This window comes from Serratia sp. BNK-12, assembly GCF_047456085.1.
Taxonomy (GTDB): Bacteria; Pseudomonadota; Gammaproteobacteria; order Enterobacterales; family Enterobacteriaceae; genus Serratia; species Serratia liquefaciens.
The window spans coordinates 1,095,760-1,211,102 of sequence record NZ_CP179896.1 but is presented as its reverse complement, the minus strand read 5'-3'; the positions used below and the strand labels follow the sequence as shown (position 1 = coordinate 1,211,102).

At 56.4% G+C, this 115,343-nt stretch carries 103 protein-coding genes and 1 riboswitch (1 of these 104 running past the window's edge); of the genes, 53 read left to right on the top strand and 50 right to left on the bottom strand.

Annotation, left to right across the window (positions count from 1 at the left end):
* Positions 1-56 precede the first annotated feature (56 nt).
* The 4 genes from ACMGG1_RS05425 (at position 57) to ACMGG1_RS05410 (ending at position 2,883) form a co-directional block, all read left to right on the top strand.
* Positions 57-1,526 carry a tetratricopeptide repeat protein gene (locus ACMGG1_RS05425; RefSeq protein WP_020828065.1) on the top strand — a complete coding sequence of 490 codons (1,470 nt, stop codon included), beginning with the start codon at positions 57-59 and terminating at the stop codon, positions 1,524-1,526.
* A gap of 22 nt (positions 1,527-1,548) precedes the next feature.
* A complete protein-coding gene (gene arsC / locus ACMGG1_RS05420) occupies positions 1,549-1,902 on the top strand; it encodes an arsenate reductase (glutaredoxin) (protein ID WP_020828066.1) in 354 nt (117 codons plus the stop codon).
* A 199-nt stretch (positions 1,903-2,101) separates the two neighbouring features.
* Positions 2,102-2,332: a hypothetical protein gene (locus tag ACMGG1_RS05415; RefSeq protein WP_130016636.1), complete on the top strand. Its 231-nt coding sequence runs from the start codon at positions 2,102-2,104 to the stop codon at positions 2,330-2,332.
* An 11-nt stretch (positions 2,333-2,343) separates the two neighbouring features.
* Positions 2,344-2,883, top strand: coding sequence for a helix-turn-helix transcriptional regulator (locus ACMGG1_RS05410; protein ID WP_142814659.1), 540 nt, complete (start codon positions 2,344-2,346; stop codon positions 2,881-2,883).
* Between the two features lie 16 nt (positions 2,884-2,899).
* Here the strand turns inward: ACMGG1_RS05410 and hda are convergent, their stop codons facing one another.
* On the bottom strand, positions 2,900-3,601 hold the full coding sequence (hda, locus tag ACMGG1_RS05405) for a DnaA inactivator Hda (RefSeq protein ID WP_044554653.1): 702 nt from the start codon (positions 3,599-3,601) through the stop codon (positions 2,900-2,902).
* On the opposite strand from hda, the gene ACMGG1_RS05400 reads away from it, so the two are divergent.
* The 3 genes from ACMGG1_RS05400 to ACMGG1_RS05390 all read left to right on the top strand — a co-directional run bounded on the left by ACMGG1_RS05400 (position 3,571) and on the right by ACMGG1_RS05390 (position 4,622).
* The gene (locus tag ACMGG1_RS05400; protein ID WP_153263174.1) at positions 3,571-3,720 is read left to right on the top strand and encodes a hypothetical protein; all 150 of its coding nucleotides are present in this window, start codon (positions 3,571-3,573) and stop codon (positions 3,718-3,720) included. The two genes, hda and ACMGG1_RS05400, sit on opposite strands and share 31 nt — an antisense overlap.
* A gap of 109 nt (positions 3,721-3,829) precedes the next feature.
* On the top strand, positions 3,830-4,345 hold the full coding sequence (locus ACMGG1_RS05395) for a hypothetical protein (protein WP_020828070.1): 516 nt from the start codon (positions 3,830-3,832) through the stop codon (positions 4,343-4,345).
* 28 nt (positions 4,346-4,373) lie between these two features.
* Positions 4,374-4,622, top strand: coding sequence for a GlsB/YeaQ/YmgE family stress response membrane protein (locus ACMGG1_RS05390; protein ID WP_002487967.1), 249 nt, complete (start codon positions 4,374-4,376; stop codon positions 4,620-4,622).
* A gap of 213 nt (positions 4,623-4,835) precedes the next feature.
* Here the strand turns inward: ACMGG1_RS05390 and uraA are convergent, their stop codons facing one another.
* Positions 4,836-6,125 (bottom strand): uracil permease, encoded by a 1,290-nt coding sequence (uraA, locus tag ACMGG1_RS05385; protein ID WP_020828071.1) that lies wholly within the window; start codon positions 6,123-6,125, stop codon positions 4,836-4,838.
* Between the two features lie 209 nt (positions 6,126-6,334).
* Positions 6,335-6,961, bottom strand: a complete 627-nt coding sequence (gene upp, locus ACMGG1_RS05380; RefSeq protein ID WP_020828072.1) for a uracil phosphoribosyltransferase — start codon at positions 6,959-6,961, stop codon at positions 6,335-6,337.
* A 255-nt stretch (positions 6,962-7,216) separates the two neighbouring features.
* Between upp and purM the strand changes: the two genes are divergently transcribed.
* From purM to speG, 3 genes are all read left to right on the top strand, one after another.
* Positions 7,217-8,257: a phosphoribosylformylglycinamidine cyclo-ligase gene (gene purM / locus ACMGG1_RS05375; protein WP_414161203.1), complete on the top strand. Its 1,041-nt coding sequence runs from the start codon at positions 7,217-7,219 to the stop codon at positions 8,255-8,257.
* A complete protein-coding gene (purN, locus tag ACMGG1_RS05370) occupies positions 8,254-8,892 on the top strand; it encodes a phosphoribosylglycinamide formyltransferase (RefSeq protein ID WP_048762761.1) in 639 nt (212 codons plus the stop codon). The genes purM and purN overlap by 4 nt, the downstream gene beginning before the upstream one ends.
* A 130-nt stretch (positions 8,893-9,022) precedes the next feature.
* Positions 9,023-9,577 (top strand): spermidine N1-acetyltransferase, encoded by a 555-nt coding sequence (gene speG, locus ACMGG1_RS05365; RefSeq protein ID WP_020828075.1) that lies wholly within the window; start codon positions 9,023-9,025, stop codon positions 9,575-9,577.
* Between the two features lie 80 nt (positions 9,578-9,657).
* On the opposite strand, the gene pstB is transcribed toward speG, so the two are convergent.
* Genes pstB through ACMGG1_RS05350 form a run of 3 tightly spaced genes read right to left on the bottom strand, consistent with a single transcriptional unit; the run spans position 9,658 to position 14,310 of the window.
* A complete protein-coding gene (pstB, locus tag ACMGG1_RS05360; RefSeq protein WP_020828076.1) occupies positions 9,658-10,470 on the bottom strand; it encodes a phosphate ABC transporter ATP-binding protein PstB in 813 nt (270 codons plus the stop codon).
* Between the two features lie 28 nt (positions 10,471-10,498).
* The gene (gene pstA / locus ACMGG1_RS05355) at positions 10,499-12,151 is read right to left on the bottom strand and encodes a phosphate ABC transporter permease PstA (RefSeq protein ID WP_414161202.1); all 1,653 of its coding nucleotides are present in this window, start codon (positions 12,149-12,151) and stop codon (positions 10,499-10,501) included.
* Complete coding sequence (locus ACMGG1_RS05350; protein WP_262256085.1) at positions 12,148-14,310, bottom strand: ABC transporter permease subunit; 2,163 nt, start codon at positions 14,308-14,310, stop codon at positions 12,148-12,150. The genes pstA and ACMGG1_RS05350 overlap by 4 nt, the downstream gene beginning before the upstream one ends.
* 396 nt (positions 14,311-14,706) lie before the next feature.
* On the opposite strand from ACMGG1_RS05350, the gene ppk1 reads away from it, so the two are divergent.
* Complete coding sequence (ppk1, locus tag ACMGG1_RS05345; protein WP_020828079.1) at positions 14,707-16,770, top strand: polyphosphate kinase 1; 2,064 nt, start codon at positions 14,707-14,709, stop codon at positions 16,768-16,770.
* A 10-nt stretch (positions 16,771-16,780) separates the two neighbouring features.
* On the top strand, positions 16,781-18,331 hold the full coding sequence (gene ppx / locus ACMGG1_RS05340) for an exopolyphosphatase (RefSeq protein ID WP_020828080.1): 1,551 nt from the start codon (positions 16,781-16,783) through the stop codon (positions 18,329-18,331).
* Positions 18,332-18,362: 31 nt separating this feature from the next.
* Here the strand turns inward: ppx and ACMGG1_RS05335 are convergent, their stop codons facing one another.
* Positions 18,363-20,510: an EAL domain-containing protein gene (locus ACMGG1_RS05335; protein WP_414161201.1), complete on the bottom strand. Its 2,148-nt coding sequence runs from the start codon at positions 20,508-20,510 to the stop codon at positions 18,363-18,365.
* Between the two features lie 647 nt (positions 20,511-21,157).
* Between ACMGG1_RS05335 and ACMGG1_RS05330 the strand changes: the two genes are divergently transcribed.
* The 4 genes from ACMGG1_RS05330 to ACMGG1_RS05315 all read left to right on the top strand — a co-directional run bounded on the left by ACMGG1_RS05330 (position 21,158) and on the right by ACMGG1_RS05315 (position 27,036).
* A complete protein-coding gene (locus tag ACMGG1_RS05330) occupies positions 21,158-21,337 on the top strand; it encodes a YfgG family protein (RefSeq protein ID WP_020828082.1) in 180 nt (59 codons plus the stop codon).
* Positions 21,338-21,533: 196 nt separating this feature from the next.
* Positions 21,534-22,967 (top strand): magnesium transporter, encoded by a 1,434-nt coding sequence (gene mgtE, locus ACMGG1_RS05325; RefSeq protein ID WP_020828083.1) that lies wholly within the window; start codon positions 21,534-21,536, stop codon positions 22,965-22,967.
* 164 nt (positions 22,968-23,131) lie between these two features.
* Entirely contained in the window at positions 23,132-26,473 is a 3,342-nt protein-coding gene (locus ACMGG1_RS05320; RefSeq protein WP_414161200.1) for a diguanylate cyclase, read from the top strand.
* 212 nt (positions 26,474-26,685) lie between these two features.
* Positions 26,686-27,036 (top strand): DNA-binding protein, encoded by a 351-nt coding sequence (locus ACMGG1_RS05315; protein ID WP_115058292.1) that lies wholly within the window; start codon positions 26,686-26,688, stop codon positions 27,034-27,036.
* A 10-nt stretch (positions 27,037-27,046) separates the two neighbouring features.
* Here ACMGG1_RS05315 and alkA read toward each other — a convergent pair whose 3' ends face one another.
* Positions 27,047-28,543, bottom strand: coding sequence for a DNA-3-methyladenine glycosylase 2 (gene alkA / locus ACMGG1_RS05310; protein WP_048762753.1), 1,497 nt, complete (start codon positions 28,541-28,543; stop codon positions 27,047-27,049).
* Positions 28,544-28,709: 166 nt separating this feature from the next.
* Between alkA and yegD the strand changes: the two genes are divergently transcribed.
* Complete coding sequence (gene yegD / locus ACMGG1_RS05305; protein WP_020828087.1) at positions 28,710-30,062, top strand: molecular chaperone; 1,353 nt, start codon at positions 28,710-28,712, stop codon at positions 30,060-30,062.
* 89 nt (positions 30,063-30,151) lie between these two features.
* Positions 30,152-30,676, top strand: a complete 525-nt coding sequence (locus ACMGG1_RS05300; protein WP_115058291.1) for an AAA family ATPase — start codon at positions 30,152-30,154, stop codon at positions 30,674-30,676.
* 5 nt (positions 30,677-30,681) lie between these two features.
* Here the strand turns inward: ACMGG1_RS05300 and ACMGG1_RS05295 are convergent, their stop codons facing one another.
* Entirely contained in the window at positions 30,682-31,635 is a 954-nt protein-coding gene (locus ACMGG1_RS05295; protein ID WP_128865061.1) for an aldo/keto reductase, read from the bottom strand.
* A gap of 269 nt (positions 31,636-31,904) precedes the next feature.
* On the opposite strand from ACMGG1_RS05295, the gene ACMGG1_RS05290 reads away from it, so the two are divergent.
* Genes ACMGG1_RS05290 through baeR form a run of 6 tightly spaced genes read left to right on the top strand, consistent with a single transcriptional unit; the run spans position 31,905 to position 42,887 of the window.
* Positions 31,905-33,152 (top strand): MdtA/MuxA family multidrug efflux RND transporter periplasmic adaptor subunit, encoded by a 1,248-nt coding sequence (locus tag ACMGG1_RS05290; protein ID WP_128865062.1) that lies wholly within the window; start codon positions 31,905-31,907, stop codon positions 33,150-33,152.
* Positions 33,152-36,271, top strand: a complete 3,120-nt coding sequence (locus ACMGG1_RS05285; RefSeq protein ID WP_128865063.1) for an MdtB/MuxB family multidrug efflux RND transporter permease subunit — start codon at positions 33,152-33,154, stop codon at positions 36,269-36,271. Before ACMGG1_RS05290 ends, ACMGG1_RS05285 begins: the two co-directional genes overlap by 1 nt.
* Positions 36,268-39,348 carry a multidrug efflux RND transporter permease subunit MdtC gene (gene mdtC / locus ACMGG1_RS05280; RefSeq protein ID WP_122080001.1) on the top strand — a complete coding sequence of 1,027 codons (3,081 nt, stop codon included), beginning with the start codon at positions 36,268-36,270 and terminating at the stop codon, positions 39,346-39,348. The genes ACMGG1_RS05285 and mdtC overlap by 4 nt, the downstream gene beginning before the upstream one ends.
* Positions 39,349-39,358: 10 nt before the next feature.
* On the top strand, positions 39,359-40,789 hold the full coding sequence (locus tag ACMGG1_RS05275) for an MFS transporter (RefSeq protein ID WP_020828093.1): 1,431 nt from the start codon (positions 39,359-39,361) through the stop codon (positions 40,787-40,789).
* Positions 40,789-42,171 carry a two-component system sensor histidine kinase BaeS gene (gene baeS / locus ACMGG1_RS05270; RefSeq protein ID WP_046372938.1) on the top strand — a complete coding sequence of 461 codons (1,383 nt, stop codon included), beginning with the start codon at positions 40,789-40,791 and terminating at the stop codon, positions 42,169-42,171. The genes ACMGG1_RS05275 and baeS overlap by 1 nt, the downstream gene beginning before the upstream one ends.
* Positions 42,171-42,887, top strand: a complete 717-nt coding sequence (gene baeR / locus ACMGG1_RS05265; protein ID WP_020828095.1) for a two-component system response regulator BaeR — start codon at positions 42,171-42,173, stop codon at positions 42,885-42,887. Before baeS ends, baeR begins: the two co-directional genes overlap by 1 nt.
* Positions 42,888-42,893: 6 nt before the next feature.
* Here the strand turns inward: baeR and ACMGG1_RS05260 are convergent, their stop codons facing one another.
* Positions 42,894-43,280, bottom strand: a complete 387-nt coding sequence (locus ACMGG1_RS05260) for a type II toxin-antitoxin system VapC family toxin (RefSeq protein ID WP_020828096.1) — start codon at positions 43,278-43,280, stop codon at positions 42,894-42,896.
* Between the two features lie 2 nt (positions 43,281-43,282).
* A complete protein-coding gene (locus ACMGG1_RS05255) occupies positions 43,283-43,546 on the bottom strand; it encodes an antitoxin (RefSeq protein ID WP_020828097.1) in 264 nt (87 codons plus the stop codon).
* Between the two features lie 351 nt (positions 43,547-43,897).
* On the opposite strand from ACMGG1_RS05255, the gene ACMGG1_RS05250 reads away from it, so the two are divergent.
* From ACMGG1_RS05250 to gutQ, 16 genes are all read left to right on the top strand, one after another.
* The gene (locus ACMGG1_RS05250; protein ID WP_020828098.1) at positions 43,898-44,236 is read left to right on the top strand and encodes a YegP family protein; all 339 of its coding nucleotides are present in this window, start codon (positions 43,898-43,900) and stop codon (positions 44,234-44,236) included.
* Positions 44,237-44,536: 300 nt separating this feature from the next.
* Positions 44,537-45,889 (top strand): tRNA 5-hydroxyuridine modification protein YegQ, encoded by a 1,353-nt coding sequence (gene yegQ, locus ACMGG1_RS05245; protein WP_041414820.1) that lies wholly within the window; start codon positions 44,537-44,539, stop codon positions 45,887-45,889.
* 473 nt (positions 45,890-46,362) lie between these two features.
* Entirely contained in the window at positions 46,363-47,280 is a 918-nt protein-coding gene (gene yegS / locus ACMGG1_RS05240) for a lipid kinase YegS (protein WP_020828101.1), read from the top strand.
* Between the two features lie 212 nt (positions 47,281-47,492).
* Positions 47,493-48,707 carry a D-mannonate dehydratase ManD gene (manD, locus tag ACMGG1_RS05235; protein WP_020828102.1) on the top strand — a complete coding sequence of 405 codons (1,215 nt, stop codon included), beginning with the start codon at positions 47,493-47,495 and terminating at the stop codon, positions 48,705-48,707.
* Between the two features lie 14 nt (positions 48,708-48,721).
* Positions 48,722-49,738: a Zn-dependent oxidoreductase gene (locus tag ACMGG1_RS05230; protein WP_414161447.1), complete on the top strand. Its 1,017-nt coding sequence runs from the start codon at positions 48,722-48,724 to the stop codon at positions 49,736-49,738.
* 67 nt (positions 49,739-49,805) lie between these two features.
* Complete coding sequence (locus tag ACMGG1_RS05225; RefSeq protein WP_020828104.1) at positions 49,806-51,095, top strand: MFS transporter; 1,290 nt, start codon at positions 49,806-49,808, stop codon at positions 51,093-51,095.
* 54 nt (positions 51,096-51,149) lie between these two features.
* Positions 51,150-52,643, top strand: a complete 1,494-nt coding sequence (locus ACMGG1_RS05220) for a mannitol dehydrogenase family protein (RefSeq protein WP_414161199.1) — start codon at positions 51,150-51,152, stop codon at positions 52,641-52,643.
* Positions 52,644-52,788: 145 nt separating this feature from the next.
* Positions 52,789-53,475, top strand: a complete 687-nt coding sequence (locus ACMGG1_RS05215) for a GntR family transcriptional regulator (protein ID WP_198640014.1) — start codon at positions 52,789-52,791, stop codon at positions 53,473-53,475.
* A gap of 205 nt (positions 53,476-53,680) precedes the next feature.
* Positions 53,681-54,730, top strand: a complete 1,050-nt coding sequence (gene fbaB / locus ACMGG1_RS05210) for a class I fructose-bisphosphate aldolase (protein ID WP_012146277.1) — start codon at positions 53,681-53,683, stop codon at positions 54,728-54,730.
* Between the two features lie 264 nt (positions 54,731-54,994).
* Entirely contained in the window at positions 54,995-55,543 is a 549-nt protein-coding gene (locus tag ACMGG1_RS05205; RefSeq protein ID WP_020828107.1) for a PTS glucitol/sorbitol transporter subunit IIC, read from the top strand.
* A 15-nt stretch (positions 55,544-55,558) separates the two neighbouring features.
* On the top strand, positions 55,559-56,536 hold the full coding sequence (locus ACMGG1_RS05200; RefSeq protein ID WP_020828108.1) for a PTS glucitol/sorbitol transporter subunit IIB: 978 nt from the start codon (positions 55,559-55,561) through the stop codon (positions 56,534-56,536).
* A gap of 22 nt (positions 56,537-56,558) precedes the next feature.
* Positions 56,559-56,921, top strand: coding sequence for a PTS glucitol/sorbitol transporter subunit IIA (gene srlB / locus ACMGG1_RS05195; protein ID WP_115058282.1), 363 nt, complete (start codon positions 56,559-56,561; stop codon positions 56,919-56,921).
* Positions 56,922-56,931: 10 nt separating this feature from the next.
* On the top strand, positions 56,932-57,711 hold the full coding sequence (gene srlD, locus ACMGG1_RS05190; protein ID WP_020828110.1) for a sorbitol-6-phosphate dehydrogenase: 780 nt from the start codon (positions 56,932-56,934) through the stop codon (positions 57,709-57,711).
* A 52-nt stretch (positions 57,712-57,763) separates the two neighbouring features.
* Positions 57,764-58,120, top strand: a complete 357-nt coding sequence (gene gutM, locus ACMGG1_RS05185; protein WP_122080004.1) for a transcriptional regulator GutM — start codon at positions 57,764-57,766, stop codon at positions 58,118-58,120.
* A gap of 83 nt (positions 58,121-58,203) precedes the next feature.
* Positions 58,204-58,977 (top strand): glucitol operon DNA-binding transcriptional repressor SrlR, encoded by a 774-nt coding sequence (gene srlR, locus ACMGG1_RS05180; RefSeq protein ID WP_020828112.1) that lies wholly within the window; start codon positions 58,204-58,206, stop codon positions 58,975-58,977.
* The gene (gene gutQ / locus ACMGG1_RS05175) at positions 58,970-59,941 is read left to right on the top strand and encodes an arabinose-5-phosphate isomerase GutQ (protein WP_020828113.1); all 972 of its coding nucleotides are present in this window, start codon (positions 58,970-58,972) and stop codon (positions 59,939-59,941) included. Before srlR ends, gutQ begins: the two co-directional genes overlap by 8 nt.
* 57 nt (positions 59,942-59,998) lie before the next feature.
* On the opposite strand, the gene ACMGG1_RS05170 is transcribed toward gutQ, so the two are convergent.
* The 4 genes from ACMGG1_RS05170 to thiM all read right to left on the bottom strand — a co-directional run bounded on the left by ACMGG1_RS05170 (position 59,999) and on the right by thiM (position 63,528).
* Entirely contained in the window at positions 59,999-61,033 is a 1,035-nt protein-coding gene (locus ACMGG1_RS05170; RefSeq protein ID WP_061069179.1) for a methyltransferase, read from the bottom strand.
* 358 nt (positions 61,034-61,391) lie between these two features.
* A complete protein-coding gene (locus ACMGG1_RS05165) occupies positions 61,392-61,850 on the bottom strand; it encodes an inhibitor of vertebrate lysozyme family protein (RefSeq protein ID WP_046372928.1) in 459 nt (152 codons plus the stop codon).
* 86 nt (positions 61,851-61,936) lie between these two features.
* The gene (thiD, locus tag ACMGG1_RS05160) at positions 61,937-62,737 is read right to left on the bottom strand and encodes a bifunctional hydroxymethylpyrimidine kinase/phosphomethylpyrimidine kinase (RefSeq protein WP_046372927.1); all 801 of its coding nucleotides are present in this window, start codon (positions 62,735-62,737) and stop codon (positions 61,937-61,939) included.
* Positions 62,734-63,528 carry a hydroxyethylthiazole kinase gene (thiM, locus tag ACMGG1_RS05155; RefSeq protein WP_046372926.1) on the bottom strand — a complete coding sequence of 265 codons (795 nt, stop codon included), beginning with the start codon at positions 63,526-63,528 and terminating at the stop codon, positions 62,734-62,736. Before thiM ends, thiD begins: the two co-directional genes overlap by 4 nt.
* 36 nt (positions 63,529-63,564) lie before the next feature.
* Positions 63,565-63,666, bottom strand: a riboswitch (TPP riboswitch).
* Between the two features lie 68 nt (positions 63,667-63,734).
* Here thiM and ACMGG1_RS05150 point away from each other — a divergent pair.
* Positions 63,735-64,160 carry a GNAT family N-acetyltransferase gene (locus tag ACMGG1_RS05150; RefSeq protein WP_046372925.1) on the top strand — a complete coding sequence of 142 codons (426 nt, stop codon included), beginning with the start codon at positions 63,735-63,737 and terminating at the stop codon, positions 64,158-64,160.
* Between the two features lie 46 nt (positions 64,161-64,206).
* Here the strand turns inward: ACMGG1_RS05150 and ACMGG1_RS05145 are convergent, their stop codons facing one another.
* From ACMGG1_RS05145 to ACMGG1_RS05130, 4 genes are all read right to left on the bottom strand, one after another.
* Positions 64,207-65,472 carry an MFS transporter gene (locus ACMGG1_RS05145; RefSeq protein WP_128865069.1) on the bottom strand — a complete coding sequence of 422 codons (1,266 nt, stop codon included), beginning with the start codon at positions 65,470-65,472 and terminating at the stop codon, positions 64,207-64,209.
* 107 nt (positions 65,473-65,579) lie between these two features.
* Complete coding sequence (locus ACMGG1_RS05140) at positions 65,580-66,557, bottom strand: sugar phosphate isomerase/epimerase family protein (protein ID WP_130016659.1); 978 nt, start codon at positions 66,555-66,557, stop codon at positions 65,580-65,582.
* 9 nt (positions 66,558-66,566) lie between these two features.
* Positions 66,567-67,274 (bottom strand): GntR family transcriptional regulator, encoded by a 708-nt coding sequence (locus ACMGG1_RS05135; protein ID WP_414161198.1) that lies wholly within the window; start codon positions 67,272-67,274, stop codon positions 66,567-66,569.
* Between the two features lie 194 nt (positions 67,275-67,468).
* Positions 67,469-68,701, bottom strand: coding sequence for an MFS transporter (locus ACMGG1_RS05130; RefSeq protein ID WP_414161197.1), 1,233 nt, complete (start codon positions 68,699-68,701; stop codon positions 67,469-67,471).
* 93 nt (positions 68,702-68,794) lie between these two features.
* Here ACMGG1_RS05130 and ACMGG1_RS05125 point away from each other — a divergent pair, with 93 nt between their 5' ends.
* The gene (locus ACMGG1_RS05125) at positions 68,795-69,244 is read left to right on the top strand and encodes a winged helix-turn-helix transcriptional regulator (RefSeq protein ID WP_020828124.1); all 450 of its coding nucleotides are present in this window, start codon (positions 68,795-68,797) and stop codon (positions 69,242-69,244) included.
* Positions 69,245-69,261: 17 nt separating this feature from the next.
* On the opposite strand, the gene ACMGG1_RS05120 is transcribed toward ACMGG1_RS05125, so the two are convergent.
* Entirely contained in the window at positions 69,262-69,567 is a 306-nt protein-coding gene (locus tag ACMGG1_RS05120) for a type II toxin-antitoxin system RelE/ParE family toxin (RefSeq protein ID WP_185959377.1), read from the bottom strand.
* Positions 69,568-69,574: 7 nt separating this feature from the next.
* Positions 69,575-69,835 carry a type II toxin-antitoxin system Phd/YefM family antitoxin gene (locus tag ACMGG1_RS05115; RefSeq protein WP_414161196.1) on the bottom strand — a complete coding sequence of 87 codons (261 nt, stop codon included), beginning with the start codon at positions 69,833-69,835 and terminating at the stop codon, positions 69,575-69,577.
* A 166-nt stretch (positions 69,836-70,001) separates the two neighbouring features.
* Here ACMGG1_RS05115 and rluF point away from each other — a divergent pair, with 166 nt between their 5' ends.
* On the top strand, positions 70,002-70,787 hold the full coding sequence (gene rluF / locus ACMGG1_RS05110) for a 23S rRNA pseudouridine(2604) synthase RluF (protein WP_217331793.1): 786 nt from the start codon (positions 70,002-70,004) through the stop codon (positions 70,785-70,787).
* Positions 70,788-70,881: 94 nt separating this feature from the next.
* On the opposite strand, the gene ACMGG1_RS05105 is transcribed toward rluF, so the two are convergent.
* Positions 70,882-73,968, bottom strand: coding sequence for an autotransporter domain-containing protein (locus tag ACMGG1_RS05105; protein WP_414161195.1), 3,087 nt, complete (start codon positions 73,966-73,968; stop codon positions 70,882-70,884).
* A 219-nt stretch (positions 73,969-74,187) separates the two neighbouring features.
* Positions 74,188-74,502: a lipoprotein gene (locus tag ACMGG1_RS05100; RefSeq protein WP_041414827.1), complete on the bottom strand. Its 315-nt coding sequence runs from the start codon at positions 74,500-74,502 to the stop codon at positions 74,188-74,190.
* Positions 74,503-74,680: 178 nt separating this feature from the next.
* On the opposite strand from ACMGG1_RS05100, the gene ACMGG1_RS05095 reads away from it, so the two are divergent.
* Positions 74,681-75,313, top strand: a complete 633-nt coding sequence (locus ACMGG1_RS05095) for a response regulator transcription factor (protein ID WP_129983491.1) — start codon at positions 74,681-74,683, stop codon at positions 75,311-75,313.
* Positions 75,310-77,091, top strand: coding sequence for a hybrid sensor histidine kinase/response regulator (locus ACMGG1_RS05090; RefSeq protein ID WP_122080014.1), 1,782 nt, complete (start codon positions 75,310-75,312; stop codon positions 77,089-77,091). Before ACMGG1_RS05095 ends, ACMGG1_RS05090 begins: the two co-directional genes overlap by 4 nt.
* 80 nt (positions 77,092-77,171) lie before the next feature.
* On the opposite strand, the gene ACMGG1_RS05085 is transcribed toward ACMGG1_RS05090, so the two are convergent.
* Positions 77,172-78,005, bottom strand: coding sequence for an enoyl-CoA hydratase/isomerase family protein (locus ACMGG1_RS05085; protein ID WP_130016666.1), 834 nt, complete (start codon positions 78,003-78,005; stop codon positions 77,172-77,174).
* Between the two features lie 123 nt (positions 78,006-78,128).
* On the opposite strand from ACMGG1_RS05085, the gene ACMGG1_RS05080 reads away from it, so the two are divergent.
* Positions 78,129-78,503: a winged helix-turn-helix transcriptional regulator gene (locus ACMGG1_RS05080; RefSeq protein WP_020828133.1), complete on the top strand. Its 375-nt coding sequence runs from the start codon at positions 78,129-78,131 to the stop codon at positions 78,501-78,503.
* Positions 78,504-78,596: 93 nt separating this feature from the next.
* Here ACMGG1_RS05080 and ACMGG1_RS05075 read toward each other — a convergent pair whose 3' ends face one another.
* From ACMGG1_RS05075 to guaB, 5 genes are all read right to left on the bottom strand, one after another.
* Positions 78,597-79,487: an alpha/beta hydrolase gene (locus tag ACMGG1_RS05075; protein WP_130016667.1), complete on the bottom strand. Its 891-nt coding sequence runs from the start codon at positions 79,485-79,487 to the stop codon at positions 78,597-78,599.
* 94 nt (positions 79,488-79,581) lie between these two features.
* On the bottom strand, positions 79,582-80,718 hold the full coding sequence (locus ACMGG1_RS05070; protein ID WP_414161194.1) for an FAD-dependent oxidoreductase: 1,137 nt from the start codon (positions 80,716-80,718) through the stop codon (positions 79,582-79,584).
* A gap of 40 nt (positions 80,719-80,758) precedes the next feature.
* Positions 80,759-82,105, bottom strand: a complete 1,347-nt coding sequence (locus ACMGG1_RS05065; RefSeq protein ID WP_201896089.1) for an MFS transporter — start codon at positions 82,103-82,105, stop codon at positions 80,759-80,761.
* A 399-nt stretch (positions 82,106-82,504) separates the two neighbouring features.
* Entirely contained in the window at positions 82,505-84,082 is a 1,578-nt protein-coding gene (gene guaA / locus ACMGG1_RS05060; RefSeq protein ID WP_020828137.1) for a glutamine-hydrolyzing GMP synthase, read from the bottom strand.
* Positions 84,083-84,258: 176 nt separating this feature from the next.
* Entirely contained in the window at positions 84,259-85,722 is a 1,464-nt protein-coding gene (gene guaB / locus ACMGG1_RS05055) for an IMP dehydrogenase (RefSeq protein WP_020828138.1), read from the bottom strand.
* Positions 85,723-85,892: 170 nt separating this feature from the next.
* Between guaB and xseA the strand changes: the two genes are divergently transcribed.
* Entirely contained in the window at positions 85,893-87,269 is a 1,377-nt protein-coding gene (xseA, locus tag ACMGG1_RS05050; protein ID WP_116689966.1) for an exodeoxyribonuclease VII large subunit, read from the top strand.
* Positions 87,270-87,400: 131 nt separating this feature from the next.
* On the opposite strand, the gene ACMGG1_RS05045 is transcribed toward xseA, so the two are convergent.
* Together ACMGG1_RS05045 and ACMGG1_RS05040 are read right to left on the bottom strand one after the other, a co-directional pair.
* Positions 87,401-89,767 (bottom strand): TIM-barrel domain-containing protein, encoded by a 2,367-nt coding sequence (locus tag ACMGG1_RS05045; protein ID WP_414161193.1) that lies wholly within the window; start codon positions 89,765-89,767, stop codon positions 87,401-87,403.
* 11 nt (positions 89,768-89,778) lie between these two features.
* On the bottom strand, positions 89,779-91,086 hold the full coding sequence (locus tag ACMGG1_RS05040) for an MFS transporter (RefSeq protein WP_414161192.1): 1,308 nt from the start codon (positions 91,084-91,086) through the stop codon (positions 89,779-89,781).
* A 365-nt stretch (positions 91,087-91,451) separates the two neighbouring features.
* Between ACMGG1_RS05040 and ACMGG1_RS05035 the strand changes: the two genes are divergently transcribed.
* The 3 genes from ACMGG1_RS05035 (at position 91,452) to ACMGG1_RS05025 (ending at position 93,984) form a co-directional block, all read left to right on the top strand.
* The gene (locus ACMGG1_RS05035; protein ID WP_020828142.1) at positions 91,452-92,534 is read left to right on the top strand and encodes a LacI family DNA-binding transcriptional regulator; all 1,083 of its coding nucleotides are present in this window, start codon (positions 91,452-91,454) and stop codon (positions 92,532-92,534) included.
* A gap of 83 nt (positions 92,535-92,617) precedes the next feature.
* Positions 92,618-93,643, top strand: a complete 1,026-nt coding sequence (locus ACMGG1_RS05030; RefSeq protein WP_115058262.1) for a M4 family metallopeptidase — start codon at positions 92,618-92,620, stop codon at positions 93,641-93,643.
* On the top strand, positions 93,643-93,984 hold the full coding sequence (locus ACMGG1_RS05025) for a protealysin inhibitor emfourin (RefSeq protein ID WP_046372907.1): 342 nt from the start codon (positions 93,643-93,645) through the stop codon (positions 93,982-93,984). Before ACMGG1_RS05030 ends, ACMGG1_RS05025 begins: the two co-directional genes overlap by 1 nt.
* Positions 93,985-94,030: 46 nt before the next feature.
* On the opposite strand, the gene ACMGG1_RS05020 is transcribed toward ACMGG1_RS05025, so the two are convergent.
* The 11 genes from ACMGG1_RS05020 to ndk all read right to left on the bottom strand — a co-directional run bounded on the left by ACMGG1_RS05020 (position 94,031) and on the right by ndk (position 105,146).
* Positions 94,031-94,264 carry a zinc ribbon domain-containing protein gene (locus ACMGG1_RS05020; protein WP_261110498.1) on the bottom strand — a complete coding sequence of 78 codons (234 nt, stop codon included), beginning with the start codon at positions 94,262-94,264 and terminating at the stop codon, positions 94,031-94,033.
* A 13-nt stretch (positions 94,265-94,277) separates the two neighbouring features.
* Positions 94,278-95,234: an AEC family transporter gene (locus ACMGG1_RS05015; RefSeq protein ID WP_020828147.1), complete on the bottom strand. Its 957-nt coding sequence runs from the start codon at positions 95,232-95,234 to the stop codon at positions 94,278-94,280.
* A gap of 99 nt (positions 95,235-95,333) precedes the next feature.
* Positions 95,334-96,821, bottom strand: a complete 1,488-nt coding sequence (gene der, locus ACMGG1_RS05010) for a ribosome biogenesis GTPase Der (protein ID WP_020828148.1) — start codon at positions 96,819-96,821, stop codon at positions 95,334-95,336.
* 254 nt (positions 96,822-97,075) lie between these two features.
* Complete coding sequence (gene bamB, locus ACMGG1_RS05005; protein ID WP_046372905.1) at positions 97,076-98,257, bottom strand: outer membrane protein assembly factor BamB; 1,182 nt, start codon at positions 98,255-98,257, stop codon at positions 97,076-97,078.
* An 11-nt stretch (positions 98,258-98,268) separates the two neighbouring features.
* Positions 98,269-98,889, bottom strand: a complete 621-nt coding sequence (locus tag ACMGG1_RS05000) for a YfgM family protein (protein ID WP_046372904.1) — start codon at positions 98,887-98,889, stop codon at positions 98,269-98,271.
* Between the two features lie 13 nt (positions 98,890-98,902).
* Positions 98,903-100,177, bottom strand: coding sequence for a histidine--tRNA ligase (gene hisS / locus ACMGG1_RS04995; RefSeq protein WP_020828151.1), 1,275 nt, complete (start codon positions 100,175-100,177; stop codon positions 98,903-98,905).
* A gap of 138 nt (positions 100,178-100,315) precedes the next feature.
* Positions 100,316-101,437, bottom strand: coding sequence for a flavodoxin-dependent (E)-4-hydroxy-3-methylbut-2-enyl-diphosphate synthase (ispG, locus tag ACMGG1_RS04990; RefSeq protein ID WP_020828152.1), 1,122 nt, complete (start codon positions 101,435-101,437; stop codon positions 100,316-100,318).
* A 47-nt stretch (positions 101,438-101,484) separates the two neighbouring features.
* Positions 101,485-102,462 carry a cytoskeleton protein RodZ gene (gene rodZ / locus ACMGG1_RS04985; RefSeq protein ID WP_020828153.1) on the bottom strand — a complete coding sequence of 326 codons (978 nt, stop codon included), beginning with the start codon at positions 102,460-102,462 and terminating at the stop codon, positions 101,485-101,487.
* Positions 102,452-103,201: a type IV pilus biogenesis/stability protein PilW gene (gene pilW / locus ACMGG1_RS04980; RefSeq protein ID WP_046372902.1), complete on the bottom strand. Its 750-nt coding sequence runs from the start codon at positions 103,199-103,201 to the stop codon at positions 102,452-102,454. The genes rodZ and pilW overlap by 11 nt, the downstream gene beginning before the upstream one ends.
* An 85-nt stretch (positions 103,202-103,286) precedes the next feature.
* A complete protein-coding gene (locus ACMGG1_RS04975) occupies positions 103,287-104,483 on the bottom strand; it encodes a bifunctional tRNA (adenosine(37)-C2)-methyltransferase TrmG/ribosomal RNA large subunit methyltransferase RlmN (RefSeq protein WP_020828155.1) in 1,197 nt (398 codons plus the stop codon).
* 237 nt (positions 104,484-104,720) lie between these two features.
* The gene (gene ndk / locus ACMGG1_RS04970; RefSeq protein ID WP_004952077.1) at positions 104,721-105,146 is read right to left on the bottom strand and encodes a nucleoside-diphosphate kinase; all 426 of its coding nucleotides are present in this window, start codon (positions 105,144-105,146) and stop codon (positions 104,721-104,723) included.
* 370 nt (positions 105,147-105,516) lie between these two features.
* Here ndk and ACMGG1_RS04965 point away from each other — a divergent pair, with 370 nt between their 5' ends.
* The 3 genes from ACMGG1_RS04965 (at position 105,517) to ACMGG1_RS04955 (ending at position 109,301) form a co-directional block, all read left to right on the top strand.
* Positions 105,517-106,530 carry a LacI family DNA-binding transcriptional regulator gene (locus tag ACMGG1_RS04965; protein WP_414161191.1) on the top strand — a complete coding sequence of 338 codons (1,014 nt, stop codon included), beginning with the start codon at positions 105,517-105,519 and terminating at the stop codon, positions 106,528-106,530.
* Positions 106,531-106,675: 145 nt separating this feature from the next.
* Positions 106,676-108,115: a Na+/H+ antiporter NhaC gene (gene nhaC, locus ACMGG1_RS04960; RefSeq protein WP_020828157.1), complete on the top strand. Its 1,440-nt coding sequence runs from the start codon at positions 106,676-106,678 to the stop codon at positions 108,113-108,115.
* 1 nt (position 108,116) lies between these two features.
* Positions 108,117-109,301 carry a MalY/PatB family protein gene (locus tag ACMGG1_RS04955; protein WP_414161190.1) on the top strand — a complete coding sequence of 395 codons (1,185 nt, stop codon included), beginning with the start codon at positions 108,117-108,119 and terminating at the stop codon, positions 109,299-109,301.
* A 57-nt stretch (positions 109,302-109,358) separates the two neighbouring features.
* Here the strand turns inward: ACMGG1_RS04955 and sseB are convergent, their stop codons facing one another.
* The 8 genes from sseB to iscU all read right to left on the bottom strand — a co-directional run.
* Positions 109,359-110,189 (bottom strand): enhanced serine sensitivity protein SseB, encoded by an 831-nt coding sequence (gene sseB, locus ACMGG1_RS04950; RefSeq protein ID WP_020828159.1) that lies wholly within the window; start codon positions 110,187-110,189, stop codon positions 109,359-109,361.
* Between the two features lie 91 nt (positions 110,190-110,280).
* Positions 110,281-111,576, bottom strand: coding sequence for an aminopeptidase PepB (gene pepB, locus ACMGG1_RS04945; RefSeq protein ID WP_044554573.1), 1,296 nt, complete (start codon positions 111,574-111,576; stop codon positions 110,281-110,283).
* An 83-nt stretch (positions 111,577-111,659) separates the two neighbouring features.
* Positions 111,660-111,860: a Fe-S cluster assembly protein IscX gene (iscX, locus tag ACMGG1_RS04940; protein WP_020828161.1), complete on the bottom strand. Its 201-nt coding sequence runs from the start codon at positions 111,858-111,860 to the stop codon at positions 111,660-111,662.
* A 32-nt stretch (positions 111,861-111,892) separates the two neighbouring features.
* A complete protein-coding gene (gene fdx / locus ACMGG1_RS04935; protein WP_004952086.1) occupies positions 111,893-112,228 on the bottom strand; it encodes an ISC system 2Fe-2S type ferredoxin in 336 nt (111 codons plus the stop codon).
* Between the two features lie 2 nt (positions 112,229-112,230).
* Positions 112,231-114,081 carry a Fe-S protein assembly chaperone HscA gene (gene hscA, locus ACMGG1_RS04930; RefSeq protein WP_149573737.1) on the bottom strand — a complete coding sequence of 617 codons (1,851 nt, stop codon included), beginning with the start codon at positions 114,079-114,081 and terminating at the stop codon, positions 112,231-112,233.
* A 150-nt stretch (positions 114,082-114,231) separates the two neighbouring features.
* Positions 114,232-114,753 (bottom strand): co-chaperone HscB, encoded by a 522-nt coding sequence (gene hscB / locus ACMGG1_RS04925; protein ID WP_020828163.1) that lies wholly within the window; start codon positions 114,751-114,753, stop codon positions 114,232-114,234.
* Between the two features lie 62 nt (positions 114,754-114,815).
* The gene (gene iscA, locus ACMGG1_RS04920) at positions 114,816-115,139 is read right to left on the bottom strand and encodes an iron-sulfur cluster assembly protein IscA (protein WP_004952089.1); all 324 of its coding nucleotides are present in this window, start codon (positions 115,137-115,139) and stop codon (positions 114,816-114,818) included.
* Between the two features lie 125 nt (positions 115,140-115,264).
* Positions 115,265-115,343: the end of a Fe-S cluster assembly scaffold IscU gene (iscU, locus tag ACMGG1_RS04915; RefSeq protein ID WP_020828164.1), read on the bottom strand. 308 nt of this gene lie beyond the right edge of the window; only the last 79 of its 387 coding nucleotides appear in the window; its start codon lies off the right edge, out of view; its stop codon occupies positions 115,265-115,267.

Here is a 115,343-nt window from a genome sequence, read left to right as displayed (position 1 = left end):
AACTCTTGTGTGATGCTGACGTCTTAGAGATGACTATTTAAGGGAAAGGCCTGACTATGACCACCCGGTTGACCAAAACAGCAATTGCAGTACTGTTGCTCGGCACACTCAACGCCACGGCGCTGGCGCCGGTGCAGGCGGAAACCCAGGATCAACTGCCGGATATGGGCACCTCTGCGGGTGGCACCCTGAGTATTGGCCAGGAAATGGCGATGGGTGATTTTTACGTGCGTCAGCTTCGCGCCAGCGCGCCCCTGATCAACGATCCCCTACTCACACAATATATTAACCAATTGGGTAACCGATTGGTGGCGAGCGCCTATTCGGTACGCACGCCGTTTCATTTTTATCTGGTGCGCAACGACGAGATCAACGCCTTCGCCTTCTTTGGCGGTAACGTGGTGTTGCACTCAGCCCTGTTCCGCGAAACCGACAACGAAAGCCAACTCGCCTCGGTACTGGCGCACGAAATCTCGCACGTGACTCAACGCCACCTGGCGCGAGCGATGGAAGACCAGCAACGCAACGCCCCGCTGACCTGGGTAGGCGCCCTTGGCTCCATCCTGCTGGCGATGGCCAACCCGACCATGGGGATGGCGGCGTTGAGCGGCACTCTGGCCGGCACCCAGCAAGGCATGATCAGCTTTACCCAATCGAACGAACAGGAAGCCGATCGTATTGGCATTCAGGTGCTGCAACGCGCCGGGTTCGATCCTGAAGCCATGCCCGACTTTTTGCAAAAGCTGTCCGATCAGTCACGCTACGCCTCCAAACCACCGGAAATGCTGTTGACCCACCCCCTGCCCGACAGCCGCCTGTCCGATGCGCGCAACCGCGCCAACCAGATGCCCAAGCACCTGGTGCAATCGACGCAGGATTATCTGATGGCCAAGGTGCGTTCGCTTGGTATGTACAGCTCAGAGGGGTACGGCCTGCGTGAAGAGCTGCTCGATACTTACAGCAAAGGTAACGTACGCGAGCAGACGGCAGCCAAATATGGCCGCGCCATTTTGTTCTACGAGGCCAAAAAGTATGACGATGCCCGTAACATCATTCAGCCACTGCTGACGCAAGATCCGAAAAACGTCTGGCTGATCGATCTGATGACCGATATCGACCTCGGTCAGAAACGTGCGCCGCAGGCGATTGCCCGTCTGCAGGCCGCCAATGCCGCTCAAAGCAACAACCCGGTGCTGCAACTCAACCTGGCCAACGCCTACGTGGAAGGTAACCAACCGGCGCAGGCGTCAAAAATTCTCAACCGTTACACCTTCGCCCATCCGGACGATCCCAACGCCTGGGATCTGCTGGCGCAGGCCAGCGCCGCACAGGGGCTGCGCGATGAAGAGCTTTCCGCCCGTGCCGAAAGCCTGGCCCTGACCGGCCGTCTCGATCAGGCTATTGGCTTGCTCAGCAATGCCAGTTCACTGCAAAAACTCGGCAGTCTGAAACAGGCGCGTTATGATGCGCGCATCGACCAACTGCGCCAGTTGCAACAGCGTTTCCGCCAGTACCAGCGCAGCTGATTTTCATAAAGGATGAAGTTAAATGAAAAACGTCACTATTTACCACAACCCACGCTGCTCCAAGAGCCGTGAAACCCTGGCGCTGTTGGAACAGCATGGCGTGACGCCCGACGTGGTGCTGTATCTGGAAACGCCGCCGTCGGTAGACCAACTGAAGAAACTGCTGAAAGAACTGGGTTTCAGTTCCGCACGCGAGTTAATGCGCAAAAAAGAAGATCTGTACAAGGCATTGAAGCTGGCGGATGAAAGCCTGAGCGAAGCCCAACTGTTGCAGGCGATGGTAGACAATCCAAAGCTGATTGAGCGTCCCATCGTGGTCAAAGGCACCCAGGCACGCATCGGCCGGCCACCGGAACAGGTGCTGGAGATTTTGTGAGTCTCTCGGCACTCTATTGAGCAACATTATGATAATAGCCCTTACCTGGGCTATTTTTAATTGATTGTTATATAAATACTTTTCATCATCCCCCTGAGTCCTGACTGATATTATCCTCCCGGTGTGTTGTATTAACGCACAGCCAGCGTTGACATGCGTCAACAGCTAAAATATTCTCAATAAAGACGGCAGGCAGGTGATGAAAAACCATCCTAATAAACATATTCAGGCTGCATTAGCCTATGCCATTTCGCAGGGTTGGTTATTTCGCGCCAGCAATGGACATGCGTTCGGCCGCCTCCAGTGCGCTCTTCCTCAGCACAGGGAGCATATGATGAGTATCTGGTCTACACCGAGGAACCCAGAACAACATGCCAAACAGATTCGCCGTAAAGTCGATGAATGTCTGGCTCTTTCCCAGAAAGGATAAAGGAGGTCATTATGGCGCTCTATAATTTCTCGTTAACACTTTCCGGTGTGACGTCGCAAACTCCGGGTTTGGAAGATGCTCTCTACGCCAGTGGTTGCGATGACGGGTTGATTTGTTTCTATGGCAAAGCGGTTTACGTGGAGTTCGATAGAGAAAGCGATAGCTTCGCCAACGCCATTCTTGGGGCCATCAAAAATATCGAATCCGCCGGTCTGGGCGCGCAGGTAATGGCAGTCGATTCTCATCTGGTAGGATTAAGTGATATCGCAGCACTCGCCGGCATGTCTCGGCAAGCTATCGCGATGCTAAAGGACGGTACTCGCGGCTCTGGAGACTTCCCTTCTCCCATTCAAAGGCTTAAGGGGTCATCCCCTTTGTGGCGTTGGCATAGCGTTGCAGACTGGTTGGCAAGCAAGGGGAAAATTGGCCAGGCACTGGCCGAGAATGCGCAGTATCTGGAAAATATCAATTTGGCGTTGCAGCTCCGGGCCAGCAATCAACGCAGCCAGATCGATAGCTACGTAACCCTGCTGGAGCACGGCGAGAATTGAGCCTGGCGAGCCAGAATTATAACCCGAGGATCTCTTTCACAAACGGGATGGTCAGCTTGCGTTGGGCGGTGATCGAGGCGTGATCGAGTTGATCCAGGGTCATAAATAAGGTGCGCATTTCGCGATCCAGCCGCTTCAGCAGGAAACGACCGACGTCTTCCGGCAGCTCAAAGCCGCGCAATTTGCCGCGCAGTTGCAGGGCCAGCAGTTTTTCTTCATCCGACAGCGGCTGTAACTTGTAGATTTGCCCCCAGTCCAGGCGCGAAGCCAGGTCCGGCAGGTTCAGATTCAATTGGCGTGGTGGGCGATCGCCGGTAATGAACAGGCGCGTGCGGCCGGTTTCCAGAATGCGGTTGTAGAGATTAAAGATCGCCATTTCCCACTCTTCGTCACCGGCAATGCATTCGATATTGTCGATGCACACCAGCGCCAGCTGCTCCATCCCATCCAATACTTCCGGCACGAAATAGGCTCGCTTATCCAGCGGCACATAGCCCACGGCTTCACCACGCTGCGAAAGCTCCGCACAGGCCGCATGCAACAGGTGACTGCGCCCACCGCCCTCGCGTGACCAGAAATAGATATAGCTGCCATGTTCCTGACGAACGGCGGACTGGATCGCGCTCAATAGGGATGGGTTCTCCCCCGGATAAAAACTGGCGAAAGTCTCATCATCGGGAAGATAAAGTGGCAGTGAAAGCTGTGCCGGCGTATTCAGAAAAGCACCTCAACCAAAACTGGCAGGAAAACGCGGTAAGTCTACCACAGAAAACGGGCTCTGTTGAACCGGCAGGATTTTATGGCGTAATAGTGAACAACGCTCAGCAGCAAGATTAAATTGCCAACGACTTTCACCGGTGAAATTTGTATTTTATCCAAGAGTTATCCTAGTATAGAGGGGCGAAACGCAATCTCCTTAAACAAGGTTTCTACAAGGATATAGACAATGAAAGTATGGAATAAAGTGCTTTTGGCCTCAATCATTGGGCTATTGCTTGCCGGCTGTGATGACTCATCCAAAGTCGACGCCAATCTTGAAAAAGCCAAAGACAGCGCTGAGCAGATGAAAGATGCCGCACAGAAAAAAGCGGACGATCTGACCGATAAAGCCGCCGCAGTGGCCAAGGACATCAAGAAAGAGGCCACCACTCAGGCCGACCAATTGAAAGACAAGGCTTCGGCAATCAAAGACGATGCCGCCAAGCAGGCTGATGCCATCACCAATGATGCGAAAGCCAAGGCTGACGCCATCAAAGAGGATGCCAGCAAGCAAAGCCAGCAGTTGGTCGATCAGGCTAAAACCATTAAGAACGATGCCATTAATGGTGCCAATGATTTGACCGAGCAAGCCAAAGCGAAAACCGAAGCGATTAAAAACAGCGCAGAAAATAAAGCGGAAGAATTAAAAAGTGATGCCGACGCAGCAGGGAAAGAAAATACCCCGCCGGCCGCACAACAATAATACTTAGCAATAAAGAAAGGAGCAGTAAATGGGGATTATTTCCTGGATTATCTTCGGTCTGATCGCCGGTATTTTAGCCAAGTGGATTATGCCAGGCAAAGACGGCGGCGGTTTTATTCTGACCGTTGTCCTGGGTATCGTCGGTGCCGTGGTTGGGGGCTATATCAGTACCTTCTTTGGCTACGGCAGAGTTGACGGTTTCAACTTCGGCAGCTTCGTCGTGGCGGTGATTGGTGCCATCGTGGTGCTGTTTGTATACCGTAAAATCCGCAGTTAATTTATTGCGCATCAACAAACCGGGCAGCCATTGGCTGCCCGTGAGACGGCTGACAAACATATAATGTTTGGCGGCAGGAGCTAAAGGTTTTGAAAATAAATCAGGAAAATCAATTTATTGATTTTCGGCTGATAACACAAAGGGGAAAAACCACGCTTTTATCCCCTTTGTCAATAATCTGACGGGCAGCCCATTGGCTGCCCGTTTTCCTTACTACTTCTGTTCGGCCGACTCGTCCGGCGCTTCGATCACTTCCTCTTCCTTGCGGTACAGGCTGATGACCTTAAACAGCAGGCTGAGGCCGATGCCGACGATGGTCGCCAGCGCCATGCCTTTCAATTCGGCAGCACCGATGTGCACCTTGGCCCCGCTGACGCCGATAATCAGGATCACCGAGGTCAGGATCAGGTTTTGCGCCTTGTTGTAATCCACTTTGGATTCAATCAGCACACGAATACCTGACGCGCCGATCACCCCATACAGCAGCAAAGAGACCCCGCCCATCACCGGCACCGGTACCGCCTGGATAGCCGCCGCCAGTTTACCGACGCAGGACAGCAGAATGGCCAGAACCGCCGCGCCGCCGATCACCCAGGTGCTGTATACCTTGGTGATAGCCATCACGCCGATATTCTCACCGTAGGTGGTGTTTGGCGTGGAGCCGAAGAAGCCTGAAATCACCGTCGATATGCCATTAGCGAACATTGAACGGTGCAGGCCAGGGTCACGGAGCAGGTCTTTTTTGACGATATTCGCAGTCACCACCAAGTGGCCGACGTGCTCGGCGATCACCACCAGCGCCGCCGGCAGGATGGTGAAGATGGCGAACCATTCAAAACGCGGGGTGTAGAACGTCGGCAGCGCGAACCAGTGCGCCTCGCGGATCGGGGTCAGATCCACCACGCCCATAAAGAACGACAGCGCATACCCTACCAGCACACCGATCAGGATCGGGATAATCGCCAGAAAACCGCGGAACAGCACGGAACCCAGGATGGTCACACCCAGCGTCACCAGCGAGATAGTGATGGTAGTGGTGTCTGCGCTGACGCCGTCAGCCGGCAACAAGCCCGCCATGTTCGCCGCCACACCGGCCAATTCCAGGCCGATGACCGCCACAATCGCCCCCATCGCCGCCGGAGGGAAAATGACGTCCAGCCAGCCGGTACCGGCTTTTTTTACCAGCAACGCGACCAGGCAAAACAGCACCCCGCACATGATAAAACCGCCCAACGCCACTTCATAACCCAACGGCAACAGCAGCAGCACCGGGGAAATAAACGCAAAGCTGGAGCCGAGATAGGCCGGGATCTTGCCCTTGCAGATAAACAGGTACAGCAAGGTTCCGACGCCGTTAAACAGCAACACCGTCGCCGGGTTAATCTTGAACAAAATAGGCACCAGCACGGTCGCGCCAAACATGGCGAACAGGTGTTGGAAGCTGAGCGGAATAGTCTGGAGTAGCGGCGGGCGTTCGCTTACGCCTATCACGCGACGGGTCATGGATGTTTTTCCTCTGGGTCGTTATCAGTTGTGTAAGCCTAATGATATATGCTCAATGGATTTCAAGTTACAGCTAGGCGGCAAGGGCGTTAATCCCCTGGAGCTTATTTATAATAAGTGACTGGGGTTAGCGCCCGCAGACAACAACGCTGTAGCTTGAAAGACGACGAGCATTAAAAAGCCGACTCATCAGTCGGCTTTATTTTTGTTTATTTGGTACCAAATATCTTGTCGCCCGCATCACCCAGGCCCGGTACGATGTAGCCCTTCTCGTTCAGGCATTGATCGATAGAGGCCGTGTACAGCTCGACGTCCGGGTGCGCTTTCTCCAGCGCGGCGATCCCTTCCGGCGCGGCAACCAGCACTAGCACCTTGATGCTGTTACAGCCGGCTTTCTTCAGCAGATCGATAGTGGCGATCATCGAGCCGCCGGTAGCCAGCATAGGGTCGACAACCAGTGCCAAACGCTCTTCGATGTTGGACACCAGCTTTTGGAAATACGGCACCGGCTCCAGAGTTTCTTCGTCACGGTAAACGCCAACCACGCTGATACGTGCGCTCGGTACGTTTTCCAGTACCCCTTCCATCATGCCCAGACCGGCACGCAGAATAGGCACAACGGTAATTTTTTTCCCTTTAATCTGGTCTATTTCAACCGGGCCGCACCAGCCATCGATGGTGACTTTCTCTGTTTCCAGATCGGCGGTCGCTTCATAGGTCAGCAAACTACCCACTTCTGAGGCCAGCTCACGGAAGCGTTTGGTGCTGATATCATTTTCACGCATCAGGCCAAGCTTGTGTTTCACCAGCGGGTGTTTCACCTCAACGATCTTCATCATTTTTCTCCTATTAAGGTGGTTTACGGCAAAAAAAATCGCCGGATTATACCTCCTTTTGCCGACTGCGCCACCCACAATAGCCCGATCGGGATCAACAAAAGTTTGAATAACAGTATAGATGACGAAAAAGCGGAGCTGGTTCACAAGCCACTCGCAAACGTTTGCCTGCGCTGTTAGAATTGCCGCGCCTTATTCCGGAATCAATGCCGGAAGCACAGTATTCAAACCGCAAACCGTCGTGGGGATCGCGCAGTGACCGACAAAACCTCTCTCAGCTATAAAGACGCAGGTGTCGATATCGATGCTGGCAATGCATTGGTAGACCGCATCAAAGGTGTAGTAAAACAGACCCGCCGCCCGGAAGTGATGGGTGGTCTGGGCGGTTTTGGCGCCCTGTGTGCGTTGCCGCAGAAATACCGCGAGCCGATACTGGTTTCCGGTACCGACGGCGTAGGCACCAAGCTGCGTCTGGCGATGGACCTGAAACGACACGACACCATCGGCATCGATTTGGTCGCAATGTGTGTGAACGACCTGGTGGTTCAGGGCGCTGAGCCGCTGTTCTTCCTGGATTACTTTGCCACCGGCAAACTGGACGTGGACACCGCGGCCAGCGTGATCACCGGTATCGCCGAAGGCTGTAAGCAGTCTGGCTGTGCTCTGGTGGGCGGTGAAACCGCTGAAATGCCGGGCATGTACCACGGCGAAGACTACGACGTGGCCGGCTTTTGCGTCGGCGTGGTCGAAAAGTCCGAGATTATCGACGGCAGCAAGGTGCAGTCCGGCGACGCACTGATCGCCCTGGGCGCTTCCGGCCCGCACTCCAACGGCTACTCGCTGGTACGCAAAATTCTGGAAGTCAGCAACACCGACCCGACCACTACCGTTTTGGAAGGCAGACCGCTGGCGGACCACCTGCTGGCGCCGACCAAGATTTACGTGAAATCGGTGCTGGAGCTGATCGAGAAAATCGACGTGCACGCTATCGCCCACCTGACCGGTGGCGGCTTCTGGGAAAACATCCCGCGCGTGCTGCCGGAAGGCATGCAGGCCGTGATCGAAGAATCCAGCTGGCAATGGCCTGCCGTCTTCAACTGGCTGCAGCAAAACGGCAACGTCAGCCGTCACGAAATGTACCGCACCTTTAACTGTGGCGTGGGCATGGTGATCGCGCTGCCGGAAGAAGCCGTGGAATCCGCCATCGCATTGTTGACCGCAGCCGGTGAAAAAGCGTGGAAGATCGGTAAACTGACCGCTTCTTCTGACGAACAACAAGTGGTCATCAACGGATGAAAAAGATCGTGGTGTTGGTCTCCGGCCAGGGGAGTAATCTCCAGGCGCTGATTGACGCCTGCCAGCAGGGCAGAATTGCCGGCGAGATTGTGGCGGTGTTCAGCAACAGGGCGCAGGCTTACGGTTTGCAACGTGCAGAAGCGGCAGGTATTGCCGCTCATGCACTGGACGCCAAGGCCTTTGCCGACCGGGCCGCGTTTGACGTCGCCCTGGCGGATGCCATCGACCAATACCAACCGGACCTGGTGGTGCTGGCCGGTTACATGCGCATTCTCAGCCCGCAGTTCGTGCAGCGCTATGCCGGACGCATGCTGAATATCCACCCTTCCCTGCTGCCCAAATACCCAGGGCTGCATACTCACCGTCAGGCCATCGACAACGGCGACAGCGAACACGGCACTTCGGTGCACTTCGTGACCGAACAGCTCGACGGCGGCCCGGTGATCCTGCAGGCCAAGGTGCCAATCTTCCCCGGTGACGAGGAAGACGAGGTGGTTGAACGGGTACAGGCTCAGGAACATACCCTTTACCCGCTGGTGGTGAACTGGTTTGTCGAAGGCCGCCTGGCGATGCGCGATAACGCCGCCTGGCTGGATGGCGAGCGCCTGCCCGAACAAGGGCATGCGGCAGACTAAAAAGCCAATCTTAACCCCTTCTAAACGGTGCCGCTCACGGCGCCGTTTTTTTTCGCCGCAACCCATCGCCGACGTTATACTTGCCCACAGTAGCAACCGCCCCTATCTATAACGACATTGAGGAACCCCCATGTCCAGCACTACCAACGTCAGGCTACGCCCACTGGAACGGGATGATTTGACGTTTGTCCATCAGATGGACAACAACGCCAGCGTGATGCGCTACTGGTTTGAAGAACCCTATGAAGCCTTCGTAGAACTTTCCGATCTCTACGACAAACATATCCACGACCAGAGCGAACGCCGCTTTATCATCGAACACCAAGGTGCCAAGGTCGGGCTGGTGGAACTGGTGGAGATCGACCATATCCACCGCCGCGCGGAATTTCAGATCATCATCGACCCGACGCATCAGGGCAAAGGCTACGCCACTATCGCCGCCAAGCTGGCGATGGACTACGGTTTCTCGGTACTGAACCTGTACAAGCTGTACCTGATCGTCGATAAAGAAAACCCGAAGGCAATCCACATCTACAGCAAATTGGGCTTTGAAGTCGAAGGCGAGCTGATTGACGAATTCTTCGTTAACGGTGAATACCGTACCGTGCTGCGCATGTGCATCTTCCAGCCGCAGTACATGGCGAAATTCAAAACCGCCGCCAGCGATCAGCCTTTGGTTAAGTGAAAACAAAAACCCGCGAGAGCGGGTTTTTACTATCATGATATTCGGGCTTATCCCAACGGCAGGAAAAGACAGCTGCGGCATCAACCATAGCGTCCGGTAATATAATCCTCGGTGCGGCGTTGGCGCGGTGAAGTAAAGATGTCGTCGGTGTCGTTGTATTCCACCAATCGGCCCTGGTGAATAAACGCCGTGTAATCCGAGACGCGTGCCGCCTGCTGCATGTTGTGCGTCACCAGCACCACGCTGTACTGCTGCTTCAGCGCGGAAATCAGCTCTTCAATGGTCAATGTGGAGATCGGATCCAACGCCGAGGTCGGCTCATCCAGCAGCAGCACTTCCGGCTCGATGGCTATCGCCCGTGCAATCACCAACCTTTGCTGCTGGCCGCTGGAAAGACGAAACGCGTTCTCGCGCAGCCGGTCTTTGACCTCGTGCCACAGCGCGGCGGCACGCAGCGAACGCTCCACCGCCTCATCAAGGATCCGTCGGTCACGCACGCCCTGCAGACGCAGGCCGTAAACCACGTTTTCATAAATCGATTTCGGGAAAGGGTTCGGCCGTTGGAAAACCATGCCGACCCGCCGTCTTAACGCCGCAACGTCGATTTGCGCGCCGCCAATGCTTTGACCGTTCAGTTGCAAATCGCCTTCAATCCGGCAGTTGTCCACCAAATCATTCATACGGTTGAAACAACGCAGCAGCGTGGATTTGCCGCAGCCGGACGGGCCGATCAGCGCCGTCACCCGGTGCTTGGGAATACGCAGCGAGATATCGTGCAGCACCTGTTTTTCGCCATAAAACAGGTTGAGGTCGTTTACCGCCAGCGCGGTATGTTCATCATCAAGGTGCTGAACATCCAACCGGGGCAAACTGCCTGGCGTCATCAAACTCATTAGGCACTCCCCAGGAATAACATCGTTGTTACTGCGACCATGCTCTGTACCGCTCCCTCAGCGAATGGCGAATGCCCATCGCCGCCAGATTCAAGCCCACGACAATCGCCACCAGCAGGAAGGCGGTGGCGAACACCAGCGGCCGGGCTGCCTCCACGCTCGGGCTCTGGAAGGCCATATCGTAGATCTGGAAGCTCAGGTGCATAAACTTCCGCTCCAGATGCAGATACGGGAAAATATCATCTACCGGCAGCACCGGCACGGATTTCACTACCCCCACCAGCATTAATGGTGCCGTCTCCCCGGCGGCGCGCGCCACCGCCAGGATCAGGCCGGTCATCATCGCCGGCGCCGCCATCGGCAACACAATACGCCACAGCGTTTCCGCCCGGCTGGCGCCCAGCGCCAACGAGCCCTGACGCAACGAAGCAGGAATGCGCGACAGCCCCTCTTCGGTAGCGACAATCACCACCGGCAACGTCAACAGCGCCAGCGTCAAGGCCGCCCATAGCACGCCCGGCGTGCCAAAAGTCGGGTTAGGCAACGACTCCGGGTAGAACAGCTGATCGAGCGTGCCGCCAATCATATAGACGAAGAAGCCAAGGCCAAATACGCCATAGACAATCGACGGTACGCCGGCCAGATTAACCACGGCAATGCGGATCAGCCGCGTCAGCAGATTATTGCCTGCGTATTCATGCAGATAAACGGCGGCAATCACGCCAAACGGCATCACCACGATCGACATCAGGATCACCATCAGCACCGTGCCAAAAATCGCCGGGAATACGCCGCCTTCGGTATTGGCCTCTCGCGGGCTGTCGCTGAGGAATTTCTTCACCTGTTCGGCCCAGTGCACCAGCTTTTGCGTGGTATTCATCGCGTTGGGGTACCAGGCATCGCGCACCTGGCTTAGCGCAATGGTATGGGTCTGGCCATGCATGTCACGCAGCAACAGCGCATCGCGGTGGCGATCGCGGTTCAAACCTTCCAGACGGTCGGAAAGCAGTCGATATTGACGTTGCAGTTCCAGCCGCTCGGCGTTGATTGACGCCTGTGCGCGGGCGTCTAGCTTATCTTCCCGCTGTAAGCTTTTCTCTCGCAGACGCAGCGCATCAAACCGCTGGTTAATGCGCGCCATATCGCGAAACTGAATATCATGGGCCTGACGCGAAAGCGCGGCAATCTGCGGCAAACGTTGCAGCAGCGCCTGGCTAAGATTGCGGCCGGTCAGCGGCTGACCATCCTCCAGCATACCGGCCAGATAACCGTAAGCGGTGCCGTTGTTATTACGTTCCAGCACCAGCAGATCGCGCGGCGTGCTTTGGCGAATAATGTCACCGGCCAGCAGCGTACGGAAGTCTTGTCCTTCGCTCTCGCGGTTGCCCACCTTGATCAGATAGCGCTCAAAACTTTGCGCATTCCCCGGCGGCAGTGCGATACCGGACTCCAGCAGTTGCCGGCGCGGAATGCTTTGCTGCTGATACAGCTCGCCGATCATCATCACCGGCCCTGCGGCACTCTGGTTGAGCTCAAACTGATAGACCGGGCTCGGCCAGAAATAGCGCATCCCCTGTCCGGCCAGCAGCAGCATAATGCCGATCAGCGCCAACAGGCTGACGGCCACCGACCCGGCGGTCAGCCAGATCCACGGCGAACCACTCTTCGCCCAGCGCTTCATGGCGCCTCCTGGTTCAGGGTATAGCGCTCACGCAGCCGCAGTCGGATCGCCTCCGCCAGCGTGTTGAAGACAAAGGTGAAAATAAACAGCACCAGCGCAGTCAGGAACAGCACCCGATAATGGCTGCTGCCGGCGACAGCTTCCGGCATTTCTATGGCGATATTGGCCGCCAGGGCGCGCAGGCCCTGGAACAGGCTGCCGTCGATAACCGGCGTATTTCCGGTCGCCATCAGCACAATCATGGTCTCCCCCACCGCGCGGCCAAAGCCAATCATCAGCGCCGAGAAAATGCCGGCGCTGGCCGAAGGCAGCACCACGCGTATCACGGTTTGCCACTGGGTCGCCCCCAACGCCAGCGACCCTTGGCTCAGGGTTGCCGGTACGCTGAACAACGCGTCTTCCGCCAAAGAGAAAATAATCGGCACTAACGCAAAGCCCATCGCCACGCCAACCACTAGCGCATTGCGCTGGTCATAATCATCGCCCAGCCAGAAATGCAGCGGCTCGCCGAACAGTTTCACTTCCAGCCAGGGCCCCACGCTAAACGCCAGCCAGACGGTCAGTACAATCAGCGGCAACAGGATCAGCAGATCGATGCCCGGCGGCAGGCGCCGCGGGGCAAACCGGTTCATCAGCGCACCGCATGCCAGCACCACCGCCGCCAACAGCAAGGGGAGCGACAACACCGCCAGCAGATAATATTCAATCACCGGCGCCAGCCAGATGCCCGCCACCAGCCCGATTACCACCGTCGGTAAAGCCCCCATCACCTCAATCGCCGGTTTAATCACCCGCCGCAGTCCGGCCGACATGAAATAGGCGGTATAAACTGCCCCGGCCAGCGCCAGCGGAATGGCGAACAGCATGGCATAGGCCGCGGCCTTGAAGGTGCCAAAAATCACCGGCATCAGGCTGAATTTGGCCTGGTAGCTGTCCTCGCCAGAGGTGGATTGCCAGACGTAAGCCGGTTCGGGGTAATTCTCGTACCACACCTTGTGCCAAAGCGAGCGCCAGGTGACGTCGGGATAAGGGTTGTCGATCGCATAATGTTGCCAGCCCTGTGCCGTTTCCAGCAGCAGTCCATCACCGCGTGGAGCGAACGCCATCTGCTGTACCCCGGCGCTCAGCCTGCCGTTCAACAGTGGCTGCGGCTGGATGCTGGAAAACAGCGAGAAACCGCCGTCCGGTCTCAGGGTGGCGAACACCCGGCGATAAGGTTCGGCCACCAGCAAATCCTGCGGCTCGGACTGGTGGTCGAAATGCTGCACCGGCGTCAGTTGCCAGCGCCGATCTTTTTCGACATCAAACCATTCGCGTACGCTGCCGTCAGGCGCTTCGATCAGCAACGCGCTGCCGCCAGGCAACGCCGTCAGCTGATAAGGAGAATGTTCGCCAAGCGTACGCGTTTCTTTTAGCTGCAGCTGCGTGTCGTTAATTTGGTAGCGCGCCAGCCGATTCCCCGCCAGCAGATACAATTGGCGACCGTCGGGCGTCAACACCAACTGCTGCACCGCACTGTCCAGCGTGATCTCACTTAGCTGCGGTGGGTGGTCGCTGCCGAAACGGCCAAACACCAAACGACGATCTTCGGTAACACCGGCCAGAAGGTACTGCCCATGGCGTGCTTCAGCCAACGTCAGCAGCGTTAATGCTCGCCCCTGTTTATCCAACGTCAGCGGTCGTTGCCCAAGCGGAAACAACCACTGCGGTGCCGACGCCCCGGCTGCTGCGAAGTCCGCACTGGCGACGATAAACCGGCCGTCGGCCTGTGCCAAAGCAAACAGATCGCGTTCGCCGGCCGCCTGAGTCAGCAGCGTCGGTTTGGCCAGCAGCGTCTGTTGCGTCAGAGGATGGGCGTTCTGCTGCGTCAGAGGATAGAACTGCCCCTGCCCTTGCGCATCGATGCGGTAACCTATCCGCTGCTGCACATCCATACCCAGCGCCAGCGCAGGTGCAGAGGCACTGATCGTCAGCGGTTTCGCCTGCCCCATTGCCGCCGGTTTAAACAGCGGCAACACCGCAAACAGCAGGTAAACGAAGATCAGCATCAGCGTCATCAACACCAGCAGCCCGCTGACGGTAACCGCCGCCTGAACGCTACGGTCGATGCGCGCGCGCAGGCGATCCCGGGGATGTTGGTTTACCGTAGTTTGTGCCATGTCTCTCGCTGTCGCTGATGTAAGCAGGCTTGCGCCATAGAATAACCGGGCATCTTATGTCAGTTTTGTGACGTTTGCATGACAAAGTTGCCTGCCGCCAATATCGAATTTAACGCTATTCATTAGCATTCTTAACCCTATATATTGCTGAAAAATGATGGTTAAGCCGATCATCTGTAGAGATATTTAGCATTATTGTCTTCATTTTATATTGCTCCGATATGTTCAACGCCCCGGACGCCGCAGAGAATATTTTTACGCCTTAAAATGCCTCGCCCCAAGGTAATGGATATGTTGGACTTTCCTGTCAATCTCTCGCAATAATGATGAAGGACACTAGAGCGGCATCCGGGCGCTGCGTCCCGGATCCTTTTCTAAAATTGAACTGGAGTGGCAATGGGTCAGGAAAAGCTCTACATCGAAAAAGAACTAAGCTGGTTATCCTTTAATGAACGCGTGTTGCAGGAAGCCGCAGATAAGAGCAATCCCCTGATTGAGCGCATGCGTTTTCTGGGCATTTATTCCAATAACCTTGACGAGTTCTATAAGGTCCGCTTTGCCGATCTCAAACGACGCATTCTGATCAGCGAAGAACAGGGCTCTGGCGGCGCTTCACGCCATCTGCTGAAAAAGATCCAGGCCAAGGTATTAAAAACCGATCAAGAATTCGACAGCCTGTATAACGATTTGCTGCTGGAAATGGCACGCAACCAGATCTTCCTGATCAACGAACGCCAGGTGTCGGAAAACCAGCAAATCTGGCTGCGGCAATACTTTAAACAGCATCTGCGCCAGCACATCACGCCGATCCTGATCAACAATGAAACCAACCTGGTGCAGTTCCTGAAAGACGATTACACCTATCTGGCGGTGGAGATTATCCGCGGCACGCGTATCGATTACGCGCTGCTGGAGATCCCCTCCGACAAGGTACCGCGCTTCGTCAACCTGCCGCCGGAAGCCCCTCGTCGCCGCAAGCCGATGATCCTGCTGGATAACATTCTTCGCTACTGCCTGGACGACATCTTCAAGGGCTTCTTCGATTACGACGCGCTCAACGCCTATTCGATGAAAATGACCCGCGATGCGGAATACGATCTGGTTACCGAGATGGAATCCAGCCTGCTGGAACTGATGTCTTCCAGCCTGAAGCAGCGCCTGACTGCAGAGCCGGTGCGCTTTGTTTATCAGCGTGACATGCCCAATGAAATGGTGGAACTGCTGCGCGGCAAGCTCGGTATTTCCAACTATGATTCGGTCATTGCCGGCGGCCGTTACCATAACTTCAAAGACTTCATCGGTTTTCCGAACGTCGGCAAGGCCAACCTGGTCAACAAACCGCTGCCGCGCCTGCGCCATACCTGGTTCGAAAAATTCCGCAACGGGTTTGACGCCATTCGCGAGCACGACGTGCTGCTTTACTACCCTTACCACACCTTTGAACACGTGCTGGAGCTGGTGCGCCAGGCGTCGTTCGACCCCAGCGTGCTGGCGATCAAAATCAATATTTACCGCGTGGCAAAAGACTCGCGCATCATCGAATCGATGATCCACGCCGCCCATAACGGCAAAAAAGTCACGGTGGTGGTGGAACTGCAGGCGCGCTTTGATGAAGAGGCCAATATCCACTGGGCCAAGCGCCTGACGGAAGCCGGGGTGCACGTTATTTTCTCCGCGCCTGGCTTGAAAATTCACGCCAAACTGTTCCTGATCTCACGCCGTGAAGGCGACGAGATTGTGCGCTATGCTCATATCGGCACCGGTAACTTTAACGAGAAAACCGCGCGCATTTACACCGACTATTCATTGCTGACCGCCGATTCGCGCATCACCAACGAAGTACGCCGGGTGTTCAACTTTATCGAAAACCCGTACCGGCCGGTCACCTTCGACAACCTGATGGTGTCGCCGCAGAACTCGCGTCTGAAACTGTATGAGTTGATCGACAACGAAATTGCCAACGCCGAAGCCGGACTTCCGGCCGGCATTATGCTGAAAATCAACAATCTGGTGGATAAAGGGCTGGTAGATCGGTTATATACCGCCTCCGGCGCCGGCGTAAAAATCCGCCTGTTGGTGCGCGGGATGTGTTCTTTGATTCCCAACCTGCCGGGGATCAGTGACAATATTCAGATAATCAGCATCGTCGACCGCTATCTGGAACACGATCGGGTTTACGTTTTCGAAAACAAAGGTGACAAACTGGTTTATCTGTCCTCTGCCGACTGGATGACCCGTAACATAGATTACCGCATCGAAGTCGCGGTCTCGCTGCTGGATCCAACGCTGAAACAACGGGTTCTGGATATTCTGGAAATCCTGTTCAGCGACACGGTCAAGGCGCGTTACCTCGATAAAGAACTGAGCAACCAGTACGTGCCGCGCGGCAACCGCCGCAAAGTCCGTTCTCAGGTTGCCATTTACGAGTATTTAAAAGCTCTGGAACAACCAGGACAGTAGGCCAGCAACTATGCCGCTAAAAAGCACTGCAACGAACAAACCGCAGGAAATCGCTGCCATCGACCTCGGGTCGAACAGCTTCCACATGGTGATTGCCCGCGTCGTCAATGGCGCCTTACAGGTATTGGGGCGTTTAAAACAGCGGGTCCACCTCGCCGATGGATTGGACAGCAACAATGTGCTCAGTGAAGAGGCAATAGAACGCGGCCTGGCCTGCCTGGCGCTTTTCGCCGAACGGCTGCAAGGCTTCCCGGCGGATAACGTCACCATCGTCGGTACCCACACCTTGCGCCAGGCGGTGAACGCCGAGGTATTCCTCAAGCGCGCAGCCAAAGTGATCCCCTACCCGATCGAAATCATCGCCGGGCAGGAAGAGGCGCGCCTGATCTTTATGGGTGTGGAACATACCCAACCGGAAAAAGGTCGCAAGCTGGTGATCGACATCGGCGGCGGTTCTACCGAACTGGTGATCGGCGAAGATTTTGAACCCCTGCTGGCGGAAAGCCGCCGCATGGGCTGCGTCAGCTTCGCCCAACAATTCTTCCCGGGTGGGGAAATCAGCAAAAACAACTTCAAACGCGCACGCCTGGCGGCGGCACAGAAGCTGGAAACGCTGGCCTGGCAGTACCGCATTCAGGGCTGGCAATATGCTCTGGGCGCGTCGGGCACCATCAAGGCCGCGCACGAAGTGCTGGTGGCAATGGGCGAAAAAGATGGCCTGATCACCCTCGAGCGGCTGGAAATGATGGCGGAACAGGTGCTGCAGTTTAAAAATTTCAGCGCAATGAGCCTGCCGGGGCTGTCGGAAGACCGCCAGTCGGTGTTTGTGCCGGGGTTGGCAATCCTCTGCGGCGTGTTCGATGCGTTGGCGATCCGCGACCTGCGCCTTTCCGACGGTGCGCTGCGCGAAGGCGTGCTGTATGAGATGGAGGGCCGTTTCCGTCATCAGGACATTCGCAGCCGCACCGCCAAGAGCCTGGCCGATCACTACAATATCGACCGCGAGCAGGCCAAACGGGTGCTGGATACCACTGAGCTATTGTATGCGCAGTGGATGGCGCAAAATACCAAGCTGGCGAACCCGCAGTTGGAAGCCTTGCTGAAATGGGCAGCGATGTTGCACGAAGTGGGGTTGAGCATCAACCACAGCGGCATGCATCGCCACTCGGCCTACATTCTGCAAAACACCAACCTGCCGGGCTTCAACCAGGAGCAGCAGTTGCTGCTGTCAGCGCTGGTACGCTTCCATCGCAAGGGTATCAAGCTGGAAGAATTGCCGCGCCTGAACCTGTTCAAGAAAAAGCATTACCTGCCGCTGATCCAACTGTTGCGTCTGAGTACCCTGCTCAACAACCAGCGCCAGTCGACCACCACGCCGGAAACGCTGCGCCTGAGCACCGACGATAACCACTGGACGCTGCGCTTCCCGGCCGGTTATCTGGCGCTGAACAACCTGGTGCAACTGGATCTCGAACGTGAACAAGCCTATTGGAACGACGTTGTGGGCTGGAAACTGATTTGCGAAGAGGAAGGTTCTCAAGACGAGCAGCGCTCGGCCTGAGTCTGTCGCCCCCGTACTGCGGGGGCGACAATCAATTCTGTTCTGATAGCAACGTCACCAAGGGTTGCGGTTCGCCGACGAAATACCCCTGCATATAGTCTACGCCCACCCCTTTCAACGCGACCAACTGCTCCAGGCTTTCTACGTATTCCGCCACAATGGTCAAGCGCTTCATTCGCGCGACTTTACAGATAGAGGCAATCACCTGGAAATCCACCGCGCTGGTCAGCATGTCACGTACAAAGCTGCCATCGATTTTCAGCATATCAACCGGCAACATCTTGAGCCGATCGTAACCGGCATAACCGGTGCCGAAATCATCCAGAGCAATGCGGCAGCCCATTTCACGCAGCGCCTGCAGGTTGGCGCCGGCGTAATCCGTATTCTGCAGCAAATGCGACTCGGTCACCTCCAACGTCAGTTGATACGGTTCGATGCGATACTGCTGCAACAGGTTGTCTACATCCTGGCTCAGCATCGGTCGGCACAGCGAAGAGGGCGTCAAATTCACCGCAAAGCGTGCACTGGGCAGATCGATACGGTGCTGGTCCATAAACTTCAACGTATTGCGCAGCACCCACAAATCCAGCCGATAAGCCAGGCCAAACTCATGCGCCACCGGCAGAAAATCATTCGGCGATACTGTGTTCCCCTGATCGTCGAGCATACGCAGCAGAATCTCATAATAACGATCACCGCGCAGGCCCACTATCGGCTGCGCCATCAAGATAAAGCCGTCGTTATCCAGCGAACGTTGTACCCCATGCAAGAGCGCCACCTTGCGTTTGACTTCATCCTGCACCAAATTGCCGCTGCTCTGCACATTCTCCGGCTTACCGCTGGTCAGCGACACTTCCGCCAACGCGCTAAGCTCCCCCAGCAACTGGTAGAGGTGTTCAAAATCGGGCAGCACGCTGCAATACCCTAACCCCAGCGGGGGGTGCAGCGGCAAACCGTTCCAGATCAGGCGGAATTTTTCCAACGCGCGGTAAATCGCTTCGACCTTTTCTTCGCTATTGTCCGCATCCACTCGCAGCAACAAGTCATAGCCCGGCAGATGATAAACCCCTTCACCGGGGGCCAATACCTGATGCAGCAGCGCCGCCAGTTGCTGTTTGAAACGAATACGAAGCTGCATGCCATAGTTACGGCTCAGCAAATCCAGTTCGCTGACGCGCAGGAAACACAGGGTTGAAGGCGGAGACTGAGCCAGATCACGCTTGAGGGCACGCAGGTTCGGCAGGCCAATTACCGGATCTTGTAGCGAGGCGCTTTGTGCCCTGGCATGGCTTAACCGTTGGTGAGTATTGAGCGCCGACATCAGGAAAATGCACAGGGTGAACACCACCATCATCGAAGAGATGACCGCCAGGTTATGCAACAGGTTGTCGGGTTGTGAAGCGCCGGGATAATGAAAAAACAGCACCAACAGAGTGGCAGACCAGATAAGGCAGTTGAATTGATAGCCAAAACGCATCGCACCGTAGAGCATTACCGGCAGCAGTAACACCAATCCGTACCCCCCGAGCAACAGGGGAATGGCCTCTTTAGCGTGATGGGACAGCACCGCCACCATCCCCACCAGCACCAACAGCCACAGCGACAGCTCTTTTTTATCGACGTTTGGCGCCATTTCACGACCAAAGCGTCGCCAGAGCGTCAGGGCAAAACGGGGTTTATTCAAGATGCGCAACAAGATGTAGAGCAAGGGCATGGCGGAGAGACAGCCCAGCAACAGCGCTTGAAAATTAACCAGTGCCATCAGGTAGCTGTTATCGCCGGGCATCATCCCGAGTTCGTCGGGCAACCGGGCAAAGGCGACCAGCAGTTTCAGGCCGAAGACAAACAGCAATGCCGGTAGCACCACCAGCCAGATTAGCCGCTCCTTCACCAGCGCCGCGCCACCTGGGGCCGCACACCAACGGCGTTGCGTTTGCCTGCGATACCCCAGCCAACACAGGCTCAGGCAAGACAGGTACAGCAGCGTCACCAGCAAGCCACTTTCCAGCCCCAGCCGGTGGGCGTAACGCAGCATGATCGCGAGGGCAATACCCGGCAGCGCCCGCCAGTCGTAGACCATCAACAGCGCAATACAGGCGGTGAGCGGTAGATAGAGCAGATAGACTTTGCCTTCAGGCAGCATTATCCGCGGCGATAGCCAACCTGCGAACGGGATCAATAACAGGCTCCAGAGGAGGGGGCACCCCCACCAGCGCTCGCGTAAATGCTTCCAGAATATTGGCTTGATCATAAAAATAACGAGTCCGTCAGGGCGTAATTCCATTCACGCGTTCGGGTAACAAGGCAGGTTCCTTTTCGTACCTCTATCCATTCATGAGGCAAGCTGAAAGTATCATATGCGACAGGAGAATGGCGGAAATTTTAGGCGCCGGGCGGGGGTGAGGCTTGACTCCGATCAACCAAAGAGGAAAAGTTGGGTAAAAATGTGTAAGCCTATTTTTTGCCTCATCTTAAGCTGCTGATCCGACAGATAAAGCCAAACTTAAGCTAAACAGCGGCGAGATACCGGGTTTTGCTGCCCGGAAATATATACTCTAAATAATTGGAGTTGCATCGAGGCGGCAACGCAGCGAATCCCCAGAAGCTTACACTAGTAAGTGACTGGGGTGAGTGAGGAAAGCCAACAAAGATGCAGCTTCAAGTATGACGGGTATAGACAATATTTGTCATCAATGGCTAGAATTCCGTTTACACTCTATGGGCCTGCATCAGCGTTCAATATCTCTATAAATTTCAAGTGGCCGCAGCACGGCCAGCGTGAAAGATGGCGGGCATAACACAGGAAACCGGCATGCCGGGTGATATATGCGTAGAAAATCCACCGGACAGATGACCAAAATAGTGCTGTTTGTCAGCTTTATCATTTTAGTCGGCCGTCTGCTGTATGCCGCGGTCGTCGCGGTGCCCCACCATCAGGAAAAAAAACTCGCCCCTCAGCAAAGCACCACTGAGATGAGCGACGAAAACCGGGACACCACTCCCTGAACTCACAGATTCAAGTTATCCCGCAGGGCTTGCGAATAGTTAAGCAGCCTGCCGTCGGCCAGTATCTCGGCGCGCCAGACCCCTTACTTATTCCTCAGCAACTGCTCCCATTTCATAAAAATGACGCCTGCATTCACTATGCTCTATCTAGTCCAGAGTGGGTCTTAAGGATCACTGAGTGCCAGTAAGGAAGACCATGTCAGCTGCAACACATAACGTTAAAAAAGTCGCTGAGTACCGCCAGCGCATTCTTTCTCTGCTGTTAAACAACAAAGATCTGGTCGATGGCATTCTCGGCCGGCCAGGGGATGAGAACGCCCTCAGCAAAAGCGAGCTGCTAAACCAGACTGCAGAAATCACCGGCCTGCTGGACGACATGCACGCCGCTGACCTCGCGGACCTGCTGGAAGCGCTGCCCCAAGACGAGCGACTGGCACTGTGGCGGCTGGTGGGGAACGCCAAACGCGGTCAAACGCTGGTGGAAGTTGCCGAGCCCGTGTGGGACAGCCTGATCGAAGAGATGAGCGACAAGGACCTGCTCAAAGCGATCAAGACGCTGGACGTCGATGAACAGGCCTATTTGGCACAATACCTGCCGCGTAACCTGATGGGACGCCTGTTGACCTCCATGGAGCCGGATCAACGCGCACAGGTGCGCGAGATGATCCACTACGGCAAGGACACCGTCGGCTGGATGATGGATTTTGAACTGGTCACGGTACGCCCCGACGTCACTATCGGTGCCGTACATCGCTTCTTGCGCCTGCGCAAAACCATCCCGGAAGCCACCGACAAGCTCTTCGTCACCGATCGTAAAAATACTCTGCTGGGCGAACTGCCGCTCACCGCCGTGCTGCTTAATGACCCGGAAACCCTGGTCCAGACGGTGATGGACAGCGACCCTACCAGCTTCCAGCCGGATGACAAGGCCGAAGCGGCAGCCAGCGCATTCGAACGTTATGACCTGATCAGCGCCCCGGTGGTCGACGCCAAGGGCAAGCTGATGGGCCGTTTGACCATCGAAGAAATCGTCGATGTGGTCAATGAAGAAAGCGACAGTAACCTGCGCCGCATGGGGGGCTTAAGCCCGGAAGAAGATGTGTTTGCCCCGGTCAGCAAGGCGGTGAAAACCCGTTGGGCATGGCTGGCCATCAACCTGTGTACCGCGTTTATCGCCTCGCGCGTCATCGGCCTGTTCGAACACACCATTTCACAACTGGTGGCACTGGCGGCGTTAATGCCGATCGTCGCGGGTATCGGCGGCAATACCGGTAATCAGACCATCACCATGATCGTACGCGCGCTGGCACTGCACCAAATTGAGGTCGGCAACATTTCCCGCCTGATGTTCAGAGAACTGGGGGTGGCCATTATCAACGGCGTGGTCTGGGGCGGCATCATGGGAGTCGTGACCTGGCTGCTGTACGGCGACTGGGCGATGGGCGGCGTCATGACGCTGGCGATGATCCTCAACCTGCTGGTAGCCGCGCTGATGGGGGTGGTGATCCCGATGACCATGCTCAAACTGGGACGCGATCCGGCGGTAGGTTCCAGCGTATTGATCACCGCTCTGACCGATACCGGCGGCTTCTTTATCTTCCTCGGGCTGGCCACCTTGTTCCTGCTTTAAACCTCCAGAAGGCCGGCCCCGCGCCGGCTTTTGCGTTTGCTCACTAAAGCTGTCTGATTCAGTGGGTTTTATTGCCGCGCTGTACTACCCTTTGCCAATAAACTTTCCATCTCATTCGCGTCATGACCTCGTTCAGTGACAGATGCCAGAGTTAAGGGTTGTCTATGGATATCAGCGCACCGAATCATCTCATCACGCGTCAGGGCGCCTTGTTGACGCACAGCCTGCTGGCGGCGGTGGCGGTATTTTTACTGGCATTGCTGTGCCTGACGCTGTCGAACGAATCCAGCCACTTTACCCCGCTGTGGTTCCCCACTGCCGCCATTATTGCCGTACTGTTCCGCCACTCGCCACGCCAATGGGGGTTACCGCTACTGACATGCGGGGTTGGCATCGTGGCCGCCAGCTTCACGCTGTTCGGCTTTAGCTGGTTCCCGGTAAAACTGACACTGATCAACCTGCTGGAAGCCGTGGTTTGCACCCTGCTGTTGCGCCGCATGCTGCTGCAGGACGATCCGCTGAACAGCCTGGCCAGTTGGCTTAAATTTGTCGTCTGCGCGGTGATATTCACCCCGTTGTTCAGCGCCCTGCTGGCCGCCTGGTGGGTTCCCGCCCCGGGTCACCCTTTCTGGCACCCCTTCAGTACCTGGTTTATTTCAGAAGCTATTGGCGTCCTGTCGCTGACGCCCATCGGGCTGGTCTATCGCCGCCGCATGCTGGATACGCTGAATCTGTACACTCTGCTGCTGACGTTGATAGTCGCGCTGACCTTCAGCTATCTGGCGCTGAGCTACCTGCCCTTTCCGTTCACCTTCGTCATTCTGCCGCTGCTGTGGGCGGCAATCGCGCTGCCGCGGCTCGAGGCTTTCGTCATCTGCTTTTGCACCACGCTGATGATCACCGTGATGATTTCCATCGGGTTGCTGCATTTTCATGCGCCCACCGGTCCGTTCAGCGATATCGAGATTTACCTGCCGATCCTGTTGATTTTGATCCCGGCGCACTCGATGGCCATGGTGATGCACGCCTTCCGGGTGGAGAAACAGCATATCGTCGAGAGTGAAACTCGCTTTCGTAATGCGTTGGAATATTCGGCCATCGGCATGGCGCTGGTGTCGCCGCAGGGGAAATGGCTGCAGGTCAATCAGGCGTTGTGCAAACTGCTCGACTATACCCCGGAGGCTCTGCGGCGCCTGACTTTCCAGGAAATCACCCACCCGGACGATCTGAACGCCGACCTGACGCAGCTGCACGATCTGCTCGATGGACATATCAGCAGTTACACCCTGGAGAAACGCTATATTCGCAGCGACGGCGAGCACGTCTGGGCGCTACTGGCCGTATCGCTGGTGCGCGATGCCGAAGGGCTGCCGCTGTATTTTATTTCGCAGGTAGAAGACATCAGCGAATTGAAACGCACGGCCGCAGAGAACCATCGACTGATGGAGCGCATTACGCTGGCGAATAAAGTGGGCGGCATCGGCGTTTGGGAATGGATGATGCACGGCGAAGAGCTTACCTGGGACAAGCGTATGTTTGAACTTTACGACCTCAGCCCGGACCAGACGCCAACGTTTTCGCTATGGCGGACGCTGCTGGTACCGGAAGATCGTGAACGCACCGACCGTGAGATGGCCACATTGTTGAAGCGGCCGGGCCCCTTTGTTCTGGAGTTCCGACTGCTCACCCGCGAGGGAAAAGTGCGGCATATCCGCGGCCAGGGTAACGTTATTTTAGACGCTCAGGGTCTGCCGCTGCGCATGATCGGCACCAATATCGACATGACGGAGGTCCGTAATCTGACCGAAGCGCTGCACGAAGAAAAAGAGCGTCTGCACATTACGCTCGATGCGATCGGCGAAGCGGTGATATCCACCGACGACGAAATGCACATTACCTTTATGAACCCGGTGGCCGAACAAATGTGCGGCTGGCCGCTCAGTCTGGCGATCGACATGCCCGTCGCCGGCGTGGTTCGAATGACCAACGGCAAAGACGGCGAAGAGGTAGAAAACCCGATCCAGTGCTGCCTGCAGGAAAACCGGCAGCTGTCCGCAGACTATGCCCTGGTGCTGCATGGTCGCGACGGTCGCTGTTTTGACATCCAGCAGTCGGTATCACCATTGAAAACGATCGACGGCAACGTCATGGGCGCGGTGATGGTACTGCAGGATGTCACGGCCTCGCGCGAACTGATGCAGAAGTTGAGTTACAGCGCGTCCCACGATGCCCTGACCACGCTGCCCAATCGCACCAGTTTTGAAAAGCGCCTGAAGGCCGCTATTGCCAACGCCACTGAAAAACGACTGCAGCACGCGCTGGTGTTCCTCGATCTCGACCGTTTCAAGGCGGTCAATGACAATGCCGGCCACGCCGCGGGCGACGCGCTGTTGAAAGATCTTTCCCTGTTGATGCGGCACCATCTGCGTAACAGCGACTGTCTGGCCCGGCTTGGCGGCGATGAGTTCGGGCTGATCCTGTTCGACTGCACGCGGGAACAGGCCCAGTCGCTGATACAGCAATTGGTTAATCACATCAGCCAGCACCCGTTCTTTTGGGAAGGGAAGATTTACCACGTCGGCGCCAGTGCAGGCGTAACCCGTATTGATGCCGATGCCGGCAAGAGCAGCGAGCTGCTGGCGCAGGCGGATATTGCCTGTTATACCGCCAAGCATCGCGGACGTGGCCAGGTTTATCTCTATGAGGCGCGTCAAAAAATGATCCTGGAACGTCAGCATGAACTGCTGACGCGCCAGGAAGTGACGGACATCATCAACGATGGGCAATTGTTGCTGCATGTCAGGGCGGTCGCACCGCCAAAAACGCCGCTGGCGGTCTGTTTCTATCAGTTGAAACTGCAGGTGAGGGATCAGGACGGTCAGGCGCTGGCGAGCGACGATTTTATCTCCGCTGCCCGGCTATACGATCTGACGCAAGAGGTTGACCGCTGGATCATCGGGCAGATTTTGACGCAGCGCGCCCCTGATATTGCCCGCAAGGGGTTGTCCATCGCGCTGCCGCTGACAACCGACAGCCTGCTGGACGCCAGCTTCCAGGACGATCTGCTGGCAGCGCTGGACGCCTCCCCCTTGCAACCAGGGGCATTGCTGCTGGCGGTCGATGATGCGGTGGTGCTGGAGCACGCCGGCATTTGCAGGCCGTTCCTCCAGCAGTTGCAGCAACGGGGCTGCAAGCTGATCGTTAACGGTTTTGGGCACAGCCTCAACGCCTTTGACGAGTTGCATGGCCAAAAGATTGACTATATCCGCGTCGACGAACGCTTCATCACCAACGTGCACTGCAACCAGATGGACGAACTGATGGTGTCGATGCTCAATGGGGCGACGCATCGGGTGCACGCCCAAACGCTGGCCGGCCCGGCACACCAGCAGATAACGCTGAACACCCTGCAGGCGATTGGCATCGATCTGTCGGAGGGCGACGCCATCGCACTGGAACAATCGCTGACGGAACTGCTCAGCGGCGGTTACTTTGGTATCCGCTAGTCGCCATTCCCAGCAATATCCCCCTGCCTTTCGAGCGGCGGCCTCGCCGCCGCATCTCATCCATTCTGCTTTTTTTGCTTAGCCCGCCTGAGGTTAGTGGTATAACTAACAGGTCAAAGTTAATCGCTTGCATAACACCTCGATACGGAAATCAGCATGCGAATTAATTTTTTCCTCTCTCAATACACCTAATTGTTCAGGGATGAATGGCTATGAAAAAAGAGTGGTTTGCCGCCAGAGAGCTGACCGGCATTGCAGGACTGCCCTCCTCGCCACAGGGCATCAATTTAATGGCCCGCCGCGAAGGCTGGATCAGTCGCCGGCGCAAAGGCGTGCAGGGCAAAGCGGTGGAATACCACATCAACAGCCTGCCGATCGGAGCGCGCAGCTTACTGATACTGCAAGAAGATCCTGCTGAATATCAGGTTGAACGCCAGGATCCGCTGGCGGTGTGGATTGAGTATTACCATCATCTGAGTGAAAGCGAGCGCGAGAAGGTACTGGCCTTCCTGATGCGCGAAGGAATAGACGGCCTGCTGACGCGCATTGCTGCCAAAGACTAGTCCGTAGCCGCTACCCGACAGCCTCCGTTGACGGCGCCCAGCCATCGTTATGCCACAGATGCAGCGTGGCGTAGGAACGCCAGGGTCGCCAGCTTTCAGCATAGCGCTCAATCTGGCGTGGCGTCATGCCGGGAAAACGCTGTTTGATCAGATAATCCCCCGCCAGGAACACGTCCGGCCACGACCAGGCTCGCATGGCGATGTAGCTGGCGGTCCAACTGCCAATCCCCGGCAGCGCAGTCAGCGCCTTGATCCCCTGCTCAATATCCAGCACGTTCTCCAATTGCAACCGCCCTTCGGTAACCGCCTGCGCAATACCGATTAACGCCGCCGCTCGTTTCAGTTGCACGCCCAAGGGGCGCAGCGCCTCAGGCTGTAATCGCGCAATCTGTTCGGCAGTGGGAAAAACGTGGGTAATGCCACCGTAGGGCTGTTCCAGCGGGGTGCCCCAAAGTTCAGCCATCCGTCCGGCAAAGGTCGCCGCCATTTTGACGCTGACCAACTGCCCAAGCACCGCGCGGGTCGCCTGTTCGAATGCGTTGACGCAGCCAGGCAGCCGCAGGCCCGGCGCATCGGCAGCCAACGGCCCCAACGCCTGAGCGATAAGGTCCGGCGCGGCGTCGAGATCAAACAGTTGGCGAGTGCGGCGCAGCACTTCCGTCGTCACCCGGCTCAGGGAAGGTGCAATTTCCACCCGTACCCGATTATGCGCCTCTTCCGGTTGCACGCTGACCCAGCCACGATATTCGATGCCGCCCTGAGTGATGGCTATCGCCCGCAGGTACTGTTGCCCCTCCACCCGCTCCACACCGCTCACCGCACGGGTTTGCAAAAAACCCAGCATGCGCGACCAGTCATAGGGCGGTCGATAGCCCAGATGAAACACCAGCCCGCTTGCGACGGTACGTTCGTTACGGCCGCTGCTGCTGCGCAGTGCCGAGGGGATCAGCCGGTAGCGCGCCTTGAACAGTTCGTTAAAACGCCGCAGGCTGCCGAAACCGGCGGCAAAGGCCACCTCACTCAACGGCATATCGGTATCCGCCAGCAGGCGTTTGGCCTGCAACAGCCGGTGCGACTGGGCATAATCAATCGGCGAGGCGCCAAACTGATCGGCAAAAATACGCCGCAGGTGGCGATCGGAAATGCCTAGCCGCGTTGCCAGTTGCTCGCAGCTGTGCTCCGACAGATACCCCTGCTCAATCAACTGCACCGCCACCTGAGCATAGCGATTGCCGAGATCGATCAATGCCAACCCCGGCGCCAATTCCGGCCGACACTTCAGGCAGGGGCGAAACCCCGCCAGTTCCGCCGCCGCCGCGCTCGGGTAAAAGGTGCAGTTTTCAATTTTTGGCGTACGGGCGCTGCAAACCGGGCGACAATAAATACCGGTCGACGAAACGCCGACGAAGAAGCGACCGTCAAATTTGCGATCGCGTGCACTCAGTGCTTCATACAACGCCTGCTGTTGGTTTTTCATAGCCACGCTCGGGGTCAGTTTTTTGTGCATTATGCGACTCGATGGGTGCGCTGACGTGCGGGATTCGGACATTAAGTTAAGCATGCTAGCGCCGTCGCCGCTAAATTTTTCGTCAGTTAAGCGCTCTCAGATTGCCCAGGGGCCGAGTCTCGGGTAAAGTCGCCCCCCTTCATTGGCATGGGGATAGAGAAAAGACATGTTTATTGGATTTGACTACGGAACGGCCAACTGTTCCGTCGCAGTGATGCGAGAAAATGGCCCCGAGCTGCTGACGCTGGAAAACAACGAGCCCTATCTGCCGTCGATGCTATGTGCTCCGACGCGCGAAGCCGTCAGCGAGTGTTTGCACCGCCACTGGCAGGTGCCGACCGCCAGCGAGGAAAACCAGCAACTGCTGCGCCGGGCAATCAACTATAACCGCGAAGAAGATATCCCGGTCGCCAGCGACAGCGTGCTGTTTGGCCTGCAGGCGCTGGCGCACTACGTTGAAGATCCGGAAGAAGTGTATTTTGTCCGCTCCCCGAAATCCTTCCTCGGCGCCAACGGCCTGAAACCACAACAGATCGCGCTGTTTGAGGATCTGGTGTGCGCCATGATGTTCCACATCAAACGTCAGGCGGAAAACGTACTACAAGACAGCATCAGCCAGGCGGTGATCGGCCGTCCGATCAACTTCCAGGGCATCGGTGGCGAAGAAGCCAACCGCCAGGCGCAGGGTATTTTGCACCGCGCTGCCGAGCGTGCAGGCTTCAAAGACATTGAATTCCAGTTCGAACCGGTCGCCGCAGGCCTGGATTTCGAAGCGACCCTGGAAGAAGAAAAAACCGTGCTGGTGGTGGATATTGGCGGCGGGACAACCGACTGTTCGGTGCTGTTGATGGGGCCGCAATGGCGTGACCGTGCCGATCGCCAGCAAAGCCTGCTGGGCCACAGCGGTTGCCGCGTTGGCGGTAACGATCTGGACATCATGCTGGCGTTCAAACAGTTGATGCCGCTGTTCGGTATGGGTGGCGAAACTGAAAAAGGCATCGCTTTGCCTGCGTTGCCTTACTGGAACGCGGTAGCCACCAACGACGTTCCGGCCCAGATCGACTTTTACAGCGCTGCCAATGGCCGCATGCTGCGCGATTTGATCCGCGATGCCGCCGAGCCTGAAAAAGTTAAACGCCTGCTGAAAGTGCATCAGCAACGCCTGAGCTACCGTCTGGTGCGCGCCGCGGAGGAGAGTAAAATCGCCCTGTCGGCACAGCAAAACATCAGCGCTCCGCTGGCCTTCGTCCAGACTGATTTGGCAGAAACCATCAGCCAGGATCAGCTTGCCGAGGCCATCTCACAGCCGCTGCTGCGCATTCAGGAACAGGTCAGCGCCGCGCTGGCCAGTAGCCAGACCGCACCGCAGGTGATTTATCTCACCGGCGGCAGCGCACGTTCCCCGCTGTTGCGCGCCGCGCTACAACAGCAGTTGCCGGGCATTCCTATCGTCGGCGGCAACGACTTCGGCTCGGTCACCGCCGGGTTGGCTCGCTGGGCGCAGACGCTGTTCCGTTAAGGGCACCAGGGCGCGGTAGCTCAATGCCGCGCCCCGCCGCCAAGCCATTCGCTGCGAAATCAGGTACTGTATCGGCTGGAACCATAATCATGGCAGGAACAACAATGCTGATCGTTCTTTCCGGGCTGCCAGGCAGTGGTAAAACTACGCTCGCACGGGCGCTGGCTCGCGCATTACCGGCAATGCATCTGCGCATCGATACCCTTGAACAAGCTATCCGTAACAGTGGCTCCCTGGCCGATGACGTCGGCCCCGCCGGGTATTTTGCCGCTTATGGCGTTGCCGAAGATAACCTGCGTCTGGGCCACTGGGTGATTGCCGACTCGGTCAACCCGTTGCCGGTCACTCGCGAAGCCTGGCATAACGTCGCACAACGGGCTGGTGTAGCCTGCATAGATTTTGAGGTGGTTTGCTCAGACAGTGCCGAGCACCGTCGCAGGGTTGAAACCCGCGACGGGGACGTTGCCGGACTGCGCCTCCCTAACTGGCACAGCGTCACCCGCCACGATTACCTACCCTGGCATACCCCGGTGGCCCGTATTGATACCGCAGGCCAGCCAGTGGAAGCCAGCGTGGCTCAGTTGCTGTCCTTGATTAACGCCGTCGGCAACTGAGCAGGTCACCAGGCGCTGGCGTCGTTCAGGATGCGGATATCCTCGGCATCCAGCCGCAGCCGGGTAGCGCTGATCAGCTCATCCAACTGCTTTAGCGACGTGGCGCTGACGATCGGCGCGGTGATGTCCGGCCGCGCTATCAGCCAGGCCAGTGAAACCTGCGTTGGCGAGGTGTGGTGTTTTTCCGCAACCCGATCCAGCGCAGCCAAAATCTTGAAACCGCGTGGATTAAGGTAGCGCTCAACGATGGTGTCACCACGTTGGCTCTTGCCGATATCTTTTTCACTGCGGTATTTGCCGGTCAGGAAACCGCTGGCCAGCGAGAAGAAGTTAATCACGCCCAATCCATGGCGCTGCACCACCGGCGCCAGGCTGCGTTCATACTCCTCACGCGCATAAAGATTGTACTCCGGTTGCAGGGTCTCATAGCGCGCCAACCCATTCTCTTCACTGACTTTCAATGCCTCCTCCAGACGATCGGCCTGATAGTTGGAAGCGCCTATCGCCCGCACCTTACCGGCCTTGATCAAGTCGTCGAACGCCGCCAGGGTTTCCGCCAACGGCGTGTCCCGGTCGTCGTCATGCGATTGATAAAGGTCGATATAATCGGTCTGCAAACGCCGCAGTGAATCCTCTACCGCCTGCTGGATATAGCGTGGTGACAGCCCCTGCTTACCCTCGCCCATCGGCTTGCCGACTTTGGTAGCGATGATCACCTGGTCACGCTTGCCGCTCTTTTTTAGCCACTGGCCGATGGTGGTTTCCGATTCACCGCCCTGATTGCCCGGCACCCAGCTCGAGTACACGTCGGCGGTATCGATAAAGTTGAGCTGATTTTCCACCAGCGCATCCAACAGGCTGAATGAAGTTTCGCGATCCGCCGTCCAGCCAAACACGTTACCGCCGAAGGTCAATGCCGGCACTTTGATGCCCGAACGGCCCAGTTCTTTATGACTCATTGCATGCTCCATGGAGTTGATGATTCGCAGGATAATTATTAGCGCGAAAGCAGGAAATCCGCTAAAACGCATTCGCTATAAGCCGGATGGCAACGCTTATAAACATAGCATGATCAAATCTACAACTTATTCGGACAATGCTGACGGTTCCTCCATATTTCCTTCATTTTTATGCCGTCTTTCCTCGCTAAACTAGTATTCTGTAAGGAGTGTAACTTTTTTGGCAATGAGTGCCCGCACGCCTGCCTTTTGGAGAGATTTTCGCCACCATGAATGCAAAAAACCCACGTCGTTCACTGTTACTGCGCCTGTTGGTGGTGGTTATTGTGGCTATTGCCGCCGTGCTGATATGGCGTCACTTCAGCGCTCCGCAGCCGGCCGACAATGCTGCCCCTGGAGCGCGTCACGCCGGTGGGGGCAAAGCGGCGGCAGGCGCAGGACGACGGGGAGCGCCAATGTCACCGGTACAGGCTGCGACCGCCACACAGCAAACGGTGCCGCGTTACCTTTCCGGGCTGGGCACGGCTACCGCCGCCAACACCGTGACCGTCACCAGCCGGGTCGATGGCCAACTGATGGCGATCCACTTCACCGAAGGGCAACAGGTCAAAGCCGGCGATTTGCTGGTTGAAATTGACCCGCGTCCGTTCCAGGTACAGCTGGCTCAAGCGCAGGGACAACTGGCCAAAGATCAGGCCACCCTCGCCAATGCCCGGCGCGATCTGGCACGTTATCAGCAACTGGCCAAAACCAATCTGGTGTCGCGGCAGGATCTGGACACGCAGCTGTCGCTGGTGCAACAGACCGAAGGCGCAATCAAAGCCGATCAGGGCTCCGTCGACAGCGCCAAGCTGCAAATCACCTACAGCCGTATCACCGCACCAATTGACGGTCGTGTCGGTCTGAAGCTGGTGGACGTCGGTAATTACATCACCAGCGGCAGCACCACCGGCATTGTGGTGATCACCCAAACTCACCCTATCGATGTGGTATTTACCCTGCCTGAGGCTACTATCAGCGATTTGATCAAAGCGCAAAAAGCTGGCCCGGTCAGCGTCGAAGCCTGGGATCGCACCAACCAAAATCTGCTGTCGACCGGTTCACTGCTGAGCCTGGATAACCAAATCGACACCGCTACCGGCACCATCAAACTGAAAGCGCGCTTCACCAACGAGGATGACGCGCTGTTCCCCAACCAATTTGTTAATGCACGCCTGAAAGTGGCAACGCTGCTGGATGCGATCGTTATCCCTACGGCGGCCTTGCAGATGGGCAACGAAGGCAACTTCGTCTGGACCCTGAGCGAAGATAACAAGGTCAGTAAACATTTGGTGACCACCGGCGTGCAGGACAGCCAAAAAGTGGTGATTAACGCCGGGCTGAACGCCGGTGACCGGGTGGTGACCGACGGCATAGATCGCCTGACCGAAGGCATGCAGGTTGAGGTGGTCACGCCGCAGGCGGCGTCTGCGGCCGGCAAACCAATCCACTCACCTCGCACCCAGGGGAAATCCTGATGCAGGTGATGCCACCTAACGCCGGCGGCGGTCCATCCCGCCTGTTTATACTGCGGCCGGTTGCCACCACGCTGTTGATGCTGGCGATCCTGCTGGCGGGGATCATCGGTTATCGCGCTCTGCCGGTGTCCGCCCTGCCGGAGGTCGACTATCCGACCATTCAGGTGGTCACGCTGTATCCCGGAGCCAGCCCGGACGTGGTCACCTCGGCGATCACGGCTCCGCTGGAGCGTCAGTTTGGCCAGATGTCCGGCCTCAAGCAGATGGCATCGCAAAGTTCCGGTGGCGCCTCGGTCGTCACCTTGCAATTCCAGCTTGAGCTGCCGCTCGACGTCGCCGAACAGGAAGTGCAGGCGGCAATCAACTCCGCCACTAACCTGTTACCGAACGATCTGCCCTACCCGCCGATTTACAGCAAGGTTAACCCCGCCGATCCACCGATCCTGACGCTGGCCGTGACCTCCAGCGCCATGCCGATGACCCAGGTGGAAGACATGGTGGAAACCCGTGTCGCGCAGAAAATATCTCAGGTCACCGGCGTCGGACTGGTGACCATTTCCGGTGGCCAACGGCCGGCGGTCCGCGTGAAGCTCAATGCGGCGGCCGTTGCCGCCTACGGTCTGGACAGCGAAACCATCCGCACCGCCATCAGCAACGCCAACGTCAACTCTGCCAAAGGTAGCCTGGACGGCCCGACGCGTTCGGTCACCCTTTCGGCCAATGACCAGATGAAATCAGCCGACGACTATCGTCAGCTGATTGTCGCTTACCAGAACGGTGCGGCTATCCGCCTGCAGGATATCGCCACCATCGAACAAGGCGCGGAAAATACCCGGCTGGCGGCCTGGGCCAATAAGCAGCCGGCCATCGTGCTCAATATTCAGCGCCAGCCAGGCGTAAACGTCATCACCACCGCCGACAGCATCCGCGAGATGTTGCCTCAGTTGATTAAAAGCCTGCCCAAGTCGGTCGACGTCAAGGTGCTGACCGATCGAACCACCACCATTCGCGCCTCGGTCAGCGACGTGCAGTTCGAGCTGCTCTTGGCGGTAGCACTGGTGGTGATGGTGATTTACGTGTTCTTGCGCAATGTCCCGGCCACTATTATTCCCAGCGTCGCCGTACCGCTGTCGTTGATCGGTACCTTCGCCGCCATGTACTTTTTGGACTTTTCGATCAATAACCTGACGCTGATGGCGCTAACCATCGCCACCGGTTTTGTGGTCGATGACGCCATCGTGGTGATCGAGAACATTTCACGCTATATCGAAAAGGGCGAGAAACCGCTCGACGCCGCCTTAAAAGGCGCCGGCGAAATCGGCTTCACCATTATTTCACTGACCTTCTCGCTGGTAGCCGTGCTGATCCCCTTGCTGTTTATGGGCGATATCGTTGGCAGGTTGTTCCGTGAATTTGCCGTGACGCTGGCGGTGGCGATTTTGATTTCGGCGGTGGTTTCGCTGACGCTGACGCCGATGATGTGCGCACGCATGCTGAGCCACGAATCCCTGCGCAAGCAGAACCGTTTTTCCGCCGCTTCTGAACGCTTCTTTGACCGGGTCATCGCCCGCTACGGCAAATGGCTGAAAACCGTGCTGAATCATCCCTGGTTGACGCTAGGCGTGGCGTTCAGCACGCTGGTGCTCACCGTCTTGCTTTACCTGCTGATCCCGAAAGGATTCTTCCCGGTACAGGACAACGGCATTATTCAGGGCACGCTGGAGGCGCCGCAGTCGGTGTCGTTCAGTAATATGGCCGAGCGCCAACAGCAGGTGGCGGCAGAAATCCTCAAGGATCCGGCGGTGGAGAGCCTGACGTCGTTTGTTGGCGTCGATGGCAGCAACGCCACGCTCAACAGCGGCCGGTTGCAAATCAACCTCAAACCTTTGAGCGAACGCAGCGACCGTATTCCGGCCATCATCACTCGTCTGCAGCAGTTGAGCACACAGTTTCCTGGCGTGAAGCTGTATCTGCAACCGGTGCAGGATCTGACCATCGACACCCAGGTCAGCCGCACCCAGTACCAGTTTACCCTGCAGGCCATGTCGCTGGACGAGCTCAGCCTGTGGGTACCGCAGCTGATGGCGGAATTGAAACAGGCACCGCAGTTGGCGGACGTCACCAGTAACTGGCAGGATCAAGGACTGGTGGCCTACGTGAACGTCGATCGCGATTCGGCTTCCCGCCTCGGCATCAGCATGAGTGACGTGGATAACGCCCTGTACAACGCTTTCGGCCAGCGGTTGATCTCCACCATTTACACCCAGGCCAATCAGTACCGGGTGGTGCTGGAACATGACGTCAGCACCACGCCAGGGTTGGCGGCGCTGAGTGAGATCCGCCTGACCAGCAGCAACGGCACCATCGTGCCGCTGAACACCATTGCCAAAATCGAAGAGCGTTTCGGGCCGCTATCGGTCAATCATCTCGATCAGTTCCCGGCGGCCACCATCTCCTTTAACGTGGCCGGCAATTATTCGCTTGGGGAAGCGGTCGACGCCATCACCCTGGCGGAAAAAAATCTCGATATGCCGAAAGATATCACCACCCAGTTCCAGGGCGCGACGCTGGCGTTCCAGGCGGCGTTGGGGGGGACCCTGTGGCTGATCCTGGCGGCGGTGGTAGCGATGTATATCGTGCTGGGCGTGCTGTATGAGAGCTTTATTCACCCGGTTACCATTCTTTCAACCTTGCCCACCGCCGGGGTCGGTGCCTTGCTGGCACTGATGATGGCCGGCAGCGAACTGGATGTGATCGCCATCATCGGCATCATCTTGCTGATCGGCATCGTGAAGAAAAACGCCATCATGATGATCGACTTCGCGCTGGCCGCCGAACGTGAGCAAGGTATGACGCCGTACGATGCGATTTATCAGGCCTGCCTGCTGCGTTTCCGGCCGATACTGATGACCACGCTGGCGGCGTTGCTGGGGGCACTGCCGCTGATGCTCAGCACCGGCGTCGGCGCGGAACTGCGACACCCGCTCGGGGTTTGCATGGTCGGCGGGCTGGTAATGAGCCAGATCCTGACGCTGTTCACCACCCCGGTGATCTACCTGCTGTTTGACAAGCTGGCGCGTAACACTCGCCGGCAGCCGGATGTGCAGGAGCTGCCGTGAAATTCTTCGCCCTGTTCATCTACCGACCGGTGGCCACCACGCTGCTGACGTTGGCAATTGCCATCAGCGGTGTGATTGGTTTTAGCCTGTTGCCAGTATCGCCGCTGCCACAGGTCGACTATCCGGTGATTTCGATCAGCGCTTCGTTGCCGGGTGCCGATCCGGAAACCATGGCCTCGTCGGTGGCTACGCCGCTGGAACGCGCTCTGGGCCGGATAGCCGGGGTCAATGAAATGACCTCGATGAGTTCACTCGGCAGCACCCGGGTCATTTTGCAGTTCGATCTCGACCGTGATATCAACGGCGCGGCCCGTGACGTGCAGGCGGCGATCAACGCGGCGCAAAGCCTGTTGCCCACCGGCATGCCGAGCCGCCCGAGCTACCGTAAGGTCAATCCGTCAGATGCGCCAATCATGATCCTGACGCTGACCTCCGACACCTACAGCCAGGGCCAGCTTTACGACTTCGCCTCGACTCAGCTGGCGCAAAAAATCGCCCAGACCGAAGGGGTGGGCGACGTCTCGGTGGGCGGCAGTTCACTGCCTGCTGTGCGGGTCGAACTTAACCCAAGTGCGCTGTTCAATCAGGGGATATCGCTCGATGCGGTGCGCCAAACCATCAGTGATGCCAACGTACGCAGACCGCAGGGTTCGGTAGACAATCAGCAGCAGCGCTGGCAGATCCAGGCTAATGATGAATTGAAAACCGCCGAGGCTTATCGCCCGCTGATTATCCACTACAACAACGGCGCGGCGGTACGCCTGAGCGACGTGGCCGAGATCAAAGACTCGGTACAGGACGTACGCAACGCCGGGATGACCAACGCCAAACCGGCGATTATTCTGGCCATCAGCCGGGCGCCGGACGCCAACATCATCGAAACCGTCGATCGCATTCGCGCCGAATTGCCCGCCTTGCAAGACAACATCCCGGCGTCCATTCAGCTGAATATCGCGCAGGATCGCTCGCCAACCATCCGTGCTTCGCTGGCGGAAGTGGAACAGTCGCTGGTGATCGCCATTGGGCTGGTGATATTGGTGGTGTTCATCTTCCTGCGGTCCGGGCGCGCGACGCTGATCCCGGCGGTGGCAGTACCGGTGTCGCTGATCGGCTCTTTTGCCGCGATGTACCTGTGCGGCTTCAGCCTGAATAACCTGTCGCTGATGGCGCTGACCATCGCCACCGGCTTTGTGGTCGATGATGCCATCGTGGTGCTGGAAAATATTTCGCGCCACGTCGAAGCCGGCATGAAACCGCTGAACGCCGCGTTGCAGGGGGTTCGGGAGGTCGGCTTTACCGTGCTGTCGATGAGCGTGTCGCTGGTGGCGGTATTTATCCCGCTGCTGCTGATGGAAGGCCTGCCCGGCAGGCTGTTCCGCGAGTTTGCCGTCACTCTGTCAGTCTCGATCGGGCTGTCTTTGATTATCTCTCTAACGCTGACGCCGATGATGTGCGCCTACCTGCTGCGTCACCAGCCGCCGCGAGCGCAGCGGCGCATTCGTGGTTTCGGTAAAATGCTGCTGGCGCTGCAAAAAGGCTATGGACGCTCGCTGAGCTGGGTGCTTGGCCATTCACGCTGGGTATTGGCCCTATTTCTCGCCACCATCGCGCTCAATGTCTGGCTGTATATCAGCATTCCGAAAACCTTCTTCCCGGAGCAGGACACCGGCCGACTGATGGGCTTTATCCAGGCAGACCAGAGCATCTCCTTCCAGGCTATGCGCGTTAAGCTGGAAGATTTCATGAAGATCGTGCGTGAAGATCCGGATGTGGAAAACGTCACCGGTTTCACCGGCGGTTCACGCACCAACAGCGGATCGATGTTTATCTCGTTAAAACCGCTGTCAGTGCGCAGCGACGATGCACAGAAAGTGATTGCCCGGCTGCGTGCCCGGTTAGCGAAAGAACCGGGAGCCAGTCTGTTCCTGATGGCGGTACAGGATATCCGCGTCGGCGGCCGGCAGGCTAACGCCAGTTACCAGTACACGCTGTTGGCGGACGATCTCGCCGCACTGCGCGAATGGGAACCGAAAATCCGTATTGCGCTGGCTGCACTGCCAGAGCTGGCAGACGTCAACTCCGATCAGCAGGACAAAGGTTCAGAAATGGATCTGGTTTACGATCGCGAGACCATGGCCCGTTTGGGTATTTCGGTTTCCGATGCCAACAACCTGCTGAATAACGCCTTTGGCCAACGTCAGATTTCGACTATCTATCAACCGCTCAATCAGTACAAAGTGGTGATGGAAGTCGCCCCCCCATACACCCAGGACGTCAGCTCACTGGACAAAATGTTTGTGATCAACAAAGACGGCAAGGCAATCCCGCTGTCCTACTTTGCCAGTTGGCGCCCCGCCAATGCACCGCTGTCGGTCAATCATCAGGGCCTGTCGGCCGCGTCAACTATTTCGTTTAACCTGCCGGATGGCGGCAGCCTGTCGGACGCCACCTCCGCCGTAGAGCGAACCATGACGGCGCTCGGCGTGCCTTCCACCGTACGCGGCGCTTTTGCCGGGACCGCCCAGGTGTTCCAGGAAACGCTGAAATCTCAGTTGCTGCTGATCGCCGCCGCCATCGCTACTGTGTATATCGTGCTGGGCATTCTTTATGAAAGTTACATTCATCCGCTGACCATTCTGTCTACCCTGCCCTCCGCCGGGGTCGGTGCCCTGCTGGCGCTGGAGCTGTTCGGTGCGCCGTTCAGCCTGATAGCGTTGATTGGCATTATGCTGTTGATCGGTATCGTGAAGAAAAACGCCATCATGATGGTCGATTTTGCCCTCGACGCGCAGCGCAATGGCGGCATCAGCGCACATGACGCCATTTTCCAGGCGTGCCTGCTGCGCTTCAGGCCAATCATGATGACCACCCTGGCGGCGCTGTTTGGCGCATTGCCGCTGGTGTTGACCCACGGCGACGGCGCCGAGCTGCGCCAACCGCTCGGCATCACCATCGCCGGCGGCCTGATCGTCAGCCAGCTGTTGACGCTGTACACCACCCCGGTGGTGTACCTGTATTTTGACCGGCTGCAGATGAAATTCCGTCGCGGCAAGAAACTGGATCCATTGCCCCAATAATGGCCACCCGATGCTGATAAAACACACCGCCTCCGTACAATGGCAACTTTGGATCGTGGCGTTCGGCTTCTTTATGCAGACGCTGGACACCACTATCGTCAACACCGCCCTGCCGTCGATGGCCGTCAGCCTGGGGGAGAACCCGCTGCGCATGCAGTCGGTGATTGTCTCCTATGTGCTGACGGTGGCGGTGATGCTGCCTGCCAGCGGCTGGTTGGCGGATCGATTTGGGGTGCAGCGGGTGTTCTTCAGCGCCATCGTGTTGTTTACTCTGGGGTCCATTCTGTGCGCCCGTTCTGAGACGCTGAATGAGCTGATCGCCTCGCGCGTGATCCAGGGCATCGGCGGCGCCATGATGGTACCGGTGGGTCGCCTGACGGTGATGAAAATCGTCCCGCGCGAACAGTATATGGCCGCGATGACCTTCGTCACCCTGCCCGGCCAAATTGGCCCGTTAATGGGGCCGGCGTTGGGCGGTTTTCTGGTGCAGTACGCCAGTTGGCACTGGATTTTCCTGATCAATATCCCGGTGGGGATCGCCGGTGCCATCGCCACGTTGCTGCTGATGCCCAATTACCGCATGCAGACCCGTCGCTTCGACATCAGCGGCTTTATCATGCTGGCGATCGGCATGGCGACGCTGACGCTGGCGCTCGACGGCCACAAGGGGATGGGGCTCTCCTCTCCCGCCATCGCCGCGCTGGTGGTTGCCGGCATCGCGGCACTGGCGGGTTACTGGTGGCATGCGCATGGCAACAGCCGCGCATTGTTCTCACTGCGGTTATTCAAAACCCAAACCTATAAAGTGGGGCTGACGGCCAGCCTGCTGGGCCGTATCGGCAGCGGCATGTTGCCCTTTATGACACCGCTGTTTATGCAGGTCGGCATGGGCTTCTCCCCGTTCCACGCCGGGCTGATGATGATCCCGATGATTATCGGCAGCATGGGAATGAAACGCATTGTGGTGCGGGTGGTTAACCGCTTCGGTTATCGTAACGTGCTGGTTGCCGCCACGCTGATGCTGGCGTTGATCAGCCTGAGTTTCCCGCTGGTGGCGATGCTGGGCTGGATCTGGCTGCTGCCGGTAGTACTGTTCTTCCAGGGCATGGTCAACTCATTGCGCTTCTCGGCCATGAACACCCTGACGCTGAAAGATCTGCCGGATCGACTGGCCAGCAGCGGCAACAGTCTGCTGTCGATGGTGATGCAGCTGTCGATGAGCCTCGGCGTCAGCATCGCCGGTATTCTGATCGGCAGCTTTGCCCATCATCAGGTGGTTACCGACAGCCCGGCCATCCATAGCGCATTTATTTACAGCTACTGTTGCATGGCGTTGATCATCGCGCTGCCCGCGCTGGCCTTCGCCCGCGTTCCGGCCGATACCGCCCCCAACCGTACGCTGACCAAAGAGCCGGGGACCGGCTCCACGAGGTTGCAATAATGAAAATAGGCATCACCGGCAAGCTGTTCATGGCCATTTTCGCCACCTGCATGTTGGTGCTCATTACCATGCATTGGGGCGTTCGCATCAGCTTCGAGCGCGGTTTTATCGACTACATCAAAAACAGCAACGAGCAGCGCATCAACATGCTGAGCGAAGCATTGGAAGAACAGTACAGTCGTCACGGTAACTGGGTTTTTCTGCGCAATAACGATCAGGTGATTTACCAGATCATGCGTTCGTTCGAACAAAACAGCGACAGCAGCCACAATTTGCCGCCCAAAGGCTGGCGCACCCAGTTTTGGGTGGTGGACAGCCAGTACAACCGGCTGGTGGGGCATTCCGGCCCGGTACCGAAGGAGGGCCCGCGTCATCCGATCCGCTACAACAATGAAATCGTCGGCTGGGTAATTACGACGCCCATAGAGAGGCTGACACGTAATACCGACATCAGTTTCGATCAGCAGCAAAGACGCACCAGTTGGATGATTGTCGCCCTGTCCACCCTGCTGGCAGCGGCGGTCACCTGGCTGATGTCGCGCGGGTTGCTGGCGCCGGTCAAACGCCTGGTAGCCGGTACCCACCGGCTGGCGGCTGGCGATTTCAGCACCCGCGTAGCCGTCAGCAGCCAGGATGAACTGGGCCGGCTGGCGCATGACTTCAACCAGCTCGCTACCTCATTGGAAAAAAATGAGCAGATGCGGCGCGCCGTGATGGCCGACGTCTCGCACGAGTTGCGTACCCCGCTGGCGGTGCTGCGCGGCGAGTTGGAGGCGCTGCAGGACGGCGTACGTCAGCCTACGGCTGCTTCGCTGGGCTCCTTGCAGGCCGAAGTCTCCACCCTGACCAAACTGGTGGACGACCTGCATCAACTGTCGTTATCCGATCTCGGTGCGCTCGCCTACCGTAAATCGCAGGTTGATTGCGTGCATTTACTGCAAATCGCGGTTGCCAGCTTCCGCGAGCGTTTTCACGCCAAAGGGTTGGACATCGTGACCCAACTGCCAGAACAGGCACCGCTGTTTGGCGATCCGGACAGGCTTAACCAACTATTCAACAACCTGCTGGAAAACAGCCTGCGTTACACCGACGCCGGCGGCAAGCTGGAGATTGGCGCCCAGACGCAGCCAGGCCGCCTGCTGATTTACTGGCAGGATAGCGCGCCGGGCGTCAATGACGATCAGTTGGCGCGCATTTTCGAACGTTTTTACCGTACCGAAGGTTCGCGTAACCGCGCCAGTGGCGGCTCCGGTCTGGGGTTGTCAATCTGTCAAAACATAGTGGAAGCACACAACGGGACGATCTACGCCCAGCACTCGCCTTTGGGCGGCGTGCGGATTACAGTAGAATTCGCCACCCCGGTAATGAATAAGGCGTCATGATGGAAACCCAGAATCAACCGTTGCAAATTATGATTGTTGAAGATGAGCCCAAGCTCGGCCAACTGCTGGTGGACTACCTGCAGGCGGCGGGATATGCCACGCGTTGGCTGACCAACGGCAGCGAGGTGGTCCCGGCGGTACATGAACATTCGCCGGCGCTGATCCTGTTGGATCTGATGCTGCCGGGCAGCGATGGGTTAACGGTATGCCGAGAATTGCGCCGTTTCACTGACATTCCGGTGGTGATGGTGACGGCAAAAATTGAAGAGATCGACCGCCTGCTGGGGCTGGAGATCGGTGCAGACGATTATATCTGCAAACCTTACAGCCCGCGTGAAGTGGTTGCGCGCGTAAAAACCATTCTGCGCCGCTGCTATCGCCCATTGGACAATATGCAGGAAGAAACTCAGCTTCACATTGACGAACCGCGCTTTCAGGCCAGCTATCAGGGGCAGATGCTGGATCTCACTCCGGCGGAGTTTCGCCTGTTGAAAACCCTGGCCAGCCAGCCGGGCAACGTGTTCTCGCGCGAGCAGCTGCTGAATAATCTGTATGACGACTACCGGGTGGTGACCGACCGTACCATCGACAGCCACATCAAAAACCTGCGGCGCAAACTGGAGCTGATCGACGGCGAGAAATCATTTATCCGCTCCGTGTACGGCGTCGGTTACCGCTGGGAGTCCGAACCTTGCCGCCTGGTGAACGGGCTTTAATCGGCCCTAGGTCCAGTCTTCTACCGTCAGGCCTGGCACCATGGCAAACGCCCGGTCGTTAGTCACTATTGTCGCTCCGCGGCTCTGCGCGTGGGCGGCAATAAGCTGATCCAGGGCCCCCATCACCCGCCCCTTTTGCGTCATTTCCGCCCGCAGCGTGCCATAGCAATGCGCGGCTTCACTGTCCCAGGCATATACCGTCACGGAATCAAGAAATGCCGCGACCGTCGCTTTCAGCGCAAGGTTCTGCCGCTTGGCTACGCCATAAAGCAGTTCCGCCTGCGTAATGCTGGAAATGCATACCGCAGAAGGCGGGATTTTTTCCATTAGGCTCAGCAAGCGGGGATGCCGACGGAACAGTTGGCTGACCGTATTGGTGTCAAACATATACATACTTACTCTTCCCCGGCGAACGGATCGCGGGTGGCACTGCCCTGCTGACGTTCATCAGCCGCCAGAAAGTCATGCGGTACCTGCGTTTTTTCGATCATTTGCAGCAGCGGAGCCCAGCTGTCAGGTTTGGCCGGATATTTAGATAAAATCACGTTTCCCTCCCGATCGCGGCGGATATACACACGATCTGTATCAAATTCGAATTCCACGGGTAACCTCACCGCCTGATTTCTGCCGTTTTTAAACAGTTTCGCGACCCTTTCCATTTCCATCCCCCTTAACAGGCATAGGCCTAAGCATATGCCTGTTAAGGGGAGATGCCAATATGCGGTGCTTATTTTTTGACCGCAATAATGCAACGGCCTCACCCTAGCCTTCCCAGGTTGCGGTTGAAATACTGCGTGCTCAAGAATGCGGCGGGCTGCGCAAACTTTCGGCATGACAATCCCCCGTTAGCTTCCCGTGCTACAGCAGTATCCGCTGCACAAAACTCCCTGTCAGCGCAAAAAAATGGCGTTTTTTTTGCGCTACCCTTCTCAAGTCCGGTTTATTAGCCGCTCAATTTCAAGCCATTGGCTACACTTACATCACTAATCGGAACCCACAGGAGAAGAACCATGGCAATCGGTCACTATGAGCTGAAAAAAGCAAAGAATGGGCAATACCACTTCAACCTGAAAGCCAGCAATGGCGAAATCATTCTGGCCAGCGAGATGTACGCCAGCAAGGCCTCGGCGGAAAATGGCATTGCCTCGGTGCAAACCAATTCCCCCCACGAAGCACAATACGAACTGAAGCACAGCACCAGCAATCAGCCTTATTTCGTGCTGAAAGCCAAAAACCATCAGGTGATCGGCGTCAGTGAGATGTACAGCTCTGAAACTGCGGCAAAGAACGGTATTCAGTCGGTGATCAAAAACGGTCCGGCCACCGACGTGCGCGATCTGAGCGCGTGATGCATCTGTAAGGCGCGCGATGCCCGCCATCGCGCGTTTTTCTTATGACCAGGATCAATCTCCCTGTAATAAATCCGGTTACCTGCTGATTTCTCGCCGCGCTGCGGCTACAATTCCCCGCTTTTACTGCGCCATTTGGGGCGCGTTATACCCACTGGCTTTCATACAGCAGCTAGGCGGCAAGTTCGTGAGTCTCCGGGAGCTTGGTAGACCAAGTGACTGGGGTGAACGAATGCAGCCAACAACGCTGCGGTTAGAAAGACAGAGGTATACTGACCTGAAATCAGACCGAGACTCATTATGTTTACACCGGAACTCCTCTCCCCAGCCGGCACGCTGAAAAACATGCGTTACGCCTTTGCCTATGGCGCCGACGCGGTTTATGCAGGCCAGCCGCGTTACAGCCTGCGGGTACGTAACAATGAATTCAACCACGAGAATCTGGCGCAGGGGATTAACGAAGCCCATGCGTTGGGAAAACGCTTCTACGTGGTAGTGAATATCGCCCCGCACAATGCCAAGCTGAAAACCTTCCTGCGCGATCTTAAACCCGTGATCGACATGGGCCCGGACGCGCTGATCATGTCCGATCCCGGCCTGATCATGATGGTGCGTGAAGCCTTCCCGCAGATGGATATCCACCTGTCGGTGCAGGCAAACGCGGTAAACTGGGCGACGGTAAAATTCTGGCAGCAAATGGGCCTGACGCGGGTGATCCTGTCGCGTGAACTGTCGCTGGAGGAGATCGCCGAAATCCGCACCCAGGTGCCGGAGATGGAACTGGAAATCTTCGTCCACGGTGCGCTGTGCATGGCCTACTCCGGCCGCTGCCTGCTGTCCGGCTATATCAACAAACGCGATCCTAACCAGGGCACCTGCACCAACGCCTGCCGCTGGCAGTACAAAGCGGAAGAAGGTAAAGAAGACGAGACCGGCAACATCGTACATATGCATGAACCGATCCCGGTACAGACCGTCGAGCCGACGCTGGGCATCGGGGCCCCCACCGACAAGGTGTTCATGCTGTCCGAAGCGCAGAAACCCGGTGAATACATGAGCGCCTTTGAGGATGAACACGGCACTTACATCATGAACTCGAAGGATTTGCGCGCCATCCAGCACGTGGAGCGCCTGACGCAACTTGGTGTGCATTCGCTGAAGATTGAAGGCCGCACCAAATCCTTCTACTACTGCGCGCGTACCGCGCAGGTCTATCGTCGCGCCATCGATGACGCCGTCGCCGGCAAGCCTTTCGATCCCACTCTGTTGACCACGCTCGAAGGTCTGGCGCACAGGGGTTACACCGAAGGCTTCCTGCGCCGTCACGTACATGAAGCGCAGCAAAACTACGATTACGGCTCATCGCTGTCTGAGCGCCAACAGTTTGTCGGCGAATTCACCGGGGTACGGCGTGACGGCTGGGCTGAAGTTGACGTGAAAAACAAATTCCTGCTCGGCGACAGCGTAGAAATGATGACCCCAGGAGGTAACGTCTTGTTTACCCTGGAGAGCATGCAAAATAAGAAAGGTGAAGCGATCGACGTGGCGCCGGGTAACGGCCATATCGTTTATTTGCCGATCCCGCAAGATATCGATCTCAATTACGCGTTGCTGATCCGAAATTTGCCGGATACCAATACTCCTGCGGCATAAAATGCAGGGAGTGATCCTTTAATGGCATTTTTTAGCAAATATTAGAATTGGATCACATCAATTACTCCGCAGCTTGGTTAACATCAGGCTGCTTAAAACTAAGAACGAAAAAGATTTGCATAGCAATACTAGGAACCACCTCCTTAGCCAGTCCAATCTCCCTTGGACTGGCTTTTTCTTTGATATCGTAAAATAATCCTATCTAATATATCCATTAGCTTTCAATTCACTGACTTGCCTATTTTTCATTACGCCCTGTTGTCATGGCGATATAAAAATAAAGCTACAACGATTAATTAATGCATTAACAAAAACCACTAACTTGCCCACGGATATATCTTAATTTAAGTCAATCCTGCAGAAATAATCTCTGCCAGGTCAGGATTAATCAGAATTAACTGAATATTCTTATGGCCTGCCGCCGATGGGTAGTTTATCGTTGCCCTATAGTTTACAGCCGGGAGATATCGGGAATGCATTCACCAGCACCAGCGCTTCTTATCATTAACGGCAAAGGCGCCGGCAACGACGAGGTTCGCCTTGCAGTACAAAAGTTGCGAGATGAAGGCCAGCCTCTTCACGTTCGCGTAACCTGGGAACAGGGTGACGCAGCGCGTTACGCACGGGAAGCCTGCCAACTGGGTGTTAAAACGCTGATTGCCGGCGGTGGTGACGGCACCATCAACGAAGTGGCTGCGGCGCTAACGGCCTTGCCGGCGGCCGGGCGCCCGGTACTGGGTATTCTGCCGCTGGGCACCGCCAATGACTTTGCCATGGCCTGCAACATTCCTTTGATGCCGGAACAGGCATTGCGGTTGGCAGTAAAAGGCCGCGCGGTGCCGATAGACCTGGCGAAAGTGAACGATGAACGCTATTTCATCAATATGGCGACCGGCGGATTCGGCACACGCATCACCACCGAAACACCAGAGAAACTGAAGGCGGCACTGGGTGGCGTGTCCTACTTTATCCACGGTTTGTTGCGCATGGATACGCTCAAGGCCGACCGCTGCGAGATCCGCGGGCCGGATTTCCACTGGGCAGGCAATGCGTTGGTCATCGGCATCGGCAATGGCAAACAGGCCGGAGGTGGTCAGCAACTCTGCCCGGACGCGCTGATCAACGACGGCTTGCTGCAACTGCGCCTGTTGATCGCGGATGAACTTCTGCCGGCGCTGGTAGCCAGCCTGTTTAACGACGAAGAAAACAAAAACGTCATCAGCGCCGCACTGCCCTGGTTGGAGATCAAGGCCCCGCACGAGATGACCTTTAACCTCGACGGTGAACCCCTGAAGGGCAAGCATTTTCGCATTGAAGTGTTGCCGCATGCCATTGAATGTCGCCTGCCGCCTAACTGCGGGCTGCTGGGTCAAGGCCCTACCCCCGAATAACCGTCTATGGCGCTCACCGGCAAGGCTGAGCGCCACTCGTCATAGCATCAGCCCCTTTCCCCCAGATAATTTACCGCCTGTCGCTTGCACTTTATTCCGCATCGAAATGTGATCCTCTCCGGCAAATCCTTTAAATCATACTTGTATGGTAGTTAGTTCATGGCGTATTTTCCGTCCAATATGATGACCCGTGGGAACAGGATAAAGACGTTATGAAGATTGTTAACGCAGAGGTATTTGTGACCTGCCCAGGCAGGAATTTTGTCACGCTGAAGATCACCACCGACGAGGGCATTACCGGTATCGGTGACGCCACGCTTAATGGCCGTGAACTACCGGTGGCGTCCTATCTGAAAGATCATGTCTGTCCGCAGTTGATCGGCCGGGACGCCCATCAGATCGAAGACATATGGCAGTTCTTCTATAAAGGCGCCTACTGGCGCCGCGGGCCTGTCACCATGTCCGCCATCTCTGCCGTAGACATGGCGCTGTGGGACATCAAGGGCAAGGCCGCCAATATGCCGCTGTACCAATTGCTCGGTGGCGCATCGCGTACCGGCGTCATGGTGTACTGCCACACCACCGGCCATTCCATCGACGAAGTGCTCGACGACTACGCCAAACATAAAGAGTTGGGCTTTAAAGCCATTCGTGCCCAATGCGGTGTGCCTGGCATGAAAACCACCTACGGCATGGCCAAAGGCAAAGGCCTGGCTTATGAACCCGCCACCAAAGGCAACTGGCCGGAAGAACAGCTGTGGTCAACGGAAAAATACCTCGATTTCACCCCCAAGCTGTTTGAAGCAGTACGTAACCGTTTCGGTTTCGACGAACACCTGCTGCACGACATGCACCACCGGCTGACCCCTATCGAAGCCGCCCGCTTCGGTAAAAGCATTGAACAATACCGCCTGTTCTGGATGGAGGATCCGACCCCGGCAGAAAATCAGGAATGCTTCCGTTTGATCCGCCAGCATACCGTGACCCCTATCGCCGTCGGCGAAGTCTTCAACAGTATTTGGGACTGCAAGCAACTGATCGAAGAACAGCTGATCGACTATATCCGTACCACCCTGACCCACGCCGGCGGCATTACCGGCATGCGCCGTATCGCCGACTTTGCCTCGCTGTATCAGGTACGTACCGGTTCACACGGGCCATCCGATTTATCCCCTATCTGCATGGCGGCGGCGCTGCACTTTGATCTGTGGGTCCCTAACTTCGGCGTACAAGAATACATGGGCTACTCCGAACAGATGCTCGAAGTATTCCCGCACAGCTGGAGCTTCAACGACGGCTACATGCATCCGGGCAACAAGCCGGGGCTGGGTATCGAGTTCGATGAAAAACTGGCGGCCCGTTATCCCTATGAACCGGCTTATCTGCCGGTCGCACGCCTGGAGGATGGCACCTTATGGAACTGGTAACAGAAGAACGCACCATGCACAGCGTGGTCATTGAAAAACCAGGCCAACTGGTTATCCAGCAACGCCCCATGCCACAGCCGGCAGCCAACGAAGTGCGGGTGAAGATAAAGTTCGCCGGTATTTGCGGCTCAGATGTGCATATCTACCATGGCCATAACCCTTTCGCTCGCTACCCGCGCGTCATCGGGCATGAGTTTTTTGGCGTCATTGACCAAGTGGGGAGCGATGTCGATCCACAACGCATCGGGGAACGCGTTGCGGTCGATCCGGTCGTCAGCTGCGGGCATTGCTACCCTTGCTCTATAGGCCGCCCTAACGTCTGCACCGAGCTGCAGGTAATTGGCGTGCACCGCGACGGGGGATTCAGCGACTACGCCTGCGCCCCGGCGCGCAATGCCTACCGCATCCCGGACAGCATCAGCGATCGCCATGCCGCCATGGTCGAACCTTTCACCATTGGCGCCAATATCACCGCCCACCTGCAACCCACCGCCGATGACATCGCACTGATCTTCGGCGCCGGGCCGATGGGGCTGACGGTGATCCAAACGCTGAAAGGGGTCTACGGCGTGAAGCAGGTGATCGTGACCGACCGCATCAGTGAGCGCCTGGTGATGGCGCAGGAAAGCGGTGCCGACTGGACCTTCAATAACGCTGAAGGCTCGCTGCAAGCCGAGTTGGAGCGGCGCGGACTCCAGCCGACGCTGATCGTCGATGCCGCCTGCCATCCGGCCATTTTGCAGGAGGCGATTAACCTGGCATCACCGGCGGCGCGTATCGGCATCATGGGCTTCTCCGGCGAGGCCTGCCCCCTGACCCAGCAAAGCATCACCAGTAAGGAGCTGTCGATTTTCTCCTCACGCCTAAACAGCGGGCGCTTCCCGCAGGTCATCGATTGGATGGCCAGCGGCAAAATCGATCCGCAACGATTAATTACCCACTGCGTGTCGGCCAGCGAGGTTGAGCAGGCGATGCTGATGTTCGAACAAGATCAGCGCACCTGCTGCAAGGTGTTATTACAGTTCGATTAGCACCCGGCGTCGCCACCTTTGCAAAGAACTAAGCATCACAATGAAAACAACATAAGTGGAGTGCTTTATGTTTAAAAACCTGCGTTGGACCATCGTATTCCTGCTGTTTATGGTCTACATGATCAACTACCTCGACCGCGTTGCGCTGTCGATTACCGTGCCGATGATCGAGAAGGATCTGATGTTGAATGCCGAACAGTTCGGCATCATCTTCGGCAGCTTCTTCTTCGGTTACGCCATCTTCAACTTTGTCGGCGGGCTGGCGGTAGACAAGTTCGGCCCGACGCTGGTGCTCGGTGTCGCCGTTGGCCTGTGGTCGATTTTCTGCGGCATGACGGCATTAGCCACCGGTTTCTATTCCATGCTGATCCTGCGCGTGCTGTTCGGCATGGCAGAAGGGCCAATCTGCGCCTCGGCCAATAAGATGATCAACGGCTGGTTCCCGAAGAAACAGGCCGCAACCGCCATGGGGCTGCTCAGCGCCGGTTCACCTTTGGGTGGTGCCGTCGCCGGGCCAATCGTCGGCTATCTGGCACTGGCGTTCGGCTGGCGACCGGCGTTTATGATTATCTGCTCGATCGGTATCGTCTGGATGCTGGTGTGGTTCTTCGTGGTGGCGGATAATCCGGCGAAAAGCAAACGGGTCAGCGATGAGGAACTTGCGCTGGTCAACCGGATGAAACAGGAAACCCACAGCGCGGAAGAAGAGCTGAGCAACGCGGCACACGGGCTGGGTTACTACCTGAAACAGCCGATCATCCTGGTCACTGCGTTCGCTTTCTTCTGCTACAACTACATCCTGTTCTTCTTCCTGAGCTGGTTCCCTTCCTATCTGGTTCAGGCGCATAACCTGAACATCAAGGAAATGAGCCTCACCACCATGATCCCGTGGATTGTCGGCTTTGTCGGGCTGGCGCTCGGCGGCTATATCTCCGACAAGATTTTCAATATCACCGGCAAGCTATTGCTGTCGCGCAAGATCGTGCTGGTCACCAGCCTGCTGGCGGCGGCCATCTGCGTGGCCCTGGCGGGTACCGTCAGCAGCGTAGTACCGGCGGTGGTGCTGATGTCGGTGTCGATCTTCTTCCTGTACATCACCGGCGCCATTTACTGGGCGATTATTCAGGACGTGGTGCATAAGTCCCGGGTCGGCGGTGCCAGTGGCTTTATCCATTTGGTCGGCAGCGTTTCCGGCATCATTGGCCCTATCGTGACCGGCTACATTGTGCAAAACACCGGTAAGTTCGACAGCGCCTTTATGTTGGCTGGCGGCGTGGCTGCGCTGGGTGCAGTGCTGGTGCTGTTGGTGATCAAGGCACCGCGCAACACCGTACAGCCGCAAATCTCGAAATCTTAATGCTTCAGGGGCGGCCAAGGTCGCCCCGCTTTCCCCTTCTTCAGGAACGACAACATGACGCTTTCCAGCACCGCCGCGCTACCGGCGGCAATTGCAGCACCAGGCTACGATCGCCAACGGCTAAAACCCCGAATCGTACACCTCGGTTTTGGCGCATTTTTCCGGGCTCATCAGGCGATTTACGCCGAGCGTCTGGCAAAGGATCACGCCAGCGATTGGGGCTACGGCGTGATCAGCATGCACAACGGCCAGCAAAAAATCGCCGATATACAACGTCAGGACCTGTTATATACGGTGGCCGAAATGGACGACAGCGGCTGGCGAGGTCAGGTTGTCGGCATTATCAGGCAAGCGCTGCATCTGCAGGTCGACGGGCTGGAAGCCGTACTTGAAGCTATGGCGCAGCCGGAAGTCGCTATCGTTTCACTGACCATCAGCGAGAAAGGCTACTGTTATCATCCCGCCAGTGGCCAGTTGCTGGCTGAACATCCGGACATTCAGCATGATATCGCCCACCCGCAGCGGCCAAAGTCCGCCCCCGGTTTGCTGCTGGCGGCGCTACGGCTACGTCGTGAGCGTGGGCTGCCGGCATTCGCCGTGATGTCCTGCGACAACATGCCGGCCAATGGCCAGGTGACCCGCAACCTGCTCTGCCAACTGGCGCAGCGACAGGATGCGGAACTGGCGGCGTGGGTTCAACAGCATGTCGCCTTCCCCTCCACCATGGTCGACCGCATTGTTCCGGCGATGACGGCGGAAACGCTGCGGCAGATTGAAGGTTTACTGGGTGGTATCGTCGATCCGGTCGCTGTCGCCTGCGAGCCCTTCAGCCAATGGGTAATAGAAGATAACTTCCCACAGGGGCGTCCGGCGTGGGAAAAGGTCGGCGCCGAACTGGTCCACGACGTGCTGCCTTACGAAGAAATGAAGCTGCGGATGCTCAACGGCAGCCACTCTTTTCTGGCTTATCTGGGCTATTTGGCCGGCTATGCGCATATCAGCGACTGCATGCAGGATGCGCATTTTGTGCGTGCGGCGCGCCATCTGATGCTGGCGGAACAGGCGCCGACGCTGCAAGTCAGCGGTGTGGATCTGACGCAGTACGCCGAATCGCTGCTGGCTCGCTATCGCAATGGTGCGCTGAAGCACCGCACCGGACAAATCGCCATGGACGGCACGCAAAAACTGCCACAGCGTTTGCTGGACGCCATCCGCTGGCACCTGGCACAGGGCAGCGATTTTAGCTGCCTGGCTTTAGGGGTGGCCGCCTGGATGCGCTACGTCGGCGGCCAGGACGAGCAGGGTCAGGTTATCGAAATCAACGATCCCCTGCGTGAACGTCTTGCCGAACGGGTCGGCAACAGCCGTGAAGGCGCCGAACGGGTACTGGCGCTGCTGCAACTCGAGACGGTGTTTGGGCGCGATCTGCCGGACAGCTTACGGTTCGTCAAGGCGGTGACCGATGCCTACCTTACGCTGCTGGCGCAGGGGGCTCGAGCCACCGTTGCCGCGCTGCCCGTCTTCGAAAACACATCGGAAGCACGATGATGGATGTCACTGAGTCGAAGCCCCTGGCCAGCGAATGACATCATTGAGTTATCATATTAAGCGGGTGGATTAATCCGCCCGCCATCAAAGAATAATCTGCTAGTATGGTGGCACCCGAATCTCAGCCAGATTACCGATCTTCACCATGTCTGAAACCTACAGCCTTACCAACAACCTCCCGGTCAATCAGCAAATCTATCGGTTCCTGCGTAAGGATATCGTCGATTGCACCATTCCCCCCGGCACCTTGTTGTCTGAGAAAGAGATCTCCACCCGCTTTAGCGTTTCACGTCAGCCGGTGCGCGAGGCCTTTATCAAGCTGGCGGAAGCGGGACTGGTGCAGATCCTGCCGCAGCGCGGTACTTTCGTGATGAAGATTTCCGCCAAGCGGGTAGCCGACGGGCGCTTTATTCGTCAGGCAGTGGAATGCGCGATTGTTCGTCGTGTCGCAGAACGGATCACGGCGGAGCAGTTGATGACGCTGGAGCATAATTTGCATCGCCAGACGTTGGCGGCGCAAAATCGGCAAACCCGTGAGTTTTTGGCACTGGACGACGAGTTCCACCAGTTGCTAACCCAGTTTGCCGGCTGCCCGCTGGCCTGGGAAACCATCGAAACCATCAAGGCCACCATGGATCGGGTGCGCTTTCTCAGCCTGAGCGAGGTTTCGCCGCCGGAAAGCCTGATCCAACAGCATTACCGCATTTTTGAAGCGCTGAAAGCACAGGATGCCGACGCTGCCGAGCGCGCCATTCATGAACACCTGCAAGAGATGATTTACTCCATTACCCCTATCTCTATGCAAAATACCGAGTGGTTTGAAGTCGAATAATCAGCCACAAATCTTCCGTGGGGCGATCGTCCCCACGTATTTGGCCACGCAAATGGCAATTCCTCTCAATCGCATCTATTGTTTCTCCTTGCCATCAGGATTTCATTACTATCGTTCTATCAGCTTCAATCACCGCTTTTTGCTACGCCGGTGGTCAGATACCTTAGGTTGCCGGTGTATGAAGAAGCTAAATCGGGAGTTAATCATGACTGATATTGCACAGTTGTTAGGAAAGGAAGCGGAAGACCTGTTGCAACACCGCTGTACTACCATCCCTGCTGAAAATCTCTACCTGCCGGGCGCCGACTTTGTTGACCGGATAATGATCGATAACAACCGCCCCAACACCGTGTTGCGTTCAATGCAAAGCCTGCTTAACCATGGCCGCCTGGCCGGCACCGGCTACCTGTCTATTCTGCCGGTCGATCAGGGCATTGAGCATTCTGCCGGCGCGTCTTTCGCCGCTAACCCGCTGTATTTTGATCCGAAAAATATCGTCGAACTGGCCATTGAGGCCGGTTGTAACTGCGTCGCCTCCACTTATGGCGTGCTGGCGTCAGTCTCGCGCCGCTACGCGCACAAAATTCCGTTCCTGGTCAAACTGAACCATAACGAAACCCTGAGCTACCCGACCCAATACGACCAGACGCTGTACGCCAGCGTCGAGCAAGCGTTCAACATGGGCGCGGTTGCGGTCGGCGCCACTATTTACTTTGGTTCCGAGCAGTCACGCCGCCAGATTGAAGAAATTTCCAGCGCCTTCGAGCGCGCTCACGAGCTGGGTATGGTCACCGTGCTGTGGGCCTATCTGCGCAACCCGGCGTTCAACAAAGATGGCGTGGACTATCATTCCAGTGCCGATCTCACCGGCCAGGCCAACCACATTGCCGCCACCATCGGAGCAGATATCGTTAAGCAAAAAATGGCGGAAAACAACGGCGGCTACCGCGCGGTGAAATTCGGTTATACCGATGACCGCGTTTACAGCAAGCTAACTACCGACCATCCGATCGATTTGGTGCGCTACCAACTGGCCAACTGCTATATGGGCCGCGCCGGGTTGATTAACTCCGGCGGTGCCGCCGGTGAGAATGACCTGCAGGAGTCGGTTCGCACCGCGGTCATCAACAAACGCGCAGGCGGCATGGGCCTGATTCTGGGGCGCAAGGCGTTCAAGAAATCGATGAAAGAAGGCGTGGCGTTGATCAATGCCGTTCAGGACACCTACCTGGACAAGAAAGTCACCATCGCCTGATCCCAAGCCACACCCAGTTCGTTTCTCCAGCCCGGTTCGCCGGGCTTTTTTGTCGCATTTTTCTGTCGATCCCCGCTCCCCTTTTCTGCTCCCCCGCCGCTTAATGTTATTTTTCTTTCATTATTAACTTTCACAATAAAATATTTATCTTTCAAATTGTGATCTATTTAAAACAAATGAATCCATAAAGTGATTAGTGTAAGGCCCATGGCGACAGAGCCGCCGTTCGCTCCAGGCCATACCTTCCATCACAGGAGAATAATAATGATTGAGCTAATCACCCACGGAGCCGAATGGTTTATCGGCCTGTTTCAGAAAGGCGGTGAAGTGTTTGTCGGCATGGTGACGGGCATTTTACCTTTGTTAATCAGCCTGTTGGTCATTATGAACGCGCTGATCAAATTTGTAGGCCAGGAACGTATCGAACGCTTGGCGCAGCGCTGTGCGGGGAACCCGGTTTCTCGTTATCTGCTGCTGCCGCTGATCGGCACCTTTGTTTTTTGCAACCCGATGACCCTCAGCCTAGGGCGCTTTATGCCGGAGAAATACAAACCCAGCTATTACGCGGCAGCGTCCTACAGTTGCCACTCGATGAACGGTCTGTTCCCGCATATCAACCCTGGCGAACTCTTCGTTTATCTCGGCATTGCCAGCGGGTTGACCACCCTCGGCCTGCCACTGGGGCCGCTGGCGGTGAGCTATTTTCTGGTCGGGCTGTTCACCAACTTTTTCCGCGGCTGGATCACCGATCTCACCACCAGCCTGTTCGAACGCAAGATGGGGATCCGCCTGGATCGCCAGGTGCAACTTTAATTCGTGGAGTGCAGCATGAGTGCTTATATCCGTATTGAGAAAGGCGCCAGCGGCTGGGGTGGCCCATTAACGTTGCCGATCGAACCTGGCAAAAAAGTGGTGTACATCACTGCCGGTACCCGCCCATCGATCGTCGACCGGATTAGCGAACTGACCGGCTGGCCTGCCGTCGATGGCTTTAAAGAAGGCGAACCGCCGGCAGACGAAATTGGCGTCATGGTGATCGACTGCGGCGGTACCCTGCGCTGCGGCCTGTACCCGAAGCGCCGTATTCCGACGGTCAACATTCACGCTACCGGCCAATCCGGCCCGTTGGCGAAGTTTATCCTCGAGGATATTTACGTCTCCGGCGTGCGTGATAGCAACATCAGCCGGGTGGAAGCGGCTACCGATCAGATCCCGACAGCCACGTCGCAACCCAAGGGACGGGATTACGACACCAGCAAAAAAATCACCGAGCAGAGCGACGGCCTGTTGGCCAAAGTGGGTATGGGCATGGGATCGGTGGTGGCGGTGTTTTTCCAGGCCGGGCGCGACACCATCGACACGGTGCTGAAGACCATACTGCCGTTTATGGCGTTCGTCTCGGCGCTGATCGGCATCATCATGGCTTCCGGCCTCGGGGATTTTATCGCCCATGGCCTGACGCCATTGGCCAACAGCCCGATTGGGTTGGTGACGCTGGCGCTGATCTGCTCCTTCCCACTGCTATCGCCGTTCCTCGGCCCTGGCGCGGTGATCGCTCAGGTGATCGGCGTATTGGTCGGGGTGCAGATAGGCCTCGGCCATATCCCGCCGCAGCTGGCGCTGCCCGCGCTGTTCGCGATTAACGCGCAGGCCGCCTGTGACTTTATTCCCGTCGGCCTGTCGCTGGCGGAGGCCAAGCAGGACACGGTTCGGGTCGGCGTTCCTTCGGTATTGGTCGGACGTTTCCTGACCGGCGCACCGACGGTGCTGATCGCCTGGGCCGCATCCGCCTTCATCTACCAATAACTTCGTTTGCCAGGGAGCCGTTATGAATACCATTTTCCAGACCACCATCACCCAGATTGGCGACTGCGCCCGCGAGGCGCTGCAAGATGACATGTTGATCACCTTCCGTGAAGGCGCACCGGCAGACATCGAAGAATTCTGTTTCATCCACCAGCACGGCAACACCTCCGGTGAATTGCAGCCCGGGGGGTGGATGGAGCTGGCAGAGCAACGTTATCCAATCACCGCCGTCGGCGACGTCGCCACTCAAAACCTGCGTGAATTGGGCCACCTTACCGTACGTTTCGACGGCGAGCCACAGGCCGAATTCCCCGGTTCGATCCACGTATCCGGCACCACGCCGGCGGATATCCCGCTGGGCAGCACGCTGAAATTTATCGCATAAGGAGTAAACCATGTCTGAAGTAGCTGTAGTGATTGGCGGTGGCCAAACGTTGGGTGCATTTCTGTGCCAGGGTCTGGCGCAGGCGGGCTATCGCGTGGCGGTCGCCGATTTAAACGCGGATAACGCCCGGCAGGTAGCACAACAGATTAACGACCAATACGGCGCGGGCAGCGCGCGTGGTTTCCAGGCCGACGCCACCGACGAACAAAGCGTGATTGCGCTGGCGGCAGCGGTTGACGATGAATTCGGCCCGGCCAACCTGCTGGTGTACAGCGCCGGTATCGCCAAGGCGGCACCGATCACCGATTTCCCGCTGGGGGATTTCGACCGCTCGCTGCAGGTCAATCTGGTGGGCTATTTTCTCTGTGCCCGCGAGTTTTCTCGCCTGATGATCCGCGACGGCATTGCCGGACGCATCATTCAGATCAACTCTAAATCCGGCAAGGTCGGCAGCAAGCACAACTCGGGCTACAGCGCCGCCAAGTTCGGCGGCGTGGGGCTGACACAGTCGTTGGCGCTCGATCTGGCGGAATACGGCATTACCGTGCATTCCTTAATGCTGGGTAACCTGTTGAAGTCGCCGATGTTCCAGTCGCTGCTGCCGCAGTACGCACAAAAACTGGGGATCGCGCCGGATCAGGTTGAAAAGTATTACACCGACAAGGTGCCGCTGAAACGCGGATGTGACTATCAGGACGTGCTCAATACCCTGCTGTTTTACGCCAGCGATAAGGCTTCTTACTGCACCGGCCAGTCGATCAACATTACCGGCGGTCAGGTGATGTTCTGATCTTGTCAACGCTCCCTCTCCTTCTGGAGAGGGAAAACAAACAGGAGGCTATATGACTCAGGCATTGATCACCTTCGCAGTTCTGGCCTGGCTACTGCAAATCGCCCTCGGCTGGTGGCAGATCCAACGCTTCAACCGTGCCTTCGACGGCCTGTGCCGACTGGGTGCCGTCGGTGTCGGGCGTTCCGGCGGACGCTTTCAACCCCGGGTGGTGCTGGCGCTGGCCTTTGATTCCGAGCGGCGGGTTTGCGGCAGCATGTTAATGCGCGGCCTGACCATCTTTGCCCAACCGAAACCTATCGCCAGGCTGCACGGCCTGCATCAGCGCGATCTTCGCCCGGATGTGATCTTCCCCGAGGATCCCGCATGCCAGACTGCACTATCGTTAGCGATTGCCCCTAAATCATGATATTTTCACATTAAAAGACATTACCTTTCATATTGAATTGTTAGCCGAAGGGAAATGCGCAACTCTTGTGAACAGGACGGGCTATGAAACCAAAGCAGCGGCAGGCCGCTATCCTTGAATATCTGCAGCGGCATGGCAAAACGGCAGTGGATGCCCTGGCAGCGCACTTTGCCACCACCGGCACCACCATCCGCAAGGATCTCACCCTGCTGGAAGAGGAAGGTGAAGTGATCCGCACTTATGGCGGCGTGGTGCTCAGCCGCGACGATGGCGATCAGCCTATCGACCGCAAAACCCATATCAATACCGAAAAGAAACGCCAGATCGCCTATGCCGCCATCGGGCTTATCAACGACGGCGACTCGCTGATTTTCGACGCCGGCAGCACCGTGCTGCAAATGGTGCCGCATCTGGCGCAGTTCAATAACATCACGGTCATGACCAATAGCCTGCACATCGTCAATGCTCTGGTGGAGCTGGATAACGACCAAACCATCCTGATGCCCGGCGGCACCTATCGCAAAAAGTCGGCGTCCTTTCACGGCAGCCTGGCGGAATCGGCTTTCCAGCAGTTCAGCTTTGACAAACTGTTTATCGGGGCGGACGGCGTGGACCTTAATGCCGGTGTCACCACCTTTAACGAAGTGCACAACGTCAGCAAGGCGATGTGCGAAGCCGCCAGCCGCATTATCCTGCTGGTGGACTCGTCAAAGTTCGGCCGCAAAAGCCCGAACGTGGTCTGCGACCTGAGCGCCGTGGATACCCTGATCACCGATAAAAACATCAATCCGGATTACCTCGCCGCATTGCAGGCGAAAGGGATCAATATCATTCTGGTAGGAGATTTTGATGAGTAACGCCGCTGCCCTGCTGGCCTTTGCCCGCGAAACGCTGGAGATTGAGCTAACTGAAGCACAACGCCTGCTGGCGCGACTGGACGATAATTTCGTCTGCGCCTGCGAACTGCTGCTGAACTGCCGCGGCAAGGCGGTGATTTCCGGCATCGGCAAGTCCGGCCACATCGGTAAAAAAATTGCCGCCTCGCTGGCCAGTACCGGCACTCCGTCGTTCTTCGTGCACCCGGCAGAAGCACTGCATGGCGATCTCGGCATGATTGGCGCCGACGACGTGGTGGTGTTTATCTCTTATTCCGGCCGCGCCAAAGAGCTGGATTTAATCCTGCCGTTGCTGGCGGAAAATAACATCCCGGTGATTGCTATCACCGGCGGCAAAGAGTCACCTCTGGCGTTGGCTGCGGCCTGCATGCTGGACATCAGCGTCGAACGCGAGGCTTGCCCGATGGGTTTGGCGCCGACCTCCAGCGCGGTCAATACGCTGATGATGGGCGACGCATTGGCAATGGCTTTAATGCGCCAGCGCGGTTTCAACGCCGAAGACTTTGCCCGTTCACATCCGGGCGGCAGCCTGGGTGCGCGCTTGCTCAACCGGGTGCATCATCTGATGCGCACCGGCGATCGTCTGCCGAAAGTCAGTGAAAGCGCCAACGTGATGGAAGCCATGCTCGAACTGAGCCGCACCGGGCTGGGGTTAGTCGCAGTGTGCGACGCACAGCAGAAAGTGGTGGGGGTATTTACCGATGGCGACCTGCGCCGCTGGCTGGTAAAAGGCAATAGCCTGCAGGATGCGTTGAGCCCGGCCATTACCCGCCCTGGCTATCGCTTGCCGGAGCAGTGGCGCGCAGGGGAAGCCCTGGAAGCTTTGCACGAACAGCATATCAGTGCCGCACCGGTGGTCAATCTGGACGGCGTGCTGGTCGGCGCGATCAACCTGCACGATTTGCATCAGGCCGGGATCGGCTAATTAAACTGAAGAAACCCGCAGCAATGCGGGTTCCTCCTTGCCAATTCATCTCGGGTATCAATTCGGTACAGCCTCGACGATCGACAAATAACAACCGGTATCGATAATCCGGTTCAGCTTCAGGTCGGCGCTGGCCAACAGCGCCTTCAGTTCTTCTTCAGTGCGCACCTGCCCACCGTCAAAACTGCCCATCAGAACCAAATCAAGCTCCCGGCAGCTGTCCCAGGCGGTGTTATTCGGCACTATTACAGGTTCAATAAGCAATAGCTTCGATTGCGGGTGCATCGCATTACGACAGGTGCGTAATATGCGACTGGCCGGCTCATCGGCCCAGTCCATGACGATAAATTTCAACAGATAAAAGTCTGCCGTCGGACAGGCTTCAAAGAAACTGCCCGCGCAGGTTTCCCAACGCGAATCATCACCCAATTCACCAAGGCGGTTTCTTGGCAATACCTGCGGTTGGTCAAAAAGAATGCCTTTAACCGTCGGGTTGGCGCGCAATACGCTCAGCAGCAATCCGCCAAATCCCCCGGCGATATCTACCACCGTAGAATGCTCGGGGAATTTATAACTGCGCATCAAAATTTTATTTTCCAACGCCGACATCGATGCCATGCCGATATGGAAATCATTTTCCGCGTCAGGAATATCCTCTTGCGACCAATAATCATAGAATGGCATGCCGAATATTTGTTTAAATACCGGTTCGCCGCGTAACGTTGCCGCCAATTTTCCCAACGGACGCCACATTGTTTCATCCGTCAGCATCATTACACCGCCACGCAGTGAATCCGGCAAGTCTGAACGTAAATATTGCGCTACCGGGTTAAGCGAGAAACGTCCGTCTTCGGAAACGGAAAAAATATTGCGCGATGCCAGAATACTCAAGACCCGATGCAGCATTCTGCTATTTACCTCCAGCTTCCTTGCCAGCTCCTGGGCCGTTTTGGGGCCGTCGATCAGATGATCGGCCACGCACAGCTCAGCCGCAGCCCGCAAGGCGGCCTGCACGGTGAATCCCATCGTTTGATCCAACAAATACAAAGAGGCTTTTTCATCTTCAGAAAGAGTGACGTGATTAGTTGCCATGATCATAATGCTCCGTTTGGATATTTAACCTCAGACACCATTGCAAAATTAACAATGATTATTTATTTCGTGTGAAATAAATTCGCCAAACAAGATCATAGACACTAAATAAAATAAAACCATAAATCCAACAAGGTTATCAGGCAAAAATAACCATAAATCATGCAACCAATTAAATGGCAAAGGAATATATATAACAGGAAAAACAAAATGATAAAGCATAGATACAATTAGATAATTAATTCATGATGAAGCAATATATTCCTCGCTAGGATTTATTTTATATAAATTTCATTTCAATAATAGACACATACCTTAAAAATTCGGCTGAATGCAGATGCCTTCAGCCGAAAAATGATTATTTCCAGTCGGGATTATTCTCAAACTGTTGTTTCAGCAACGCCTTCATATCGTCGTTCGGTTTACCCAGCCATTGGTATTTGGCGTATTTCTTCGGATGGTCAACCGCTTCCGGCTTATCCGCCACCTCAACGCGCACGGCCCAGGCCTGTGATTTGTCTTCCTTAAACGCCACTATCATAAAGTTGTTGGCGCAGTCATGCGGCTTGCACAGATTGCCCACCAGATAGTTCTGCCCTTTCCAGCTCAGGCTCTGCGCCGGCGTGGAGGTTCCCATCCCCTTGCGCGCCCAACCCGGCAAGCGAGCCTGACCTTTGACCATATTTTGCCAACTGGTCTGGTAACCCGGCTGTTGGATCACGTCCGAGGTGGTGACGATCTGCTGAGCGAAACCACCCACGCTGAAGCTGAGTAACGCGCCGAAGATGGCGCCGCGAAGTGCGTTTTGTCCTGTCATGGCCTTCTCCCTAGAAAAAATTCGGTTGCACCCGGCCCAAGCCGGGTCTGGATCTAGTCAGACCACAAGGGTAGCAAAAAGTTGACTTACCACCAGGCATGAAAATGATGTACCGGCCCAATACCGTGCCCCACTTCCAGGGTATCCGCCTGCAGCAGGGCCTGTTGCAAATAGTCCTTGGCGGCAGCGACCGTTCCGGCCCAGTCGTCGTGACGCGGTCGCAGCGCCGCCAGGGCGGCAGACAGCGTACAGCCGGTGCCGTGAGTATGTCGGGTCGCCACGCGCGGCGCGGTAAACCGCAGCTCCTGCTCGGCCGTAAACAGCCAATCCGGACTTTCGCTTTCGCTAAGGTGACCCCCTTTCATCAACACCGCCTGACACCCCATCGCCAGGAGCGCCCGGCCCTGCTCGCGCATCTGGCGCTCATTTTCCGCCGGGGCGCACGCCAGCAGCGCCGCCGCCTCCGGCAGGTTCGGCGTGATGATCGACACCAGCGGCAACAGTTCACGACGGATCGAATCCACCGCCTCCGGCGCCAGCAGCGGATCGCCGCTTTTTGCCAGCATCACGGTATCCAGTACCACAAACGACGGCTGATAATGGCGCAAACGCTCCGCCACCGCCTGCACAATATCGGCGTTGGCCAACATGCCAATCTTGGTGCTGTCGATGCGCAGGTCGCTGAAGACGGAATCCAGCTGAGCGGCGACAAAGGCCGGATCTATGTTGTAGACCGACTGCACACCACGGGTGTTTTGCGCCACCAGCGCGGTAATCACCGAGGCACCATAGGCCCCCAACGCAGAAAAAGCTTTTAGATCGGCCTGAATGCCGGCGCCGCCGCTCGGATCGGTCCCGGCAATTGTCAGTGCGTTAATGCGTTTCATTGCAGTTCCTCCGGGCGCAGTTGATACAGTGCGTCGAGGAACGCTGGGGTGAAACTGCCCGGCCCGGCGGCACGGCGCGTGGCCCGTTCACCGCAAAGCGACATCACCCGGCAGGCGGTCGCCACGTTATCGAGCCGATCGCCCGGTAAACTGCAAAATGCCGCCACCACCGCAGAAAGTGCACAACCGGTACCGACCACCCGCGTCATCAGCACATCGCCGCCGGTAACCGCCCAGTCACGCTGGCCATCGGTGATGTAATCAACAACGCCGGTTACTGCCACTACCGCACCGCTGCTGCGCGCCAATTCGCGCGCCGCCGGCAATGCCGCCAGCGAGTCGTCTGCACTGTCTACGCCACGTCCGTTAGCCTGCAAACCGCTCAGCGCCATGATTTCAGAAGCGTTGCCGCGGATCGCCGCCGGCTTCTCACCCAACAAACGATGGGCAAACGCGGTGCGATAGACCAACCCGCCGACCGCTACCGGATCCAGCGTCCAGGGGGTTTGTGCCACGTTGGCAGCTTCCACCGCAGCCAGCATGGATTCAGCGCGTGATGCATTGAGGGTGCCAACGTTGATCAGCACCGCATCCGCCAGTCGGCTGAACTGCGCTGCTTCGGTCGGTTCTACCACCATCGCCGGCGAAGCGCCGAGCGCCAACAGGACGTTAGCCGTCAGTTCCTGCACCACTTCGTTGGTCAGGCAATGGATCAGGGGCGATTGGCGTTTAAATTGAGTCAAACAGGCCGCGGCGCGGGCGCCGGGGAAAACATCAGGTCGAGCGAGCATATTCCTCCCAACCGGCGTTCAAGAAGGCGGGTACCGGTTGGGGCACCGAGACTTCCCTACGCTGGCATAATCCAGATCAGGTAATACGGGTAAAATCTCAGCCACCGCGCATCGCGCAGGGCACCCCGAGTCAAGACGGCCATTATTGGGGTTGCCGCCGGTGAGGTCAATCGCGCTATAGTGTCAAAAAATAAAAAGGAGGCGCCATGCAGATAAGAAAATACCAAGAGGCCGATCGCCCCTTCCTGCGCACCCTGTATCTGGCTTCGCGTAAAGCGGCGTTTCCGTGGCGCGATACCGAAGATTACCGGCTGGAGGATTTCGATCGCTCAACGCTGGGCGAAGATATTTGGGTGGCGGAAGATCAGGGGAAGCGGCTGGGATTTGTGTCGATTTATCGCCAGGACAACTTTATTCACAACCTGTATGTCGATCCGCATCTGCCGCCGCTCGGCGTCGGCAGCGCACTGTTACAAGCGGCAGAACAAACCTTTACCGCCACCGGTTCGCTGAAATGCCTGGTGAAGAATGAGAAGGCGCTGGCGTTCTACCACAAGCACGGTTGGCGAATCATCACTACCGGCAATGACGGCGGCGAAGAATATTACCTGCTGCACTCCCCGGCAAAATAAAATAAGGGCACAGCGCAAACCGTGCCCGTTCATTAAAGCCCCCGGCTCAGGCGACAGAAGCTGCCGGGGTCAGTTTTGCGCGTGCGCGGATATTTCTGACCAACAGCCCCGACACTATGATCCCGGCACAGGCAAACATGCCCATCAGCCCGAAAACGATCTTGTAACCGGTCAGTCCTGGGAAGGCATCGAGAATATGACCGTACAGGCTAAAACAGAACATCGCCGGGGCATAACCGATAAAGCTGCCCAGCGCCATAGCCGCACCGGTATGTTCTTCGTCAATGCCGGCCTCACCGATGGGGGCAAAGAACACCGCTCTTTGGGTAAAGACCACTGCACCAAATCCCAGCGTACAGGCCATGCCCAAGTAAACCGGCATTTGTTCATGCGGTAACAGGATCAATAGCGCCAGCGCAATGGCGCTGATAATAAAGGTATAGAATAAATACTTGCTGGGAGACTTTAATACTTTATCGGCAATGAGACCACCAATCGGCCCCCCCACCATTTTTAAGCAGTATTGATTAATGATCCCGTAAGCACCCACCAGTGCAATCGGAAGCGCATAGACATGACTCAGGAAAGGAATAAAGAACGTCAATCCGCAATACACCGCGTAAACACAGAAAACGCTGAAGGCAATCAGCCATACCGTTTTGTTTTTCAATACGCTGCCCATGCCAGGCTTTTTATTGACGAGGGGTTGTTCTTTAGCGGGTAATTTTTCCTCTGGGCTTTCTTTCATCACCAACAGAATAATAACCCCTACGCAAATAGCGATGGCCGAATAAAACAATATGCCGACTTTAAAACCCAGGTAGCCGCTACCAAATGCGGTAAACAGCGCCAGCGCAGAAAAGGCCACCACCGTGTCGACAACCCCGCGCCCGGTTTCAAAAAAGCCGAACAACCGCCCCTGCTGAGTATTATCCCCCAGCATACTCACCGATTTGAGCAGCACCGGCCAATTCAGCATGTCACAGGTCACGCCGAACAGCGCCCAGACGAACAGTATGCCCCAGTACCCCGGCATGCTGGACAGGTAGATGCCAAGCAAGCCAGTAGCAATCAGCGAAAACGACATGGTAAAACGTCGCGGCAGACGATCGGAAAAATAGATTGATAAGAAGAAGCCAATGGTCGTCACAATCGAGTTAACCGACATGGCATTGCCTATTTCGCCGTTACTCAAGTGAAAATACTGTTGCATCGGAACATAAAAAGCATCTTTAAGGGAAGGCAATTTATAGATTGTCCCTCCACATAAAACCAACAAGCTAAATAATGCCCATCTTTTTTTAGTTAACATAGTCCCCTCACAGCCAATAATTAATAAGCGGTGTTGTTTACCCGATAATGAGACGAGCGTTGATCGCTCATCAGCGAGAATATGTAATTTATAGATTTATTTTTATATTATGCCGGATTTAGCAGTTCCTGAGCTTGCTGCGTTAAACTGTCAATGATGGTGCGAACATAGTGAATTTGATTTAAAGCATCCTGAGTTTCTTTCTTTAATCGCGCTTCCAACCCTTGCTCCGGTAACGCTGTTTCACTCATTTCTCGCCATGGAATGGGAGGATTATTCCCTTCGTCGCTGAAACGAAACGGCGGTGCGTAATAATCCACCTCTTCTTCCAGCCCGTAGGCGGTGACCTGCGGTTGATCTTCACCCAGACAGATCAGCCCCAATAACAGTTCTCGGAATGGCAGATCTCCCTGTCCGGAAATACAGGCACGATGCCCCATCCCCTTGTTCTCTCGCACAATAATTGCGTCCTTGATATGCACCTGAGTGATTTCCCCACTCATTGCCGCCAGTGCCGGCAGCGGCTCTTCATTGGCGTTAATCATGTTGGCGAAATCAAACAGCAGGGAAAGCTGAGGGAAATCTGCAGCTCGGACCAGGCCGACCAATTCATGGCTCTTGAGATCTTCATGCTGTTCCAGAGTAAAACTCAGGCCGCTGTGTTGATAACGCTGTTTGATGTACTGAATATCCGCACCGATACGCGCCAACACCTCTTGCAAAGGGCCCTGATAGCGCGGATAAAAACGCACTGAGCTGGCCCCACATTTCAGCGCGATATTCACCGCCTGATCGATAGTTTGCGAGTCGGAGGCGCTGGTTTCGATATGAATATCCAATCCATAGCGCCGAGCCTGTTCGCCAAACCGGCGCAGCCGGGCATCATCAGCATGGCAAAGCGCCTGACTTTCCCCATCCAGCACATGCAGCTTCACCCCTCGCAGCCGCTGCTGATGGGCGATGATCAGCAAATCCTCTGGCAGGATCTTCTCCATACGCATATTGAGATGAAAGGCGTAAGCATGCAGGTAAAGGGGCAAGTTCTGCGCCCGTAGAAGGACTTTCTCCGCCGTTAAGCGATCCATGATATTCACCTATAAGTTAATAAAGAAATCTACCGACTCGAAGCGCCAGTGCTCGATATCCACCTGCACGATACGGCGTTCGGCATCGGCACGATGCTTTTCGACCAAAATCGCAGGGGTGCTGGCGTTTCCGCCCATCACCTTGCAGGCCTCTCCGGATAACCGAGTGGGTTTAAAGGCCAGATGACGGGTTCGCGTGGAAGTGCCATAAGCCTGTTCCCAGACCTCGGCAAACGAGTTCTCACCCAGGCGTTCGATAAAACCGGGTGCCACTCGCGGGCTGATAAAGGTTTCGTGATAAAACACGATGTGATGATCCAGCGCTCCCCAACCAGAAATCTTGTAGATCTCGCTCGCCGCGTCGACCTGCAATAACTCTTTGATAAACCCCGGAGCTGCCAATACGCACTCTTTGGTCATATAGTCCCAGGAGGGACAACGGCCCTGCTCGATAGCCGCCTGTTTGAAACTGGTAGAGGAATTGGGGTTGTAGTTAAAACGCGGCAGTGCCGCAAACCAACCCCGTCGATCCTTGCGGAAGATCCTCGATTCGCTTTCCAGGAACAACAGCGCCTGACGTAACGTCATGCGTTTGATGTTCAGCAATTCTCCCAGTTCTCGCTCCGAAGGAAGCTTGTCACCGGGGGTGATTGCCCCCTGGCTCAGCCAGTCATTCAACCTGGCCTTTGCCAATTCAACGGTTGAGCTGTTTTCCATATCCACACCTAATTGGTTTAAACCAGATTGCACAACAGTATCGCGGTGAATTATGACAAACAATGGGGGTATTGGATTTTATGTGTGACTTCGGTCCCAGAACAGAAGGGATCTTGGCAACCTTGGGCAAGATCCCCCTCCGGTCCTCTCTTACTGCGGATTAAGCAAGGGGCCAGGCAGAATCAAGAACGCCGTCATTTTCCCGGCGCCGTCGGCATCGCACGCAGCGTCAGCCCCCAGAACACCAGGGCAATAAAGCTGACGCCCGCCCCCAGCCAGCACACCCCCTGCCAACCTGCCAGGGCGAATACGTGAGTGCTGGCAAAAGCGCCGAGCCCACTGCCAATGGCATAGAACAGCATGTAGACGCCCACTAACCGGCTATGCGCCTGCGGATGTGCGCTGAAAATCAGGCTCTGATTCAACACATGAATGGCTTGGCCTGCCAAATCGAGCAATACAATGCCGATAATCAACCACCCCAGGCCATAACCCAGCATGCCGAGCGGCAGCCAGGCCAGCACCAACAGCAGCAGGCAGATACCGCTCGCCACCTGCGCCAAGCCGCGGTCCGCCAGGTGCCCTGCTCTTACCGCCGCCAGCGCCCCCACCGCGCCCACCAGGCCAAAGGCGCCAATCACCGCATGCGAAAAGTTGAACGGTGCCTGACTCAGCGGCAGCACCAATGCGCTCCAGAAGATGCTGAATGCCGCAAACATCAACAGCGCCAGCATGCCGCGAATTTGCAACGTGCGATCGCGCAGCAACAGCGTCAGCATCGAACGCAGCAAGGCGGTGTAGCTAAGCGTTGAAGGCGGCGTGCTCGGTGCAGGCAGCAAACGTGCCAGAATCGGCAGCAAGATCAGCGTCACTCCGGCGGAAAAAAAATACACCGTGCGCCAACCTCCTGCGTCTGCCAACGCGCCGGACAGGGTTCTCGCCAATAGCAGACCCAGCACCACACCGCCCTGCGCCGCCCCCACGACCCGCCCACGCTCATGAGGTGCCGCCAGCGTGGCGGCAAAAGCGATGAGTCCTTGCGTCATGGCGGTGCCCAATAATCCCACCAGCAACATGCCGATCAGCATAAGCAGGCTGCTGTTTGCCCAACCGACCATGCACAATGCGGCAATCAACAACAGTTGCTGTACCGCTAACAGCCGATGGCGATTAATGCGATCCCCCAGCGGTACTACCAATACCAGCGCCAACGCGCAACCAAGCTGGGTGGCGGTGATCACCATACCCACCGACGCCACGCTGATAGCAAATTCCTGGGCTATGGCATCCAACAACGGCTGGGCGTAATAGACATTAGCCACGCTAAAAGCGCTGGCGCCGGCCAGCAACAACACCAGCGAAGCCGGCAGCCGACTCAGTCCCCTCGCCTGAGATACGCAGATCGGATCCAGCGTTTTGTCACTCATCGTTTTCTCCAAAGTGGTTTCATTATTAAACCTAATGGACATTACGCGTAGAGGTTTTATAATGCAACCAGATAGTGTGGCAGGAGGGATAACGTGAAACGTAAAAGCCTGGAAGATGCACCGTGCCCGGTGGCACGCACTTTGGATGTGATTGGCGACTGGTGGTCACTGTTGATTGTGCGCGACGCGTTCGACGGCGTGCGCCGCTTCAGTGAATTCCAAAAGGGGCTGGGGATGGCGAAAAATATCCTTTCCACCCGTCTGCGCACCCTGGTGGCACAGGGCATTCTGGAGATCGCACCGGCCTCAGACGGCAGCGCCTATCAGGAGTATATTCTCACAGACAAGGGCCGAGCCCTGTTCCCGGTGATCGTCGGCTTGCGCCAATGGGGGGAAGACCATCTGTTTGCCGAGCAAGAGGCGCATTCAACCTTGGTCGAAAGCGACAGCGGCCAACCGATCCCGCGCATGACGCCGACCGGCAGCGTCGGGCAAACGCTCACACCGCTGAATACCCGGGTGGTAAAGGTGGGTGAAGAGTAAAATCACATTAGTTGAACCTACAGCCGCTGAGGCAGATGTTTGGCTGGAACGCGGCTTTGGAGCAAAACTGCAAAAATGGTAATTTCGCTGTTTGCTGTAGCGTAATAAATCATATGGCTGAGGTAGGGAAAGCTATAAACACCGTTCCCTGGATCCTCGACTCGATGCTGCCCAATGCCTGGCATTTCCGTCAGGTTGGTTAATACTTGGCGCAGTCTTACGAGGTAATCTCTGGATTGCTGCATGCCCCAGTTGCTCAATGTGTAGTCGCGAATCTCCCGGATATCGTTTTGCGCCTCACCGGTCAGTCGGTAACTGGCCATTTATCCTTTATCCTTTATCCTGCTCCAGCAGTTCAGAGAAAAACGTCTCGCCATCAACGGCATTGCCGATCGCCATATCATGCTGGGAACGCTGAATCTTCATTTGTAACAGTTGGAGTTTCATCGCTTCAATTTGCTCGTAATCTTCGGCAGACACCACAACCGCAACGGGCTTGCCATTACGGGTGATTTGTACCGGTTCACGCTGAGCCTTAAGCAGCAAATCGCCAAACTGGGTTTGGGCTTCATTGGCTGTCAGAATATGCATTTTCATTACCTTTCGACTAAATCGTTCGATTCGCTCATTCGATTTCTTGAGCAAAAATTATTCACACGATTTTATTGGGGGCGATCTTTCGGTTTACGCATTACCCCATATGCCCCTTCGCAAGGCCTCAAGGGTTACTGTATAGTCCGCGTTTTACGGGGAAATCATGCTGACTCAATCATCCATTCGCCTTAATAAATACATTAGCGACAGCGGCATCTGTTCACGCCGCAGTGCCGATCGTCATATCAAACAGGGCAACGTTTTCATCAACGGCAACGTAGCCGCCGTGGCCGCTCAGGTATTTGTCGGGGACGTGGTGCAAGTTAACGGCCAGCGGATTGAGCCACGTAATGCGGAAGATTTGGTGCTTATCGCGCTGAACAAGCCGGTGGGCATCATCACCAGCATGGGAAAGCACGTGCAAAATAACATCGGTGATTTCGTCAATCACAGCAAACGCACCTTTCCTATAGGCCGTCTGGACAAAGATTCCCAGGGGCTGATTTTCCTGACCAATCACGGCGAACTGGTCAATAAGATCCTTCGTGCCGGCAATAACCACGAAAAAGAGTATCTGGTTACCGTCGATAAGCCGCTGACCGACGCGTTTATTCAGGGGATGAGCGCCGGTGTCCCCATCCTGGATACGGTGACGAAAAAGTGCCGGGTGGAGAAAATCGCGCCGCAGATGTTTCGCATCACGCTGGTTCAGGGCCTTAACCGCCAAATCCGCCGTATGAGCAAATACTTTGGTTATCACGTCACCAAACTTGAGCGTGTGCGCATTATGAACGTCGATCTGACAGGATTGCCGCTGGGCGAATGGCGAGATTTGACCGGTGACGAAAAGAACGTGCTGTTTAAGCTGATTGAGCACTCATCTTGCGAGGATGTTCGCCTGCCCGTTTCGCTAGCGCCTGATGTCAGCGAAAATCTCGACAGGGAGTGAAGGTTTTCTGGAGCAGAGATATCGCCAGGCAACCAGGTAAAACTGCAAGTTGCCCAACGACATCTCAAGACCAAAGGCCCTTTTCCTCAGTGAATCAGAACGACCATCTGATATTGGCATTGACCGAATTGACCTGGGTATCAGAACCGTACTGCCCCTGATAACCGAGAGCCAACGTAGTGGAACGCGACAGCTTCACGCTCACCCCCACATCCGCCACCAGCAGATTGTCATCTACCGCCTGTCCCTGCGTGATAAATGCGTCGCTGCCGGCAAATGCCATGCGCGATGACGTATTTTTATCGCCGTAAGCGTGCTGCCAGCCTAATGAACCGTAAAGGCTGACGTTTTTCGGCAGTTCGGTAGATCCCCGCACGCCCAACGTTGAATAGAACGTATTCATCGTTTCATTACGGACGCTCAGCGCCGCTGCCCCGCCTTTCTCCTGGAAGTTATCGGTATGCAAACGGATATAACTCAGGTTGACGAATGGCTCGATATTCGCATCCAACTGACCAAAACGGTAACCCGCTTCGGTGAACGCCAGCAGCGAGTCTGCGTCATAGTCCGCCTTGAGCCGATCCGAGTAATTGCCGAAATTAACGTTGCGCTCATTTTCGAGTCGGTGCCAGGTATAGCCCAGCGCACCGCGCAGGGAGAAGGCATCCTGCTGCCCTGTAGCGTACAGACCCAGGTGGTAATTATCGCTGTCGGAACTGGAGCGACGGCTATCGACATCATAGTCGCCACGGCTATAGCCTACGTATCCCCCTACGCGGATACTGTGGTCAGCGAGTTTACGATCGGCGCCCAACAGGAAACCGCTGGTGTGGCCGTCCAATTTCCCAACGTTATCGTTACCGCTGTTTCTCATCCAGGAGCCGAACGTCTGCCCCCAAACGCCGTTATTTTCAGCCTGAGCCGGTTGAACCAACGTCATCGCCATCGGTGGAACAGGCAGCGCATCATTATCAAATACGCGAAGCATGCGCTGATTCAACACGTTGAGCAGCATGCTACTGCCGGCGATCAGGTTAGACTGAATGGACGGATAAACTTCACCGGACAGTTGATTGAACGCCTCGCGCGCTTCCGGTGCGCTCAACAGCAGCACAGAGTTATACAAGGCCAGCGAAGGACCGCTTTGCGTTAACGTCGAGAGCGCACCGGCGGTATTCCACTGGTTACTGGTTTGCGCGACCGTTTGGAAAATACCGGGCTTGCCGCCTTCACCTGGGTTGCCTCCTTCACCTGGGTTGCCTCCTTCGCCTGGGTTACCGCCCTCGCCTGGGTTACCGCCCTCGCCTGGGTTGCCGCCCTCGCCTGGGTTGCCGCCCTCACCTGGGTTACCGCCTTCGCCTGGGTTGCCACCTTCACCTGGGTTACCGCCCTCGCCTGGGTTGCCACCTTCGCCTGGATTACCGTCCTTTTGTGCAATCGTCAGATCCACGGCGTTGGTGCTGTGGTTAAGCGCAACGTCCAAAAATGCAGATTTTGAGACGGCTTCAGCAAACCGACCGTCAATCCCGCCATCCGAGGTCAAAATGCGATAGCTTTGGCCGGTTTGATAGCTGGTTTGCGGATCCAACGCGGTCACCTGCACCTTGGCCTGATCGCTGATGGTGGTTTTGCCTGAAACGACCAGTTTGTCGCTGCTGCCATCACCGGCGATATCGACGTCATAGAAGGATTCACCCAGGAAATTCAGATAGCGTTTCAGCGTCAGGGTACCGATGTTGCCGTCGCCAGGGGAAATATGGCCGCCGGACTGGATTTCAGTCTGCCCCAAGGTGCCGTTGCCGCCCAGCGTCCCGCCGGCTTTGATTGACGCGGCGCTGCTGTAACCCAGACCATTGCTGACGTCAGAACCGGCAGTGGCGTTCAGGATCAGCGTGCCGCCATTCTCGGCGCTCAGCGTCTGCACATCGAAAACGTTGTCTTCTTGCTGCGTATTGATGTCGCTGGCGATGGTGATTTTGCCGCCGCGTGCGGTGACATTCGCCTGGAGTTGAGTCAGGTCGCCGCTCAACGTCGTCTGGCCGGCCGTGTTGATGACTTCGCCTTCGCCGACCATCTTGTTGCGGAAGTCGTAGTTATCTGAGTTGTGATTAAAGTAAACGTAGCTGCCGAACAACCCGCCACGCAGATTGACCACCGTTTGGGCATCGACAGTACCCGCACCACCCGCCGCGCCGAGCGTAGGTTCGGTCAAGCCGGTGCCGGTATCCATGTTGCCTCGGCTGCCGATAATCAACGCGCCGCGGTTAGAGCCGGACCCGGTATCCCCCAACCGCAATTCGTTGCTGCCGGCAGAGAATGAGCCGCCATCAACAACCGACAGCACCCCGTTGCCATAATCCCCTACGTTGACATTGCCCGCACTGGTAAAGCGTGAGCCGTTGCCGGCGATGTAAAGCTCTGCGGTTTTTCTTGAGCCTGAAACACCGGCAATCTCCGCGCTACCAACGTTGACCGCACCGCCGTTCAGCACGTCCACATCGCCATTGGCGGTGAGCGACTGGGTGATATTCCACAGAGAGTTATTGCCGGTCACCGTGGCTTTGGGGTTGAGCTTGTCAGCCTCGTCGGGGCGAAAACCGCTGTCGATTCTGGCGGCGGCCGTGGTGGTCACTACCCCGCCATCTTCAATCAGCAAGGTTGAACGTGCGCCCTGTCCGAAGCCGAGACCGAGTCTCTCACTGATCACCTGGGAACCGGCCCCTTTGACATTAAGATGGCTGTCATACCCCCCGGTGGTGCCGACGATAATCTCTTCCGCCGTCGCCAATCCGCCCTCTTCTACCCGTAACGTCCCCAGCCCCAGATTCAGACTGCCGTGCATAACGGATTGGTCATTGATCGCATTTAATACGGCATTCGGCCCTTTGACCGTGACCAGGCTTTCGTATATCTGGCCATTAGCACGACGGCCAATATTGACGTTATAGGCATTGATTTGGCCATTATCGATCAACAGGTTTCCGCTTTGATTACGGCCGACGTAAACATCCCCGGTGTAAGTCAAAGATTCGGTAATACGTGATTCACCATCAAAAATAGCATCATCGGCACGCGCCACGTCGGCTGGGCCAATCAATATCAACGGTGCGGAAAAAAGTGCGAGGTAAACTTTCGAAAGCGGTTTTCTTACCGCTAAGTTATGCGATGTTTTATCTTTCATGTTTTCTCTCCGGCCCAATTATCTTGATGCCATCAAAGTTATTATTTATATGAAAAACTCAATGCATTAGAGGATGCGCGGCGCGTTTTGCGAGAACACAGGCTGATTTGTCATCGAGACACTAGCTTATTGCCCCCCAGCGCTAACGTCTCGATGCCAAAATTATGGGAACTGCGGATCGGTATTGATCATCCACCCTCGCTAAACGCGTCAGGTGAATTATTTATGCGTAACGACCGGGGTACAGCTTGGTGTGCTTAACGACGGGGCTGAACCTAAAATACCCGGCATCATCATCGAGGAGCAGTCAAAGATTCGTCCTTTCTCCGTAGTGGCACGGTAAGAAAGTTTTTGCCCGCCAAGGGCGTCGGGTTGGGCACCATTAACATTGGTGACGGTAATTTCATCCGATGAACCCAGGCCCAGCATTTTGGCCGTTTCCGCCTGCAGCAGCGGTATTGCCTGATCGGTTTTCAATGTGGAACAGCCAGCTACCAGAAGCGTAACGGTTAATGCGATAAGTGGTTTTCTCATAAATTGTCCTTTGTAACCAAACAGTTCCAAATGCTGAATGGCTTTATGTTTTACCTTATCAAAATCCCTGAATAATATATTTCCCTTTCCTAACCGAAAAAACCCTCCTAAAGTAGGGAGGGTAGAAAATAACAAGTCGTCAGACCAATCTGATAGGTTTTAGCAAAAGGAGATACCCTTGGGGCAGGATTATGCGTTGGTCGTTGATGACCATCCGTTGGTGGCAAGTGGCATCGCCAATTTCCTGAATACGCACTGTCGATTTAAACACGCCTACGTGATGACAAACGAGGAGAGTTGTTATCGACATATTCTGGAAAATGGCGCCCCGCGTTTAATCGTCATCGACTTTTGGTTATCCGACGGCACGGCATTAAAATTACTCAAAGAGATCAGGCAGCTTTACCCACAGGTAAGATTATTAGTGGTCAGCGGCGATGAAAATAATGAAATAGGCCAAAAGGTACGTGATGCCGGAGGCCATGGTTTCGTGCTCAAAAATGAGCCGCCAGAATTATTCGCCAAAGCCGTTGCTGCGCTGTTAGAAAATCAAAGCTGGTTTCCTATGGATAATCTATTGGAGGCTTCCAGTGCCAAAAACCATCTTCAAAACTTCAATTTAACGCCGCGACAAATTGACGTTTTGACCATGATGATGCGCGGTTTTCCCAATAAGAGAATAGCCTCTCAGCTTGCTATTTCCGAACCTACGGTTAAAGAGCACATCAGCAATATCCTTAAAAAAATAGGCGTAAACAGTAGGGTAGAAGCTATTACGTTACTGCATGGCAGGCAGGGGCCGTCCGAATGAAACTACTTCAATCTTTACAAGATGATGGCATTTCGTCGCACGCGCAAATCCGATTATTGAACAATACGTTTATTCGATTGGTCTTTAGTTTCAGTGCTGTGCCCTGCGTCGGCATCCCCTTTGCTATTTGGATATATTTACTGGGTGAACCGCTGTGGCCGATAATCAGCTGGATAATAGTGTATTTATTCTGCGCTTTGGCTATCCGATTATGGCACCAAAGATATCAACGCGAAGCGGAGAAAGAGGATGCGGGCGTTATTCTTAACCGCTGGCTCCCACATATCAACAAAGTCGCCTTCGTACATGGGATAGGTATATCCTCATTATATTTAATAACCCCACAAATAAATAATTTCGATTTTTTCCTGTTATTAAATATCAGCATCGCGGCCATCGTCGCGGCGAACGCGACCCATTTGACGCCCATCATCAGTACCTTTACCCTGTTTTTCTTTGCCTGCTGGGGCATGCTTAACGTTGGCATCATTTGGCGTTTAAACGACGTCATGCTCATTGTGTTGATGCTCAACCTGCTTTACGGGTTCGCCATCTACCGCCACGCATTGAGTTCTCATCAGTTTTTTATTCAGCAAGCCCGTCTCGAAGAGAAGAGCTCTCGCCTTGCGGAGCAATTCCGCCAGGCCAAAGAGGAGGCGGAACAAGCCCTGCTCGATAAAAACCAATTTCTGACCACCGCCAGTCACGACTTGCGCCAACCGGTACATGCCATGGGTTTCCTGATCGAGGCCATCATCCATAAAAATCGCGATGCCTCTTTAACCCCCCAGCTGTTGGATCTGCAGCAGAGCGTGCGCTCCGTGCACCTGATGTTCAATTCTTTGCTCGATCTCAGCAAGATTGAGTCCGGCAACGTCAGTACGGCGACCACCCATGTCGATATTGGAACCCTGCTTGACTCGGTGATAACCCTGTTCCGTGAAGAAGCGAACAGCCGGGGATTATCCCTGCGGACATGGCGCCCCAAGCGACGCATTGCCGTGATGGGCGATCAATTGCTCATCCGACAATCGCTGATTAACCTGATACAAAATGCGCTGCGCTACACCCAGAAAGGCGGCGTATTGATTGCCATCCGCCCACAAAAGGGAGAATGCCTGATCGAAGTCTGGGACACCGGCGTGGGCATAGCCGACGAAGAGAAAGGCAAAATCTTCTCCCCCTACTATCGCCCCGAACTGGCGTGGAAAATCGATAGCGCCGGTCATGGGTTAGGCCTTGCGGTAGTGGCCCGCTGCGCCAAATTGATGAAGGTGAAATACGGCATGCGCTCCGTGGAGGGCAAGGGATCGCATTTCTGGATGCGTTTTGCCCTCTATACCGGCGAAGTCAAAGCGCCAGAAAACCTCAACGCCTATACCCACAGCCAGATCCCTACCCGCTATGAGTCATTGAGCGGCGCCTGCCTGGTGGTGGATGATGATCCGCTGGTCACCTCCGCCTGGTCGAGTTTGATGAGTACCTGGGGGATCACCGTGCGTTGCGCCGCTTCCGCCGAGGAGGCTTTTGCGATTATCGACGCAGGCTTCACCCCCTTCGCCGTGCTTTGCGATCAACGGCTTCGCTCCGGTGAAAGCGGCTTCGATATATTGAAAGCGCTGTTCGAACGCCTGCCGGACACCAGCGGCGCCATGGTCAGCGGGGAATTCAACTCCCCCATTTTGCAAGAGGCCGAACAGGAAGGTTATCTGGTATTAAGAAAGCCGCTGGAACCCGCGAAGCTGCATGCCTTGCTGTCGCAGTGGTCATCCTGCTAGCCGGCGCCAGGCCTGTTCGGGGCTGTACCCTGCCGACGTTGCATTTCCGGCATCGGCAAGATTGCGGCTGAGACTGCCGCTTAGGCACCAAGATTGCGCAGCAGGCCTTCGAGGTTGCGCTCACCTACCTTGGTTTGGGCGCCCGCCTTCAGTCCGCCCCGAATGAGTCTCTCCGCTGCGGGACGTTCAAAAAGCCCCGCCCAGGCCTCATGCTCACGATAAAAACCTTCCCGCAGATCTGCCGCCGGCATCGCCTGCTTGGCCGCCGCGATAACCCCTTCGGGCAGTGCCGCAATGTTGTGCGCCAGGCGTTCGACAAAGTCGTCGAGTTCGGATGCGGGCAAGGCGCGGTTAATCCAGCCATAGCGCTCTGCGGTCGCCGCGTCGATAAGATCGGCTCCCAGGACCACTTCAAGCGCGCGACCACGCGTCATGCGGTTCGTCAGGTATTGCGTCGCGCCGCCACCGGGCGTAATGCCCATCAAGGCTTCGCATTGGGCCAGCCCTGCCCGCCCTTCGGCGGCAAAAGCCATGTCGGCCGCCGCAACGAATTCTGCACCGCCCCCACGCGCCAGCCCGGCAAGCTTAACGATAGTCACCTGGGGCTGGCTGCGCAGCAACTCACCGAATGCCTGGAACGGGTTGAGCCCTTCCGGCGCATTACGCGCCAGCTCATCAAAAGCGTGCGGTTCATCGATTAAGGTCATGTCGACATGAGCGATGAAGAACTCCGGATCCGCACTCTGGAAAACCAGCACGCGAGTATCCGGGTCGTCACGCACGGCACGCAGTAAGCGGCTGATTTCCGACATCAAAGCCACATCAAGCACGTTGACCGGCGGATTATTGAGGGTGATCGTCATGACCCCCTTTACGTGAGACAAGCTGAGTTTGCTGAAATCGGTATCTTTCATGTCGATGTCCTTGTTTGTCAGGGTATCGGCGCTGGACTTTCGCGCCGCCGATCGAATGGTATACTTTGCATACCTGGCGTCAATTACGCACTTGAAGCATCCCAGGGATGCTGGAGGATACCGATGGAGACGAATGAAACTGTCTACCGCGCTGACTGCCCGAGCCGAATCATTCTCGACCAGATCGCGGACAAATGGTCAATGATGGTGCTGGAGGTGCTGCGTGAGCCGAGGCGCTTCAATGCGATCAAGCGTCGCCTTGATGGCGTCACTCAACGTGTGCTCACCCAGACGCTGCGCAAGCTGGAGCGTAACGGCATGGTGAACCGCAAGGTTTTGGATGGGCGGGTGCTCGGCGTCGAGTATTCGCTGACGCCGCTCGGCCAGTCATTGCAAGGGCCGTTCTCTATTCTGTTTGAGTGGACGATGGGGAATATGGAGGCTATTCAGGACTGCCGGCGCAGATATGATGAGCAAAACCAGCAGCTTGAACAGTGAGGCTCCTGCCTCACTTTTCCTTGCGATGAATGGCCGCGTACATCCAGTAATCACCCGGCGATAACCGAAACTCTAGAAATGAGTGGGAGGCGATCAGAGGTTGCGGAATATTCCCGAGATCAGCGTTCTGGAAAGCAGAGAAGTCGGGTCAGCCCACTCCATCAGCACATCGAAATGGTTGCAATGGGGCACCTCGAGCAGATCCGTTTCCGCACCGGCCGCTTTATACAAAGCGGCAAAGGCTTCGGACTGCCGCTTGAAGCCGGGGGGATCGCCTTCAGCCCAGGCAACGGTGATGGGGCACCCCGGCGCAGGGATGTGACGCATCGGGCTGTAATCGGCCACGCTGGTGTCGGAGAGTGCCAGCCATGCCTGCACGGGCGTCTTCATCAAAGGTGCGAGTTCAAAAAGCCCGCTGATGGGAAAAGCAAACTTCACCACATCGGTCGGCACGCCAAAGGCAGCATGCCAGCCTGGTGCTAATAGCGTTGCTAGCAAATGGCCACCAGCAGAACTGCCACCCAGCGAGATCCGTTGCGGATCCAGCCCAAACTCATGTCCCCGCCGCCAAATGAACGCCACCGCACTGCGTACGGCATGGACGATGTCACCGATGCCGGCTGCCGGCGCGAGTGGATAATCTATAACCACCGTGGCAATGCCATTTGCCGCCAATGTGCCCGCCATCATCGCGGAATCTTCTTTCGACAGCGCTCGCCAGTATCCCCCGTGAATAAAAAGAAAAACGGGCAGCAGCGGCCCGTTTCCATTCACCGTTGGCCCATAAATATCCAGAGCCTGGCCACTTTTCTGGCAATAGGTGATATCAAAATGGAGGCCATAAGCCTGTTTCATCTTTTCAGACTGCGAGCGATAACGCGCCATTTCTTTGGCGAAGCCGTCGACACCTACCGTAGCGCGTGCATCGTAATCCTCATTGAGGCGTGCCGGATCCATAAACACTTCGTCTGCCAAAAGCGTCATTTTTCAACCTCCCTGATGAATACCGCCATATCCCAGCGGCTGCGGACTAAAAAAGTGGTTACTCCCGGCCCCGTTTCTCGGGCCGGAGCAATGATCAGGCCAAAGTGCCCGTCGGCAGGCTTAATGCCGTTTTCATACGCTCTGCGCCGATCTGCTCGCAACGTCCGGTGATACGCAAAACGGCCGATCGAACGTCGTCTGGCCACAGGTTCATATGCCCCATGCGTTCCGCCGTGTCTTGGGTATGTTCGGTCAACGGCCTTTCCTGCACTTCCCAGGCTGCCAGCGCCGCCGGAATATCCCGGTTATTTTCCAGACTGACCGCCAATCCAAGAGCATTCATCAGTGCGCAACCGCCCCCTTGGCCGAGGTAAGGCGGCATCGCATGGGCTGCATCGCCGAGGATCGCCACCTGCCCTTTGCTCCAGGCCTTGAGTTTCAGCACCTCAAACGCATCCCAGCGGCCGGCCTCGCCAAAACGTGCGATCAGGCCGGAAAGGTGTGGGAAGGATTTGCGCCAAAGTTCCGGGGCAATCGGAAGCTGATAGGCACCCACATCGTCCTCAGCGCAGCACAGTGCAACATAAAGATCGGTCGCGCTGGCGGGCGTATAAAGGATCCGCCTCGTGCCTGAAAAGTACTCAATGTAGTTCGAACGATCTGCAGGCGGTACGTCATCGTCATCACGCTTCAACATCATTCTGACCGCGCCATAGTGCAGCGGTTTGCGGTACATCAGCAGGTCCAGAGATTCTCTCACCCGCGAGTTGATACCGTCAGCGCCGATCACCAAATCGGCTGACAGCATTCGCTTGTCCGCCATCAGCAGCTTTCCATCCGGTGTCGCCCCCACCGCCTCGGAATCGCTGACAATTTCAGCACCGGCGCGGCGAGCCGCATTGAGCAAAGACAGCAGCAGCCGCTCGCGCAGGATGGTAACCAGACGTGGGGCACCGCTGCTGTTGATCGGAATATCCTCCATCGTTGCGTTGCCGTGATCCCGGGTCTGGAATACGGCCCCTTCGTGTGCCCCCACCATAGCTTCGTCATAGGCTCCAATCGCCTCGAGCACACGCAGCCCATTACTCCAGATATAGATGCCCGCACCAAAGGTGCGCAGGTTTGCCGAACGCTCATGCACTCTCACGCTCCAGCCACGCTGAGCCAGCGCCGCCGCCGCCGTAAGCCCGGCGATACCTGCCCCAGCAATTTCTGCATGCAGTTGCTTCATACCCTCTCCTCAGCCCCGTTTGTTTTGATCGTACCCGTCGTTAAGAACCCGCCTGTACCGCAAACAGATCCTTTCTCCTGGTCATGCAGAACAACGCCAAAGCGGCAATTAATGCGGGAATCGCCATCCAGTAGAAAAAATTCTGCAAATCACCAACCACGGTATATAGCCAAGAGCCAAGATAAGCCCCCGTGATGGAACCCACATGACCCACGCCGATCCCCCATGACACTCCGGTCGCACGTGCCGTGGTGGGATAAAGGCCAGCGCTCAAAATACTGATGTTGTTCAATGCTCCCGTGAGGGTAAAACCCACGAAAAAAACGCAAACCAATAAACGGGTAGAACTGCCGAGCTGGCTGCCGGTAACCAGCAGCGCGACCGAGGCCAATAAGGCTAAAGGAGGGAGTATTTTGGCGATACCGATACGATCGATGAGAAGTGCGGTGATGATGCCACCAATCATGCCCCCCAGCGGCAGCATTGCGGCAACATATAAGGCCATCCGAGCGTCAAATCCGCTGCTGCGCAATACCGTGGGTAGCCAATTGCTCAACAGGTAGAACGAGAATAAGCAGCAGAAAAAGGTCAGCCAGAGTAGCAGCGTACGCTCGGTTCGCCCTTCAGAAAATAGCGCCGCCACGGGAGACAGCTGCAGATTTTTTTCGCCGGGCTTTCTGTCCATACCGTCGGTAAAGATTACGTCCTGCCACTTACTATGGCCGCCAATCCGCTCGACGATCCGCAGTAATTTAGCTCTCTGTTGCGGCCTGTTGGCCAGGAAACAGATCGACTCAGGGAGCATGAAATACAGCACTGGCAGCATCACCAAAGGAGCGATACTGCCCACAAAGAGCAGGCCTCTCCAGCCCAGCACCGGCAGCAGTAAGTCGGCCACCCAGCCGCCGAGCGCCATACCCAAGGTAAAACCGGAAAAGCTCAAGGTGACCAGCAACATGCGCCAGCGAATGGGCGAATACTCTGACACCAGAGTAATGCAACCGGGCAATACGCCGCCTAGTCCCATGCCAGTCAGTAACCGCAGTGCCACAAGCACGGTAATCGATGAGGAAAAGGCATAACCCAGGGTGCCGAAAGCGACGATAACCGAGCAGATCAGCAGCACCGTTTTGCGCCCATAACGGTCCGCCGCGGGGCCACAAATAAAACTGCCGAGTAACATGCCGAACAGACCTGCAGCGAAAGCCGGGCCCAACTCGGCGCGATCAATCCCCCATTCTTTAGCCAATTCAGGGGCGATATAACCCATCGCGCTGGCATCCAGACCATTAATCATCAATACAATAAAACACAAGAGCAGCGTCATTATCTGCAAACCACCGATCGGGCTTTGATCGACAATGTCGGTGACGGATTGTTTGTTCATGGCAAAAATCCTCTTTTCTTGTTTTTGTATTACCTTGCATCATGAAAAGCACGCCACCACCGGCAGGAAGACCCGGGATTAACCGGTGAATAAAATGGCATCAACATACTGATTAGTAATAATTTACCTTCTGCCAGTTCCGGAGCTTATGCATAGCCTGGTGTTTTACTGGGTAGCGCTGCAGGGGCAGGTTTTCCAGAGAGCAGGGATTGATCGAGTATAGGGCTGTGCTGATATCAGGGAATAATCAAAAAAGGGATCTTTGGTATAACCAAAATGAATACAAGGAGGCGCGCAAAGGGAATATTTCGTGGGCGTCGGAAAAAAGAAAACCCCCGCACAGCCTAGCCGCAACGGGGGTTTTTAAATCATCACTGATAGTCAGTGATTAGCGGTTCATCATTCCCACTCAATGGTAGCCGGTGGCTTACCGCTGATGTCATAAACCACACGGGAAATGCCGTTGACTTCGTTGATGATGCGGTTGGAGACGCGGCCGAGGAAATCGTACGGCAGGTGCGCCCAATGAGCGGTCATAAAGTCGATGGTTTCCACTGCGCGCAGTGAAACAACCCAGTCGTATTTACGGCCATCGCCCATCACGCCAACCGAACGCACCGGCAGGAACACGGTGAATGCCTGGCTGACTTTGTTGTACAGATCGGCTTTGTGCAGCTCTTCGATGAAGATCGCATCGGCACGGCGCAGCAGATCGCAGTACTCTTTCTTCACTTCGCCCAGTACGCGTACGCCCAAACCTGGGCCCGGGAACGGGTGACGGTAAAGCATGTCGTACGGCAGGCCCAGTTCCAGACCGATTTTGCGCACTTCGTCTTTGAACAGCTCTTTCAGCGGCTCGACCAGGCCAAGCTTCATCTCTTTCGGCAGGCCACCCACGTTGTGGTGCGATTTGATCACGTGCGCTTTGCCGGTGGCGGAAGCGGCGGATTCGATCACGTCCGGGTAGATGGTGCCCTGCGCCAGCCATTTCACTTCAGTCTGCTTGCAGGCTTCTTCGTCGAACAGTTCAACGAACACGCGGCCGATGATCTTGCGCTTGGCTTCCGGTTCGTCAACGCCGGCTAACGCGCTCAGGAAGCGATCTTCCGCCGCCACGTGAACGATGTTCAGGCCGAAGTGGTCGCCAAACATTTCCAGCACCTGGTCTGCTTCATTCAGACGCAGCAGGCCGTTATCGACGAACACGCAGGTCAGGCGTTTACCGATGGCGCGATGCAGCAGCATTGCGGTCACGGAAGAGTCGACGCCGCCGGACAGGCCGAGGATCACGTGATCTTCGCCCACCTGCTCACGAATGCGCTCTACCGCATCTTCGATGATGGTCGCCGGGGTCCACAGGGCTTCACACTGGCAGATATCCAGCACGAAACGCTCCAGCATGCGCTGGCCCTGACGGGTGTGGGTCACTTCCGGGTGGAACTGCACGCCGTAGAAGCGTTTTTCTTCGTTGGCCATAATGGCAAACGGGCAGGTATCGGTGCTGGCAACGGTCACGAAGTCGGACGGGATAGCGGTCACTTTGTCGCCGTGGCTCATCCACACGTCGAGCAGCGGTTTACCGGTTGGGCTCAGCGCGTCTTCGATGCCGCGAACCAGTGCGCTGTCGGTGGTAATTTCTACCTGCGCGTAACCGAATTCACGCTCGTTGGAACCTTGCACATGGCCGCCCAGCTGCATTGCCATGGTCTGCATGCCGTAGCATACGCCCAGCACAGGTACACCGGCGGTGAACACGTATTCTGGCGCACGCGGGCTGTTGGTTTCGGTGGTGCTTTCCGGGCCGCCGGACAGGATGATGCCGCTCGGATTGAATTCGCGGATTTGCTCTTCGCTAACGTCCCAGGCCCACAGCTCGCAGTAAACGCCGATTTCGCGCACGCGGCGGGCGACCAGTTGGGTGTATTGCGAACCAAAGTCCAGAATCAGAATGCGATGCTTATGGATATTTTTTGTCATGTGAGGCGAATTCCAGCAACAGAGAAAAAGGAAAATCTAAAACGTTAGGACAGTTTCAGTCGGCGAGGCCAAACAGTTGGTGGTCGCCCGCAGCACAGCATGCGCAGTTGACATAAAGTCAATGAGCAATGCGAGCAGCGGACGGCGAACAAATGCGCCGGCCGCAGCCCCTGAAATTAACCCATGCGGTAGTTCGGTGACTCTTTGGTGATGGTCACGTCATGCACGTGGCTTTCCTGAATACCGGCGCCGCTGATGCGAACAAATTCAGCCTTGGTACGCAGGTCGTCGATGGTGGCGCAGCCGGTCAGGCCCATGCAAGAACGCAGGCCGCCCATTTGCTGATGTACGATCGCTTTCAGCATGCCTTTGTAAGCCACGCGGCCTTCGATACCTTCCGGCACCAGTTTGTCGGCGGCGTTATCGGTCTGGAAGTAACGGTCGGAAGAGCCTTTGGACATCGCGCCCAGTGAACCCATACCACGGTAGGATTTGAACGAACGGCCCTGATACAGCTCGATTTCGCCCGGTGATTCTTCGGTACCCGCCAGCATGGAGCCGACCATTACGCAGGATGCGCCGGCCGCGATAGCTTTGGCGATGTCACCGGAGAAGCGAATGCCGCCGTCGGCGATGACCGGGATACCTGTCCCTTCCAGCGCTTCAACCGCATCGGCGATGGCCGTGATCTGCGGTACACCTACGCCGGTTACGATACGAGTAGTACAGATGGAGCCAGGGCCGATACCTACTTTGACCGCGCTGACGCCGGCGTCAGCCAGCGCTTTGGCACCGGCTGCGGTAGCCACGTTGCCGCCCACGATCTGCAGATCCGGGTATTTGGCGCGCGTTTCGCGAATACGCTGCAATACGCCTTCGGAATGGCCATGCGAGGAGTCGATCAGCAGCACGTCAACGCCGGCGGCGACCAGCGCATCAACGCGCTCTTCGTTACCTGCACCTGCCCCCACCGCTGCGCCAACGCGCAGACGGCCATGCTCGTCTTTACAGGCGTTTGGCTTGCGTTCCGCTTTCTGGAAGTCTTTTACGGTGATCATGCCCAGCAGGTGGAAGCTGTCGTCCACTACCAGCGCTTTCTCAACGCGTTTTTCGTGCATTTTCTGCAGCACGACTTCACGCGCTTCGCCTTCTTTCACCGTAACCAGACGCTCTTTCGGCGTCATCACGGCGGTAACAGGCTGGTTCAGATCGGTGACGAAGCGGACGTCGCGGCCGGTAATGATACCGACCAGTTCGTTCTCTTCGGTGACGACAGGGTAACCGGCGAAGCCGTTACGTGCGGTCAGCTCTTTCACTTCTTTCAGGGTAGTGGCAGGGGTTACGGCTTGTGGATCGGTTACCACGCCGCTTTCATGTTTTTTCACGCGGCGGACTTCTTCTGCCTGACGCTCGATAGACATGTTTTTGTGAATGAAGCCCAGACCGCCTTCCTGCGCCAGCGCGATGGCCAGGCCGGATTCGGTAACGGTATCCATGGCTGCGGACAGCATAGGGATATTCAGGCGGATATTTTTGGTCAGTTGGGTGCCGAGCTCAGCGGTATTAGGCAGAACCGTAGAGTGAGCTGGAACCAGGAGAACGTCGTCAAACGTTAGTGCTTCTTTCGCGATACGTAGCATGGGCAATATCTCACCAGAGTGGGCTGTGAAAAAGATAAAATATTGCCGCGGCATTATACAGAGCGTAATCGGTTGCCTCCAGCACTTTCTCACAAAAACTCTTGATTACCTTTTTCAGCCATGTAGTATCGACCAATTAAGTGCTTGTTTTGAAATTTGATCTGGGTCACATGTCGATACCTGTTTCGCCTTCCATTTTTACCGTAAGCCGCCTGAATCAGACGGTTCGACAGCTGCTGGAAATGGAAATGGGCCAGATTTGGCTCTCCGCCGAGATCTCCAACTTCTCCCAGCCGTCTTCCGGTCATTGGTATTTCACGCTGAAAGACGACCGCGCGCAGGTGCGTTGCGCGATGTTCCGCAACACTAACCGTCGTACTACCTTCCGCCCGCAAAATGGCCAACAGGTGCTGGTGCGTGCCAGCATCACGCTGTATGAGCCGCGCGGCGACTATCAGCTGATCGCCGAAAGCATGCAGCCCGCCGGCGACGGCCTGTTGCAACAGCAGTTCGATCAGTTAAAACAGCGACTGAGCGCCGAAGGCCTTTTCGACCAACAGTTCAAACAGCCGCTGCCCAGCCCGGCCAAACGCGTCGGGGTGATTACCTCCGCCAGCGGCGCGGCGCTGCACGATGTGCTGCAGGTGCTGCAACGGCGCGATCCTTCGTTGCCCATCGTTATCTACCCTACTTCGGTGCAGGGCGCGGAAGCCCCCCTGCAGATTGTACGTGCCATCGAAACGGCCAACCGCCGTGACGAGTGCGACGTGCTGATCGTCGGCCGTGGCGGGGGTTCACTGGAAGACCTGTGGAGCTTTAACGACGAACGCGTTGCGCGGGCGATTTTCGCCAGCCGCATTCCGATTGTCAGCGCCGTCGGCCACGAAACCGACGTCACCATTGCCGACTTTGTCGCCGATCTGCGTGCGCCAACCCCTTCTGCCGCTGCCGAACTGGTCAGTCGCAATCAGTTGGAACTGCTGCGTCAGTTGCAATCACAGCAACAGCGGATGGAAATGGCGATGGACTACTACCTGGCGCAACGCCAGCAGCAGTTCACCCGCATCAACCACCGTTTGCAGCAGCAGCACCCGCACCTGCGTCTGGCGCGCCAACAAACGCTGTTGTTCAAACTGCAACGTCGGTTGGAAGACGGCATGCAAAACCAACTGCGTCTGTCTTCGCGTCGCAGCGAGCGGGCTCAGCAACGGCTGGCGCAGATGCAACCGCAGGCGCGTATTCACCGCTACCAACAACGCGTGCAGCAACAGGAATACCGTTTGCAGCAGGCATGGGATCGCCAGCTTAACGGCCTGCGCCAGCGCTTCGGCGTCGCCTGCAGCCAACTCGAGGCCGTCAGCCCGCTGGCGACGCTGGCCCGCGGCTACAGCGTGACGCAAACCCCGCGCGGCGAACTGCTGAAAACCACCAAGCAGGCTCAGGTTGGCGAACTGCTGAAAACCCGCCTGCAGGATGGCTGGGTGGAAAGCGAGGTGAAAACCATCACCGTTGCCAAAAAGCCGCGCAAGAAACGCGCGGCCGAATAATCCCGTCATACTTGAAGCCGCATCTGTGTTGGCTTCACCCGCTCACCCGAATCACTTACCTGAGTAAGCTCGTCGGGATGAGCGTTCTTGCCGCCTTGATGCCACTCCAATTATTTAGGGTATAACTTTTACTACTCCAGCGTAAAACGGCTGCCCGGCACGCCGTTAATCCACAGTTCTCGCGTCTCTCCAGTTGGCAAACTGCAGGCCAACGTCTGCCACGCCGGTTTGAACCGGCCTTCGGCAGTGATGTTCAGCATGATGCGTTGAGTGTCGCTGAGCATCTCCCAGCGCAGCCACAGCGCATCGCCCTGCTGCCAGCCATAACTTTCCCCGTCATCTTCGAATAACAGCCCAGAAGCGCTGCCACAGCCTTTGAGCGGATACAGCTTCAGCTCGCGCCGATCGTCCGCCGTCACGTCAACATGCGCCAATCGCGACGACAAAGGTATCGCGGCACCGGCACGTACCAGCAGCGGCAAGCGCTCCAGCGGTGCTTCCAGCAGCACCTCCTGGCCGCCGCTGAACCATTGGCCGCTGTAGAAGCAGTACCAGCCGTCGCCGTTATCCGGGAGATACACCGGCCGCTGACGCTGCCCCTGCTCCACCACGCTGGCCACCAGCAGATCGCGACCCATCATAAAATCATCGGTTTCGTTCAGCGTGCGCTCATCATGCTCGTGGTCGAGGAAGGTCGGGCGCAGCATCGGTTCGTCGTCGACGCAGGCCTGCCACAACAAGGTGTAGAAATACGGCATCAGCCGATAACGCAAAGCAATCGCCTCGCGCACTGCCGGCGTCACCGCAGGGTACATCCAGGGTTCGTTAACCGTGGCGTCGTCGTTCCAGGAGTGGATGGTGAAACGCGGATGCATCACGCCATTTTGCACCCAGCGCACCAGCAGTTCGGCGTCCGGCCTGTCGCCGGAGAAACCGCCCACGTCATGCCCGAGGTTGTACAAACCGGACAGGCTCATGCCCAGCCCCATGCGAATGTTGTAACGCAGGGTTTGCCAACTGGTACGGTTATCGCCGCTCCAGGTCTGCACATAACGTTGCATACCGGCACAGCCGGAGCGTGAAATCAGGTACGGCCGCAGCTCAGGGGCAAAGCGCTGCTGCGCCTCCATCGAGGCGCGCATCATCAGCAACGGCATCACCGGACGAATATGTTTGATGGCGATCGGCCGGCCAAAACCGTGGCAACGCGCCTCGCCGTCCCACACTTCATATTCGTTATTGTCATTCCAGGTGGAATCGATGCCCATCTCCAGCAGTTGCTGAGTCACGCCCTGCTGCCACCAGTGCACTGCCGCCGGGTTGGTGAAGTCCAGATGTGAGCCTTCGTCGTCCCAAAAGCTCGAACGCTCCGGCCTATCGCTTTCTGAATCGCGGATAAACAGCCCTAACTGCGCCGCCTGTTGATACTGCGGATGATCCTGCAACAGGCACGGCTTGATGTTGGCCGCCAATTTCAATCCGGCATCGTGGAAAGCCTGACTCAGCTGCTTGGGTTGCGGCACCTTGTCGTAGTTCCAGTTGAACACGTAACGCTTGTTGCCGATAGAGGTATAACCCGAGGACAGCTGGAAGGAGTCACAGGGAATGTCATGTTGGTGACAAAGCTCAATAAACTGCTGTAGCTGCTGTTGAGCATCCGGCGCGTCGGTGTAATGCATGGTGGATCCGCTGTAGCCCAGGCTCCATTTGGGCCCGAAGTGTGTCTTGCCGGTCAGACGCACAAACGCCTTGGTGACATCCAGCACCTTTGGCCCGAGGAACAGATAATAATCCAAATCCCCCGCCTCGGCCTGATAGCGGCGATAGGCCAGGTGGTAATTGTCGATCTCGTTACCCAAATCCAGCCAGCAACTGCTCAGGTTGTCGTAAAACAGCCCAAAGCTGGCCTCTTCTCCACGGGTGATGGTGAAGGGAATGTGCTTGTACAGCGGGTCAGTGCTGGCGGCGTTGTAACCCATCGCATCCAGATTGCGCATTTCAAAACGGCGGCCGCTGCGCTCCAAATCACCGGCCTTCTCGCCCAGGCCATAATAGCGCTCGGCGGCATGGCGACGTTGATAATGGGCCACGCCGTCACCGTGCGGGTTAAGCAAATAGGCGCTGGTGGGCCGATCGGCTGCCAGCGGACGCCATTCACCGGCGGCGTTACAGTGTTCCCATTCCAGCCACAGCGGCTGATGCACGGTCACGCGCAGCGCAGAGGTGGTCAGCACCAACCGATCCTCATGCTGCTGCAAGTGGTAACCCGGCAGGCTGAAACCGGCGACGCTCAGCCGGTCGCGCCCTTCCCATGGCACGTCGGTCTGTGGCGCAATGCTCCAGGTGCGATCCAGCGCCAGCTCTCCGCTGCGCTTGATCAACACACGACACAGGTGGTTTTCCAATACGAACAGGCAAAACAGATGGCGTTCATCGACCAGCAGTTCAATACGATCGGCATACTGTCCTGCCAGCGTCCAGTTTTTCAAGGTTTTCATAGGCATCCAACTTAACTATTGAGTGTTTTTTTACCGCCGCGTTCGGCGATCAAAGCAATCAGGAACAGGGCGCCGATCAGGTCGAAGAAGCCCATGGCGATGAATAAGGGGTTAAAACCGACGGTGTCGGAGACCGCACCGATCAGCAACGTAAACAGGAAGCTGGCGATCCAGGCGCTGGAGCCGCGCATGCCGTTGACGGTCGCCATTTGGTTTTTATCGAACGACTCCACCACCAGCGCGCTGAGCATGCAGGAGATCACCTGGTGCCCGAAGCCACCGATCGAGATCAGGGCGATCGCCACGTAGGGATCTTTGGTGATCGCCACAAATGCCAGCGAAACCATCATAAAGGCGCCCGTCACCGAGCTGGCGACCACCGAGTTGACGCGGCTGCACCCGAACCATTTGCGGTACAGGGTGGTGAGATAGCCGCTGGCGACGCTGCCGATGTCCGCCGCCAAAAACGGCAGCCAGGCAAACATGGCGATGTGCTTTAAGTCCATGCCGCGCTCGGTGGCCAGGTACAGCGGCACCCAGAAACTGAACACTGCCCAGGCCGGTTCGGCGAGAAAGGCCGGAATGGCGATGCCATAGAACTTTTTGTTGCGGCACAAAATCGCCAGCGACTTGAGAAACGGCAATCTGGGCAGTTCCGGCTCATTGTCTTCGCGGATCAGATCCAGTTCCTGCTGGCTCAGATTGGGGTGCTGCTGCGGCGAGTGATAGAACAACCACCACAACACTACCCAGATCAACGCCAGCGCGCCGGAGAACAAAAAAGCGCCCTGCCAGCCAAAGGAAACGTGGGCAATCACGATAATTGGCGGAGCCAGCATGGCGCCAATAGAGAAACCGACGCCCGCCCAACCGGCGGCGATCGGCCGCTCCTTTTTAGGGAACCAGTCGAAAATCGCCTTGGCGTTGGCCGGCGTGGCCGCCGCTTCCGCCCCGCCCATAAAGAACCGCAGGATAGCCAGTTGAAGCCAACTGCCCGCGCCGGCATGCAGCATGCAAACAACCGCCCAGATACTGGCGCAGATCAGAAAGCCCATCTTCAGGCCAATCACGTCGATCAGCCAGCCGCAGATCGGCTGAAATACCGTATAGGCCAGTTGGAACGACGCCACCACCCAGGAGTACTGCTCGGTGGTCATGTTGAGGCTGGTTTTCAGTTCAGGTGCCAGAATGCCAAGCGAATTACGGGTGATGTAGTTGACCGTTACGCCCAGTAAAAACAGCGCCAACATCCACCAGCGCAGCGATTTGAACTTGCGCCGGCCGGTATCGGCGACCCTTTGATTAATTTCAACACTCATCTGTCTTCTCTCCACGACGGCTGCCCGGTGCAACAGCGCGCCTTTTGGTAGGGTACGTTTTGGTATCGAAGGTATGGGCCGTGGAAAACTGCGGTATGTCTGACAAAGACCAACGCATCACGATCACAACCACATGATTTATTTTCGTTTTATTTATAATTCAGCCCATCAATTGGACTGATAAATCTATAAAGTTGGTATACCAATTCAGACTAACCAGCCGGAAGCGTGAGCGAAACGAGGTTTTTTGCAAAAATTCTCATGCATAGAATAAAAGCTCGCCATAATGGCGACATAAGCCTGACAGTACGCTGAAAAAACACCGTGAAAATATTTTCATTACCGAATTTGAAGGAGATCACAGAATGAACGGAAAGCTGAAAATACAGGAAATTGCCCGGCAAACCGGGCTGTCGATCAGCACCGTTTCACGTGTATTAGCCGGTAAGTCCAATACCAGCGTCGAAGCTCGACAAAAGGTGTTGGCCTGCGCTCAACAGAACGGCATTCTGCAGGGCATTTCCAGCGGCAGGCTGATGCTCAATAACGTGATGGTCTTCGCCCCCCAGCGCGCTTTTGATGTGCGCACCGATATCTTCTACTACAAGGTGATCCAGGGGATCTCCGCCGCATTAGCTGAGCATGAAGTGCGGATCCGCTATTGTGGGCTGGAAGAACTGCACAGCGACGGCGCGTTGTTTCTGGAAAAAATGAGCGATCCGCAAACTCAGGCGGCGCTGATTATCGGCATCGATGACGAACACATTCACCAGTTGGCTGCCGACCTGAATAAACCCTGCGTACTGATTAACTGCACCGACCGCCAGATGCGGCTCGACAGCGTGTCACCCGATCACCAACTGATTGGCGAGTTCTCCGCCAACTATCTGATGCAACAAGGGCACAGCCATATTTTGAATCTGCAATGCCTGCGCCGCCACACCATGGAACTGCGGCTGGCGGGTATTAAACAAGCCTATGCGCGGCACAATATCGCCTTTGACGACGGCCGCCATCTGGTGACTACTTCCGGCTTCGGCAGCGAAGAAGCCGAACAGGCGCTTACCACCTTTATCAACCGGGTGAGCCACCGCTCGCAGCTACCAACGGCCATTCTTGCCGGTGGCGACTACATGGCGGTCGGCGCGGTCAAAGCACTGAACAAGCTGCAGCTGAGCGTACCGGGGGATATCTCGGTGATGAGCACCGACGGCTTCAATCTGGCGGAAATTCACGACGTGCCGCTCACCTCGGTGCAGGTACCGCGCGACGAGCTGGGTTATGAGGCGATCCAACTGCTGCAACGCCGCATGCTGCGCGCCGATGCACCGCCTTGTAACCTGCTGCTGCACGGCAAACTGGCGGTACGCGCCTCGGTCAAACGCATCAGTCCCCATAAAACCAGCCCGGCGGTCAGCACCCATGACCACCGCCTTTACGATGTCTGAACTACACTTAGTGGCAGAATATTTATAAATACCCGATAGCTTGAAAGATGAGGGCTAAATTTTTTTGCCTAAGGAGAGCCACTATGCCGACCCTGACAGCACGTTCAGTCATTCCCCCTTATATGCTGCGCCGAATCATTGAACACGGCAGCCTACCGCAGCGCGACTGCGCATTGCACACCCTGAACCACGTCCAGAGCCTGCTCGGTAACAAGCCGTTGCGTGCGCCCGGCGCGAAAACCGCCAGTGCCGGCCAGGTTATTCGCGATATTTACGACGCCGAAAACGGTACCCAACTGCCCGGAAAACAGGTGCGTAATGAGGGCCAACCCAGTAACCACGACGTCGCAGTAGATGAAGCTTACGACTACCTCGGCGTGACCTACGATTTCTTCTGGCAGGCATTCAAACGTAATTCTCTGGACAATCGCGGTCTGCCGCTGACCGGCAGCGTACATTACGGCAAGGAATACCAAAACGCCTTTTGGAACGGCCAGCAGATGGTCTTTGGCGACGGTGACGGCGAAATCTTTAACCGTTTTACCATCGCCATCGACGTGGTTGGCCATGAACTGGCGCATGGCGTTACCGAAAGCGAAGCAGGGTTAATTTACTTCCAGCAGGCTGGTGCGCTGAATGAGTCGCTGTCCGACGTGTTTGGTTCTCTGGTTAAGCAATTCCACCTCAAACAGACCGCGGATAAAGCCGACTGGCTGATTGGCGAGGGACTGCTGGCGAAAGGCATCAACGGCAAGGGCCTGCGTTCCATGTCGGCCCCCGGTACGGCTTACGACGATCCGCTGCTGGGGAAAGACCCGCAACCGGCCAGCATGAAGGACTATATTCAGACCAAAGAGGATAACGGCGGCGTACACCTTAACTCCGGCATTCCCAACCGCGCTTTCTATCTGGCAGCTAAAGCACTGGGGGGTTTTGCCTGGGAAAAAGCGGGCTATATTTGGTACGACACGCTTTGCGACAAGACGCTGCCGCAGGACGCCGACTTCGCTACCTTTGCCCGCACTACGGTAAAACATGCGCAACAACGTTTCGACGGTGACGTGGCGGATAAGGTGCAGCAGGCCTGGCATCAGGTGGGGGTGGAATAATGAAACCCTTGCCGACGCTCAATCAGGACACGGTCATTGAGCTGGCACGTGAAGGCGGCTTCGCCTTTATTCCCAAACTGGCTGGCCAGCGGCGCATTGCGCTGGCCGATATTACGCCGGAACAGCGGCAACGTCTGAATCAACTGTTGAACCAGACGCTGCCCTACGCGCAAGAGGAGGGGCAGCCAGGTTCTCCCGGCTGCGGCGACCAGCGCTACTTCCGCGTGCAAATCAGCTATTACAGCCAAACATTGAGTAGTGAAATCGTGCTGCTGATACCGGAAACCAGCGCCCCACAGGCATTGATCGACCTTTGGAAAACCGGTCAGGTCGATGAGTGAACGGTTCTAAAGTGAGGGACGCAACGGCGAGTTAATCGGGGCGAATTTATTCGCCCTCTACCCAAGGTGTATAGCTGAACAACACACGCTTTTTCGATATCAGCCCATGGCCATTTTGGCACAGATAATCTACCGCGCCGCAGGCCTTCAATTCTTGCAGCGCCTGCCGGCATTCCGGACACTCGGCCAACTGGCGATAATCGCTGTGACAGGCTTCGCAATGATAGTGACCCTTCACCCACTGCATTGCCTGGTGACATTGCGGACATAGCGCTTCCATAGACTCTCCCGAGTTAAATTACGCCCCATGAGCGTAAGAAATAGATCCCCAGCGCGGTGGTGAAAAACGACCCGACGGTGGTGATGGCGATAATGTTCGCCGCCAGCGTGGCATTGCCGCCCATGGCGCGCGTCATGACATAACTGCCGGAGGCGGTTGGCGTGGCCGAGAACAGGAAGATAATCCCCAATGCCGCGCCCTGGAAACCGCATAGCCAGCCACCCAACGTCATCAATATCGGCACCAGAAACAGTTTGGCGCTGGAGGACAGCGCCGCCACATTAGACGAGCGGAACATGGCGCGCAAATCCAGGCTGGCACCGGTGCACAGCAGCGCCAGTGGCAACGACAACCCTGAGATATAGCTGCCGGTTTGCCGGATAACCTGTGGGATTTCCAGCCCGGTCTGGGCGAACAGCAACCCACACACCAGGCCGATAATCAGCGGGTTAGTGACAATACTGCGCAACAGCGACAGCCGGCTGATCTTCTTACCCTCTCCGCCCTGCAGGCTGCGGGTCAGGGTCACCACCGACAGTACGTTAAACAGGATCACCGTGACCGTCAGGTATAACGACCCCAGCGCAACCCCTTCGCTGCCATAAGCGGTCATGGCATAAGCCAGGCCGACGATGGCGGTATTGGCACGGAAACCACCCTGAACAAAGACGCCGCGCTCACGCGGTTCTTTCACCAGCCAGACGGCGGCTATCTCCAGCAACAGGAAAGTGGCGACGGTGCCGACCGCACCGTAGATCACCAGCGACAGGTTACCCAGCAGTTGCGGATGATTGGTGGCAATGCTGAAGAACAGCAAGCAAGGCAGCGCCAGATTGAACACCAACCGCGTGGCGCCATCAATAAAGCGGTCATCCATCATCCGCCAGTGGCGTAGCAGCACGCCCAGCAACATCATTAACAGATTGGGTACGGTGACGCTGAACGCAAAACTCCAGGTTTCCCAGGACATGGTGTTCCTTCAAGCTGACGGCGGTAATCTTCAGATAATAAAACGATTTCGGCGCAATAAAAAAGGGGCGCGGTATGGTTACCGCGCCCCTTGTACTGATTATTTGCTTTTCTTCAGGTGGCTCATCAGGCGTTTACGTTTACGCATCTGGTTCGGCGTCAGCAGGTTGCGCTTGCCGGCGAACGGGTTTTCACCCTCTTTGAACTGGATGCGAATTGGCGTACCCATCACCTTCAGAGAACGACGGAAGTAGTTCATCAGATAGCGTTTGTACGAGTCGGCCAGATCGGTTACCTGGTTGCCGTGGATCACCACAATCGGCGGGTTGTACCCACCGGCGTGCGCGTATTTCAGCTTCACGCGGCGGCCACGCACCAACGGTGGCTGGTGGTCATCGGCAGCCATCTGCATGATTTTGGTCAGCATCGAGGTGTTCACGCGACGCGTCGCGCACTCGTAAGCTTCCTGTACCGATTCGAACAGGTTACCCACGCCGCTGCCGTGCAAAGCGGAAATGAAGTGCACACGGGCGAAGTCGACAAAGCCCAGGCGCAGATCGAGCATCTCTTTGACGTGCTCGCGATCTTCTTCGCTCATGCCATCCCACTTGTTGACCGCAATCACCAGTGAGCGCCCACTATTGAGGATAAAGCCGAGCAGCGAGAGATCCTGATCGGAAATGCCTTCGCGCGCATCGACGACCAGCAGCACAACGTTTGCGTCTTCGATCGCCTGCAGGGTTTTAATTACCGAGAATTTCTCTACGGTTTCCGTTACCTTGCCGCGTTTACGCACCCCGGCGGTGTCGATCAGCACGTATTCGCGCTCGTCGCGGACCATCGGGATATAAATGCTGTCACGGGTGGTGCCCGGCATGTCGTACACCACCACACGCTCCTCGCCGAGGATACGGTTAGTCAGTGTGGACTTACCAACGTTAGGACGGCCAACGATTGCCAGCTTGATCGGCAAATCTTGCGGGTTGAAGTCGTCTTCCGGCTCTTCTTCCTCGTCTTCAGGCAGTTCACCTTCTTGCTCGGCCCAATAAGCAGCGTTAGCCTCTTCTTCGGTCAGCTCGACTTCTTCCGGTTTTTCACCGACAAACGGCACCAGCACGTGTTCGATCAGCTGCGCCACGCCACGACCGTGTGAAGCGGCAATCGCATGCACGTCACCCAGCCCCAGCGAGTAGAAATCGGCGGTGGCCATGTCTGGATCCATGCCGTCGGTTTTGTTGGCGACCAGGAAGGTGGCTTTCTGGCGGTTGCGCAGATGCTGGGCGATGCCCTGATCGGCAGGCATCAGACCGGCGCGGGCATCGACCATAAACAACACGATGTCTGCTTCTTCGATCGCCAATAGCGACTGGCCAGCCATGCGGGTTTCAACGCCGTCTTCGGTACCGTCAATACCCCCGGTATCGACGATGATGAATTCATTGCCCTCAACTTCTGCACGACCATACTTGCGGTCTCGCGTTAGCCCGGGGAAATCCGCCACCAGCGCATCGCGCGTATGTGTTAAACGGTTAAACAAGGTGGATTTACCCACATTCGGGCGCCCAACTAGCGCGACGACAGGTATCATTGTGAAGCCTCATTACTTAATAATCAATGCGTTACTGCACTATGGATAGACACCAGAAGTGCAGCTTATAAAATACGAAACGGCCCCTGAACACTCAGGAGCCGTTTTCCCCTTCATCTTTCGCGCCACAGCGGCGTTGTCTGCGCACCTTCGCCCCGCTCACTTAGTTCACTAAGCTCCCGAGGACTCATGCGCTTGCCGCCTGGCTGCAACCCGAAAGCTTTCGGGTGCAAGAAGGGTCACGACGAGCGGCGTTAGCGGGTGAAAGCGTAAACTTTTCCGCCCTTCGCCTGGATGACCAGCTTATCGCCGGCTACCATCGGCGCAGACAGGAAGCCGGAGCTATCCACTTCCTGCTGGGCAACAAAACGGCCGTCCGTGGTGTTAATCCAGTGCAGGTAACCTTCGGAGTCACCGGTCACCAGGTAACCATTATACATCACTGGCGGGGTCAGGTTGCGGTGCAACAGCTCGCTCTGCGTCCATACGGTGACGCCACCTTCGGTGCTCAGCGCGACCACGCGATCGTTCTGATCGACCAGGTAAATGCGGCCTGCATCAACGATAAAGTCGTTTACCGAGCCCAGTTCACGCTTCCACAAGATCTGGCCGGAACGCAGATCCAGCGCCGTCAGGTTGCCATTGTAACCTAATGCGTAGACAACGCCTTCAACAATCACCGGCGTAGTGTCGACATCGTTCAGACGATCGATTTCGGTCGCGCCGCTCGGCTGGGAAATACGCTGCTGCCAGATCAGTTGACCTTGCTGCATCAGTACGGCACTGACGCGGCCGTTATCACCGCCGACAATGGCTGCGCCAAAGGCAACGGCCGGAGCAGACTCGCCGCGCAACGACAGCGAAGGCATATCCAGGTTAACCGTCCACTTCACTGCGCCATCAGATTCATTCAGCGCCTGCAATTGACCGTTGGAGGTATGGATCAGTACCATGCCGTCGCTGATTACCGGACGCGAAATCGCTTCACCGGCCACCTTGGTCTGCCAGGCTACCTTACCGTCAGCGGTGTTCAGAGCGTAAACGACGGCTTTCTCGCTGCCGACATAAACTTTGTCGCCCGCAACAGCCATACCGCCCGACAGCAGCGCCGGCAGGTTGCTGGAGAAGAAGCCGGTCTTCTCGGAGAGATCAACCTTCCACTTTTCGTTACCGCTATCGGCATCCATCGCTTTCACGAGACCGTGGCGATCGGCAGCATAAATGGTGTTGTCCTGGAAAGCAGGACGCAGGTGAGAATAGAACTCACCGACGCCGTCGCCGACCGAGGTACTCCACGCCTTGCTTGGCGTGAACTGATTTTCAACTTTCGGCAGCGGCGACATGGTAACCACGTCTTCTTCACTGTTAAACAGTGAGCAACCACTCAACAAGGCAACGGAAACCAGTCCGACCAAGAGTGTTTTACGCAATTGCATGGGAATTCCCCTTAGCTGGACAAGTTATTCAATTTCATGCGCAGCAGAACCTGCAGCGCCTGAGAAGCGTTAGACTCAATGCCTTTGCTGTACGCCTCGCGCGCACCTTTGGTGTCGCCTTTGGCCAACAGCACGTCGCCGCGCGTATCCTGCGCCATCGCCGCCCAGCCTTCGCCTTTCACGCCATCCAGCGTTTTCAGCGCTTCATCCAGCTTTTTCTCCTGCAACTGCACACGGGCCAGACGCAGGTTAATCATCGAAAGCAGGTTTTCATCTTTGGTCTGGCCCTGAGCCAGCACCAGCTGTTGGTCCGCTTTGGCAAAGTCGTTCTGCTCAACAAAATGCTTCGCCAGTTCCAGCGAGGCCAGCACGCCGTAGCTGTTGCTGTTGGCCTGGGCGAACTTCTCCGCAGCGGCCACGTCGTCCGGTTTACCGACCGCCAGACGATCGCTGGCTTCCTGATAAGATTGGGACGCAATCATCATGTTGGAGTTCTCGTGGCTCTGCCAATAACGCCAGCCGACCAGGGCACCAATTCCGAGCACCACGCCCACTGCCAGCGCTTTGCCGTTTTCGGCAAAGAACCGACGCACGGCGTCGACTTGTTCGTTTTCAGTGGTATAGACTTCCACGGTGTCCTTCTCCTTAACCTAACATCAAAGCCAGACGCACAGCGACTTCGCTCTGCGCCAGCGTTTCTTGTTCACCACTGCGCAGGTCCTTGACGACCACCTGCTCGGCTGCGACTTCGTTCTCGCCCAGGATCAAGGCAACGCGCGCGCCCCATTTATCCGCACGGGTGATCTGCTTCTTAAAGTTACCGCCGCCGTAGTTGGTCATCAGTTTCAACTGCGGCGCGGCATCGCGAACACGTTCAGCCAACTGCATCGCCGCGCTCTGCGTACCGGCACCGGAAGAGATCACGTACACGTCAATGGTCGCCGGAGCTTTAAACTCTGGGTTGACCGCCTGAACCAGCAGCACCAAACGCTCCAGGCCCATCGCGAAACCGACTGCCGGCGTTGCACGCCCGCCCAGTTGCTCGACCAGACCGTCATAACGGCCACCGGCGCACACCGTCCCCTGAGCGCCCAGACTGGTGGTCACCCATTCGAATACCGTACGGTTGTAATAGTCCAGACCGCGCACCAGGCGTTCATTGATGGTATATGGGATACCTGCCTGGGCCAAAAGTTCACACAGGCCTTCAAAGTGGGCTTTGGATTCTTCATCCAGATACTCGGACAGGCGCGGCGCATCGTTCAACAACGCTTGCACTTCCGGGTTTTTGGAGTCCAGCACGCGCAGCGGGTTGCTGTACATGCGGCGTTTGCAATCTTCGTCCAGCTTGTCTTGATGCTGTTCCAGGAACGCCACCAAAGCATCACGGTAATTGGCGCGAGCTTCCAGTGAGCCGATGGAATTCAGCTCCAGCTTAACGTGATCAGCGATGCCCAGCGCTTTCCACCAGCGGGCGCTCAGCAGGATCAGCTCGGCGTCGATATCCGGGCCCTGCAGGCCAAACACTTCGGCACCCAGTTGGTGGAATTGGCGGTAGCGGCCTTTTTGCGGACGCTCGTAGCGGAACATCGGACCGACGTACCAAAGACGCTGCTCCTGATTGTACAGCAGACCATGTTCGATGCCGGCGCGAACGCAACCAGCGGTCCCTTCCGGACGCAGCGTCAGGCTTTCGCCATTGCGATCGTCGAAGGTATACATCTCTTTTTCTACGACGTCGGTCACTTCGCCGATCGCGCGTTTGAATAACGGGGTCTGCTCTACAATCGGCAAGCGGATTTCGCTGTAACCGTAGCCGCTCAGCACCTGCTTGAGGATGCCTTCAATACGCTGCCATAATGCCGTTTCTTCCGGCAGGTAGTCGTTCATGCCGCGAATGGCTTGAATGTTCTTTGCCACGTGAGTTCTCTGTCCGTTGTCTATAAAAATGAACCCGATTATAGGGACTTTGCCGTCCCGTATTCAACGCGAATGCAGAGTTCTGCTCCCGGGTTCATAAACAAGCGGGCTAAAAAGCCCGCCGTATCGGTATAATGCTTATTTTTCCAGCAGGTTGACCGAGATGCGATTGCTCTCATCCATCATCGACGCCTTGGCGCGAATTTTGGCTTCCAACTGGTCAATCATCTGCTCGTTGTCGAAACGATCTTTCTGGCGCACGCCGTCTTCGTAGAAGCCGCTCTTTTTATGGCCGCCGGTAACGCCCAGCGTGGACACCAGCGCTTCGCCCGGCCCATTGACCACGCAGCCGATAATCGAAATGTCCATCGGCGTGATGATATCTTCCAGGCGCTGTTCCAGCGCGTTCACCGTACCGATAACGTCAAACTCCTGACGTGAACAGGTCGGGCACGCGATGAAGTTAATGCCGCGAGCGCGGATACGCAGTGACTTCAGAATGTCGAAACCAACCTTAACCTCTTCCACCGGATCGGCCGCCAGCGAGATACGCAGGGTATCGCCAATGCCTTCCGACAGCAGCAGACCCAGGCCAATCGCCGACTTGACCGAACCACTGCGTGCGCCACCGGCTTCGGTAATGCCGAGATGCAGCGGCTGATCGATACGCGCCGCCAGCAGCCGGTAGGATTGCACCGCCAGGAACACATCGGAAGCCTTGACGCTGACCTTGAACTGGTCGAAGTTGAGGCGATCGAGGATATCAACGTGGCGCATGGCGGATTCAAGCAGGGCTTCCGGCGTAGGTTCACCGTACTTTTCCTGGATGTCTTTCTCCAGCGAGCCGCCGTTTACCCCGATACGGATTGGGATATTTTTATCGCGTGCGCAGTCCACAACTGAACGGATACGCGACTCGTTACCGATATTGCCCGGGTTGATACGCAGGCAGTCTACGCCGTATTCAGCCACCTGCAGCGCAATGCGGTAATCGAAGTGGATATCGGCGACCAGCGGCACGTTGACCTGTTGCTTGATCAGCTTGAATGCCTCGGCGGCATCCATGGTGGGGACTGAAACGCGGACGATATCGACGCCGACGCGCTCCAGCGCTTTAATCTGATTGACCGTGGCTTCGACATCGGTAGTACGGGTGTTAGTCATCGACTGCACAGCAATCGGCGCACCATCACCAATAGGCACATTGCCGACGTAAATTCGCGTTGATTTTCGACGGATGATGGGCGATTGGTTATGCATTACTTACTCTCCATTGTTGCTCTGACTTAACGACAATGGCCGCGCAATTACTGCGCGGCAACGGTCAGACGAGCAACACGGTTTGACTTAACAAACCGGCTTAAATCAACCGGCTTACCTTGATATTGAATCTGTACTGCGGCCGGTGCGCCAATGGTCAGTTTATAAGGCGCGGTGCCCGCCAGGCTCAGCTTACCGCCGTTCTTCTGGCTACCGCTGTACAGCGTTTTGCCGCTGGCGTCAGTCACCTGCAACCAGCAGTCGGCGGTGAAGTTCATCACCAGCGCATTAGGATCAACCGCCGGTGCAGCTACGCCCGCATCTGCCGTCGGCAACGGTGCGGTTGGCGCCGCAGGCGTTGTCTCAGGCAACGTGGTTTGGCTTGGTGAAACCACCGCAGGCTGCTGCGCGGTTGCACTGCCGGTCACGGCCGGAGTCTGTGATTGCTGTGCTGCTGCGCCCGCACCGGTGTCAACCGGTGTGGAGCCATTGTCGGCCAAAGGTGCGCTGTTGTCGGCATTACTGTCGGTCAACGGTACGGATTGGCCTTCATTGTTTTGTGAAAGCTGGGCAGAAGATTGATCGGCCATAGTGGCGATCTCTTCCTGCTGGGCCTTGTGATTTTGCCACCACCAGGCACCGGTCAAGCCGACCACCACGAAAACGATCAACCAGGTGAAGCTCATCAGCCAGCCGTCGCGTTTTTTACGGCGCTTGCCCAGAGAGAAGCTTTGCATCGGAGCCACTTTCGCGACCTTCAACGGTGCCTGCTTGGCCAGCATCGGCAGCAGTTCATCCTCTGGCAAACGCACCAGCTTGGCATAGGAACGGATATAACCACGCACGAAGGTTGAAGCCAGGTCTGCGGACAGATTGTCTTCTTCAATATCGCGCACGGTAGACATTTTGAGGCACAGGCGTTCTGCAACGGCCTGTTGACTCAACCCGAGTTGTTCACGGGCCTGACGCAGACGTTCGCCTGTCGTCATTGATACGGTTTTATCTTGGGAGGCTTCAGTATTCATTAGCTAAGAACTGCTGGTACTGTTTGGATTGTGGAAAACTTCGCGATAACTGCTTGCCATAACGTTGCACGCTATCTTGGCGCCCGGCTAACGCGGCGAAACGAATCTGTAACCATAAGCTGTCGGCGCTGGCCGGCAGAACATGTTGATAACTATCCAATAAAAGTTGCGACTGTGCGCGCTTCCCTTCTCCAAATTGCTTTTCCGCCTCCACCAACAGTGGAGTGCCCTTGTCCGGATCGATCTTCAAAGCACGTGTTAACAAAATACGTGCCTCGTCGTTTTGTCCGGCTTTGAGAAAACAGTAACCTGCGTTTTCCAGGCTGTCGGCAACCTGACCGTAATCCGGTGCCACGGCTGCTGCGCTAAACTGCTGTTGTGCCGGTACATACTGCCCTAAACTGCAAAGAAACGCACCGTAATTATTCAGCACTGTGCCATTGTTCGGCGCAAGTTTGAGCGCCTGCTGATAACGCTGTTCAGCCGCGCTGTTCTCGCCAATCCGCTGCTCGTAGAGCGCCATACCCAATTGGGTACGGTAATCCTGTGGGGCGGCGTCTGCCGCTTTCTCCAGATTCTGGCGCGCGGCGTTTAAATCGCCCTGCTTCAGATATTCCAGACCCAGTTGCAATCGCGTCTGACCGGCTTCAGGCAGCGCGTCTTTTTCTTCCGGCGCTGAACCGGAACAACCGGCCAGTAACCCGGCCGCCAGCAACGTACCCCACAGAATCAGCTTCATGCCTGCATTCATTTCCTTGTCAGATGTTACCTTGACGTCTTTTCACATAACAGACTGTAAGATAACAAAAATCATGCTATAGGATTCAGACCGCACGCACGGTGATAGGTTCCCCGGCCATTTTCTTTTTCAGGGTACGCTTGGTGCGGTCGATCACTTCACCCGCCAGTTGCCCGCAGGCGGCATCGATATCGTCACCACGGGTTTTACGAACAATAGTCGTAAAGCCGTATTCCATCAACACTTTGGAAAAACGATCCACGCGGCTGTTGGAGCTGCGGCCGTAAGGTGCACCCGGGAACGGGTTCCATGGGATCAGGTTGATCTTGCATGGCGTGTCCTTGAGGACTTCCGCCAGCTGGTGTGCGTCGTCGGTGCTGTCGTTGATATGATCCAGCATCACGTACTCGACCGTCACCCTGCCCTGATTGGCGTTGGATTTTTCCAGATAGCGGCGTACCGCAGCCAGGAAGGTCTCAATGTTGTATTTGCGGTTGATCGGCACGATGTCATCGCGGATCTTGTCGTTCGGCGCATGCAGCGAGATCGCCAGCGCGACGTCGATCATATCACCCAGCTTGTCCAGCGCAGGCACTACGCCCGAGGTCGACAGGGTCACGCGGCGTTTTGACAAGCCAAAACCGAAATCATCCAGCATGATTTCCATCGCCGGCACCACGTTGGTCAGGTTGAGCAAGGGCTCACCCATGCCCATCATCACCACGTTGGTGATCGGGCGCTCGCCGGTGACTTTCAGTGCACCGATGATTTTCGCCGCACGCCACACCTGGCCGATGATTTCCGACACGCGCAGGTTGCGGTTAAAGCCCTGCTGAGCGGTCGAACAGAATTTGCATTCCAGCGCGCAACCCACCTGGGAAGAAACACACAGGGTCGCACGGTCGCCGTCCGGGATATACACGGTTTCGACCTGCTGATCGCCCACCTTGATAGCCCATTTAATGGTGCCGTCGGCTGAGCGTTGTTCTTCCGCCACTTCTGGCGCACGGATTTCGGCGACGCTTTGCAATTTATTGCGCAGGACCTTGTTGATATCGGTCATCTGCTCAAAATCATCGCAGCAGTAGTGGTACATCCACTTCATCACCTGATCGGCACGGAAGGGTTTCTCGCCCATTTTGGCGAAAAACTCACGCATTTGCTGACGGTTCAGATCCAGCAGATTAATTTTGGCCACAGCCGGTTTTTCCGCGTTAACGGATTGAGTAGTCAGCGAATTATTTTCAGACACGATGTGCTCGGACGTGATGGGTTCTAACATAATTGATCTCTGGCCTCGTTGTTACACTTTATGGCGCGAAAGAGTGGAAAGTAAGTGCGTCGCTCAGCCCATAAAAATCGGGCGACGGCGCTAAAAGCGCGCCCCTGACAAGATGACTCATCAGGGGCGCGGCATTGTACAAATTTTAGTAGCTGCTTTCCACGTCTGAAAGGCATTCAGGGCATTTTTATTGTTTCAGCCAGTGAATGCCATACTTCAGCGTCGAAATGGCTGCAATTAACGCGGGCAGATTTCGCTTTCGTTGAAAAAGTAAGCGATTTCGCGCTGAGCAGATTCTACTGCGTCAGAACCGTGCACGGCGTTGGCAGTGAAGCTGTCCGCGTAGTCAGCACGCAGGGTGCCGGCCAGAGCGTTGTCTGGGTTGGTTGCGCCCATGATGTCACGGTTGCGCTGTACTGCATTTTCCGCTTCCAGAACCTGAACCACGATCGGGCCAGAGGTCATGAATTCAACCAGACCATCGAAGAATGGGCGGCCTTTGTGCTCAGCGTAGAAGCCTTCGGCTTGTTCGCGAGTCAGACGCAGCATTTTGGATGCGATGATTTTGAAACCGGCACGCTCAAAGCGAGCATAGATTGCGCCGATGTCGTTGTTAGCTACAGCGTTTGGTTTAATGATGGAAAAGGTACGTTCTACGGTCATGATGGCCTCTGTATAACTTCCAAAACAGGCCGGTCTGAAAACAGGTGCCGGCCTTCTCAAGTGGCGCAGATTATATGTGTGCCGTTAACGCTTGCCTACGGGAAAATCAACATTTCATTAAAAAATTATTATCCTGATTCTTCACTTTGCGGCCCAGAGCACAGGTTGTACGAACTCATACGGACCGAGTCTCAAAACGCGCTGCCGTTACCGACCCTTCCCTGCTTCACAACGAACTGCCATGCCGATCACAGTGCGTGACACTCTGGGTTGAGTTTATGACTATATTCTTTTAAAACAAAAAGATAATAAAAATCATCCAGACTTGGCCCCGCCCATTTCGGCAGCCGCGAAACCAGCAGGAAATGATATGGCCACCATGAAAGACGTTGCCCGACGCGCTGGCGTTTCCACCGCCACCGTCAGCAGGGTGATCAACAGCACCGCTTATGTTGAACCCGTCACCCGTGAACGCGTTGAAAAAGCCATGCGCGAGTTTAACTATCATCGAAATGCCGCCGCGCTGGCGCTGGCGAAACGCAGCGGCAATATGCTGGGGTTGCTGACCGGTAACCTCGACGATCCGTTTTTCTCGCGACTGGCCCGAGGCGTGGAAGATATCACGCGCAAAGACGGTGTAAAATTGATGGTCTGCAGCGGTGGCCATCAGGCCGAACTGGAGAAAAACGGCCTGGATTTTCTGATCAATCAAGGCTGCGAATCGATTGTTGCCCACGTCACCCGCATGAGCGATGCCGATATTCTGCGCTATGCCGCCCACACTCCGGCTATGGTGGTGATCAACCGTTATTTGCCCGCCATCGCCAATCGCTGCATCTGGCTGGACAACGTCAGCGCTTCTCAGGCTGCCACCCGAATGCTCATCGAGCGCGGACACCGCAACATTGCCTGCATCACCACAGATCTGCCGATCGATGACCGCAAGCAGCGTCTCGAGGGATATCGAACCGCGATGGCCGAAGCCGGGGTTGCGGTGCCGGGTGACTGGATCATCAGCGTTCCCTTCAATGAGCAAGGGGGCGAAGCAGCGGCAGAGAAAATCCTCGCCAGTAAGCAGGCTTTTACCGCCGCGCTGACATTCAACGACGTAATGGCCGCCGGCATGATGCGCACCTTTCGCCAGCGGCGGATGAACCTGCCCGAAGATATCTCGATTGTCGGCTTCGATGACGTAGCCCTGGCAAAATACCTCCACCCGCCGTTGACTACCGTGCATTATCCGATTGAGAAAATGGCCCGACGCGCGGCCAATTTGGCGCTGCAACTCAATTCAGGCACCGCCGTTACGCCGCAGAACAATCGGTTTTCCGCTGAGCTGATCCTGCGGGACTCGGTGGCCTTTGTGGAAAAAAAAACCATTTGAAGAAAACAAGGCCGCCAAGTGAGAGTTCTCTCACATAACGCGTCTTCATGTAACCGATTACATCGCCAATGGCCCGCGCTCACACCTCATTCACTGCAAATTCATTAGGCTTGCGTCACTTCCCCATCCTTAACCGGAGTTGTAAATGAATGACAAAAAGAAGCTCAACCTGGGGTTAGCGATGCTCCCCATTGTGGCCATGCTGTTGCTGCTTATCATAGGCTATGGCCAACTGGGTCTGCGGATCGAACCGCTGCTGCTGGCTTCCGCCGGCATTGCCGCTGCGCTGGCCTACTGGCAGGGCTATCGCTGGGACGACATCATTGATTCCATCGTCGCCAAGCTGGCCAAAGCCATGCCGGTGATTATGATATTGATTTGTGTGGGCGGGCTGATCGGCACCTGGATGTTCAGCGGTACCATTCCTTATATGGTTTATTGGGGGCTCAAACTGATCAGCCCTCAATATATCCTGATCGCCGCGTTCTTCATTACCAGCGTGATTTCCGTGTGTACCGGTACATCCTGGGGGGCAGCAGGCACCGTCGGGGTCGCGCTGATGGGCGTAGCCGCCGGGCTGGATGTGCCATTGGCCGCCGCCGCGGGCGCCGTCGTTTCCGGGGCCTATTTTGGCGACAAAATCTCCCCATTGTCTGACTCAACCAATTTCGCGGCCATCGTTGCGGACACCGACCTTTACAGCCATATCCAGCACCTGATGTATACGACGCTTCCGAGCTTCATTTTAGCGGCGGTGGTGTATCTGATTGCCGGACACACCAGCGCCGTCGGCAGCGTGGCTACACCGGAAAAAGTCACCGAGATCGTGACGGCGCTAGAGAGCCTTTATCACTTCAACCTGTTGCTAATCCTGCCCCCGGTTTTGGTGCTGTGGGGCGCGGTGACCAAACGTCCGGTGATCCCGGTCATGCTGGCAGCCTGTGCGCTGGCTATCGCCATCGGCGTACTTCTGCAGGGGTTCAGTCTGCAACAAGGCTTAAATGCGCTGATGGATGGTTTTAACCTTTCAATGTTTGCCACTCAAGGGCACGGCATCAACGGTATCGTCGAAGATGTGCCTCGCCTGCTCAACCGGGGCGGTATGTTTTCGATGATGAGCACCATCCTGCTGGTCTTCTGCGCCTTTTCCTTTGCGGGCGCATTAACCCTGACCGGGGCATTGACCGTCATCATCAATCGGCTGCTGAAAGTGGTTCACACTACCGGCCAACTGATCGCCGCAACGGTTGCAACCACCATTCTGGTCACCGGCGCCACCAGCGACGGCAAATTGGCGCTGCTGATCCCCGCTGAACTCTTCAAAGGCGCCTATCGCCGCATGGGCCTGGACAATAAAAACCTGTCGCGGACCGTAGAAGATGCAGGCACCGTCATCGAACCGTTAATTCCGTGGACCGCCGCAGGCATTTATATGGCGACCACCCTGGGGGTCAGCACGCTGGATTTGCTGCCCTGGGCCATCCAATGCTACGCCGCCGTAGTATTCGCCCTGATTTACGGATTTACCGGTTTCGGCATTGCCAAGATACAGCCACAGCAAGATTTACAGCGTAAGGAAGCCTGACGTGAAACAAACCGATTTTAACCAGATCATCAACCGCCACCACACCGGCTCGGTGAAATGGGACTTTATCGACCGCTATCTGCAGCTCGATGAAACCGATCTTTTGCCGATGTGGGTGTCCGATTTTGACTTTCAGTGTCCGCTGGAAGTCCGACAGGCGCTGCATCACCGCGTTGAACACGGCATATTCGGTTACAGCGAACGCGATGACCAGTATTACCAGGCGGTGATGGATTGGTTCTCAAAACGGCATCAGTTGCCTTTGCAGCGGGAGTGGTTCACCTCCATCGAAGGCGTGGTTCCCGGTCTGGCGATCCTGATCCAACTGCTAAGCCAGCCCGGAGATCCGATCGTGATCCAGGGGCCGTACTACGGATCTTTTGCCAAGATCGTTACCCTGAACGGCAGAGAGGTGCTTGAAAATCCTTTAGCCTTCGGCCCGAAAGGCTATCAATTCGACTTCGATCATCTGGAGGCGTGTTTTGAACAGCGCAAGCCCCCGTTGCTGCTGCTGTGCAATCCGCATAACCCAACGGGCCGGTGCTGGACCCGCGACGAACTGACGCAGTTGATGACGCTGTGCAGCCGCTATGGCGTAACGGTTATCTCCGATGAAATCTGGGCCGATCTGCTGCTGCCTGGCGAGACCTTCACCTCCGTGCTGCATCTGGACGAGAGCTGGCAAGACCATGTGATTTCTGCGACTTCCGCCAGCAAGAGCTTTGGCCTGTCGTCACTGCGCATCTCAAACTTCCTGATCCCCAACGATCAAACCCGAAATGCGTTTGTCGAACGCCTCAATGCCCATGGGTTGGATGTCTTCAATGCGCTGTCGATGACCGCCGCCACGGCCGCCTATCAGCAAGGGGAAACCTGGCTTGATGCTCTGCAGCAATATCTGGCAGACAACCGGCGCTGGTTTGAACAGGCCTTAGCCTATGCCGCCCCCTGGTGCAAAATGACCCGGGCCGAAGGCACCTATCTTGCCTGGCTGGATTGTCGCGCTTTGGGCCTGGATGACAATGCGCTTCAACAGGCGCTGATCCACCAGTCAAAAATTGCTGCCTCCATGGGCGTCAGCTTTGGCGAACAGGGAAAAGGATTTATCCGCCTCAATCTCGGCTGCCCGCGTCAATATCTTGAAAGCGCCATTGCAGGGCTCGCGCGATTAAAACCGTCGCTTTGATCAGCAGGAAAAAGCAAGCGCTACCGGCAGAATGTGCGCCGGTAGCGAAAAGCAGGATTATTGGGTTTTGTCGGTCGAAGGAATGATATTACGCAGCCAACTGCCCCAGCGGCGCTGGTAGAAGGGTTGGGTATGGGTGATCAGGTAATGGCTGACCCCACGCTCCTTTTCAGAGACCAGACAAAAATCTACCGGCTCGTCGTTGGGCGCAGTTTCGCTGGCAACGCTTCCGGCTTCGTTGATCAGCGCTTCAATTTCCGCCGGCTCACCGTCCACTTCCAGTCCGACCAACAGATTTGGTTTTTCGTCGACCGCCTGATCGTGCATCAGTGCCAAAAACGCACGGCGTACCGGCTTGCGTTGACTGAAAAGCGTGGTCAAGGCATCGACCATCGCCGACGGGTACTCCTCCGGCTGACCCAACAGGATCTGGGTATCCTTGTCGATATAACGTTCCGCCGGTTTGGCTACGCCACCGGTGGCCAGCAGCATTGCCACTTCTTCAGGATAAAACTCTTTGCCGTACTCGGCCTTAGGGTTGAGGAACAGATCCGCGCCCTGAGTGATTTCGAACAATACCCGCGCCGGCATAGCGATAAACGGCTGTTCGTCTTCAACGGCCTTTTGCAGCGCTTCTACCGAGCTAAAAAACGGAATGATGCTGCCGCCGTCCTGTTTTTCCCAGTGCTGAATATTCACCGGCGTATCGGCGTTCAGCGTGATGTCACCGCCATGCTGTACCTGTTCGCTGTCACCGAGGATCAACACCGTCGCGTCGAGCAACTCACGGAAAAACGCCGGGCGATGGGCCGGCTCGGTCACCGCCAGCTTCAGCAGGCGTTCAAGTTCGTTTTCGCCTGTGGCGGTATCGTGATGGTGAGAACTCATGACAAACTCCAGCAATCAAATAACGGGGCCCAGCATGCTGGGCCCCGACAATAAAACGACGTTCAAGCCGCCCGCCAAGGCGGGCATGCCATTATTTGGCTTTGCTCAGCAACAGGTTGGCCAGGGCACGCACACCCAGACCGGTCGCACCGGCAGACCATTGATCCACCGCGCCCTTACGGTAAGTGGCGGAGCAGTCAATGTGCAACCAGCCTTTCTGATAATTCTGCACAAAATGCGACAGGAATGCAGCCGCGGTGCTGGCACCGGCAGTGTAGGCCGGACCGGCAATATTGTTCAGTTCAGCAAAGTTGGACGGCAGTTGGCTGCGGTGGAACTCAGCCAACGGCAGGCGCCAGAAAGGCTCTTGCTCGGCAGCCGCGCTGGTCAGCAGTTCCTGTGCCAAAGCATCATCGAAGCTGAACAACGCATGGTAATCGTTACCCACCGCCGTTTTCGCCGCACCGGTCAGGGTGGCGCAGTCGATGATCAACTCAGGGTTTTGTGCAGAAGCATCGATCAGTCCGTCAGCCAGTACCAGGCGCCCTTCCGCATCGGTGTTCATAACCTCAACGGTTTTGCCGTTACGATAACGGATGATGTCACCCAGTTTGAAGGCGTTGCCGCTAACCATGTTATCGGCGCAGCACAGATAGAGTTTCACGCGCTGTTTCAGACCACGGGCCGCCGCCAGCGCCAGTGCGCCGGTAATGGTGGCCGCACCGCCCATATCCGCTTTCATGGAATCCATAAAGGCACTTTGCTTCAGGCTGTAGCCACCGGTGTCAAAGGTGATGCCTTTGCCCACCAGGCAAGCAAATACCGGCGCTTCCGGGTTGCCGGTCGGGTTGAAGTCCAGTGCCAACAGCACCGGTGAACGATCGGAGCCCCGGCCCACGGTGTGAATACCGGCGTAGTTTTGCTCGCGCAGATCTTCACCCTTGGTAATACGATAGCTGACGGCATCGCAGCCAACGTCACACATCAGATCAACCGCGCGCGTAGCCAGTTGTTCCGGCCCCAGCTCTTCCGCCGGCATATTGATGGTGTCGCGTACCCAGTCAACAATCTTCAGACGCTGTTCCAGCTCTTTGCGTTCCGCTTCCGGCAGCTCTGCCCATTCGACGCTGCGCTTGCCTTTTGGCCCGCGGAAACCTTGCCAGAACGCCCAGCTGTTCTCCAGATCCCAGCCATCGCCGGCCAGTTTGACGTTCTTGACACCTTGGCCGTCAATCTTGCGGGCAGCACGCTGGATGCCCCCCAGCTTGTCGTTGCCGGTCAGGTGAATGGTCATTCCTCGATCATCAGTGCTCAGCAGCGCTTTTTCGCCCCAGCGAGCGTCGGCAGGTTGGTTCGACAGCGTTACCTGCATGAATTCAGTTGTCATAGCCTTCTTACTCCGGATTATTCTTTTATTAATCGTGTCGGATACAAAATAAACGGGCCGCCTATGGCAGCCCGTTACGCTATTTACTCCGCTTCATCTAACCAGACCAGCAGGATCGCTTCCAGTATTTTCTCATTGGAAGCCTGTGGATCGTCGTCAAAATCTTCCAGATCGCAAATCCACTGATGCATGTCGGTAAAACGTACGGTTTTCGGATCGGTATCCGGGTATTGGTCGTACAGGGCTTCGCCGATTTCACGGCTATCGGTCCACTTCAGTCCCATTATTATCTCCAGCTCTGCGCCGCGGCTAGCAATTAATGCTCACGCGCATGGTTAACGGTATAACGCGGCATTTCGACCACCAAATCTTCGTCGGCCACCAGCGCCTGGCAGCTCAGGCGGCTTTCCGGCTCCAGACCCCAGGCCTTGTCCAGCATGTCGTCTTCCAGCTCGCTGCTCTCTTCAAGAGAGTCAAAGCCTTCGCGCACGATGCAGTGACAGGTGGTGCAGGCGCAGGATTTCTCGCAGGCGTGCTCAATTTCGATACCGTTGCGCAGTGCAACGTTGAGGATTGACTCCCCTTGCTCAGCTTCCAGTACCGCCCCCTCCGGGCATAAATCTTGATGGGGCAGGAAAACAATTTTAGGCATGATTAAACCTCATCCACAGAATGGCCAGCCAGCGCACGGCGAATGGAAGCATCCATGCGGCGCGCGGCAAAGTCTTGCGTTTGTGCATCTAATGTTTTTATTGCGGCTTCGATAGCGGCAGGATCGGTGCCCTGCGTCGCCTGTTGCAAAGCTTCCACCGCCGCGGCGATCGCCGTACTTTCGGCCTCGCTCAGTAAAGCAGCATCGCTTGCCAGTGCGCCCTGCAGGCTTTCCAGCACCCGAGACGCCTCTACCCGCTGTTCTGCCAGTTTGCGTGCGCCAACATCGCTCTGCGCATTGGCCATCGAGTCTTTGATCATACCGGCGATTTCGGCGTCAGAAAGGCCATACGAAGGTTTAACCTGAATCGAAGCCTCAACGCCGGTGGATTTCTCCATCGCGGTAACGCTCAACAGGCCGTCGGCATCCACCTGGAAGGTGACGCGAATATGCGCGCCACCGGCAGGCAGCGGCGGTAAGCCACGCAGCGAGAAACGCGCCAGCGAACGGCAATCCTGTACCAGCTCACGCTCACCCTGCAGCACGTGGATCATCATCGCGCTTTGGCCGTCTTTGAAAGTGGTGAATTCCTGGGCACGCGCCACCGGAATGGTGGTGTTGCGCGGGATCACTTTTTCGACCAGACCACCCATGGTTTCCAGACCCAGCGACAGCGGGATCACGTCCAGCAGCAGCATGTCGCTGTCCGGCTTGTTGCCCACCAGAATATCGGCCTGAATGGCGGCACCGATAGCGACCACTTTATCGGGATCAATCGAAGTCAGCGGCGTGCGGCCAAAGAACGCGCCTACCTGCTCACGCACCAAAGGTACGCGAGTGGAACCGCCAACCATCACCACTTCCAACACGTCTTCAGCATTGACGCCGGCGTCTTTCAGCGCACGGCGACAGGCCATCAGGGTGCGTTTAACCAGTGTGGCGATCAAAGCGTCGAACTGCGCACGCGTCACTTCGCCCTGCCAACCGGCAACTTCCACGCTCACGCTGTCGGCATCGCTCAGAGCTATCTTGGCGGCAATGGCTGCGTCCAGCAGTTGACGCTGAACCCCGTGATCGCTACGGTCGGCCACGCCGGCCTGTTCCCGCAGCCAATCGGCCAGCAGGTGGTCAAAGTCGTCGCCGCCCAACGCGGAATCGCCGCCGGTGGCCAACACTTCGAACACGCCGCGGCTCAGCCGCAGAATGGAAATATCAAAGGTGCCGCCGCCCAAATCGTAAACCGCGATGATGCCTTCCTGCCCGGAATCCAGGCCATAGGCAATCGCTGCCGCCGTAGGTTCGTTCAGCAGGCGCAGCACGTGCAGCCCGGCCAGACGCGCAGCGTCCTTGGTGCCCTGGCGCTGTGCATCGTCAAAATATGCGGGAACGGTGATCACCACGCCGTCTAAATCCCCTTCCAGCGCGGTTTGCGCACGCGCGGCAAGCGCTTTGAGGATATCGGCGGAAACGCCTACCGGGTTAACCGGTCCGGCGGCGGTCAGGATCATCGGCAAGCCGTTTTCACTGGCCTGGAACTGGTACGGCAGGTTCGGGTAACGCTGCTGTACGTCGGCCAGAGAGCGACCCATCATGCGTTTGATTGAGCTGATGGTGTTAGCGGGATCCTGTGCGGCCTGCTGGCGCGCATCCCAACCGACACGCAAGGTATCAGCCTGATAGTGCACCACCGAGGGCAGTAAATCGCGCCCCTGAGCATCGGCCAGCGTTTCCGCCTGCCCGCTGCGCACCGTGGCGACCAGAGAGTTGGTGGTGCCTAAATCAATACCGGCAGCCAGTCGGCGCTGGTGCGGCGCGGCGCTGAGGCCGGGCTCACTAATTTGTAATAAGGCCATATTGAAGCTTCCCATATCCTTCATACTTGAAGCTGCTTGGGTGTTGGCTGCCTTCACTCACCCCAGTCTCTTACTTGAGTAAGTTCCTGGGGATTCATTCAGTTGCCGCCTACAAGCAACTCCAATTATTTTGGGTATAAATGAAAAGAATTACTCAAAACCCAGCAGTTTTTCTTCGAGTTGTTCAACCTGTTGCTGGAGTTTGTCCAAAAAGCGTAGCTTACGCACGGTATCGGCGGCCTCGGGCCACTGCTGGTTATCCAACTGCTGCACCATCAGCGCAGTGCGCTGTTTGACCGTTTCGTTCACCCGCGCGCCAAAGTCGGCCAGCAGGCTTTCCGCCTCCGCTTTGCGCTCAATGGCGTCGAGCTCTTCACGCAATTCCAGCTGTTCCATCAGGAAAGCGGTATCCCGCAGGGTATGCTGCTCGTTGCCCAAATCAAAACCGTGCAAAGATAACATATACTCTGCGCGTTTTAATGGGTGCTTCAGCGTTTGGTAGGCTTCATTGATAGTCGCCGCCTGTTGCAACGCCATCAGGCGTTCGCGTTCCGGCTGGAGAGCATTGCGATCGGGATGGAATTGGCGTTGCAGATCCTGATAGCGAGATGCAAGCAGGCTGCCGTCCACGAGATAGCGAACTGGCAGCCCGAATAAAGTAAAGTAATCCATAGCGTGCTCTGGGCTTTATCGGATGAAGTTCCCCCGCGCCAGCGGGGGAGCTTGACGGACTGTCAGACGTTGAAACTTTCGCCGCAGCCGCACTCGCTTGAGACATTGGGGTTGTTGAACTTGAAGCCTTCGTTCAGGCCTTCCTTAACGAAATCAAGCTCGGTGCCGTCAAGGTAGACCAGGCTCTTGCCGTCAATGATCACCTTAACGCCTTTGTTTTCAAAAACGATGTCGTCATCGTTCATTTCGTCAACAAATTCCAGCACGTACGCCATCCCGGAGCAGCCAGAGGTTCTCACCCCCAGACGCAGGCCAAGACCCTTGCCGCGGTTATTCATAAATGCCTGAACACGCTGCGCAGCGCTGTCGCTCATGGTAATTGACATCACAACCTCATACTCAATATTCCCAACCTGTAGCAAAACCGATGTTGGGGGGCTAACCGGTGTAGGGGGCGAATATATTCGCCCCAATCAATGCGGGCACGGCATACAGCGCCCCTACACAAGAATTACTTGGCGTTATGTTTGCTCTTGTAGTCGGCAATCGCTGCTTTAATGGCGTCTTCCGCCAGGATAGAGCAGTGAATT

Bases quoted from the DNA above. Each gene is read 5' to 3' on its own strand.
- ACMGG1_RS05425 (WP_020828065.1), top strand. From the start codon at position 57: ATGACCACCCGGTTGACCAAAACAGCAATTGCAGTACTGTTGCTCGGC.
- arsC (WP_020828066.1), top strand. From the start codon at position 1,549: ATGAAAAACGTCACTATTTACCACAACCCACGCTGCTCCAAGAGCCGT.
- ACMGG1_RS05415 (WP_130016636.1), top strand. From the start codon at position 2,102: ATGAAAAACCATCCTAATAAACATATTCAGGCTGCATTAGCCTATGCC.
- ACMGG1_RS05410 (WP_142814659.1), top strand. From the start codon at position 2,344: ATGGCGCTCTATAATTTCTCGTTAACACTTTCCGGTGTGACGTCGCAA.
- ACMGG1_RS05395 (WP_020828070.1), top strand. From the start codon at position 3,830: ATGAAAGTATGGAATAAAGTGCTTTTGGCCTCAATCATTGGGCTATTG.
- ACMGG1_RS05390 (WP_002487967.1), top strand. From the start codon at position 4,374: ATGGGGATTATTTCCTGGATTATCTTCGGTCTGATCGCCGGTATTTTA.
- uraA (WP_020828071.1), bottom strand. From the start codon at position 6,125: ATGACCCGTCGCGTGATAGGCGTAAGCGAACGCCCGCCGCTACTCCAG.
- upp (WP_020828072.1), bottom strand. From the start codon at position 6,961: ATGAAGATCGTTGAGGTGAAACACCCGCTGGTGAAACACAAGCTTGGC.
- purN (WP_048762761.1), top strand. From the start codon at position 8,254: ATGAAAAAGATCGTGGTGTTGGTCTCCGGCCAGGGGAGTAATCTCCAG.
- speG (WP_020828075.1), top strand. From the start codon at position 9,023: ATGTCCAGCACTACCAACGTCAGGCTACGCCCACTGGAACGGGATGAT.
- pstB (WP_020828076.1), bottom strand. From the start codon at position 10,470: ATGAGTTTGATGACGCCAGGCAGTTTGCCCCGGTTGGATGTTCAGCAC.
- pstA (WP_414161202.1), bottom strand. From the start codon at position 12,151: ATGAAGCGCTGGGCGAAGAGTGGTTCGCCGTGGATCTGGCTGACCGCC.
- ACMGG1_RS05350 (WP_262256085.1), bottom strand. From the start codon at position 14,310: ATGGCACAAACTACGGTAAACCAACATCCCCGGGATCGCCTGCGCGCG.
- ppk1 (WP_020828079.1), top strand. From the start codon at position 14,707: ATGGGTCAGGAAAAGCTCTACATCGAAAAAGAACTAAGCTGGTTATCC.
- ppx (WP_020828080.1), top strand. From the start codon at position 16,781: ATGCCGCTAAAAAGCACTGCAACGAACAAACCGCAGGAAATCGCTGCC.
- ACMGG1_RS05330 (WP_020828082.1), top strand. From the start codon at position 21,158: ATGCGTAGAAAATCCACCGGACAGATGACCAAAATAGTGCTGTTTGTC.
- mgtE (WP_020828083.1), top strand. From the start codon at position 21,534: ATGTCAGCTGCAACACATAACGTTAAAAAAGTCGCTGAGTACCGCCAG.
- ACMGG1_RS05320 (WP_414161200.1), top strand. From the start codon at position 23,132: ATGGATATCAGCGCACCGAATCATCTCATCACGCGTCAGGGCGCCTTG.
- ACMGG1_RS05315 (WP_115058292.1), top strand. From the start codon at position 26,686: ATGAAAAAAGAGTGGTTTGCCGCCAGAGAGCTGACCGGCATTGCAGGA.
- alkA (WP_048762753.1), bottom strand. From the start codon at position 28,543: ATGCACAAAAAACTGACCCCGAGCGTGGCTATGAAAAACCAACAGCAG.
- yegD (WP_020828087.1), top strand. From the start codon at position 28,710: ATGTTTATTGGATTTGACTACGGAACGGCCAACTGTTCCGTCGCAGTG.
- ACMGG1_RS05300 (WP_115058291.1), top strand. From the start codon at position 30,152: ATGGCAGGAACAACAATGCTGATCGTTCTTTCCGGGCTGCCAGGCAGT.
- ACMGG1_RS05295 (WP_128865061.1), bottom strand. From the start codon at position 31,635: ATGAGTCATAAAGAACTGGGCCGTTCGGGCATCAAAGTGCCGGCATTG.
- ACMGG1_RS05290 (WP_128865062.1), top strand. From the start codon at position 31,905: ATGAATGCAAAAAACCCACGTCGTTCACTGTTACTGCGCCTGTTGGTG.
- ACMGG1_RS05285 (WP_128865063.1), top strand. From the start codon at position 33,152: ATGCAGGTGATGCCACCTAACGCCGGCGGCGGTCCATCCCGCCTGTTT.
- ACMGG1_RS05275 (WP_020828093.1), top strand. From the start codon at position 39,359: ATGCTGATAAAACACACCGCCTCCGTACAATGGCAACTTTGGATCGTG.
- baeS (WP_046372938.1), top strand. From the start codon at position 40,789: ATGAAAATAGGCATCACCGGCAAGCTGTTCATGGCCATTTTCGCCACC.
- baeR (WP_020828095.1), top strand. From the start codon at position 42,171: ATGGAAACCCAGAATCAACCGTTGCAAATTATGATTGTTGAAGATGAG.
- ACMGG1_RS05260 (WP_020828096.1), bottom strand. From the start codon at position 43,280: ATGTATATGTTTGACACCAATACGGTCAGCCAACTGTTCCGTCGGCAT.
- ACMGG1_RS05255 (WP_020828097.1), bottom strand. From the start codon at position 43,546: ATGGAAAGGGTCGCGAAACTGTTTAAAAACGGCAGAAATCAGGCGGTG.
- ACMGG1_RS05250 (WP_020828098.1), top strand. From the start codon at position 43,898: ATGGCAATCGGTCACTATGAGCTGAAAAAAGCAAAGAATGGGCAATAC.
- yegQ (WP_041414820.1), top strand. From the start codon at position 44,537: ATGTTTACACCGGAACTCCTCTCCCCAGCCGGCACGCTGAAAAACATG.
- yegS (WP_020828101.1), top strand. From the start codon at position 46,363: ATGCATTCACCAGCACCAGCGCTTCTTATCATTAACGGCAAAGGCGCC.
- manD (WP_020828102.1), top strand. From the start codon at position 47,493: ATGAAGATTGTTAACGCAGAGGTATTTGTGACCTGCCCAGGCAGGAAT.
- ACMGG1_RS05230 (WP_414161447.1), top strand. From the start codon at position 48,722: ATGCACAGCGTGGTCATTGAAAAACCAGGCCAACTGGTTATCCAGCAA.
- ACMGG1_RS05225 (WP_020828104.1), top strand. From the start codon at position 49,806: ATGTTTAAAAACCTGCGTTGGACCATCGTATTCCTGCTGTTTATGGTC.
- ACMGG1_RS05220 (WP_414161199.1), top strand. From the start codon at position 51,150: ATGACGCTTTCCAGCACCGCCGCGCTACCGGCGGCAATTGCAGCACCA.
- ACMGG1_RS05215 (WP_198640014.1), top strand. From the start codon at position 52,789: ATGTCTGAAACCTACAGCCTTACCAACAACCTCCCGGTCAATCAGCAA.
- fbaB (WP_012146277.1), top strand. From the start codon at position 53,681: ATGACTGATATTGCACAGTTGTTAGGAAAGGAAGCGGAAGACCTGTTG.
- ACMGG1_RS05205 (WP_020828107.1), top strand. From the start codon at position 54,995: ATGATTGAGCTAATCACCCACGGAGCCGAATGGTTTATCGGCCTGTTT.
- ACMGG1_RS05200 (WP_020828108.1), top strand. From the start codon at position 55,559: ATGAGTGCTTATATCCGTATTGAGAAAGGCGCCAGCGGCTGGGGTGGC.
- srlB (WP_115058282.1), top strand. From the start codon at position 56,559: ATGAATACCATTTTCCAGACCACCATCACCCAGATTGGCGACTGCGCC.
- srlD (WP_020828110.1), top strand. From the start codon at position 56,932: ATGTCTGAAGTAGCTGTAGTGATTGGCGGTGGCCAAACGTTGGGTGCA.
- gutM (WP_122080004.1), top strand. From the start codon at position 57,764: ATGACTCAGGCATTGATCACCTTCGCAGTTCTGGCCTGGCTACTGCAA.
- srlR (WP_020828112.1), top strand. From the start codon at position 58,204: ATGAAACCAAAGCAGCGGCAGGCCGCTATCCTTGAATATCTGCAGCGG.
- gutQ (WP_020828113.1), top strand. From the start codon at position 58,970: ATGAGTAACGCCGCTGCCCTGCTGGCCTTTGCCCGCGAAACGCTGGAG.
- ACMGG1_RS05170 (WP_061069179.1), bottom strand. From the start codon at position 61,033: ATGGCAACTAATCACGTCACTCTTTCTGAAGATGAAAAAGCCTCTTTG.
- ACMGG1_RS05165 (WP_046372928.1), bottom strand. From the start codon at position 61,850: ATGACAGGACAAAACGCACTTCGCGGCGCCATCTTCGGCGCGTTACTC.
- thiD (WP_046372927.1), bottom strand. From the start codon at position 62,737: ATGAAACGCATTAACGCACTGACAATTGCCGGGACCGATCCGAGCGGC.
- thiM (WP_046372926.1), bottom strand. From the start codon at position 63,528: ATGCTCGCTCGACCTGATGTTTTCCCCGGCGCCCGCGCCGCGGCCTGT.
- ACMGG1_RS05150 (WP_046372925.1), top strand. From the start codon at position 63,735: ATGCAGATAAGAAAATACCAAGAGGCCGATCGCCCCTTCCTGCGCACC.
- ACMGG1_RS05145 (WP_128865069.1), bottom strand. From the start codon at position 65,472: ATGTTAACTAAAAAAAGATGGGCATTATTTAGCTTGTTGGTTTTATGT.
- ACMGG1_RS05140 (WP_130016659.1), bottom strand. From the start codon at position 66,557: ATGGATCGCTTAACGGCGGAGAAAGTCCTTCTACGGGCGCAGAACTTG.
- ACMGG1_RS05135 (WP_414161198.1), bottom strand. From the start codon at position 67,274: ATGGAAAACAGCTCAACCGTTGAATTGGCAAAGGCCAGGTTGAATGAC.
- ACMGG1_RS05130 (WP_414161197.1), bottom strand. From the start codon at position 68,701: ATGAGTGACAAAACGCTGGATCCGATCTGCGTATCTCAGGCGAGGGGA.
- ACMGG1_RS05120 (WP_185959377.1), bottom strand. From the start codon at position 69,567: ATGGCCAGTTACCGACTGACCGGTGAGGCGCAAAACGATATCCGGGAG.
- ACMGG1_RS05115 (WP_414161196.1), bottom strand. From the start codon at position 69,835: ATGCATATTCTGACAGCCAATGAAGCCCAAACCCAGTTTGGCGATTTG.
- rluF (WP_217331793.1), top strand. From the start codon at position 70,002: ATGCTGACTCAATCATCCATTCGCCTTAATAAATACATTAGCGACAGC.
- ACMGG1_RS05105 (WP_414161195.1), bottom strand. From the start codon at position 73,968: ATGAAAGATAAAACATCGCATAACTTAGCGGTAAGAAAACCGCTTTCG.
- ACMGG1_RS05100 (WP_041414827.1), bottom strand. From the start codon at position 74,502: ATGAGAAAACCACTTATCGCATTAACCGTTACGCTTCTGGTAGCTGGC.
- ACMGG1_RS05090 (WP_122080014.1), top strand. From the start codon at position 75,310: ATGAAACTACTTCAATCTTTACAAGATGATGGCATTTCGTCGCACGCG.
- ACMGG1_RS05085 (WP_130016666.1), bottom strand. From the start codon at position 78,005: ATGAAAGATACCGATTTCAGCAAACTCAGCTTGTCTCACGTAAAGGGG.
- ACMGG1_RS05080 (WP_020828133.1), top strand. From the start codon at position 78,129: ATGGAGACGAATGAAACTGTCTACCGCGCTGACTGCCCGAGCCGAATC.
- ACMGG1_RS05075 (WP_130016667.1), bottom strand. From the start codon at position 79,487: ATGACGCTTTTGGCAGACGAAGTGTTTATGGATCCGGCACGCCTCAAT.
- ACMGG1_RS05070 (WP_414161194.1), bottom strand. From the start codon at position 80,718: ATGAAGCAACTGCATGCAGAAATTGCTGGGGCAGGTATCGCCGGGCTT.
- ACMGG1_RS05065 (WP_201896089.1), bottom strand. From the start codon at position 82,105: ATGAACAAACAATCCGTCACCGACATTGTCGATCAAAGCCCGATCGGT.
- guaA (WP_020828137.1), bottom strand. From the start codon at position 84,082: ATGACAAAAAATATCCATAAGCATCGCATTCTGATTCTGGACTTTGGT.
- guaB (WP_020828138.1), bottom strand. From the start codon at position 85,722: ATGCTACGTATCGCGAAAGAAGCACTAACGTTTGACGACGTTCTCCTG.
- xseA (WP_116689966.1), top strand. From the start codon at position 85,893: ATGTCGATACCTGTTTCGCCTTCCATTTTTACCGTAAGCCGCCTGAAT.
- ACMGG1_RS05045 (WP_414161193.1), bottom strand. From the start codon at position 89,767: ATGAAAACCTTGAAAAACTGGACGCTGGCAGGACAGTATGCCGATCGT.
- ACMGG1_RS05040 (WP_414161192.1), bottom strand. From the start codon at position 91,086: ATGAGTGTTGAAATTAATCAAAGGGTCGCCGATACCGGCCGGCGCAAG.
- ACMGG1_RS05035 (WP_020828142.1), top strand. From the start codon at position 91,452: ATGAACGGAAAGCTGAAAATACAGGAAATTGCCCGGCAAACCGGGCTG.
- ACMGG1_RS05030 (WP_115058262.1), top strand. From the start codon at position 92,618: ATGCCGACCCTGACAGCACGTTCAGTCATTCCCCCTTATATGCTGCGC.
- ACMGG1_RS05025 (WP_046372907.1), top strand. From the start codon at position 93,643: ATGAAACCCTTGCCGACGCTCAATCAGGACACGGTCATTGAGCTGGCA.
- ACMGG1_RS05020 (WP_261110498.1), bottom strand. From the start codon at position 94,264: ATGGAAGCGCTATGTCCGCAATGTCACCAGGCAATGCAGTGGGTGAAG.
- ACMGG1_RS05015 (WP_020828147.1), bottom strand. From the start codon at position 95,234: ATGTCCTGGGAAACCTGGAGTTTTGCGTTCAGCGTCACCGTACCCAAT.
- der (WP_020828148.1), bottom strand. From the start codon at position 96,821: ATGATACCTGTCGTCGCGCTAGTTGGGCGCCCGAATGTGGGTAAATCC.
- bamB (WP_046372905.1), bottom strand. From the start codon at position 98,257: ATGCAATTGCGTAAAACACTCTTGGTCGGACTGGTTTCCGTTGCCTTG.
- ispG (WP_020828152.1), bottom strand. From the start codon at position 101,437: ATGCATAACCAATCGCCCATCATCCGTCGAAAATCAACGCGAATTTAC.
- rodZ (WP_020828153.1), bottom strand. From the start codon at position 102,462: ATGAATACTGAAGCCTCCCAAGATAAAACCGTATCAATGACGACAGGC.
- pilW (WP_046372902.1), bottom strand. From the start codon at position 103,201: ATGAAGCTGATTCTGTGGGGTACGTTGCTGGCGGCCGGGTTACTGGCC.
- ACMGG1_RS04975 (WP_020828155.1), bottom strand. From the start codon at position 104,483: ATGTTAGAACCCATCACGTCCGAGCACATCGTGTCTGAAAATAATTCG.
- ndk (WP_004952077.1), bottom strand. From the start codon at position 105,146: ATGACCGTAGAACGTACCTTTTCCATCATTAAACCAAACGCTGTAGCT.
- ACMGG1_RS04965 (WP_414161191.1), top strand. From the start codon at position 105,517: ATGGCCACCATGAAAGACGTTGCCCGACGCGCTGGCGTTTCCACCGCC.
- nhaC (WP_020828157.1), top strand. From the start codon at position 106,676: ATGAATGACAAAAAGAAGCTCAACCTGGGGTTAGCGATGCTCCCCATT.
- sseB (WP_020828159.1), bottom strand. From the start codon at position 110,189: ATGAGTTCTCACCATCACGATACCGCCACAGGCGAAAACGAACTTGAA.
- pepB (WP_044554573.1), bottom strand. From the start codon at position 111,576: ATGACAACTGAATTCATGCAGGTAACGCTGTCGAACCAACCTGCCGAC.
- iscX (WP_020828161.1), bottom strand. From the start codon at position 111,860: ATGGGACTGAAGTGGACCGATAGCCGTGAAATCGGCGAAGCCCTGTAC.
- fdx (WP_004952086.1), bottom strand. From the start codon at position 112,228: ATGCCTAAAATTGTTTTCCTGCCCCATCAAGATTTATGCCCGGAGGGG.
- hscA (WP_149573737.1), bottom strand. From the start codon at position 114,081: ATGGCCTTATTACAAATTAGTGAGCCCGGCCTCAGCGCCGCGCCGCAC.
- hscB (WP_020828163.1), bottom strand. From the start codon at position 114,753: ATGGATTACTTTACTTTATTCGGGCTGCCAGTTCGCTATCTCGTGGAC.
- iscA (WP_004952089.1), bottom strand. From the start codon at position 115,139: ATGTCAATTACCATGAGCGACAGCGCTGCGCAGCGTGTTCAGGCATTT.